We start from the raw sequence: 115343 nt of genomic DNA on the forward strand, positions 1-115343 counted from the left end.
CCAACGGGAATGTTTTTTATCTGCAGAATAATTGTTTTGAGAGTACTGATGTGTTCCAGATGGGTCATTTCCTCCGGATCGTTGCCAACCCCATACAATCCAATGCCCAAGCGCACCATTTCAAATTGATATTCCGAAAAATTATAAATTCCGGAAGTGTTCAAAATATGACGAATTGGGCTTATGCTTAATTCCGACATTATTTTTTGTGACATTGAATCAAATGTGCGTATTTGAAACAAAGTAAAATCTTTATACTGTAAATCATCACTTGCTGAAAAATGCGAGAAAATACTTTTTACAGAAATCAGATTGTTGTTTCTTAACAAACCAATAAGTTCATCCAAATCTTTTTCCTCAAAACCAAGACGATGCATGCCTGTGTCGAGTTTTAAGTGAATTGGGTAATTGGAAAGGTTTTTTTGTTGTGCCAAAACAGTGAACTTCTTTAATACCGAAACCGAATAAATTTCCGGTTCCAGATTATAAGCAACCATGGCGGCAAAAGCACTGTTTTCCGGATTCATTACGATGATTGGCATGGTAATTCCCGCGTTGCGGAGGGCAATTCCTTCATCGGCGAAAGCCACCCCTAAATAATCAACCTTATGATGTGCCAGTAATTTTGCAATTTCAAAACTGCCGCTGCCATAGCCAAACGCCTTGACCATAACCATCATTTTAGTGGTGGGTTTCAGTTTTGATTTGTAGAAGTTTAGATTGTGACTGATAGCATTTAGGTTGATTTCCAAAACCGTTTCATGTGTTTTCTCTTCCAAGACCACGACGATTTCTTCAAATTGAAAACTACGCGCTCCTTTAATCAGTATCGTTTCGTTTGAAAAATGAGAACTGTTAAACTGTAACAGGAAATCCTGGGTTGTGGCAAACGAAATGAAATTAGGATAGTCTTTTAAATGAGCTCCGATACCTTCTCCAATACCGATGACAGTGTCAATTTTATTGTATAGTAAGAGACTTGATACTTTTGCATACAATTCTTCCACGGGAAACCCGCTTTGAAAAATATCCGAAAGGATGACCGTTTTCTTTTTGTGTGTTTTGTGTTGTTCCAGGAAGTCCAATGCGATTTTCAGTGACTGGTAATCGGAACTGTAACTGTCGTCGATAACCGTACAATTGTTGATGCCGTTTTTTACCTGCAGCCGCATTTCCACCGGATACAGATTGGCTATGCGTTCCTGTATCGTTTTTTGGTTATAGCCGAAGTGCAGCAATACCATAAGGCAGGTAATTGCATTTTCTTCGGATGCCTTGTCGTGAAACGGAATTTCAACAAGGAATTGTTCTCCTTTCCAAAGGATTTCCAAAGAGGAATTTCCTTTTTCTGTAATCAAAACATCGGCAGAAGTGTCTGAATAACTCCAGGTAAATGTTTTAACGGAAGGAGGAAGAAGTGCTTCGTTTTTTTGATTTTTCTGAAGGATAACGACTTCTGTATTTTTAAAGAGTTTGAGTTTTTCGGTGATTTTCTCTTCTTCCGAAGCAAATCCTTCGTTATGTGCTGAGCCGATATTGGTCAGAATTCCCAATGTAGGCTGAATGATTTTTTCCAGTTTTTCCATTTCGCCAACCAATGAAATGCCGGCTTCAAAAATCCCGAAGTTATGTCTTTCATTGATTCCTATTACTGAAAGCGGTACCCCCACTTGCGAGTTGTAGCTTTTCGGACTTCGGATAACATTGTATTCCGGGCTTAGTAGGAAGTTGAGCCATTCTTTTACAATGGTTTTTCCGTTGCTACCCGTAATTCCTATGATGGGAAAGTCAAATTGTTTGCGGTAAAACGCAGCAAAATGTTGTAAAGCATCGAGCGTATTGTCCACGAGTAGAAAATTGGCTTTGTGCGCCATTTTTTCAGGGATGTGACTTACCACAAAATGTCGTACGCCGGAATCAATCAGATCGGGAATGTACTGATGCCCATCGTGATTGTGACCTTTCAGGGCAAAAAACAAAGTGCCGTTGTTGTTTTGCAACGAACGGCTGTCTATGGAAACATTGTCAATCAGGCAGGTTTCGTCAACCCCTAACCATTTGGCGTGAATGACCGGGATGATATTGTGAAGTGATAAACTCAAAATTTATTCTTGCGTTTTTGTTGTATTGGCATAGATTGTTTCATTTTCCTGTGCTTCTTTCATTGCATTGAAATAAGCAGCGCGGCTCAGTGGCTCGTATTCATCGGTTTCGCCTAACAATAACAGGTTGTTGTTGTGCGCTTTTCTGAAACTGAAGTGAGCCAGGTTTCCTGTACGGGTACATACAGCGTGTACTTTGGTCACGTATTCGGCAGTGGCCATAAGGGCAGGCATAGGGCCAAACGGATTGCCTTTAAAATCCATGTCTAAACCTGCTACGATAACCCGAACTCCGGAATTGGCCAAATCGTTACAAACAGTAACAATTTCATCATCGAAAAATTGTGCTTCATCAATACCAATCACATCGCAACCGTCGGCAAGAAGGCGGATGTTGGTAGCGGCCGGAACAGGCGTGGAACGGATTTCCGTTGCATCATGCGAAACCACCATTTCATCATGATAGCGTGTGTCTATCGTCGGCTTGAAAATTTCAACTCTTTGCTTGGCAAATTGCGCTCTTTTCAAACGACGGATTAGTTCTTCCGTTTTTCCGGAAAACATCGAACCGCAGATGACTTCGATCCATCCGAATTGTTCTTTGTGATTTACTGTATTTTCGAGAAACATTTTGTAATTTTCAGACGTAGCAGAGAAATTTCTGTTTAGATTTGTAACTCAAACAAGCTAACGGAATTTTTCTATTTTTATATTGTTTCAAATGTAGAAAAAATTATCAAAGGTTCTTTCTTTCCGTGGTAAAATAAAAGCGTTAGAGAAAATAGTAAAACCATTGCTTTACTCCATATAAATTCAAAAAGTTATGAAGAAAAAATTAGAAGCCGAATTAATCAGTATCGCTCACCGAATTTTAAAGATGAAAAATAGGGATGATGTGGTTCAGCTGCACCAGGAAGCCCAGAAATTATATGAGAATTTGTCCATTCTTCGTTTTTATGAAGAAAACATTGAAGCATTGAAACCTGAACTGTCTCAGTCAGTTTTGGAGGAAAAAATGGAGTTGGCTAATGAGAAAAAAAGCGAAGTTGCACCCGAAGTAAAATCTGTTGTTGCCGAAACAGTAATTAGCACTCCTTTGGTTGAAGCTCCGGTCGAAGTTCCAGCAGAGGATGAGAAAGTTGAAGCTCCAATAGAAGAGCAAAAAGAAGAAATAGCAGATGCCTCGGCTGAACCAGAAAAAGAAGAAGAAAAAATAGTAGTAGGGGAAATAGCGATTGATGAAGATGAAGTAGAAGAGGAGCCTGTAGTAGCAGAAGAACCTGAAACACTTCTTTTTGAACCGGCTTCGGAAGAAGTAAAAGAAGGGAAAAAAGCAGAACCAAAGCAAATATCGTTTGAGGAGCTGTTGGGGAATTCCTATCATGAAGCCGATTTTGTCAAAGTGAACGATGTTCCGAAAGAAGCTGAAAAAACAACCGAAACTGTTTTTGAGAAAGTTGTTGAGGTAGAAGAAGTACCTGTTAAGGATAAAGTTGTTGTTGAAGAGCCTTTAAGCCATAGGCCATTAGAGAGCATCAAAAAAGAAATCGAAACCGAAAAAGCCGAATACCGAGCTTTATCGCTTAATGATAAATTCAATAAAACAATTACGCTTACTTTAAACGACCGTATCGCTTTTGAAAAAAATCTTTTTGGCGGAAGCGGTGAAGATTTAAATCGTGTATTGTCTCAGTTGAATACCTTCAATACGCTGGAAGAAGCAAAAAGTTTTATAGACGATTTGGTAAAACCGGATTATAACGACTGGAAAGGGAAAGACGAATACAGTGAGCGTTTTATGGAACTGGTAGAGAAAAAATTTGCCTAAATGGGAAAACTGTATTTAGTGCCGACGCCAATTGGGAATCTGGACGATATGACTTTCAGGGCTATTAAGGTTTTGAAGGAAGTCGATCTGATTCTGGCCGAAGACACCCGAAACAGCGGAAAACTGCTCAAGCATTTCGAGATTGCCACGCATATGCAGAGCCATCACATGCACAACGAACACAAAACGGTGGAAAACATCGTGAAACGTTTGCAGACGGGAGAAAATATTGCGTTGATTTCCGATGCGGGAACACCAGCCATTTCTGATCCCGGATTTTTGCTGACAAGAGCCTGCGTGGAAAACGGTGTTGAGGTGGAATGCCTTCCCGGAGCCACTGCTTTTGTGCCGGCTTTGGTGAACAGCGGCCTGCCGAATGATAAATTTGTTTTCGAAGGTTTTCTTCCCGATAAAAAAGGACGTCAAACGCGCTATTTGGCTTTAGCCGAAGAAACCCGCACGATGATTCTCTATGTTTCTCCCCATAAACTTGTGAAGACGTTGGCCGAGTTTGTTCAGTATTTTGGTGCTGACAGACCAGTTTCCGTATCAAGGGAATTGTCGAAATTACACGAAGAAACCGTGCGCGGTACTGCGGAAGAAGTACTGAAACATTTTGAAGCCAAACCGCCAAAAGGAGAGATCGTTGTGGTCATAGGCGGTAAAACAAACAAGTAATTTTATTTCAACTTTTATAAATACAATGGATACTCATAAAGTGATAACTTCCTGGAAAGGAAAAATGAAATTTGAATCAGATAACCCTAGCGGCGATACCATTGCCATTGATGCCGGACCGGATAGTGGCGGTGATGGATGTGGACTTCGACCAAAAGCCATGATGTTGTCGGCTTTGGCGGGCTGTACAGGGTTGGACGTAGCTTCTCTTATAGAAAAGATGAAACTGGAAGTGGAAGATTTCCGAATTGATACTGAAGGGGACCTAACGGAAGAACATCCTAAAAGCTATCACACGGTTCGCGTGAATTATCATTTTTTTGGAAAAAACCTTGACGAAAAGAAACTGGAAAGAGCAGTAAACTTGTCCGTAGAAAAATATTGCGGTGTGATGGTAATGTTCCGTCAGTTTGCTAAAGTTGAGATAAATATAGAATTCCACAAAAATTAAATTATGAATGTAGTTGAATTATTGGAAAAGGTTTCCAATCATGCCGTTTTGCCTTTTTCAGAAGTTATCGAAACCATTGACGGTAATTATGATTTTGTTCCTTCCGCCTTTAAAAACGGGGAGACGTTTAATGAAGAAGGAGTAAATAATGGGTCCTGCAAAGTGTATTCTTTTGCAAAAATGCATGAATTGAGCGAAGCGGAAACGCTGTATCTTTTTGGGGAGCACTATCAAAAAGTTTTAGAAACTCCAGAAGAGGCAGATCATCAGAATATCAGAAATTTTATGAAATTCGGATGGGGTGGAATCGTTTTCGAAAAAACGGCCCTGACTGCGAAGTAATAATTTTTTTTAAAAAATATATACGCCGAAATAATTCATTGTCAATTGAAAATCTGTAATTCATTATGCGTTGGAAATTAAGATCTAAGCCCAATCAGGAAAAAGTACAAGCCTTACAAAATGCACTTCAGGTAGATGAAATCATTGCTGCCCTGCTTGTTCAACGTGGAATCGAAACTTTTGAACAAGCAAAATCTTTTTTCCGTCCCACTTTAGCGGATTTACATGATCCATACCTTATGAAGGATATGGACAAGGCGGTGGAACGCATCGAACAAGCCATTGCCAATGAAGAAAATATACTGGTTTTTGGGGATTATGATGTAGACGGTACCACGGCGGTTTCTTTAATGTCCTCTTACCTGCGCAGTTTTTATCCGAATGTAGCTACTTATATTCCGGACCGCTACAAAGAAGGTTACGGAGTTTCCTACCAAGGCATCGATTTTGCGGATGATAACGGATTTTCTCTTATTATTGCTTTGGACTGCGGTATCAAATCGATCGACCATGTTGTTTATGCAAAAGCAAAAAATATAGATTTCGTAATTTGTGATCACCACCGTCCGGGAGATGTTTTGCCTGACGCTGTAGCTGTTTTGGATCCGAAGCGAACTGATTGTTCATATCCGTATGATGAGTTGTGCGGTTGCGGAGTTGGATTCAAGCTGATTCAGGCACTGGCTCAAAACAGAAACTTAACGGTTGAGGATTTGGTTCCTTATCTGGATTTAGTAGCGACCGCGATTGCAGCGGATATTGTTCCGATTACTGGGGAAAATCGTGTTTTGGCTAAATTCGGGTTGGATGTAATTAACTCAAACCCGCGTCCGGGAATCAAAGCGCTGATTCAGAATTTAAAACGAAGCGTGCTTACGATAACTGATGTGGTTTTTGTCATTGCTCCGCGCATCAATGCCGCAGGACGTATCAAACACGGAAATTATGCCGTAGAATTACTGACGGAATTCGATTTGGAACAAGCCGAAGAATTTGCGTCCCAGATAGAATCGTTAAACACTGACCGAAAAGATTTAGACAAACAGATCACAGTAGAAGCGCTTCAACAAATTATCGATAATGAGGAGCAAAATCGTTTCACAACTGTTGTGTATCAGGAAGACTGGCATAAAGGCGTTATCGGGATTGTAGCTTCGCGTTTAACGGAAACCTATTACCGTCCAACACTTGTTTTTACCAAAAGCGGCGATAAATTAGCGGCTTCTGCACGTTCGGTAAAAGATTTTGATGTGTACAATGCCCTTGAAGCGTGCTCAGAGCACCTGGAACAATTCGGCGGACATATGTATGCAGCCGGAATGACACTAAAAGAGGAGAATTACGATAAATTCAAAGAGGCTTTTGAAAGGGTGGTTTCAGACACAATTCATCCTGATTTGTTAATCCCTGAAATTTCAATCGATTCCGAGATAGGTTTATCGGATATTAATCCTAAATTCATGCGTATCCTGAAGCAATTCGAACCGTTCGGGCCACAAAACATGACACCGGTCTTTTTAACCAAAGGTTTGAATGATACTGGTTATGGGAAGAAAATAGGTTCAGGCGAAGAACATTTGAAATTATTTGTTAAACAAAATAATTCGGATAGTTTTGGTGCTATCGGCTTCGGTTTGGCCTCCAAAAAAGAAATATCCGATAATTTAAATCTGTTTGACGCTGTATTTTCGGTAGAAGAAAATGAATGGAACGGCACCGTTTCGTTACAATTACGACTTCGCGATATTCAATAATATTTATTTAGAATCATTTTAAATAATTTGTATATTTGTTCAAAATCGAATACGATGGATCAGATAGAACAATTATATCACAATGATTTTGGTGTGGCTTTTTATTGGGTTAAAAACGATAAGATTTTGAGAGAGAAAGTCCAATTGGTTTTTAAAGAAACCGGTTTTTATCTTTCGCTTTCAGAATTGATGAAATTTTCGGCGAATATTGAAACTACGTGCAGAAATATCAAATGTTCTGATTGCAAACTTCGTGAACATTGTCACAAATTTCTGTTGGAGACCCCTTTTCCCGGTTTGGAATTAGCGGTTTCAGAGAGCGAAGCGATGCAACTTAAAGATTTGGTTTCGGGTACTTTGTTTCAGGTTCAGTTGGACAATTATCTGAATGATTTCTGTAAAAATTAAATGCTTTTTACCACAAAAGTCACAATACCCCAAATGAGGAGCTGATTGTCTTCCGTAACTTTTATGGGCTCATACGTATCGTTTTCGGGAACCAGATAGACACAGTCGGTTTCGATTTTAATGCGTTTTACCGTAAATTCTCCATCAATACAACAAACTGCAATTTTATTGTTAGCGGGTTCCAGGCTTCGGTCGATGACCAAAATATCCCCATCGTCAATTCCGGCGCCAGTCATAGAGTTTCCGCTGGCCCGGGCATAAAAAGTGGCATCTTTGTTTTTAATCAACAGAACATCCAAACTGACTTTTGAACCGTCAAAATCGGCAGCTGGGGAAGGGAAGCCAGCTTTGATCCCACCTTCAATGAAAGGAATTCCCGCCGAATTATCGAAATCTGGTTTGAAAAAAGTTAGGTTTGGTTTCGCTACTGACATTTTACCGTAATAATATCTTTTATATTGGTCGTGAAATTTGGAGACAGGTGATTTTGTTTCATAATCCACGTATGTTGTAAATCCTGATTGCCCAAACGAATTTTGCGTTCACCCGTTTTCTTGTGATAGAGATCAATGACTTCCATCAGTTTCTGATGTTTGGGATTTTCCTCTTCAAACAAATGCAGCTGTTTTTGGTCTTGCGGAATGAGTTGCGTTACGATTACGCCTGCTTTCATATAAAGTTCGTTTGGCTCGTATATTTTTTCCAGCATTTGTATGGCCAGATTGCTGATGGTTAGGTTTGAATTGGTCGCAAAGGGAAGCGTTTCCGTACGGCTGAAATACAGACGGTTGTCTTTGGTTTTGTGCGGATCTTTTGCCAGAAATACGTTTACGCTGTAACAACAGGAATTCTGTTTGCGGAGTTTTTCGGCACAGACTGTGGCAAAAGTGGAAACGCGTTCTTTCAGGTCGTCGAAATTCGAAAGTTTGTTTTTGAAACTTCGTGTAATGGCGATGCTTTTTTTGGTTTCCAATGCTTCTTCAAGTTCAAGCACGGGTTTACCTTCCAATTCACTTTTTAATCGGAGACCAATCACGCCCATTTCGCGTTTGATGAAATTTTCATATTGTGGCTGGATGAAATCATAGGCAGTGTTGATTTGCATCGCTTTCATCTTCTTGGTTAAACGATAACCAATCCCCCAGACGTCGCCGATTTTTGTCCATTTAAGCGCTTTGATACGTTTTTCGTCAGTGTCAATTACGTGAACACCGCCTGTTTTTTCAGGAAATTTTTTGGCTATCCGATTCGCTACTTTCGATAAAGCTTTGGTAGGAGCGATGCCCACACATATTGGTAATCCCAACCATTTGAGAAGACGTTTTCGGATTTGTAAGCCATAGTCGTGGTAATCCTCTATGGAAACCCCATCGAAATTCAGAAAGGCTTCGTCGATGCTGTAGTCTTCCACATTAGGAGTGAACTGTCGGAGGATATTCATCACACATCCGCTAAGGTCGCCGTATAAGGTATAATTCGAAGAAAAAATAATAATATTATGTTTCTTCAATTGTTCCCGAACCTGAAATTCGGGTGCTCCCATTGGGATACCGAGTGCTTTGGCTTCTTCACTGCGCGAGATGATACAACCGTCGTTATTGGACAAGACCACTATAGGTTTTCCAATAAACTGCGGTTGGAAGACACGCTCGCAGGAGGCGTAAAAGTTATTGCAGTCGACTAGTGCATACATGGTGTAAAGATACGGAGAAAATAAAAAGGCTGCCCATTTTGAGCAGCCTTCATATATTCTGAAAATTTTATTTTAGAACAAGTCCATCAATGATGACGGGAATAAACCAATGATGATATTCAATCCCATAGCCGCTACCGCTACGAAATAGAATTCAAAAGGTACTTTTATAGCTTCTTCGCTGGCGTCTTTGGTGTACATCGCACTAATTACTTTGAAATAGTAGTACACTGCCAACATCGAGTTGATAACTCCGGCAATCACCAAAACTAACCAGCCTGCCTGTAAGGTTTGATTCAGGATGAAGAATTTTGCGAAGAATCCGGAGAAAATTGGGATACCTGCCATGGATAATAAGGATGCGGTAAGTATCATCGCTAAAAGCGGACTTCTTTTTCCTAATCCGTTGAAGTTTTCAATGTCTTCGTTGTCTTTTCCTTTACAAGCGTATATAATTACCGTGAAAGCCGCTACACCTGCCAAGCCATAAGCTACGGTGTAGTAGAATAAGCTTCCGGCCGCGTTCTGTAGATTCAACAAAGCCATTACCATGAAACCTGCGTGGGAAATACCCGAGAAGGCCAACATTCTTTTGACATTGTTCTGACGTAATGCCATTATATTACCAACAGTCATCGAAGCGATAGAAACGATTACGATTACTAGTTCATACGCAAATTTCATATTACCGTTCATGGCCATATTCAGTTTGAAGAATGTCGCCATAGCTGTAACTTTTGCCAGCGTACTCATGGTAGCTGTTGTTAATGTCGGTGCGCCTTCATAAACGTCTGGTGCCCAGAAATGGAACGGTACTGTCGCAATTTTGAATAACATCCCCACTGTAATCATGGAAACACCGATGTAAAACCAATCTACCGTTGTTGCTGAATTCGATGCCTGATTAATCATTTCCATATCGAATGAACCTACAGCACCATAAACCAATGCAATTCCGAAAAGAATAATTCCCGAAGCGAAAGATCCCATAAGGAAGTACTTCATACCGGATTCATTACTTTTCATGTTCAAACGGTCACTTCCCGCTAAAACATACAATGAGATGGAAAGGACTTCGATTCCAAGGAAGAACATCGCTAAGTTTCCGAAAGTAACCATGGAAATTGCTCCGGTTAACAAAAACAGTTTGATGGAAACAAAATCGGAAATTTTAGAGGCTTGATTCTCATAAAAATTCTGGCTCAACATTACCAGGAATATGGTCAACACAATAAATAAACTTGAAAATGTCACCGAAAAATTGTCTACTGCAATCATGTTGTTGTAGTAGCTTCCGGTTGTCCCAAATTCAGTCACAGTCATACCTAAAATGGCCAGTAAACCTACAATAGTTACAGGGACAATGGCTTTTCTTAAGTTGAAAATTTCAGCTAGAAGGACAATAACGCCTAAAACTGCAATTGCTATTAAAGTATTCATTCTTTTGACTAAATTTATTTAATGTGTACTAAAATCTCCTTGATACTCGGTGCAATCAGTTCGATGATTGGTTTCGGGAACAATCCGAAGAACAATAAGAAACCGATGATTACAACCATTACGATACCTTCGGTCAACGTAACATCTGCGAAAGTTTTTGCATTGGTTTCACCTAACATTGCGTGTTGGAACATTCTCAACATATAGAAGGCCCCTAATATGATCGTGGTTCCGCCTAAAACAGCCAGAGCAATATTCTTTGTAAATAAACTGTATAAAACGGTAAATTCACCGATAAAGTTGAAAGTTCCCGGTAAGGCTACGGAAGCCAAGACCAAGATCATGAACATAGATGCGAATTTTGGTGTTTGCTGACGGATACCGCCCATTTCACTGATTATTCTTGTTTCGTAACGTCTGTAGATGATTTCGGCTGCGAAGAACAAACCAACGATTACGAAACCGTGAGCGATCATTTGCAAAATAGCACCACGTAAACCATCAACTGTTAGCGTATAACAACCTGCCGCGATAAGGCCAACGTGAGCCAATGAGGAGTATGCCAATAATCGTTTTAAATCTTTTTGTTTTAAAGCTACAATAGAACCGTAAATCACTCCGGCGATACTCAAACTGATTATGAAATACTGTAATTCTTTTGCCGCATTTGGAGCAATAGGCAATTGCCAACGGATTACCGAATAAAATCCCATTTTCAACATGATACCCGATAAAAGCATGGTTCCCACAGTAGGTGCTTTTTGGTAGACGTTTGCCTGCCAAGTGTGGAAAGGAATTAGCGGAATTTTAATTGCATAGGCTAAGAAGAACGCCAGGAAAATCCAAAATTCTTCTTTAGACGATAATTCCAAAGCATATAATTTATCCAATTGGAAACTTCCCGCTTTTTGGTACATATAGATGAAGGCTGCCAACATGAATAATGAACCTACAAAAGTATAAATGAAGAATTTTATTACCGCTTTTTTACGCTCAGCGATGTCGTCGTTACCCCAAATCAAGGCGATGAAATAGATTGGAACTAAGGACAACTCCCAGAAAATGTAGTATAAGAATCCGTCTGATGCCAGGAAGGTTCCCGCCATCGCGAATGCCATAAACATCACTAAAGAATAGAAATTTTTTGGATTACTGAAATTGTTTCCGAAAGATGACAGAATGATCAGCGGTATTAAAGCCGTGTTTAAAAGGATCATGGCAATTGCCAGACCGTCAACTTTAAGGGAAAATAAAACGTTAGGGTTTTTCATCCAAACTGCAGAAAAACCACAGTCGATACCCTGATTAAACTGATTTAAAATAACAAGAGAAGCACCTAAAGCCGCCACGCTGAAAAACAGGGCTACTTTGGAAGCCAGCGCATTTCCTGAGAAAAAGGTCGCTAAAGCTCCGATTAATAATAGAATTAGTACTATAGTTACGTCCATTATATGTATTGATTATCGTAAGAAGAATAAATAAAATACTATCGAACACAGTCCGAATACGAAGGCAAAAAGATAGAAACCGATGTTTCCGTTTTGCAATTTTTTACCTTGTAAGGACAGTCCTTCCGCAACATTTCCGAAACCGAAAACTATATCGGAAAGTCCCGTTTCGATGTAGTCACGCAAGAATTTAGAAATTGCATAAATTGGTTTTACAAAGATTCGCATATAACTTTCGTCTACATGGTATTTTTGGTATACGACATTGGCAAAACCAGTGATTTGATCGTCTTCGGCAGGAATTTCTCCTTTTTTGATGTATTTTGAATAAGCGATACCAATACCTATCAGAGCACCCACTACAGCAAGACCCATTAACATGTATGCCGTGTTATCCAAATGATGTTCTGCATGTGCTTTATGAGCGAAAACCGGCTGAAGGAAGTTGTTCAACCAACTGTTGCCCGGTATACTTAAAGCACCACCTACAGCAGAAAGAATTCCTAAAACAATCAACGGTAAAGTGATTAAAGCCGGACTTTCATGCAAGTGATGTTTTTGTTCTTCTGTTCCTCTGAACTCTTTGAAGAAAGTCAGATATAACAAACGGAACATATAGAACGCTGTCATAATAGAAGCAATGGAAGCAAGAACCCAAAGCACTTTATCCTTATGGAATGCCACCATCAAGATTTCGTCTTTAGAGAAGAAACCTGCAAACGGAGGGATACCTGAAATAGCTAAAGTTGCTATTAGGAAGGTCGTGTATGTAATTGTCATAACCGATTTCAAACCTCCCATTCTTCGCATGTCCTGTTCACCGTGTAAAGCATGGATAACGGAACCTGATCCAAGGAATAAACAAGCTTTAAAGAAAGCATGAGTTACCACGTGGAATACTGCAACTTCATAGGCACCAAGACCTAAAGCCAGGAACATCAATCCTAACTGAGAAACCGTTGAATAGGCTAGTACTTTTTTGATGTCATTTTGCATCAAACCAATGGAGGCCGCCAATACCGAAGTGGCTACACCAACCGCTGCAATAACAGTTTGAACATCCGGAGTTAAATCAAATAAGAAGTTTAAACGAGTGATCATGAAGATACCCGCCGTTACCATCGTTGCGGCGTGGATCAAGGCCGAAACCGGAGTAGGACCTGCCATCGCATCCGGTAACCATGTGTACAACGGAATTTGTGCTGATTTACCACAAGCACCAATGAACAAACATAAAGTCGCAATGCCAATCCATGCTAAATTTGCTTTAGCTTCACCGGCAAGTACGGCCTGTTTGATGGTCATGAAATCCAAGGTATTGAACACATATCCGATGATGAAGATTCCGACAAGGAAACCTAAATCCCCGATACGGTTCATAATGAACGCTTTTTTTGCAGCATCGTTATAATCCTGATTTTTATACCAGAATCCGATTAACAGATACGAACATAATCCAACGCCTTCCCATCCGATGAACATGATCAGCAAGTTACTTCCGACTACCAAAGTAATCATGAAGAAGATGAAAAGGTTAAGGTAAGAAAAGAATTTGTGGATGTTTTCGTCATCATGCATGTAGCTGATGGAATAGATGTGAATCAACGAACCGATTCCGGTTACGAACATCAACCATAATAATGATAACTGGTCAAGTAAGATATCGAAGTTAACATTGAAAGAGTCTAATGTAAACCAGTCGAATAAATGAACGGTAATCGGTTGTTTGCTTGCGCTTACCTGTAAGAAGAAAACGGTTGTCACTACGAAAGAAACAATCACTGCTAAACTTCCTAAGTATCCTGAAGCGTTTTTGCCAAGCTGTTTTCCTAAAAATATATTAGTTAGAAACCCAACAAACGGGGCCAATAATAAGAGTAAAACTAATCCTGTCTCCATTAGGGGTTATCCTTTTAAGTTTTTTAAATTGTCAATATCAATCGATCCGTGATTCCTGAATATGGAAACCAGAATCGCTAAACCTACGGCAACTTCCGCAGCGGCAACAGCCATTGAGAAAAATACGAAAACTTGCCCCGAAGCATCCTGGTGGAAGGTAGAAAAAGCTACCAGCATCAGGTTAACGGCATTCAGCATGATTTCGATCGACATGAACATGATGATGGCGTTTCTTCGCAATAAAATTCCGAATACTCCAATACTGAACAATAAAGCCGATAAATATAAGTAGGTCTCTACTCCAATTTCCTTTAAAATTGTTTCCATATAATATTATGCTTCTTTTTGTTTGTCTTTTTTCGAAATTAATACTGCTCCAATCATCGCTACCAATAATAATACGGAAGCAAACTCAAACGGCACCATGTATTCGTTTAATAATACCTGACCCAATACTTTGATTGATTGGAAGTCTTCGCCTGATTGGAAATAACTTTCCACTACCGGTTTTGTTCTTAGTAATCCGGCCAATAAAACGATACCAAGCAAGCAGAAGGCAATGGTGGCGGCGATTTTAGAAGCGGTGGATTTATGGGATTCGTCTTCCTTATTGAGGTTCATCAACATTATGGTGAACAACATCAGGATCATGATGGCTCCCGAATAAACGATAATATGAACGATTGCCAAAAACTGTGCGTTTAATAGTAAATAGTGTCCTGCAATCGAAAAGAAACAAACTACCAATGAAATGGCACTATGAATAGGGTTTCTGCTGAAAATTGTAAAAAAAGCAGTTCCCAGGGTGATGGTTGCTAAGATGTAAAATAGAATCTGTCCCATGATTAACTTGCCTTGTTTTTACTGTTACGCAATGCCATTTCCAAAGGCATTACCAATCTGTCTTTACCGTAAATGAAGTCCTCACGTTTGCTCGCTGAAGCTACCATTACTTTGGTTTCGGTTAAGTAAATAGCGTCTTTCGGACAAGCTTCTTCACATAACCCGCAGAAAATACAACGCAACATGTTGATTTCGTAGATTTCTGCATATTTTTCTTCGCGGTACAAATGTTCTTCTCCCGGTTTTCTTTCGGCTGCTTTCATGGTGATAGCTTCCGCCGGACAGGCAACAGCGCAAAGTCCGCATGCTGTACAGTTTTCTCTTCCCTGGTCATCGCGTTTCAGCATGTGCTGTCCACGATATACCGGACTTAATTCGCGTTTTTGTTCCGGGTATTTAATAGTTACTTTTCGTGTAAACAAGTGACGAATCGTAATAAATAACCCTTTAACTATCGCTACCAAATAAAGGCTTTCCCAAAAAGACATCTTTTTGTTGGAAACCTCCATTTTTTTTCCTGATAATGAAATTGTATCTAGTGACATTTCTTATAAAAATTTATCGGCTAGTAAAATTACTATTCCGGTGATAACTATGTTGGCAATGGCAATTGGAATCAGCATTTTCCATCCTAAATTCATCAATTGGTCATAACGGAATCTCGGGATTGTCCATCTAACCCACATATAGAAGAAGATGAAGAAACAGATTTTTGCAAATAAAACCGCTATTCCGATGGTGTTTCCAACATTAACGCCCCAGTTTTCAACCACCCACTGCATTCCCGGATAATTGTAAGCTCCGAAATAAAGGATAGCTAAAATAGCAGAGGAGATAAACATGGAAGCATATTCGGCGAAAAGATAGAATCCCATTTTCATGGAAGAATACTCTGTGTGGTATCCTCCGATAAGTTCCGCCTCACATTCCGCTAAATCGAAAGGGGTTCTGTTGGTTTCCGCAAACGAACACACTAAGAAGATAATGAATCCCACAGGTTGGTAGAATACATTCCAATTCATTCCGTGTTGTTGTGCGGCAATTTCACGTAAACTCAATGTCCCGGACATCATGATCAATGCAATAACAGCCAATCCCATCGCAACTTCATATGAAATCATTTGGGAACCGGCACGCATGGCACTCATTAACGAGAATTTGTTGTTGGAAGCCCAGCCTCCAATCATGATTCCGTAAACTCCTACCGACAATACCCCGAAGATGTACAACAAGGCTACGTCGATATCGGTTGCCTGAAGGATAACGTCTCTTCCGGCAATATGTAATTTGTCACCCCACGGAATAACCGCACTGGTCATTAAAGCCACGCTCATTGAGATGGCGGGACCGGCAAGGAATAAAATTTTATTTCGGGTTTCCGGGATGAATTCTTCTTTGGAGAATAATTTTAAACCATCTGCAAGCGGCTGAAGCAATCCAAGAGGCCCTGCTCTGTTCGGGCCGATACGATCCTGAAGCCATGCAGCTACTTTTCTCTCAGCCCATGTGGAATACATCGCCATAATCATTGTGATGGCAAAAATCGCTACAATGAAAATTCCTTTTTCTATGATAACTGTACTCTCCATGCCTTATGAATTAGAATTACCGTTAGTATTATTTAAAGGAACTTTGACCATACTGATTTTTTTCTGGTCCTCTTTACGGCCAAGCAAAATCTGATCTTCCGTTTTGATTTCCACTTTTGGCGCGTTCAGAGCGTATTTGTTTCTGTTGATGACAGAGAATTTCTCGAATTTACGAGGCCCTTCGATTACCCAGTCTTTCACGTCTTTTTTGTCGAAACGGCAAGTGTTGCAAATGAAGTCTTCCACTTCATGGTACTCGTCTTTACGTGCGGTTACACGTTGGATTTCATCACCAAACATCCAAACGGTTGTTTTTCCACAGCATTTATCGCAGTTTCTGTGTGCGTTGTAAGGTTTGTTGAACCAAACTCTTGATTTGAATCGGAAAGTCTTGTCGGTTAAAGCACCTACCGGGCATACATCGATCATATTTCCGGAGAATTCGTTGTCGATAGCATTGGTAATGTACGTTGAAATCTGAGCGTGATCACCTCGGTTCATTACCCCGTGAACACGTCCATCGCACAGCTGATCTGCCACCTGAACACAACGCTGGCACAAAATGCAACGGTTCATGTGCAGTTGAATATGCTCACCGATATCTTCCGGTTCAAAAGTTCTTTTTTCTTCGATGAATCGCGTTTGTGATTTTCCGTGCTGGAAACTCAGGTTCTGTAAATCGCATTCTCCAGCCTGATCACAAACCGGGCAATCCAATGGGTGGTTGATTAACAAAAATTCGGTAACCGATTTTCTTGCTTCTTCCACTCTTGGTGATGCAGAACTGTTAACTTCCATACCGTCCATACATCCTGTAACACATGATGCAACTAATTTTGGCATAGGTCTTGGGTCGGCGTCGCTTCCTTTGGAAACTTCAACCAAACAGCAACGGCATTTTCCGCCACTGCCTTTTAGTTTCGAGTAGTAACACATGGCTGGCGGCACTACCTCGCCTCCAATCATTCGAGCAGCCTGCAGGATGGTGGTTCCTGGTTCTACGTCTATTTCTTGACCGTCTATAGTAACTTTCATAACTATTTTGTTTGTTGTTGAAGATTTTGGGGCTTCAACACTTATAATAACTTTAAACTAAGTTTCTTACTTTTTCAAAAGGTTCGTTCACAAAGTGATCTCTGTTTTTTATTCTTTCAGGGAAACGAATATGGTATTCGAATTCTTCCCTGAAGTGGCGGATAGCTGCTGCTACCGGCCATGAAGCGGCGTCACCAAGCGGACAGATTGTGTTCCCTTCGATTTTGCTCTGAATGTCCCAAAGCAAATCTATGTCTTCCATTCTTCCGTGCCCGTGCTCGATTCTGTGTAACACTTTTTCCAACCATCCTGTTCCTTCGCGGCATGGCGTACATTGACCGCAAGATTCGTGATGATAGAAACGGGAGAAATTCCAAGTATTTCTAACGATACAAGTTGTGTCGTTGTAAACGATGAACCCTCCTGAACCTAGCATTGATCCTGTTGCAAAACCACCGTCGCTTAGCGATTCGTATGTCATCAAACGGTCTTCGCCTGCAGCGGTTTTGTAAATAAGATTCGCCGGTAAAATTGGCACCGATGAACCTCCTGGAACCAAAGCTTTCAATGGTCTGTCATTCATCATTCCGCCTAAATATTCGTCGGAGTTCATAAATTCTTCCACGGACAATCCTAATTCAATTTCGTATACACCAGGATTTTTGATATGACCTGAAGCTGAAATCAATTTAGTTCCGGTAGAACGTCCGATTCCGATTTTAGCATATTCTTCGCCTGAATTCATTACAATCCAAGGCACTGCTGAAATCGATTCCACATTGTTTACCACTGTAGGATTGGTCCATAAACCACTTACAGCCGGGAAAGGCGGTTTGATTCTTGGATTTCCTCTTTTTCCTTCCAGTGATTCGATTAAGGCCGTTTCCTCACCGCAGATATATGCTCCTGCACCACAGTGCACATGCAAATCAAGGGAGAAATCGGTTCCTAAAATATTTTTACCCAACCATCCCGCAGCATAAGCTTCTTTGATGGCTCTTTCAAGGATTTTATAGACCCACATGTATTCGCCACGGATGTAGATGTACGACAAATTAGCGCCCAAGGCATAACTTGAAGTAATCATTCCTTCAATCAATAAGTGCGGAATGTATTCCATTAAATAACGATCCTTGAACGTTCCCGGCTCGGATTCGTCGGCATTGCAAACCAAATGTCTTGGCTTGCCTGATTTTTTATCAATAAAACTCCACTTCAGTCCCATCGGGAAACCTGCACCGCCACGTCCGCGAAGACCTGATGTTTTTACTTCCTCGGTAACTTCGTCCGGAGTTAATGTTTTCAATGCTTTTTCCACAGAAGCATAGCCACCGTTAGCGCGATATACTTCATAGGTTTTGATACCCGGAATATTTATCTTGTCTAATAATATCTTTGTTCCCATGGTATTATTTATCGTGTAAAGTTATTTTGCCGGCTCTGCAGTCGGTAATGATTTCATCGATTTTTTCTTTCGTAAGGTGTTCTTTGTAGAAGTCACCCAACTGCATCATCGGAGCATAGCCACAAGCGCCTAAACATTCCACACCAACAACGGTAAACATTCCGTCAACGGTTGTTTCACCTTCTTTGATACCAAGTTTCTGACAGGTATAATCCATCATGTCTTCGGCACCGCGAATCATACAGCAAGAAGTGCGGCAGAATTCGAACATGTATTTCCCGATTGGTTTTTGGTTGAACATGGTATAAAAAGTAACCACTTCAAAAACTTCTATAGGCTGTATGTTTAAAATCTCGGCGATTTTTATTTGCAAATCCTGGCTTAACCAGTTATCATGAGCATCCTGTACTTCATGAAGCACCGGCAATAAAGCCGATTTTCTTTTATCTTCCGGATAGTGGCTGGTCAACTCATTGATGCGCGCCATCAATTCCGGAGTAATGTTTATTTCCTGTTTGTAGGTGTATTTTTCCATAATCATTATGCGTCTAATTCTCCGGCAATTACGTTCAAACTCGAAAGGGTTGCAATTGCGTCGGACAACATCTGACCTTTAACCATTTCGTTAAATGCCTGATAATATATAAAGCAAGGTCTTCTGAAATGTAAACGGTATGGGGTACGGCTTCCGTCAGTAATTAAGTAGAAACCTAATTCTCCGTTTCCTCCTTCTACTGCGTGGTAAACTTCGGTTAGCGGTACCGGTACTTCTCCCATTACAATTTTAAAGTGGTAAATCAACGATTCCATTGTAGTATACACATCTTCTTTTGGAGGAAGATAGTAATCAGGTACATCCGCATGATAAGGTCCCTCCGGCATTTTTGCCAAAGCTTGTCTGATGATGCTTAAACTTTCCCAAACTTCCTGGTTACGAACGCAGAAGCGGTCATATGTATCTCCCGATTTTCCAACCGGAATATTAAAGTCGAAATCTTCATAAGAAGAATATGGCTGCATCGCACGAACATCATAGTCTATACCGGCTGCACGAAGGTTCGGGCCAGTAAATCCGTAGCTGATGGCTTTTTCCGCTGAAATGGCACCCACATTAATCGTACGGTCCATGAAGATACGGTTACGTGTCAGTAAGTTTTCGAATTGTTCCCAGATAGGAGGGAATTCTTCCATGAATTTATCCAGTTTCGCCCACGCGGTAGGGCTCCAGTCTCTTTCAAAACCACCGATACGGCCCATGTTGGTTGTCAAACGGGCTCCGCAAATTTCTTCATAGATTTCGTATATTTTTTCGCGGTACTGGAATACATATAAGAATCCTGTCAAGGCCCCTGTATCCACACCTAAAACCGAGTTACAGATAATGTGATCGGCAATACGTGCCAATTCCATTACGATAACACGCATGTATTGTACGCGTTTCGGAACTTCAACGCCCAATGCTTTTTCCAACGTCATCCACCAACCCATATTGTTAATCGGAGAAGAACAATAGTTCAGACGATCGGTTAATACGTTGATTTGGTAAAATGGTCTGTTTTCGGCAATTTTTTCGAAAGCTCTATGGATATAGCCAACTGTGCCTTCGCCGTCCACGATGCGTTCTCCATCCATCAGAAGAATGTTTTGGAAAATACCGTGCGTAGCAGGGTGTGTAGGTCCTAAATTCAGTATAGAAAGCTCGCTGCCATCCTCATTTCTTCTTTGGTTGATGATGTTGGCATAGCGTTTTTCCGGTGGTAATAATAGGTCTGACATTTTTAATTGTATTTCAGGGTTCTATTAGCGGTTTTGTGTTGTTCTTCCGAAGAAGCGGTCGTCTTTGTCGGTTCTTCCTCCATCTTCCAATGGGAATTCTTTTCGCAATGGGAAAGAAGTCATTTCATCCATGTTCAAAATTCTTTTTAACTGTGGATGTCCTTTGAAGATGATTCCGTAGAAATCATAGGTTTCCCTTTCCTGCCAGTTAGCGCTAAGGAATAAGTCGGTTACCGTGTCGATTTCAGGATTTTCTGCGTTCAGGTAACATTTGATTCGGATGCGAACATTGTCTATCCAATTGTGCATATGATACACTACGGCAAATTGGCGGTTTACTTCATAGTCAGGGTAGTGTATACCACAAACATCAGTAAGGAAGTTAAAACGTAGTGTTGGGTCTTCTTTAAGATAACGCATTACTTCTACGATGGAATCAGGCGTTACTTCAAAAGTGAAAATATCGTGGATTTGAACGAAATCGGACACTTGTAATCCGAATTTTTCAATTAGTTTGTTTTGTATAACCGAGGTTTCTAAGGCCATTTTATTTGATGTTATAAGAACCTAATAAATCGTTGTATTCTTCAGAACTTCTTCTTCTTACGGATTCGTTTTTCACGATCTCCTGTAGTTTCATGATACCATCAAGGATTTGTTCTGGCCTTGGAGGACATCCTGGAACGTAAACGTCTACCGGAATTACTTTGTCAATCCCTTGAAGTACGGAATACGAGTCAAAAACACCGCCGGAACAAGCACAGGCACCTACTGCGATAACCCATTTTGGTTCAGACATTTGTTCGTATACTTCACGTAAAATCGGAGCCATTTTTTTAGCAATGGTACCCATAACCAAAAGCATATCGGCCTGACGCGGAGAGAAACTCATACGCTCTGATCCGAAACGCGCTACGTCATAGTGCGATGCCATAGTGGCCATGAATTCAATTCCGCAGCAAGAAGTGGCAAAAGGTAAAGGCCAAAGGGAATTCGCTCTGGCAAGTCCTACCACATCACTTAGTTTGGTAGCAAAAAAACCTTCTCCAGCATATCCTTCCGGAGGGGCTACCGTTGTATATTTTGATGAATCGCTCATTTTAACTTTTTTAAATTTTAACTTTTGAATGCTGAGTCAGATTGTTTGTGATTTAAATCAACATTCAATATTTAGACAGGATTGTTATTCCCACTCTAAACCTTTTTTCTTGATAACATAGTAAAAACCGATTACCAAGAGTGTCATGAAAATTCCCATTTTAAACAGTCCTTCAAGACCCATTTCCCTGAAGTTTACTGCCCAAGGGTACATGAATATTACTTCGACATCGAAAAGCACGAAAAGAATGGCAACCAAGAAGTATTTTACCGAGAAAGGAATTCTGGCATTACCTACAGACTCGATACCGCACTCAAAGGTTTTATCCTTGTTCTTAGAATGTCTTTTCGGTCCTAAAAAGCCGGAAATTATGATTGTTGTTACCACAAATCCCACGGCCAAAAGTAATTGCATCGCAATAGGAATGTAATCAATTTGGTTTGTTTGCATGACTTAATCTCTTTTTTTTGAAAGAATCCACAAATATACATTCCTAAACTTTAAACGCAACGTAATTTTTTAATGATTTTGGCGTTATAATAGCTATAAATGTAAAACATATTTAGACTAATTACAAATAATTAACTTGCTCTTATGCGGATATTTCTGAATTTTCTGAATAAAAAAAACCGCTCCAATTGGAGCGGTTTAACCCTTCATTCGGTAATCAAAAAATAATATAATTAGTTTTCGATAACTGCTACTTCAGCAGCTACTTTACCTTTTCTTCCTTCTTCCTCTACGTAAGAAACTCTTACACCTTCAGCAAGTCCTTCGCTTTGAAGTCCTGTAGCATGAACGAAGATGTCTTTACCTGTTTCATCGTCTGTAATGAATCCATAACCTTTAGATTCAATAAAGAATTTTACTTTACCTGTTCGCATTCTGTAAAAAAAAATAATTAATAATATTCCAAAGATAAACTTTTTTATGGAGCAAACAAGTTTTTTATAAAATATTTTTAAAAAAACTGTTTAAGTGTTGAGAAATTCAGATGAAAGTTATCTGAATGTTAAATAATTAAAAAAAAACGACCCGAAGGTCGTCTTTTGTCTATTGTTTTAAGTCAAGTTTTATGGATAATTCACCCATTTGCTTGTCATCTATGTGGGAAGGTGCATCAATCATAACGTCTCTTCCGGAGTTGTTTTTAGGGAAGGCAATGAAATCCCTGATGGTTTCCTGTCCGCCCAAGATTGCTACCAATCGGTCCAGACCAAACGCTAAACCTCCATGAGGCGGTGCGCCGAACTGGAAAGCATCCATTAAGAATCCGAACTGGTTTTTTGCTTCTTCTTCGGTGAAACCTAAATATTTGAACATTAATTGTTGCGTCTCTTTATCGTGGATACGAATGGAACCTCCTCCGATTTCGTTTCCGTTTAAAACCATGTCGTAGGCATTAGCGCGTACTTTACCAGGCTCGGTAGCTAATAATTCGATGTCTTCCGGTTTTGGAGACGTGAACGGGTGATGCATCGCGTGATAACGTCCGCTTTCTTCATCGAATTCCAACAATGGGAAATCAACAACCCATAGAGGTGCGAATTCATCTGATTTACGTAAACCTAAACGTGTAGCTACTTCCATACGAAGCGCACTTAATTGTGCTCTGGTTTTGTTCGCCGGTCCGGACAACACGAAAATAATGTCGCCTTGTTTTGCTCCGGTAGCTTCTGCCCATTTCTTCAAATCGTCCTGATCGTAGAATTTATCCACGGATGATTTAAGACTTCCGTCGGCTTCACATTTACAGTATACCATTCCCGAAGCGCCAACCTGAGGTCGTTTTACCCAGTCGATCAAAGCATCTATTTCTTTTCTCGTATAAGAAGCTCCTCCCGGAACAGCAATTCCGACTACTAATTCTGCCGAATTGAATACGCCGAAATCTTTATGTTGTGCCACGGCGTTTAATTCGCCAAACTCCATTCCGAAACGGATATCCGGTTTGTCGTTACCGTAGGTTTTCATGGCATGGTCATAGGTCATTCTCGGGAATTTATCTACTTCGATACCTTTTATTTCTTTTAATAAATGTCTTGTAAGTCCTTCGAACATATTCAAAATATCCTCTTGTCCTACAAAAGCCATTTCACAGTCGATTTGCGTAAATTCCGGCTGGCGGTCTGCACGTAAATCCTCATCGCGGAAACATTTTACGATTTGGAAGTATTTGTCCATGCCACCTACCATCAACAATTGTTTGAAGGTTTGCGGTGATTGTGGTAAGGCATAAAACTGTCCTGGATTCATACGAGAAGGCACTACGAAATCACGTGCTCCTTCCGGCGTCGATTTAATCAAATAAGGTGTTTCTACTTCGCAGAAATCCTGAGCCGAAAGATAATTGCGTACTTCCTGCGCTACTTTATGACGGAATAACAAACTGTTTTTAACCGGATTTCTTCGGATATCCAAATAGCGGTATTTCATACGGATGTCTTCACCGCCGTCGGTTTCATCTTCGATAGTGAAAGGAGGAGTAATCGCTTCGTTTAAAACCGTTAATTCCGAAACCAGGATTTCAATATCACCGGTCGGCATGTTCGGGTTTTTCGACTCACGTTCGATAACTGTTCCTTTAACCTGAATTACAAATTCACGTCCCAATGTTTTAGCCAATTCAAAAACGGTTTTGTCAGTGCGGCTTTCGTCGAAAATTAATTGGGTGATTCCGTAACGATCACGAAGGTCAACCCAAATCATGAATCCTTTGTCTCTTGATTTTTGAACCCAGCCCGCAAGCGTTACTTCGGTATTTATATTGGAAGCATTTAAAGCCCCGCAATTATGACTTCTGTACATTTTTTTAAAATTTGATGCAAATTTAAGTTTTTTTTTGACTTTGAAACTTGGCTTTTCAATATTAGGAGCAAATTTAATTATGTAGGATTTTACTTTATTGTGTTAAGTTTCGTTTCAATGTTTCCAAATTGTTATCTAAAAGTTTCTTTAATGTAAAATATGTCGTAAATTAGTGTAATATTTTAGCTAACCTATTAAAATACAGATACTATGAGAAAGACTTTATTCGTGGGATTGTTACTGATGGCAGGAGTGGTTTCCGCTCAGAAAATTGAGCCAAAATATGAGGTTATGGGGAAACAGGTGAAAGCGACCTATTATTATGATAACGGTCAGATAAAACAGGAAGGGTTTTACAAAGACGGGAAACTGAATGGAAAATGGATAGCTTATAACGAAGATGGTTCCAAACAATCGATGGGAGAATATGCAAAAGGTGTGAAAACCGGGAAATGGTTCTTTTGGAATAACGCCACACTGGCAGAAGTTGATTACAACCAGAGTAAGATCGTTGAGATAAAAAAATGGACTAAAGACGCGATAGTAAACAGGAATTAACCACGGTCTGCTTTCGAGAAAAGGTTATACCTGTTTATAAAGACGGATTCAATACCAGCGTCTTTGAGGGGGAATGGCTGTTACAGAGTAGTGACAGCCATTCTTGTTTTTAGTCGGAAAAATAAATTCACAAACAAAAGTTAAATCTTACAAATAAATAATATATTTGATTTTTCAATCAAAAAAATTATAACATAATGAAGAAATTTTTTCTAACAGTAACTACTTTGCTGCTAACTGCTACAGCCATCGCACAAAATAAGGAATATGTTACTTTTTCTGCAACTATTGCAAACGGTCCTAATGAAGCTACAATTACTTCGAGAGGAAAATTGATTAAAAATATCAGTGGAAAAAATGGTGTTTTTAAGGATACTCTAAGAGTGAAAGAAGGTATGTATGAATTGCATATAGGTGAGGAGTATACCGATTTGTACCTAAAAAATGGCTATGATTTAAAAATGAAGATGGATGTTAATCAGTTTGATGAATCCGTAGTTTATGAAGGAATCGGGGCTCCGGAAAATAATTTTTTAGCCAAACAGATTTTATTGGATGAAAAACTTGATTTCAATGGATTGATGGCTTCCAATGAAGCAGATTTCAATGCAAAATACAATGAAATCCTAAAAAATAATATGTCTCGTTTGGACGATAAAAGTCTTTCGCCTTCTTTCGTAGCACTTCAAAAAAAGCAAATGGAGATGAAATACGGCCAGTTAAAAACGATTTACGATCAAAGAGTAAAAGTTGGGAAAATGAACAACACTATGGCGCCTTCCTTTGATTATGTTAACTACAAAGGAGGAAAGTCAAAGCTGGAAGATTTTAGAGGAAAGTTTGTATACATCGATCTTTGGGCTACCTGGTGCGGACCTTGTCGTGCAGAAATTCCTTTTTTAAAGGATGTTGAAAAAAAGTACCATGGTAAAAATATTGTTTTCATGAGTATTTCCATAGATAAACAGACTGATGTGGAAAAATGGAAAAAAATGGTTAAAGAAAAAGAATTAGGTGGTGTACAGCTTTTCGCAGACAATGACTGGAATTCAAAATTTGTGCAGGATTTTAAAGTAACCGGAATTCCAAGATTTATTTTAATTGATCCGAATGGGAAAGTGGTAAACGCCGATGCCCCAAGACCTTCTTCTCCGGAATTAGCTTCTGTTTTTGATAAGTTATTGAACTAAACGAAAGAAGTTTTAAAACGATGAATGGCTGTTACAGATTAGTAACAGCCATTTTTGTTTATGGGTGTTCCTGCAATTTGGATGTTATTACGGATTATTTAGGTATCCGAAGGGCAAAATAAAACCCGCTGCAACACTGCAGCGGGTTCTGTAACAACTTAAATTTAAAGATTACATTTCGTGTTTCGGGTTGAAACCGTCTTCACTTAATTCTTTATGGACATAATCGGCTACCATTTCAGCTTCATAATCAATTTTTTCTCCTTTAGAGAATTTGGCAACTATTTTCTCCATGATTTCATAAATCACTGGAACGATAATCAGGGTAAGGAATAATGAGGATATTAATCCACCGATGATTACCCATGCCAAACCATTTTTCCATTCCGCACCAGCTCCAGATGCTAATGCAATTGGGAACATACCAAAAACCATGGCAATAGTAGTCATTAAGATCGGACGCAAACGAGCGTGGTTGGCCTGTATTAATGCCGTACGGATTGTTTCGCCGGCTGCACGACGCTGGTTGGTATAATCCACCAACATAATCGCGTTTTTACACACCAAACCAATAAGCATGATTATACCCAAAATGGTAAATATGTTCAAACTATTGTTGGTTAATCCTAGGGCTAATAATGCTCCGATGAAAGAAAGCGGAATGGCGAATAATACCACAAACGGGTGGACAAAGCTATCATACAAACTTACCATTACAAGATAAACCAAAATAATAGCTGCCAATAATGCAATTCCCAAAGTACCGAAACCTTCGTCCTGGTTTTCCTGCTGGCCTCCCCAAATATAATTTACCCCATTTGGTTTTTTAAGTTTCTCTAATTTCGTTTTCCATTCGTTAACAATGGTACCTGCGGGAACTCCAACATTTTGCCCTTGAACGGTAACCGAAGCGGTTTTATCTCTTCGCTCTAACTGGCTTGGCCCTGAGCCTTCGGAAATTGCAGCAAATTGAGATAATTTGATTTGTTGTCCCGCACTGTTTACGAAAATCAAATTGCTTACATCTTCAACACTTTTTCGGTTAAAGGCATCGTATTTAATGTTGATGTCGTATTCATATTCACCAGCTCTGAACTTTCCGTCTGTATTTCCGCTGAAGGCAGTCTGCATTGTCATACCTACAGTTTGTAAAGTAAGACCTAAAGCGGCCATTTTATCACGATCAACCTGTACGTTTACCTCTGGGTTACCTTCTTCAACCGTTAATTTGATTTCAGTGGTTCCGGCTATGGTGCGTAATTGTGCTTCGGCTTGTTTGGCAAATGCCATTGCTGTTTTAACATCCGGTCCGGTTACAATTAAAGCAAGTGAAGCATCTTCGGCAGTTCCTAAAATACCTACCGGCACCGTTTTTACTTTAGCCCCGACTAAAACTTTTTCCAGTTTACGTTTGATTTTTGCGGCATATACCGAAGCATCATCGGTTCTTAATGACTGATCAATCATTTTAACATCGATTTCAGCTTTATAAGCTGTAGCCTGAGTTCCTGCAAATCCTTCCGAAGTCTGTCCGATAATGGTAAACTGACTTTCAACATATTGTTCTTTTTTCAAAAAGGCTTCTGCTTTTTGAGTCATGAAGTTGGTTTGTTCCAGGGAAGCATCTTTTGGCATCTCAATCTGAACTAAAAATTCCCCACTATCCGAACTGGCAAAAAACTCTCCTCCGATAAATCCTCCGCCAAAGAGCCCGAAAATAGTACCGAAAAACAAGACCAAAACAACTAAAATTGTTTTGATGTAATGATCCAGACACCAATTTAACAAGTCTGTAACCCAATTAGTAAAACGAGTTAGATATCTTTCGAAGCCTAAAATGATTTTTCCAAATAAGTTTTTACCTTCAATGTGTTCCAATCTACCAAAACGTGAAGACAACCACGGAATAATGGTGAAAGAAGCTAATAATGATAACATAGTTGAAATCATTACCGTAACACAAAACTGTGTAATAATGTCTGAAACTAATCCGGAACTCATGGATATTGGTAAAAATACTACCACAATTACTAAGGTGATAGAAGTTACCGTACCTCCAATTTCGGCTGTTCCGTCAAATGAAGCACGGATTCGGCTTTTGCCCATTTCCATATGCCTGTAGATGTTTTCCAGAACCACGATGGCATCATCAACCAAGATACCTACAACAAGAGATAGTCCCAACAAACTCATTAGGTTCAAGGTGTATCCCATCAAATATATACCGATGAAAGTCGCAATTAACGAGGCTGGGATAGATACCATTACAATAAGCGAGTTACGGATACTGTGCAGGAAAAATAGCATCACAAAAGCAACAAGAATAACTGCAAAAAATAAATCGTGAATTACGGAATCCGCTGCATCTAATGTATAAACCGTACTGTCTTTGGCTATTTCTAAAGTAAGATTGTTTGCGGCGTATTCCTTTTGCAGTTTGTCAAGAGATACTTTTAAATGTTCACTTACAGCAACTGCATTCGCATCCGATTGTTTTACAATTTGAAGAATGATGGCGCTTTTTTGATCTACCCTGGAAATTTTTTCGGCTAATTTTTGAGAATCCTGAACGTCGGCAATATCTCTCAAACGGATGTCTATTCCGTTTTGAGAAGAAACTACCAGGTTTCTTAATTCTTCAACATTTTTGTATTTTCCAGCTAAACGAATTAATATTTTTTGATTTCTGGTTTGGATGTTTCCTGTTGGGAAATCAAGATTCGAAGCCAGGATAATTTGTTGTACTTGTGGCACTGAGATACCATAACCCTGCATTTTCAGAGCGTCTAAATTCACCTGAATTTCACGTTCCTGACCACCGATAATGTTAACCTGAGCCACACCTGGCACACGGGATAATACCGGCGCTACTTTTTTATCAATTAAATCATAGAAGGCAGCTTCGTCCATTTTAGCATTGGCTCCTACCGTCATAATTGGTAAGTCACTAAATGAGAACTTGCTCAACGCGGGTGTTTTAGCATCCTCTGGTAAATCACTGATCAAAGCGTTTACTTTACGTTGTGCGTCGTTCATCGCAACATCAATGTTGGCCTCAGTGGTTAAAGTAATCGATACTACTGATAAACTTTCGTATGATTTAGAGTCAATTTTCTTAATGTTTTCCAAAGAGGCAATTCCGTCTTCAATCTTCTTGGTCACCGTATTTTCTATCTCACTTGGAGAAGCTCCCGGATATACGGTAGAAATTGTAATAACGTTTGATTCGAACTTCGGGATCAATTCATAGCCTAATTGGCTATAGGTGAAAAGTCCTCCTAATGTTAGTATCGTGAACAATACGATTACCAACGAAGGACGTTTGATGGATATTTCGGCTAGTTTCATATTAGTTTTTGTGTTACCACCAAGTGATTTCAGGTTACTTGGCGTAATTTTGTTTTTCTCTTAATTACAGGGCGATTATTTAATAACTTCTACAGCATTGCCATCTTGCAAGTTGATTTGTCCAGTAATAATTACGCTTTCACCATCCGATAATCCATCAATAATTTCAACCTGATCTCCTAAAATTCTACCGGCTACTACTTTTCTTAATTTGGCTACACCATTTTCAACTACAAAAAGTTGGTTGCTGTTTACGCTTTCCAAAAATGCTGTTCTGGGAACAATTTTTAAATTTTGTTTTTGGTTTGAGCCAAATTTTGATGTTCCGTACATACCTGCTTTCAAGCTGTTGTTGGCGTTGTTGGTCACTTCGATTTCAACAGGGAAATTTAACGTTGCATCCGCTTTAGGGGCAATGAATGTAATTTTACCGGAAAAAGTTTTATCAGGATAAACTGTGGAAACAATAGTTACCGATTGTCCTATTTTTAAGCTGGCCACTTGATTTTCGGTTACAGTAACGTTTAATTTCAATTTGGAAACATCAACAATGTCAAACATTTCAGAGGCAGGCATCCCTGTTAATATAGAACCTGGCTCGATATACCTTTTGTTAATATATCCTTTGATAGGTGCTTTAACTTTAGTGTCGCCTACATTAATATTTGCCTGAGTTAAACTAGCTTTAGCATTGGTTAGATTCAATTTTGCCTGATCCAATTGTTGCTTGGTAACTCCGCCGGTTTTATAAGCATTTTCATAACGATCGTAGTCAGCTTTAGCATTTTGATATACTGCATTTGCAGTATTAGCATTTACGTTGATAACGTCGGCTCTCATAGTTAAAAGCGTTTGTCCTACGGTTACGTAATCTCCTTCGTCTACGAAAACTTTGATTACTTTTCCTGATTTTTCTGCAGAGAAAGTAAGTTCCTGAATTGGTGAAAAAATACCGTTAGCACTAAAATCTAAGGATACATTTTCAGTTTTAACTGTTGCTGTTTTTACAGCTACTGCCGCATTTTTTTCGGCAACAATATCTGTTTTGGCTTTGTTCTCGGCTTTGTTTTTATTAAGAATGTAGCCTATTAGACCTAATGAGGCAATAATTATAGTTATGGTAATAATAGTCTTTTTCATTTTGGTTGATTATTTTATAAGTGATTTTAGTTCTGCTCTTGATTTGATTAATGCTACCTCGGCTATTTTATAATTTAAAACCGCTCTGGTATAATTATTTTGGGCTTCAAGTGATTCATTTTGAGCGTCCAATAAGTCTGTCAATGATGCTAATCCCTGGAGATAATTGTTTTTTGTGTTTTTCGTAATCTCCATAGCCAATTGCATATTCTCTTTTTGATTCGAAATGATCACCAAATTGTTTTCAATTTGAGCTCTTGCATTTCTGTAATCTAAATCAAGAGAAAGTTCGGTGTCTTTAATGTCTTCTTGAAGTAATTTAATATCAGACTCGGCTTGTTTTATTTTAGAACGAGTTCCAAAACCCGTAAAAATCGGTACTCTCATGGTTAACCCAACAGACGAATAATCAGACCAGTATACGCCAGCAGCAGGTTTTGCAAACCATGGCATTTCAGGGCCTTGTCCTAAAAAGTTGTAGCCTGCAAATAAAGATAGCGTTGGGTACAGTTGGGCTTTGATCGCTGTTTTTTGATACTCTAATAATTCTTCTTGTTTTTTCAAAAGCAAATATTCCGTTCTGTTCTGTGTATTTGGAGCATCAGATAGGATTTCAAGGTTTATTTCATACTCGGACTTCGGTATTGTGAATTGAGTTTCTATTGGCATTCCCATATAGAATTTCAATGCGTTTTCCTGTAATTGTATTTGATTACTAACTTGTTGACGATCTGCATTAATGTTAGATAATTGCACTACAATTCGGTCCAAGTCTATTTTTTTTGCTATTCCGTTGTTGTATTGTCCCTGAACAATATCTCTCACTTTCGCGGTGTTTGCATAAGTGCTGTCCAATAAGGCTAATCTCTCGCGTTGTACATATACCGAGTAATAACTCGTAGCAACTCTCTCAATTACCAATTCTTCAGTCAATTCGTTGTTGATTTGATAAAATTCACGAGTAGATTTTGCTGCTCTTAGTCCCGTAAAAACGCTTAAATCGAATAGGGTTTGGTCTAATCCAATTCCTGCAGTTGAAACCCATTTTTGACCAAAAGTTGCCTGAATAGCAGTTCCCGGAGCGCCAAAAGCAGATCCGTCAATAACGCTGGTTTGTAAAACAGGATTGTATGTTAGTCCGCCATTTGCTGTGATTTGCGGTAGTGCCAGCGAGCGAACTTCTTGGATTTTATATTCGCTCTTTTCCATTTCTAGCTTTGCTTTCTTGGCTTCAGCCTTATTTTCCAATGCGTAACGCAGAGCGTCTTTCAGGGTTAACTCTTTTACGTCCTGCGCTTTTGCTGACAAAGCAAGGGTCAAAAGTGAAATTATGAATAAGTTTCTCATTATATATTTGGGTTTTGTAAGTGTTTTTCAAGTTCTGTAATCCCTTTCGGGGTAGCAATTGCCCTAGTGTGATATTCCAGGGCTTTTATTTCCATCTCGTGTACATCTTTTTCATAAATTGTGTTTTCATTAATGTTGAATATCAATGTGTAATAAAATTCAACAGCTGTTTTGATGTCTAAATCTTTTCGGTACAGACCTTCGTCGATTCCCTTCTCAATATTCTTTCTGAAACTTCCATTGCAGAATTCAATGCTTTTCTGTTGAATTTTCACATAAATCATCGGATAATGTTTTTTCAGCTGGTATACCGGGGAGGTGTCGTAAGATTTGAACATCTCTTTAAACATTTTCTGGATCTCAAAGTTTTCTTCTATGGCATTGAAGTTCTCCAGGGTTAACGCTTCTATTTTTTGATTAACATCATTATGGATTCTGGCTGTGGTCTCCTCAACTAAAATTTCTTTGTTGCAGAAATATTTGTAGATAGTCTTTTTGGAAATACACATTTCACTTGCAATATCGTCCATCGTCACGCTCTTAAAACCTAGTTTTAAAAACATTTCTTTGGCTTTGGACATGATTTTGTTTTTCATACTCTTAAAAAATTCCATGCAAATGTAACAGGAAACTTTAAACACTAAAAAAGTTTCCTAGTATTTAAATAAAAATTAACATTTGCTTAATATTTGATAAACTCCCGCTTTTGAAGTATTTTAGCCGAAAATTAATTTCATGCATTCCATTTCAGACTATCAGGATATTATTTCCGACCATTTTTCAACGATTTCAATCGACAGAGAACCTGAAAATTTATATGAGCCTATTCGCTATATTTTGGGTCTGGGCGGGAAACGCATGAGGCCGGTTTTAACATTGATGGCAGCTGAGATATTTAATGCCGATTGTAAACAAGCATTGGCGGCTGCAACGGCCGTGGAAGTTTTTCATAATTTCTCATTAATCCACGATGATATTATGGACGATGCTCCGTTGCGTCGCGGACATGAAACGGTTCATGAAAAATGGGATATCAATACCGGAATTTTGTCGGGGGATGCTATGCTGATTTTGGCGTATCAGTATTTCGAACAGTACGAGCCGAAAATATTTCGTTCATTAGCCAAATTGTTCAGTAAAACGGCTTTGGAAGTATGTGAAGGACAGCAATGGGATGTGGATTTTGAAAGCAGGGAAGATGTTACGATTCCGGAATATCTAAAAATGATTGAGTACAAAACCGCTGTTTTGGTGGGTGCTGCCATGAAAATGGGGGCAATTGTAGCTGAAACATCCGAAGAGAATGCGGATTTGATTTATGAATTCGGTTTAAACCTGGGAATTGCTTTCCAGTTACAGGATGATTATCTGGATGCGTTTGGCGATCCGATGACTTTCGGAAAACAGGTTGGAGGCGATATCATTGAAAATAAAAAAACGTACCTTTATCTGAAAGCGATGGAATTTGCTAAAGCATCGGAAAAAGAAGAGTTGATGCATTTGTTCTCGATTCAGCCTAATGACAATACGGACAAAATAGCATCGGTAAAGGAAATTTTCAATACAACAGGAGCGAGTTCGGTTACTCAGGATGCTATTAAGGAATATACATTCAAAGCATTTGATACGCTGGAAAAAATGCAGATTGATACCGATAAAAAAGAACTTTTAAAAACGTTTGGCGAAAATTTGATGAGCCGAAACGTTTAAGAAATATAAAGCACAAACATATAATTTCTAACTTTTATTTATAAAATGTACATAGCACCTCAAAATACCGATTTGTTACTTTCTGAGGCGCAGAAAGAAGCATTATATGTGAAATTGGTGGAACAAATCAATAAGGATTTTACGTTTGCCAATGAAAGTGTCGATTTTCCTGTTGCCATAGCTCCGATTGATCTGAAAGTGCAATTGCATGAAAAAATCTATCGCCTCATTCAGCATAAGTTTGCCGAATATCTCAATTTATTATACATTATCGATGTTCCCGAAGATCAGGTGAAAAAGCTTGACGGTTCCGATTTGGTGGATTTGTCCGAACAGGTTGTCTTCTTGATTTTGAAACGAGAATGGCAGAAAGTCTGGTTTAGAAATAAGCTCTGACAAAAGGCATCCAAGCCTGACCGTAAACGTCATGATCTTCCCGGTACAAAAGGTTGTAACGAAAACCAAAGGTTACATTCTGGGACTGATAACCCAAGCCTAAAAACAAACCGGTATTCCAAAAATTATCTTTCACTTCAGGTGAATAGGGTGTGGCCTTGTAGGTGTTGTTAGCTCGTAATTGCTCTACTTCAACAGAAAATTGTGCCTGAGGAATCGGGTTGATGAGCGTAATGAAATTTACACCATAAAGATGTGAATCGTAAATGTCTGCATCTTTTACGTAACTGTACTGAAGTCCCATTCCTGCTGCAAAAAACTGATTAATAGGGTAGATTGCTCCTGGTGCAATATAAATATTGGTGTATTGGTTGCTGATGCTTAAACCTAGTCCGCCGCCAAATTGCAGCCTTTTCCAAAAATCACTTTTTTGTTTGGGTATAGTGTCGTTCTGTGCCTTAATGGAATGAGGAAGTGTTAAAAAAAGAAAACAAGTCAGTGTTATTGTTAAAAAGTGTTGTGATTTTGTTTTCAACTTCATCATTAGGAATATTTTATGATATAAAAGTATGAAAAACATTAGAAGATTATTCTAAAGAGTTGTACTTTTGCGTAAAATTTTTTTAACCCAAAATCGTCATTCGACAGTATTATGGATAGGTTTTCCTTTTTAAACGCAGCACATACGGCTTTTTTTGCCGATTTATACGATCAATATTTACAGAACCCAGATGGTGTAGAGCCTAGCTGGAGGAGTTTCTTCCAAGGTTTTGACTTTGCCAACGAGTTTAACGGCAGTCCGGTGGAAGAACTGATGAGTATGGCTGACGGGACAGATTGCTCTGTGGTTTCTGATAAATTACAAAAAGAGTTTAGTGTTTTAAAACTAATTGACGGTTACAGAACACGTGGACATTTATTCACTAAAACCAATCCGGTTCGTGAAAGAAGAACGTATTCTCCGGACTTGGCAATTGAGAACTTCGGACTGACATCTGCCGATTTGAATACGGTTTTTGATGCAGCAAGAATAGTAAACTTAAATCCGTGTTCGCTTCAGGAAATTTTAAACCATCTGAACAAAGTATATTGCGAATCTATCGGAATCGAGTATATGTACATTCGTGACCCTAAGGTAGTAGAATGGATTCAGAAACGCTTGGATATCAATGATAATCAGCCAAGTTTTAATACCGACGATAAAAAACGCATTCTTAAAAAATTAAATGAAGCGGTTTCTTTTGAGAATTTCCTTCATACCAAATATGTTGGTCAGAAACGTTTCTCGTTAGAAGGAATCGAATCGGCTATACCGGCGTTGGACTTCTTAATTGAAGCGGCTGCTGATAAAGGCGTGGAGCAATTCGTAATGGGTATGGCACACCGTGGCCGTCTGAACGTATTGGCAAATGTTTTTGGAAAATCAACCCAGGATATTTTCTCTGAATTTGACGGGAAAGATTATGATGACGATGCCTTGTTTGATGGTGACGTAAAATACCATTTAGGTTTAACTGCTGACCGTCAGACACAAAACGGTAAAAAAATCAATGTAAACTTAGCGCCAAACCCTTCGCACCTTGAAACAGTAGGAGCGGTTATCGAAGGGATTACCCGTGCGAAACAAGATAAATATTACCCGCAAGATTTTTCAAAAGTATTGCCTATCGCGGTACATGGAGATGCAGCGGTTGCCGGTCAGGGTATCGTGTATGAAATCATACAGATGGCCAAATTGGACGGGTACAAAACCAATGGAACTATCCACTTAGTATTGAACAATCAGGTTGGATTTACGACAAACTACCTTGATGCACGTTCGTCAACGTATTGTACTGATATTGCAAAAGTAACCTTGTCTCCTGTATTACACGTAAATGCTGAAGATGCAGAAGCGGTAGTACACGCTATGTTATTCGCTTTGGAATACAGAATGGAATTCGGAACTGACGTGTTCATCGATTTATTAGGATATAGAAAATACGGGCACAATGAAGGTGATGAGCCTCGTTTCACCCAACCAAAATTATACAAATCGATTTCGAGACAGAAAAACCCAAGAGATATCTATGCTGAGAAATTAAAAGCAGAAGGTTCTATTGACGGGAATTATGTTTCGCAATTGGAAGCAGAGTACAAATCAAACCTTGAGCAAAGTTTGGAAGAATCCCGTAAAAGAGATTTGACGGTGATCAAGCCGTTCATGCAGGACGAATGGAAAGGTTTCGAACAGGCTGAAGCTGATGTAATGCTTCAGAAGTTTGATACAAAAGTTGACAAGGCAGTCTTAACAGATATCGCGAAAACGGTAACTGAATTGCCTTCAGATAAAAAATTCATCAGCAAAATCACGAAACTTATCGGAGACAGAAAAACCATGTTCTTCGAAACCGATAAATTGGATTGGGCGATGGGAGAGATGTTGGCTTACGGTTCATTGTTAACGGAAGGATATGATGTTCGTATCTCCGGTCAGGACGTAGAGCGCGGAACATTCTCACACCGTCACGCGGTTGTAAAAGTTGAAGATTCAGAAGAAGAAGTGATTTTGTTGGATCATATTCCAAATAAAAAAGGAAACTTCTTTGTATATAACTCACACCTTTCAGAATATGGTGTTTTAGGATTTGAGTATGGTTATGCCCTTGCCAATCCAAACGCGCTGACTATCTGGGAGGCTCAGTTCGGGGATTTCGGAAACGGAGCCCAAATCATGATTGACCAGTATATTTCGGCAGCGGAAGACAAATGGAACAATCAAAACGGAATCGTAATGTTGTTGCCGCACGGTTACGAAAACCAAGGTGCTGAACACTCTTCGGCACGTATGGAGCGATTCTTACAGTTGTGTGCAAACCACAATATGTATGTAGCGGATTGTACTACGCCTGCTAACTTTTTCCACTTGTTGAGAAGACAGTTGGTAACGAAATTCCGTAAACCATTGGTAGTGTTTACACCAAAGAGTTTATTGCGTCACCCGGAAGCGGTTTCTTCTGTTGAAGAATTTGCAAACGGACAATTCCAAGAAGTGATCGACGATCCGAATGTGAACCCTGCAGACGTTAAATCGTTGGTTTTCTGTACTGGTAAGTTCTACTACGACCTGAAAGCAGAAAGAGAAGCAAACGGAAGAACGGATGTTGCTTTGGTACGTGTTGAGCAGTTGTTCCCATTACCAATTGAGCAAATGAAAACAGTAATTGCTAAATATCCTAATGTAGACGATTACGTTTGGGCACAGGAAGAGCCAAGAAACATGGGAGCTTATGGTTATATGTTGATGCATTTCCATGAGGTGAAGTTCAGAGTGGCTTCTCCAAAAGCATATAGTGCGCCGGCAGCGGGAAGTTATGTGCGTTCTAAAAAACGCCATGTAGCAGCTATCGCCATGGTTTTTGACAAGAATTTATTCCAATAAAATTGTATTTTTGAGAAAATAAGATAATAACAACACCTATAAAATTATATACTGATGATTTTAGAAATGAAAGTCCCTTCACCGGGAGAATCAATCAAAGAAGTAGAAATCGCTACTTGGTTAGTTAAAGACGGAGATTATGTAGAAAAAGACCAGGCAATTGCTGAGGTTGATTCAGATAAAGCTACTTTAGAGTTGCCAGCTGAAATGAGTGGTGTAATCACGCTTAAAGCGGAAGAAGGAGATACAGTAGCCGTAGGTGCGGTAGTTTGTTTAATTGACACAAGTGCTGCAAAACCTGAAATTAATGGTGCCCCTGCAGTTGAAAAAGCCGCGGAAGCTCCAAAAGCTGAGGCTCCGAAAGCGGCTCCGGCTCCTGCAGCAACAACGTATGCTACCAGCGCGCCTTCACCGGCAGCAAGAAAAATATTAGAAGAGAAAAGTATTCAGCCTTCAGATATCGCAGGAACTGGAAAAGGTGGAAGAATCACTAAAGAAGATGCTGTAAATGCAGTTCCTTCAATGGGCACGCCAACAGGTGGTTCTCGTGGTTCTGAAAGAACAAAATTATCAATGTTGCGTCGTAAAGTAGCTGAGCGTTTGGTGTCGGCTAAAAACGAAACAGCGATGTTGACTACTTTCAACGAAGTGGATATGAGTGCGATCTACGCAATCCGCGATCAGTATAAAGAAGAATTCAAAGCGAAACACGGTTTAGGTTTAGGTTTCATGTCATTCTTCACCAAAGCAGTTACACGTGCGTTACAATTGTACCCGGATGTAAATTCGATGATTGACGGTCAGGAGAAAATCTCTTATGATTTCTGTGATATCTCTGTAGCGGTTTCTGGTCCGAAAGGGTTAATGGTACCGGTAGTTCGTAGTGCAGAGTTATTAACTTTCAGAGGTGTTGAAGCTGAAATCAAACGTTTGGCTTTACGTGCTCGTGATGGACAGATTACAGTTGATGAAATGACAGGTGGAACATTCACTATTTCAAATGGTGGTGTTTTCGGCTCTATGTTGTCAACTCCAATCATCAACCCTCCACAATCAGGTATCTTAGGAATGCACAATGTGGTAGACAGAGCTATCGTTAAAAACGGTCAGATCGTTATCGCTCCGGTAATGTTCGTGGCTTTATCATACGATCACAGAATCATCGACGGACGTGAGTCAGTTGGTTTCTTGGTGGCTGTTAAAGAAGCGTTGGAAAACCCAATGGAAATCTTAATGGATAACAATCCTAAGAAAGCGTTAGAACTTTAGTAGTTTTATCTTATAAATTAAAAATCCCGCTTAGTTTTAGGCGGGATTTTTTTATTTGTGGTGTTTACAAGATTGCCGAAAAGTTTTATGGGTAAAAGTTGAAAAATAGGAGAGAAGTGCAAACACAGGCTCCTCCAATAATACACCACCCCGCCATTTCTTAAAACCGCTGTTGTGAGAAGTGCTAATAATGTTTAATGAGCTTTCATATTTTAAATAGCTCAGTTCCTTTCATCCAGAAGATTTCAGATTCTAAGAAATGAAGCCTTGTTTTAACTATTTTATCAGTTTTGTCTCTAGGGGATTTTATTACAAATCTCGCTTTGGAATTGTTAAAATTCAAAGTGTGTTTTTCATCTAAGTCTTTTTGTTTATCAGAATAGAATGAAATCACGTTGTTTTTCATAGTCCATTTTCCTTTACCATAAATATTTCTTTCGGATGGAATTTCAAATTTAACGTTTGAATAATAGTGGAAGAAAAATGTTCCGTTTTCGTTTAAAGTCAATTTCCATTCTTTTAAATCACTTTCGTTAGTTTTAATTGAAAGTAGGTAATCACCAACAGCTTTATTCTCTTGAGAGTATAACGTTAAATTTGATATTAAGATTAAAATTGTAAAAATCGTTTTCATAGGAATTGTTTTATATATAATTTTCTGTTAGTTTTTTCTTAATTTTATGCATCTCACTGCATTTCTCACAACGTCCCGCCGGCTTTATGCTGTGGCGGATTTTTTATTACTGATGTTTACAAATATACCGAAAAGTGGAAAGAAAAAACTTCTTTTTAAAGAAGAAATGCAAGTACTGACCAATCCAAAAAATCCCAAGCCCCGCCATAGCATAAAACCGCTGTTATGGGCAGTTCTCTACATTAGGTTAATTTATTTATGATACGCAAGTTAAATAAGGAAACTCTTTTTTTACTAGGTGACTTATTTTTTGAGTTAAAGCGTTTTGTTCCAATTTATGAGAAGTAAGCAATTTTTGAAAGAAATTTTGAGCAGGAATAATTTGAATCATCAAATATTTAGGAGTATCCATAAAGCAGACAATAATATCATAGCTCGCTTTTTTCTCTTTAATTCTAAATTTAAATCCCCAATTCTCATTGACTGGAAAACTTACTATTAAATCTTTTTCAAAATGAAATTTCAAAAAATCACCCACTAATTTATCTAATAAAGAAGTAGGAGAAATGTTTTTATCCTCATTTTTAAATTTAATGTATTTGATTTCCATTGAGATTTAGATTTCAGTTTTTCGAATTGCCCATAACTCGTAAATATATGCAAACGAGTCCCCGCAAACCTAACCATAATAAAACACCTACACAATCACCAAATTTGGTGATATTTTAAAAAGTTTTATGGAATAATCTAAACACGTTTCAAAATAATATTTTTTATTATTTTGAAACAAAAACTGTTTCAAAATTCTACATTTGAAAAAATGAAACCGTTTTTGTTTCAAATTGTTTTTTTATTTAAAAATGCAACAATGGAAGAAGGTACTACTTTAAAAAACCTATTGGGATTAACGCAAGAGGATACTGCTTACATGTTTGGTATTGATAGAGGGTAATGGTCAATGTTTGTTTCCGGAAAACGTGGTTTACCCTTGGCAGCCATGCAGCAATTAGGGGTTGTACTAAAGCATCTGAAGGAAAAGAAAGGTGTTTGCAAGGAAAGCCAGGCCATCGCCAAAGCTGAAAAACAACTGGTTCAAGAAAAATTGCAGTGCGACTATCGCGATGTGCAAATCAAGTTGTATAAGGTTGCCAAACAGATCAGCACTATTGAAAATATACGTAACGAGAGTTTCGCGGCCTTAGAAGTCGCTGCGTTTTTAGAACAAGAAAAAGAGTATCACAACAAAAACACTCTAATAAGGAGTATACAGCTAAGAGCCACCAACACCCTGAAGAAACATAATCTGTATGTTTTAGAAGCATTACAGCTGAAAAAGGAAAACCTTGAGGCCTTAAAAATCAGTCTGGAGCAAAAAATGAATAAGTAATTGCATCGTAAACAAAAAAATCCCGCTCGATTTGAACGGGATTTTTTGTTGTTATGTTGTCGATTATTGCTTAACGATCTTTATAACGCTTTCACTATTGTCTGATTTTACTTTGGCGAAATAAATTCCGCTTGACAAATCCGAAAAATCAATTGTGGTACTTGCCGAATTGATGGTTCTGGTTTGAATGGTTTTACCCAGAATATCATTTACAATAACTGTGTCTATTAAATAGGAGCTGTCTTTCGAGGAGATGTTCACAAAACCTTTTGTCGGATTAGGATAAACAAGGAAAGATGAATTTCCAAACTCCGAAACACTCAATGAAGTAACGAATTCCGTCGTGAATGTATTGGTAATAATGGCAGGGTTGAAATCGAAATAAATGGATGCTGTATTCGGGATGATATCACCTATTGCATAACCTGGTTTTGGTTTGATCTGGAAAGTTACCTGACCTTTTCCGGACGGAGCCAAGTCAATTCCGTTTAAGTTCCAGTTTAATGTGTTGCCACCTCTATTTAAAGTGTAGGAGTGGCTTGCGTTTATCATCTTTACAGAAGTCTCATCCAATTTTGCATTTAGAATATCTGTGATTTTTACGTTTTCTGCGGGATAGGTTCCTGTATTTTCGAACTGGATAGTATATGTAAGATAATCGTTGGCACCAAATGTAGAATGAACAATTTTACCGCCGTGGCTTTCTGTTTTGTCATTCGGATCGTAGGAACCCACAATCGTTTGCGTTAGATTGCTGTTATTGTTAGATACCGTAACATCACTGGCAGGAATGGTTATCGCTGCCGTGTTGGTAATTAGATTTCCAAGAGCAACCGTCGGAATGGTCGGTACCTGCATGGTTACGGTGATATATCTTGTTTGGTTGGGCTGCAGGTTTGTGAAGTCATAAGTGAAACCTGTAGCGGTTGGTGTAGTCCCGGCTTGTGAAATACTGGTGATTGTTACGGTGTTGCTTTTGTTGAAAGTGACGGTTCCTGAAGCAATCGGCTGATTACCAGTGTTTTTATATGCGATATAATTTTGATAGGTAAAGCCTGGTCTTGGCGGTGCTCCGGAAGGATGTATTGTAACCGCAGCGTCAGAATAAGGCAATTGTGTTACCGGGAAATTATAAACGGTAACGCCCGAACCTGAAATAAAGTTAACATCATTATACGAAGCAACTGTAACGGTATGATAGCTACTGTAGTTGCTGTCAATCGTAAAACCAAAATCATAGGAATTCACAGGGTTGGATTCCTGAATGTAATACATTCCGTTTGATGATGCAATGGAGGTTGTTGCTCCCGTATTGTTAATCTGGTACGTGAATTGACCAAAATTAAAATTCGATTCTCCTGCGTCCTGTGTGCCGTTATTGTTGGTGTCGACAAAGGCTTTTAATATAAAACCTTCGTTGGCCACAGTTACTGTAGCCGTTGCGGTTGAGCATGTGGTTGGAATTTGCGTAGAGCAAATCTGATAGGTCAACGTATATGTTCCTGCAGCTGTTCCCGGTAAAACACTGATTGTTCCGTTAGGATTAATTGCGAAACCGGAGGGTACAGTTAAAGGTGTTAAAATTACATTATTGTAATTAATGATGGAGTAGTTATTTAAACGGTCGTTTGAGAGTACAGATAAGGTGTTGACTGTTGTATTGCTGGTTGGATAAACGGTCATAGAATCATTATTTGCGGTAATGCTGATTCCTTGGATTGTGATGGTAGACGTTGTTGTCTGATTGCCGGAATCGGTTACTGTAACCTGATACGTTCCGCCTTGTCCATTTACCACAAGATTTTGGCTGGTTGCACCTTGAATAGTGTTTCCGTTAAGGCTCCACTGAAACGTATAAGGTGGAGTTCCTCCGGATACTCGTACAGATAATCCACTTGTTGGTATGTCTCCTGTAGCGTAAATAGTCGCGTTATATGGACATGTTCCTGAGATCGAGTTTGTAGTGAAATAACCAGGCTGCGACCAGGCGCTGGTTCCCGTTGGAGAACAGACAGATCGCACGATGAATTTATAAGCGGTGCATGGACTTAATCCGGTAATTGTGAAAGGGTTCGTCCCGCATGAAATTGTTGTCATGTTAGGGTCAGGCGTTCGCCCTGCTTCACTTCCTAGAAATAACGCCATTTCCCATCGGGTTGCTGTGTCCGAAGATGTCCACGCTAAAGTGGTGCTGTTATGTGTTATGTTCATAGCTGCTAAATTAGTTGGAGCTGGGCATTGTCCAAAAGTGCCCGATAAAGCGCCTATAAATAAAAGGAGCGTCAGAAAGTGTTTTTTTGTCATGCTATAAAAGATTAGGAGGTGGTTTAATATTAACCAACCATCCAAATCCCTAAGGGTTAGGGATTTGAATTTATAATTGAATTATTGCTTAACGATCTTTATAACACTTTCACTATTCTCTGATTTTACTTTGGCGAAATACATTCCGCTTGACAAATCCGAAAAATCAATTGTGGTGCTTGCCGAATTGATGGTTCTGGTTTGAATGGTTTTACCCAGAATATCATTTACAATAACAGTGTCTATTAAATAGGAACTGTCTTTCGAGGAAATGTTCACAAAACCTTTTGTTGGATTTGGATACGCCATAAATGTCGAATCTTTAAACTCCGAAACACTCAATGCAGTAACGAATTCCGTCGTGAATGTATTGGTAACAATGGCAGGGTTGAAATCGAAATAAATGGATGCTGTATTCGGGATGATATCACCGATTACATAACCCGGTTTTGGTTTGATCTGGAAAGTCACCTGTCCTTTTCCGGATGGCGCTAGGTCAATTCCGTTTAAGTTCCAGTTTAAGTTATTGCCAACTCTGTTTAAAGTGTAGGAGTGGCTTGCGTTTATCATCTTTACAGAAGTCTCATCTAATTTCGCATCAAGAATATCTGTGATTTTCACATTTTCTGCGGGATAGGTTCCTGTATTTTCGAACTGAATGGTGTACGTCAGATAATCGTTGGAACCGAAAGTAGAATGAAGAATTTTGCCGCCGTGGCTTTCTGTTTTGTCGTTCGGATCGTAGGAACCCACAATCGTTTGCGTCAGGCTGCTATTATTGTTGGATAGCATTACATCATTAGCTGCGGTTATGGCGGCTGTGTTAGTGATCAGATTTCCTAAGCTGACCGTTGGAATGGTTGGTACCTGCATGATCACGATAATTTGTCTTGTTTCGTTTGGCAGCAGGTTTGTGAAATCATAGGTAAATCCTGTGGCGGTAGTTGTAGTCACCGTTTGCGAAATATCGGTGATGGTTACTGTGTTGCCCTTGTTGAAAGTAACGGTTCCGGAAGCAATCGTCTGATTTCCTGAATTTTTATACAAAATGACATTTTTGTATGTAAACCCGGGTCTTGGTGGTGTGCCAGAAGGAAGAACCTTTACAAAGGCATCAGAATAAGGCAATTGCGTCACCGGGAAATTATATGTTGTAACGCCTGAGCCCGGAACAAAACTAACGTCGTTATATGAAGAAGGTGTAACGGTATGATAGCTACTGTAGTTGCTGTCAATCGTAAAACCAAAATCATAGGAATTCACAGGGTTGGATTCCTGAATATAATACATTCCGTTTGATGAGGCAACGGTTGTCGTAGCTCCGGTATTGTTTATCTGGTACGAGAACTGACCAAAATTAAAATTCGATTCTCCTGCGTCCTGTGTGCCGTTATTGTTGGTATCAACAAAGGCTTTCAGTAAAAAACCTTCGTTGGCCACTGTAACAGTCACCGTCGCGGTAGAGCAGATTGTCGGACTTTGGGCAGCGCAAATCTGATAGGTCAAAGTGTAAATTCCCGCTGCGGTCCCCGGTAAAACACTAATGGTTCCGTTAGGGTTGATGGTAAAGCCGGAAGGTACCGTTAGTGGTGTCAGTATTACATCGGTGGTATTGTAAATGGAATGACCGTTTATGCCGTCGTTTGCTAATACGGATGTAGAAGTAGTTGCAGTTGTATTGCTCGTAGGGTAAACCATCATGGCGTCATTATTCGCTGCAATGGTGATCCCCTGAATCGTTATCGTGGCCGTTGTTGTCACATTCGATGAATCGGTTACGGTAACCTGATAGGTTCCGCCTTGTCCGTTAATCGATAGACTTTGGCTGGTTGCTCCGGGAATAGGGGTTCCGTTGAGACTCCATTGAAACGTAAAAGGTGGTGTTCCTCCGAATACTTCCGCTGTTAGGTCACTGGTAGGAATCGTTTGTGTTGCCATAATATTTGCGTAATAGCATGCACCGGATGAGGTTGTTGTAAAATAAGTAGGTTGTGACCACACACTGAAAACGCCGGGACCACAGTTAGTTCTTATATAGAATTTGTAAGACGTGCAAGGCGTCAATCCCGTTACAACGAATGGTGAAATATTGGCAATTATCATTCCCTGATTATTAGGTGTCGGTTCCGATGCCCCGGCCGGAAGCAGTAATATTTCCCATTGTGTTGATCCAGCAACGGAGTTCCATCCCAATACAGCGCTTGTTTGTGTAATATTGCTAGCTGTAAGAGTGCTAACTCCTGGGCATTGCCCAAAAGTGCCGGATAAAGCCCAAAAGAATAAAAACAGCGTCAGTAAGTATTTTTTTGTCATAAGATTGTTGATTGAATTTTTATAAAAGTTAAAAGTAAGAAAATATTTCTAATTAAGATTTTGTTTGTTAAGTCGTTGCAAAAATATAACAATGGTTTTTGTTTTTTGTGATTCTAATTCAAGCGCTTAAATTATATTTTAACGGCGACAACTGGTTTTCAGACAGGATTTTTGTAGGTTTACTTTTTTAAAATAAATTATGAAATCGAATAAGAAATCGGCCGCGGTGGGCTTTATATTCATAACGATGCTGATTGATGTCATCGGTTGGGGGATTATCATACCGGTAATTCCGAAATTGATTGAAGAACTTATTCACGGGGATATCAGCGTAGCATCGCGTTATGGTGGCTGGCTTACCTTTGCCTATGCTATCACGCAGTTTTTGTGTGCTCCGATGGTCGGAAATCTAAGCGATAAGTTCGGAAGACGTCCCGTTATTTTGTTTTCGCTTTTCTTTTTTGCTTTGGATTACCTTTTGCTTGCTTTTGCGCCGAGTATCGCCTGGCTGTTTGTCGGAAGGATACTGGCGGGACTGACAGGTGCCAGCATCACCACGGCGACGGCCTATATTGCCGATGTGAGCGATGAGACCAATCGGGCCAAGAATTTTGGTATGGTCGGGGCGGCATTCGGATTAGGGTTCATAATCGGACCTGTCATCGGTGGTGTTTTGGGACAATATGGCTCCCGAATTCCTTTTTACGCTGCGGCGCTGCTTTGCCTGATTAATTTCTTATACGGTTATTTCATACTTCCGGAATCCTTGTCAAAAGAAAACAGAAGAAGTTTCAGCTGGAAGAAAGCCAATCCGGTCAGTGCACTTTTAAACCTAAAAAAATATCCCTCTTTAATCGGGTTGGTGATTGCGTTGGTGTTGGTTTATATTGGAGGGCATGCTGTACAGAGCAATTGGACTTATTTCACAATGTACCGCTTTAATTGGAACGAAAGAATGGTGGGGATATCGTTAGGGGTAATCGGTTTGCTGGTGGCAATTGTTCAGGGAGGTTTGATTCGTTGGATAAATCCTAGATTAGGTAATAACAGGAGTATTTATTTCGGATTGTTCTTGTATGCGGTGGGAATGTTTCTCTTTGCTTTTGCTTCACAGGGGTGGATGATGATGGTATTTCTGATTCCGTATTGTTTGGGAGGTATTGCAGGTCCTGCATTACAGTCGGTGATTTCGTCTACCGTACCGCCTTCGGAGCAAGGAGGGATACAAGGGACATTGGCCAGTTTGATGAGTGCCACGTCTATCATCGGGCCTCCTTTGATGGCCAATACGTTTTATTTTTTCACGCACGACGATGCGCCGTTTAAATTTGCTGGGGCTCATTTTATTCTGGGCGGAATTTTAATGATTCTCAGTAGTGTTGTGGCTTACCGAACGCTGAAAAACAAATTCTGAGTTATTTCAGGTAAACGTAGTGGTTGTAGTAGTCGATGATGGCTTTTCCTTTCAGAAGGATATCCGCGCCAATAATCCCATGTACCGGTTTGGCCTTGTATTGACGAAGTGCCTGATTTACGTGGCTCATATCGAAAATCACCACAGAAAAATCTTTGTTTTTCCAATGTGACAGTTGTAATAGGTTGTCGGTTGCCATTTGTGTGTACATTCCTGTGGCTCCGGCTCCTGCGGCTTTAGTTGGAGAATCTTTGGCTGTAATATTGAAATATTCCACGCTTTCAAAACCGATGCAACTGTTGGAAGCGCCCGTGTCTAGTATAAAATCGCCTTCAACCCCGTTTATTTTTGCCTTGATTAAAAGGTGCTGGGTCTTGGAAACTTTAAACTTTATTTTTTTGTAACCTTTCTTTTTGAGTAGTTCGTGCAGATTTTCCATATCTCAAAAATAACCAAATAATTTTCATCCTTTTAAAAGGGATCGGCCTTTTTGAAGTCGGCAGTCTTTAATTATATAGTGTGAAACAATCTTCGTAATTTTGCATCCTGAATTATTCAAATCTGAATCTTGGAAACAAATTTAATTTTTACCGATACGCATACACATTTATATTCTGAAGAATTTGCAGAAGATCGTGCCGAAATGATTGAGCGCGCCCTTGAAAAAGGTGTTAAGCGATTCTTTATTCCGGCAATCGATTCGTCTTATACACAAAAGATGTATGATCTGGAAAAGCAATATCCGGACAATATTTTCCTGATGATGGGATTGCATCCATGTTATGTGAAGGAAAATTATGAAGCCGAATTGGCTCTTGTGGAAGCGGAATTGGCCAAGCGAAAATTTACGGCAATTGGTGAGATCGGGATTGATTTGTACTGGGATAAAACGACTTTGGGTATTCAGAAAATCGCATTTCAGAAGCAGATTCAATGGGCCAAAAAATATAAATTGCCCATCAATATCCATTGCCGAGATGCCTTCGACGAAATTTTTGAAGTGTTGGAACTGGAAAAATCGCCGGAGCTGTTCGGAATTTTTCATTGCTTTTCGGGGACCTATGAACAAGCGTTACAAGCGATTTCCTACAATATGAAATTGGGAATCGGTGGGGTAGTTACTTTTAAAAACGGGAAAATCGATCAGTTTTTGAATCAGATTGATATCAAACACATTGTTTTGGAAACCGATTCTCCTTATTTGGCACCGGTGCCACACCGAGGAAAACGCAACGAAAGCAGTTATGTGAAACTGGTTGCTGAAAAACTTTCTGAAATTTATCAGTTGCCAATTGAAGAAATTGCACGGATCACCACTGAAAATTCCCGTGAAATTTTCGGGATTTAATAAAGAAATAAGATATCATTCATAAAAATTTCGTTCTTTTGTGGATTGTAAAAAATAACTAATGCCAAAGTTCGACTCGATACGCCAGTTTTATGACAGCGAAGTAAATTCAGCCATTCAGGGTATAATCCATCACCCTATGATGAAGGCGCTGATGAGCTTTACTTTTCCTGATGTGGAAGAATCAGTTTGGATGGAGCAGTTAAAACGCACCCATTCAATTCGCGATTTTCAGGTCAACTTTATTTATCAGTCCATTCAGCGTGTTTTAGAGCGCAGTTCGGATGGCCTGTCCACTTCCGGTTTTGAAAAATTAGATCCGAATACATCCTATCTTTTTATATCCAATCACCGCGACATTATTTTAGACACGTCATTGTTGAATGTCAGTCTTTTTGATCACGGTTTAGTGATGACGGCTTCGGCCATCGGAGATAATTTGGTGCAGAAATCGTTTTTGTTGACGCTTTCCAAGCTGAACAGAAACTTCTTGGTAAAAAGAGGCTTGCCGCCACGCGAATTGTTGCATAGTTCAAAACTGATGTCGGAATTCATGTATCATTTGTTGTCCAAAGAAAACCGTTCCGTATGGATTGCCCAGCGAGAAGGAAGGACCAAGGACGGGAATGATGCCACGCATCAAGGCGTTCTGAAAATGTTGGCCATGGCTTCGGATGAACCAAACCTGATGGATTTTTTCAAGAAGGTAAGGGTTGTTCCCGTGTCCATTTCTTATGAATACGATCCGACCGATGCGTTAAAGATGCCTCAGATCATGGCGGAAGCCAATGATGAGACTTATATCAAAGAGAAAAATGAAGATTTCATCACGTTGATAAGCGGAATCATTGGTCAGAAGAAAAGAATACATATTCACGTAGGTGATGTTTTGGACAGTGAATTGGACAAGATTGCCGCCGAGAACGACAATAACAACAAGCAGATCCAGGCTTTGGCCCAGGTAATTGATGATTCGATTTTATCGACCTACAAGTTATGGCCGACGAATTTTATTGCTTACGATCTGCTTAACAATGACAACCGATTTGCGAACCAGTATACTGAAAAAGAAAGGCAGCTTTTCGAACGCCGTCTGGAAATGCGTCTGGGCAATGAAAAAGATACACTTCGCGAAAGCTTTTTGGCCATGTATGCCAACCCGGTAGTCAATAAATTGAAATACCAAAATGTCGAATAAAGCCAAAATTTTGTTGGTGTATACCGGCGGTACCATTGGAATGGTCAAAGACCCCGAAACCGGTGTACTTAAGGCATTTAACTTCGACGAATTACTGCATAACATTCCGGAGTTGCGATTACTGGATTGTCTTATCGAAACCTTTTCGTTTAACGAACCTATTGATTCATCCAATATGAATCCCGAGAAATGGGTGGCTATTGCCGAAGCGATTCAGGAAAATTACGATGCATTTGATGGATTTGTGGTTTTGCATGGTTCAGATACCATGTCTTATTCTGCATCGGCATTGAGTTTTATGTTGGAGAATTTGGCTAAACCGGTCATATTTACGGGCTCGCAGCTGCCAATCGGAGATTTGCGTACCGATGCTAAAGAAAACCTTATTACGGCTATTCAGGTAGCTTCATTGCAAAATAAAAACAAGCCGGTCATAACCGAAGTCGGTTTGTACTTTGAATATAAATTATACCGTGGGAACCGCACGACCAAAATCAGCGCAGAACATTTTAATGCTTTTGCCTCGCCGAATTATCCCGAATTGGCGGAATCAGGTGTTGATTTAAAAGTGAATAGCGATTTGCTGCTGAAAAAAGGGGTAGGGAAGAAGTTAAAAGTCAATAAAGGTTTTGATGACAATGTTGCGGTGGTGAAAATGTTTCCTGGGATTAACGAAAGCGTTTTAAATGCCATACTGCAAATTCCGAATTTGAAAGGAGTGGTGCTGGAGACGTACGGTTCAGGAAATGCCCCTACAGAAGACTGGTTTATTTCCATCCTGAAAAAAGCCATAAAGAAAGGGCTTCACGTGGTTAATGTTACGCAATGTTCGGGAGGAAGTGTGAACATGGGTAAATACGAAACCGGAATGCATCTGAAAAAAATAGGCGTTATTTCGGGTCATGACATTACTACTGAAGCGGCTGTTAGCAAACTTATGTATCTTTTGGGGCAGAACGTTTCCCCCTCGGTTTTTAAAACGATTTTCGAAACGTCGTTACGAGGCGAATTGACATAAAATTTTTTTAATAAAGTTTCGAAATGACAAAATAAAATCGTTATTTCGCGTCAGAATTTAGAGAGGTGTCCGAGTGGTTGAAGGAGCAAGCCTGGAAAGTTTGTATATGGGTAACTGTATCGAGGGTTCGAATCCCTTCCTCTCTGCAAAAATAAAAAGGCAATCTACGGATTGCCTTTTTTTAGTTACCTTAGTGCGGAAAATAAAACGGTATGATTAGATTTTTATTGTTGGCTTTATTTGTAGTTGCGCCATTTCATGTTTTTTCACAAAAGACTGATGATGACGCGGCTAAAATAGAAACTATAAAAGTAACCGATTCCCTTTTCAGGGAAGACCAGTTTTATTTTTCGATAAGTTATAACTTGGTTCAAAACAGCCCGAAAGGATTCAAGCAATTCTCATTTTCTCCTTGTTTTACAGGCGGATTTTTAAGGGATTTTCCGATTACAAAAAACCGTCATTGGGCACTTGCTCCAGGCGTAGGTTATTGTTATACCAATATTAAGCAGCTTATTAGTACTGACGATCTTTTTTTGGAAAATCAGCCCGTTATTCCTGAGGATATAGAAACCCGAATCATTACCCATAGTATTGAACTTCCGTTAGAGGTTCGCTGGAGAAATGCCCCTGTAAAAAGTCATAAATTCTGGAGGGTTTATACTGGATTCAAGGCGCGCTATATTTTAAGCAGCAAAATAAAGCTGGATTCCGAAACGTATGGAGGTTACTCCGATGATGTTACAGATAATGTCAACAAATGGCAATATGGAGCCTATGTTTCTGCGGGTTATAATACCTGGAACCTTCATGTGTATTATGGTTTTAATCCGATTTTTAAAACCGGTTCCGAACTTGCCGACCTTAACTTCGGATTCATGTTTTATATCCTATAGCCAAAAATACCAAAGGCTCAATTGAGGGATTGCACCCACTAAAATACCTACCAACAATTCCTTCATTGAGTGTGCCTGCATGTAGAGGCGGGAAGAAGCAACCAATCCTGTTGAAACAATAAAAAAGGCTACCAGGCTTACGAACGGGATTCCGTAATGAAGGGAAATGCCGATGATAAAAAGCGTGATACCGGTAATTCCGATCATGTGGATGCTGGCCTTAAAGTGAAAAACAATCAACAACAGTGTTAGAAGTGTGCTGATCAAGGCTCCCAAAAAGAAATAGTACAATTCAGGAACCACAACAGTAGAAAAGCTGTGTTGTGTCAGAATAAGAAAAAACATTGCCTGGAACGCCAATGGCAGACGCCGCTCTTTTTTTTCGTGCAGCATAATGCTTGATTTTGCCAGTCCTAATGACTTTAACAGGAAATACATTGAAATGGGCAAAAACACCGTCAAAATTGAAATCTGGAACAGAATCAGAAAGATTTCGTAAGGATAGAAAAAAGATCTGGTGACAAAAAAATAAAACAAAGCGGCATATACCGAAATGAACAACGGATGAAAAAGATAGGAAAAAAAAGGGAGTATCTTTTTTGGGTCCATTTTTTATATTTTTTTTCTCATGCGTGCCACGGGAATATCCATCAGCTCGCGATATTTTGCAATCGTTCTTCGGGCAATCGGATAGCCCTTTTCTTTTAAGATTTCGGCTAATTTATCATCCGGCAGCGGTTTCTTTTTATCTTCTTCTTCGATAACCGTTTTCAGGATTTTTTTGATTTCTATCGTAGAAACATCTTCACCCTGATCATTTTTCATGGCTTCGGAGAAGAATTCTTTAATCAGTTTTGTTCCGTATGGAGTTTCCACATACTTGCTGTTGGCGACACGGGAAATAGTTGAAATGTCCAGGCCTACCATGTCGGCAATATCCTTCAGGATCATTGGTTTCAGCTTCGATTCGTCTCCATCAATAAAATAGTCCTGCTGGTAATGCATAATGGCGTTCATGGTTACCAAAAGCGTCTCGTTTCGTTGTTTGATGGCATCAATAAACCATTTGGCGGAATCGAGTTTTTGTTTGATGAATTGAACCGCATCTTTTTGGGAATTCGATTTTTCTTTCGAATCCTTATAGGTTTGCAGCATTTCCTGATAGTCTTTGGACACGTGCAGTTCCGGAGCGTTTCTTCCGTTAATGGAGAGTTGTAATTCACTGTCAATCAAACGTATTGTAAAATCCGGAACCACATGTTCGATGGTCTTGGAACTACTTTCGAAAGATCCTCCCGGTTTAGGGTTCAGTTTTTCGATTTCATCTATTGCTTTTCGCAATTGTTCCTGAGAAACATCAAATTTTTGCAGTAATTTATCGTAATGTTTTTTCGTGAAAGCATCAAACTGCTGTTCGATTATTGCTATGGCTAAACTTACAGAATCCGTAGGGGTTTTGTGGCGGAGCTGCAGTAAAAGGCACTCTTGTAAATCTCTTGCGCCTACACCCGCAGGTTCCAGCTGATGAATGATGTTCAGAATTCGTTCTACATTTTTCTCGTCGGTATAAATACCCTGCGTGAAGGCCATATCGTCTACAGTGTCCTGTACGCTTCTTCGTATGTAACCGATATCGTCAATGCTTCCTACAAGAAATTCAGCGATTTCACGTTCTTCTTCTGTCAGGATAAACGTATTTAATTGATTGATCAGATCCTGGTGAAAACTTATGGGAGCGGCAATAGGAAGGCTGCGCTCTTCATCGTCGTCACTGTAGTTGTTTGCCTGGAGTTTGTAATCAGGGGTTTCGTCATTGCTCAGGTACTCATCGATATTGATTTCGTCTGCATCGATTTTCTCGTTGTCAAAATCATCATAATCCTCAAAATCATTATCCGTTTCATATTCTTCGTTTTCCAAAGATTCTTCCTTGCCGGATTCCAAAGCAGGATTTTCAACTAATTCTTCTTTCAGGCGTTGTTCAAAGGCCTGTGTAGGCAATTGAATCAGCTTCATCAGTTGGATTTGCTGAGGAGATAATTTTTGGGATAACTTGAATTGTAGATTCTGTTTGAGCATTTACAAAGGGGTTTTATGTAAAAGTTCCAAGTTTAAAGTTAATAAAAAACCTGAAACTTGGAACTGGAAACTATAAACTAAATTTTCTTAGAACTCGGCGTTTTGAGGTGTTCTTGGGAATGGTATTACGTCACGGATATTAGACATGCCGGTTACGAACAATACCAGTCGCTCGAAGCCTAATCCGAATCCGGAGTGAACTGCACTTCCGAAACGACGTGTGTCCAGATACCAGTACAATTCTTTTTCGTCGATTTCAAGGGCTTTCATTTTTTCCAAAAGCACATCGTAACGCTCTTCTCTCTGAGAACCACCCACGATTTCTCCGATTCCTGGGAATAGGATATCCATCGCGCGAACGGTATCTCTTCCTGGTTCTGTATTGTCATTCAAACGCATGTAGAATGCTTTGATTTTTGCAGGGTAATCGAATAAAATCACCGGACATTTGAAGTGTTTCTCCACTAAGAAGCGCTCGTGTTCGCTTTGTAAATCAGCGCCCCATTCCTCAATCAGGTACTGGAATTTTTTATTCTTGTTTGGTTTCGAATTTTTCAGGATGTCAATGGCTTCCGTATACGAAACGCGTTTGAAGTTGTTGTCCATTACGAAGCTCAGTTTTTCCAAAAGTGCCATTTCGCTGCGTTCTGCCTGAGGCTTCGATTTTTCCTCCTCCAATAAACGCTGCTCCAGGAATTTCAAGTCGTCACCACATTTATCAACCGTATATTTGATAACGTATTTGATGAAATCTTCGGCCAAATCCATGTTGTCTGCCAGATTGTTGAAGGCAACTTCCGGCTCGATCATCCAGAATTCCGCCAAGTGACGCGACGTGTTTGAGTTCTCGGCGCGGAATGTTGGTCCGAACGTGTAAATTTGACCTAAAGCCATAGCATAGGTTTCTCCTTCCAACTGACCTGATACGGTTAAATTGGTTTCTCTTCCGAAGAAATCTTCCTTGTAATTTACATTTCCTTCTTCTGTTCTTGGAGTTCCGTCAAAAGGTAAAGCGGTAACGCGGAACATTTCCCCTGCGCCTTCTGCATCCGATCCGGTAATGATAGGTGTGTTTACATAGAAAAATCCTTTTTCCTGAAAATATTGGTGTACGGCAAATGCTAATGTAGAGCGTACGCGCATGATCGCTCCGAACATATTGGTGCGAATTCTCAAATGCGCATTTTCTCTAAGGAACTCTAAAGAGTGTTTTTTAGGCTGCATCGGAAATTTTTCCGGATCTGAATCTCCTAAAATTTTGATTTCCGAAACCTGGATTTCTACTTTTTGCCCGGCACCCTGACTTTCTACTAAATGACCTTTAACGCTTACGGCTGCTCCGGTTGTGATTCTTTTTAAGGTTTCTTCAGGTGTGTTTTCAAAATCAACCACACACTGAATATTATTGATAGTTGAACCATCGTTCAACGCTATAAACTGGTTGTTTCTAAATGTTCTAACCCAACCTTTTGCTTTTACTTCATGCAATCCAGAAGCGCTGTTTAGCAGGTCTTTAACTTTAGTATGTTTCATTTCTAAATTGTTTTTTGCTCAATTCTGTTTAAAAATTGAGTTTTCAATAAATAAAAAATTAAATGCTTGCAAATGTAGTAAAAAGGAGTAGTAAATGTATCTTTTAAAGTTTAGTTTTTGCTAAAGAATTCACTTTCGGTACTATCTTTGTGCTCAACTTAATTTTAATACAAATGAACTGGATACTATTGGTTATTGCAGGTTTTTTTGAAGTGGGTTTTGCTTCGTGTTTGGGAAAAGCAAAGGAAACATCCGGGACGGTTTCGACCTTATGGATGATTGGTTTTTTCGTTTGTTTAACCATCAGTATGACATTGCTGTACAAAGCAACGCAGACACTGCCTATTGGGACCGCTTATGCTGTTTGGACAGGAATCGGTGCAGTGGGAACAGTGTTGGTTGGTATTTTTATCTTTAAAGAGCCTTCCGATTTTTGGCGTGTTTTCTTCCTGACGACTTTGATAGCTTCAATTATAGGTTTAAAATTTGTATCAACGCATTAGAGTCTAGAGTCCCAAGTCAAGTACGTAACTTACCTTGATGGCGATATTGTCCTGCACTTGGGGAAATCCGTTTGCGCCGTAGCGATAAAATCCGGATAAGCCCAGTCCCATAAAAATATTGTTGAGCTCTAAGCCTGATTCAAGGTAGCCGTCTTCTAATGTTTTATAATCAAACCCTTGGTGATTGTCTTGTTCTCTTGCGCTCCCTACTGCCATTCGTGTCACGGCAACAAAAGTGGGGTTGATTTTTTTAAACAGTTTTACCTTTCGGAAAGCGTGTTTAAAGTGGAGTGCGGCGTATTCACTGGAGAAAAATTCGTTGAAGCGCATGGTTTCAAAACTATTCTTGCCGGCAAAGTTGATGCGTTGTAAAACAGCATCTCGGTCTATGCTGTTTGGCGAAATACTGTAAAGATGCGTTATAGGAATTTCTCCGACAGCAATGCCTGCCTGAACGAGGAAGGTGGTTTTTTGACCGTCGAGATACTGTTTTTCGATTTCTGTTTTAAAGTCGAATTTGGCAAAATCTAAATCGTTACCAAATACACCGGGAAGGGTTTTGGAGATTTGAAATGTGAATTTTGGGAATTTTTTTTCCGATTCGATTCTTCCGGAAGGAGTGTGCATATAGCTGCTGAAAGGGTTCCATTGCAAAGAAACGGAAGCCATCGAGATGGTATAATCGGTATATGTGGTTCCGTTAGCATAAAAAGCATAGTCGAATTTAGGGTCGATGTTCGTTCGGGAAAATTGCCAAATGCTTTCTGTCTTCGGAATGAATCGGGTTTCGATATATGCCTTCCAGGTTTTATGGCTGTAAAAGGTCGTTAAGTTGAAAGGCCTGGGATCGTAGAGACGGAATTTTTTCCGGTCTGTTTCAAAAATGGTACTACCGATTTCCTGTATGTCATCAGTATAAGATCCGCCAAGCCAAGTGCTTGTAAAATTGTCAAGCCGTGTTGCTTCCCCTATGCTGAATTTAAATTTATCGTCTTTTAGTCCGTAGGCGCCATAACCGTTCAGGCGTACTATTTTTGAAAAATTATCGTTGGTCACGCCGCCAAGTCCAAAACGGAAACCTTCATAGTTGTTGTATTTGATCAATTGGCGCAAATCTAAGTCAATAGGGCCAAGGGGTATAAATCCGTTAATTACTTTTCGTCCGATTTTAATTTTCTGCTCGTAACCTTCTTTGGAAACCAAGCTGTCCAAGGTAGAATAGGTTTTTATGCTTCGGATATCCAGGCTGTCTTTTCGGAACGGCGTCCAGTAACTTTCATTTTTGGAAATGGCTTCTTCGTTAATATCGATAGCGATAAAAGGATGTTTGATGGTTACCGGTTTGTTGAATTCGGTTTCGAAATTTTTGGATTCCGAAAGGATATAAATATAATCGGAACCCGATTTGCTTTGTTTTTTTGGAGTGTCTTCGTCTTCTTCGTCTGTAAATTTGATGGTTTCCCCCAATATTTTTACATCGTCTTTGTTGGACCCTTTTACTATTTTAAAAACGTTTTTTTCCGGAAACCAGGTCTCTTCTTCCTTGTGATAACTGAAATAGTTGGTCGAACTGATGTCTAATATCCCTTTAAAACGGTATATCGATTTTGCGATGGCGTAACTTTCTTTGTCGATGTACAATATCCCTTCAATTTTTGATTTTTTCTTCTGGTTTTTATGCTTGAAGTGAATCATGTATGCCTTTCGGTTGCCCAGAAAAACCGTGTCCAGAATTTTATAATTGTAATGGTCCAGTGCATCATCCGCAATTGGGTTGGCGTATTTGGTTTCGAAGAGTACAATTTTTTCGTCGTAAACGGAAAAGGATTGCAGCTGTAAACCGATAAATTCATAAATGGGTTGTTTAAAACCGGCCATTCGCGTGGCTAAAATGGTTTCTTTACGTCCCTGTTTTTTGTTAAACTGTATTTCGGAAACTTTTTCGGTTTGATAGAGGTGTTGTTTCTGAATGATTTTTTTGAGTTTGAAATCGGAAGAATCCAGTTTTTTAAAGCGGGCCCCGATTTTTTCATAAATGAAAATCGAATCAATTTTTCCTGCGATCGAATCTGGATTGGCCGTAATAATCAGTTTGTTGTACATTTTAAACTGAAAACTGTTGAGTTTCTTCTCAGGGTCATTGCTGTTTTTGGTTGCAATCGTTTTTCTGATAATCCCTAATGCCGGATTTTCGCCAATAACAAGCTCATCAAGTTGCTGTGATTTCTCTTTCAGTTTTACCGCATAAAATTTTTGATTGGCTTTTAGATGAATCTGTTCCGATAAATATCCGGTATAGGAAACGGTAAAGCTGGCTACATCGGAAGTGTTTTCAATGATGAATTTTCCGTCGACATCCACGATGATGGTTTTTCCGTTGTTCAGGTGAATGGTGGCAAAGGGCAGCGGTTTGTCGTTACCGCCTCGAACAATACCGGAAACGGGGTGCTGAGCATTGACCAAAATGCTGAAAAGGAAGAACATTAAAAGAAAAAATCGCTTCAAAGTGCAGACGAACTTTCGGATTGAAGGTATAAAGGTAAGTAAATGTATGAAATAAAAAATCCCGATTAAAAACCGGGACTTATAAATTATACTTTCATGATTTCGGCTTCTTTGATTGCCAAATGTTCTTCTATTTTTTTGATGAAAGAATCGGTGAGCTTTTGAACATCGTCTTCCGCTGTTTTACAGATATCTTCAGAAGTACCTTCTTTTTCTAATTTTTTGATATCGGTATTCGCATCTTTACGCGCGTTTCGGATACTAACCTTAGCATCTTCTGCCTCTGCTTTGGCTTGTTTTACCAAATCTTTACGTCGCTCTTCCGTTAATGGCGGTACACTGATGATGATGTTGTCACCATTGTTCATTGGGTTGAAGCCCAAATTTGCAATCATAATAGCTTTTTCGATAGGATGAAGCATACTTTTTTCCCATGGCGTAACGGTAATTGTTCTCGCATCAGGGGTGTTTACGTTAGCTACTTGCGAAAGCGGCGTCTGAGATCCGTAATAATCCACAAAGACACTACCCAACATTTGCGGAGATGCTTTTCCGGCTCGAATGTTTAAAAATGATTTTTCAAGGTGTGCAATAGAACCGACCATCGATTCTTTAGTGCTATCTAAGATGAAATTAATTTCTTCGGTCATGATACTAATTTTTATAAATCAATATTAAATGTTAACGGTTGTTCCAACGGTTGCGCCTTCACAAACTTTCAATAAATTGCCTGGTTTGTTCATGTCGAATACAATAATCGGTAATTTATTTTCCTGACTCAATGTGAAAGCTGTCGTGTCCATGATGTTTAATCCTTTGGTCAAAACGTCGTCAAAAGTGATGTTGTCGTATTTAACTGCATTTGGGTTTTTTTCCGGATCGGAATCATAAACGCCGTCTACTCGGGTACCTTTTAAAATCACATCACAGTCTACTTCAATTCCTCTTAAAACCGCTGCAGTATCTGTTGTAAAGTATGGATTTCCTGTTCCTGCGCCAAAAATTACGATTCGGTTTTTCTCTAAATGGCGTACGGCTCTTCTTTTGATGTAAGGTTCAGCAATAGCTTCAATTTTTAAAGCAGTTTGCAAACGTGTCTGCATTCCAGTATCTTCCAATGCGCCCTGTAAGGCCATGGCGTTGATAACTGTTGCCATCATGCCCATGTAATCACCTTGAACACGGTCCATCCCGTTGCTTGCTCCGGCCACACCTCTGAAAATATTCCCTCCTCCAATAACGATGGCAATTTGTACGCCTTTGTCATGAAGTTGTTTGATTTCAGCTGCATATTCCGCTAAGCGTTTTGGGTCAATACCGTATTGTCTGTCGCCCATTAGTGCTTCGCCACTCAGTTTCAGAAGAATTCTATTGTATTTCATTACGATGATTCGTTTAGTGGTGCAAATATAATTATAATCTCTTTTTTAAAAAGAGGTTAGGTGAAATTTATGGCAGAAGTTCTTCGTATGATTTTTTTGCGGCCTCGTATCCGATTTTGAAAATCTGTTCCATTTTTAGTTTGCTGGTTTCGAAAGTGCCGAATTTCGAAAGTTCGTCAGGTTGGATAACCCAATCACAAATATTGAATTTGTGCGTATTTGAGTTGGCAGACAGCAAGTCAAAAGCCCTTGAAGTAACCGCCTTTATTGATGACAGATCTTCGGCCTGGATTTTCTGGATCGGGCTTACATAAACGCCTATAAGAGTCTCGCATCGTCCTTGTAAAATATCGGTAGGGAAATGGTTAAGGATTCCGCCGTCGCTGTAAAGATTTCCGTTGATTTCATAAGGGGATATCACGCCAGGGAATGAGGAAGAGGCCAATACCGCATCGATAACTTTAGTGTCCGGGCCAAAAACTTTGAGTTTTCCTTTTACCAAATCTGTCGCTGTGATGTGCGTGTGAATTTTTAAATCGCCAATCCGTGTATCTCCGAAAATGGAATGAAAATAGAATTTAAAAGCATCGGAATCAATGAAACCGGCTTTTTTCCATGTGAAATGTTTCCAGTTGAAAAAATATATCGATTTGAAGAATTCCAGGATTTCTCCGGGCGATTTTCCGTTTGCATACAAAGCACCTACGATAGAACCTGCACTTGTTCCGGCAATGTGGTGGGGTTTTATATTGTTTTCTTCCAGGAATTGCAATGCTCCGGCATGGGCCAAGCCTTTTGTACCGCCACCGGAAAATACCAAACCCACTGATTTTGTTTTTAAATCCATTTCAAAGCTTTGCTATAAAATTACACTTTTTAATCTTTTAAAGCTGATTTTAATCACAATTGGAATGCGATTTTTGGGTTAAATTTGTAGTTATAAATGTATCAGGATGAAAACAATTATAGAGAACAGTCTTAAAAACAGCTCGAATTATTCGGAATATAGGGCTAAAGTTTCCAAATTGCTGGGTGAAGGAAAATCGTCAGGAAATGAACAATCAGACGATTTACTGCATTACAGCCAGTTGAACGAAGTGCGTATGAATCGTTTGGATAAAACACTTGTGGTTCCGGAAGAAGTAAAAGTCCGACTCGGAAAGCTTAAAAATAAGTATACCTGGTTGGTGTTGGCGGAAGGCTGGTGCGGGGATGCGGCTCAGGTGCTCCCTATTATAAATAAAATGGATGAGGTAGTGGCCAATGTAGATTTGCGGATTGTTTTTCGTGATGAAAACGATCCTTTGATGCAGGAATTTTTAAGTAATGGTGCAAGGTCGATACCGAAATTAATAATCATCAATGCCGAAAACCATGATGTGCTGGCTGCGTGGGGCGCAAGACCTGAAGGGGCAACACGTTTGATTAAGGAATTCAAAGCGAAATTTGGTGTGGTCAATGAAATCGCTAAAGCCGAATTGCAGAAATGGTACCTGCATGATAAAGGGTTATCGACTATGGACGAGATTTCTAAAATTATGCTTACTCTGGAATAATCGTAGCTTCAAAATCGGTTATCAGCGTGGCATCGGCTACATCAAAATCTCCGATTTTGGTTCGGCGCAAAGCGGTTAAATGCGCTCCGGAATTCAAAGCCATTCCAAAATCAAACGCCAGCGAACGGATATAGGTTCCTTTGCTGCATTTTACCCTAAAATCAATTTCGGGCAAAGCTATTCTCGTAAGTTCAAATTCGTAAATAGTGGTTTTTCTGTGGGCAATTTCTACTTCTTCTCCAGCACGCGCGTGTTCATACAAGCGTTTTCCGTCTTTTTTGATAGCCGAAAACACCGGTGGTTTTTGATCGATTTCACCGATAAAACTTAAGCGTGCCTGCTCAATCAATTCGCCGGTGATGTGCTCGATAGGGAAGGTTGCGTCGATTTCGGTTTCCAGATCATAGGAAGGTGTTGTGCCACCGATATGAAAAGTCCCCGTGTATTCTTTTGGCATGCCTTGCAGTTCCGGAATGCGTTTCGTGAATTTTCCGGTGCAGATGATTAGTAATCCTGTGGCTAACGGATCCAGCGTTCCGGCGTGTCCTATCTTGAATTTTTTCGGAAGCCCAACTTTATTAATCAGCGTGTATTTTAATTTGTTGACCGCCTGAAATGAACTCCATTTCAAAGGTTTGTCAATTAATAAAACTTGTCCGTTTATGTAATCTTCTGGAGTCAGCACGTTGGTTTATTTTAGGTAAGAGAAGTAGATCAAAAGCCCGATTCCGGTCACGATGCGGTACCATCCCCAAGGTTTGAAACCGTATTGTTTTATGATTCCGATGAAAAATTTAATGGCCAAAACCGCAACGATAAAGGCAACAATATTTCCTATCAGGAACATTTTTATCGTATCGTTGGATTGTAAAATCAGTTCGTATCCTTTCATCTGCGAATGTTCATACGTCTTAAGGAAAACGGAATAACATGTTACAGCCAGCATCGTCGGAACGGCTAAGAAAAAAGAAAATTCCGCAGCGGCATGTCGGGTTAATCCTTGTTGCATCCCTCCAATAATCGAGGCAGCAGAACGACTGGTTCCGGGCATCATGGCTAAACACTGCCAAAAACCGATGATTACCGCTTTTTTTATGGTGATGTCCTCTTCGCTGGAAATCGTCGGATTGTGGAAACGGCCGTCAATGAAAAGCAGGATGATTCCACCAACAATCAGTACGATGGCTATCGGAATGGGATTTCCCAAAACCGCTTCGATTTTATCGTCGAACAATTTTCCGAGAACTAATGCCGGGACTACTGCACAGGCTAATTTGATAAAGAAATTCAGTTTGGTAAAATCAAAAAACTTTTTCCAGTATAAGGCAACTACGGCCAATATCGCTCCGAATTGGATGGAAACCTGGAACAACTTTACAAAATCGTCTTCCTGAATGCCGAAATAAGAACTTGCAAATACCATGTGTCCTGTGGAGGAAACCGGTAAATATTCTGTCAAACCTTCAATGATGGCAATGATTAGGGCGTGAAATGAATCCATGTAATTAGGTTTAGATTACTTAGAATGTTAGGCTACTTAGAGTTTTCCAAGGCCTTATTTTTCTAACTTTCTAAGAAGTCTATTTGTCTGATTTTTTGAAAATAGAATAAATCGTGATGCCGAAACCGATTAATACCACCGTTGGAGCCAATCGGATTCTCTGGAAATTAAAAATGGCATCGCTGAATACTTTCGGGTCGTCGCTTCCGCCACCGGACATCAGTATGAAACCTAATGCAATAACGCCTAATCCGATTAAAAGAATTTTATAGTTGATACTTTCAAAAAGAAAGTCCGGTTTTTGTTTGTTTTCCATTTTTGAGGTTTTTTACGATTTGCCGAAAGCCTATTTCTGTTTGCTAATATAAATCGTCAGTTCTTAAATTTAAAAAGCGTGTAGTGGCAACATAGGTGCTGATCCAAGTTATGATTATTCCCACGGCTAATACACCTCCCAAAATAATGAACATTGACAGATAATCTTTAGCGATTCCCAGTTTCGGGAACATTCCGTCAACATAAAAGGTTAAGGCAATAAGGGCGATGATAGCCAATCCTGAACCGATTAATCCCAAACGGATACTTCTCCAGACAAATGGTTTTCTGATGAACGATTTAGTAGCGCCCACCATCTGCATTGTTTTGATGATAAAACGATTGGAGTATACCGAAAGACGCAGTGAACTGTTGATTAGTAACATCGAAATCACTCCGAAAACACTGCTGATTACTAAAATCCAGAAACTGATTTTCTTGATGTTCTCATTTGCCAGTTCCACTAATTTTTTATCATAGATAACTTCAGTAACCATTTCGTTGGTTTTGATGTCGCTTTCAATCTGTTTGATTTTTGACGATTCCACATATTCACTTTTTAAGTGAATATCGAAGGAGTTTGGCAGTGGATTCATGCCTAAAAATTCCAGGAAATCTTCTCCAACAATGTCTTTGTTGTTTTTTGCTGCATCTTCTTTAGATACAAAAACAAAATCCTTTACAAAAGGCGAGCCTTTCAGTTTTGTTTCAAATGCTTTTAAAATGGTATCATTCGCTTCGTCGTTGAAGTAAACCGACATTGGGATGTCTTCTTTAAAACTGTTTGAGATTTTTTCAGAATGGATTACAAACAAACCCAATGCTCCCAAGAGGAACAACACTAAAAAAATACTTAAAACAACAGAAAAATAAGAAGAAATAAGGCGTCTTCTCTGAAAGTTCTCGAATGATGGTGCCATACGCAATCTGATTTAAGGCGTAAAAATAGTAAAGAAAATCGTTTTTAACCTTTATAACGGTCAAAGTTTTATCTTTCTTATAATATAATGTAAATTTGCACCCTTGAAAACTTAGAACCTTAGTTGCTTAGTGACTTAGAACCTTATAAAAGAAATGAAGTACTTCCACAACGAAATCGAAGCCAAATGGCAGCAGTATTGGGCAAAAAATCAAACTTTTGCTGCGCAAAACAATTCCGATAAACCGAAATATTATGTGTTGGACATGTTTCCGTATCCATCGGGAGCAGGTCTACATGTGGGGCATCCGCTAGGGTATATTGCCTCGGATATTGTGGCGCGTTACAAAAGGCATCAGGGTTTTAATGTACTGCATCCGCAAGGTTACGACAGTTTCGGGTTACCGGCTGAGCAGTATGCGATTCAAACCGGTCAGCATCCGGAGAAAACTACAAAAGAAAATATTGCGCGTTACCGCGAGCAGTTGGATAAAATCGGTTTTTCATTCGATTGGAGCAGAGAGGTGCGTACTTCAAATCCTGATTATTATAAACACACACAGTGGATTTTCATTCAGTTGTTCAATTCCTATTATTGTAAGGATACCGATCAGGCACGTCCGGTAGAGGAACTGATCGAGGTTTTTCAACAAGAAGGAAATACTAGAATCCATGCGGTTTGTGATGAAGATGTGCTAACGTTTACAGCTGAAGAGTGGAATTCGTGGTCGCCTGAAGCACAACAATTGATGCTTTTGAAATACCGTTTGACCTATTTGGCGGAAACCGAAGTAAACTGGTGTCCGGCTTTAGGAACCGTATTGGCGAACGATGAAATCGTGAATGGCGTTTCCGAGCGTGGCGGTCATCCTGTTATCCGTAAAAAAATGACGCAATGGTCGATGCGTATTTCGGCATATGCAGAACGTTTGCTTCAAGGTTTGGAAACCATCGACTGGACCGAATCCTTGAAAGAATCACAAAGAAACTGGATCGGGAAATCGGTTGGTGCTGCTGTGACTTTTAATTTGAAAAATCACGATGAGGTAATCGAAGTATTTACCACTCGTCCTGATACCATTTTCGGAGTAACGTTTATGACCTTGGCACCGGAACACGAATTGGTGGCGAAAATCACAACACCTGAGCAAAAATCAGCGGTAGAATCCTATATCGAAGCAACGGCAAAACGTTCTGAGCGCGAGCGTATGGCTGATGTGAAAACCATTTCAGGAGTATTCACCGGAGCGTATGCCGAGCATCCATTTACCAAAGAACCGATTCCGGTTTGGATTGGCGATTATGTATTGGCTGGTTACGGAACAGGTGCAGTTATGGCTGTTCCATGCGGTGATGAAAGGGATTATGCGTTTGCGAAACATTTCGGTCTTCCGATTGTTAATATCTTGGAAGGCGTTGATATTTCAGAAGCAGCCCACGATGATAAAAACACAACAATTTTAGCAAACTCTGATTTCCTTAACGGACTGAATTATAAAGAGGCAACTAAAAAAATAATAGAAGAATTAGAAAAAATCGGAGCAGGAAAAGCAAAAGTAAATTACCGTTTACGCGACGCTGTGTTCTCTCGTCAAAGATATTGGGGGGAACCGTTCCCGGTATATTATGTGAACGGATTGCCACAGATGATTGCAAAAGAACATTTGCCAATCATGTTGCCTGAAGTAGAGAAATATTTGCCTACTGAAGACGGTCAGCCACCATTGGGGAATGCTTCCGTTTGGGCTTGGGATACCAAAACCAATCAAGTGGTTAGCAATGATTTAATAGATAATGTAAACATATTCCCGTTAGAATTGAACACTATGCCGGGTTGGGCAGGAAGTTCATGGTACTGGATGCGTTATATGGACGCACAGAACAACGGCGACTTTGCCAGCGAAGATGCTTTGAAATACTGGGAGAATGTCGATTTATATATAGGCGGAAGCGAGCACGCTACCGGACACTTGTTGTATTCCCGTTTCTGGAACAAATTCCTGAAAGACCGAGGTTTTGCGCCAACCGAAGAACCATTCAAGAAGCTGATCAATCAGGGAATGATTTTGGGGAACAGTGCTTTTGTGTATCGTACAGAAGATTCCAAGAAATTGATTTCAAAAGGGTTGATTAAGGATAATAATGTACATCCAATTCACGCTGATTTATCAGTAATCAACGATATCACCAACGAATTGGATATCGAGAAATTCAAAACGCATCCGTTATATTCTGATTATGCGAATGCTGAATTTGTCTTAGAGGACGGTAAATACATTGTGGGTCGCGAGGTCGAGAAAATGTCGAAATCGAAATATAACGTAGTGAATCCGGACGATATCTGCGAGCAGTACGGTGCTGATACATTGCGTTTATATGAAATGTTTTTAGGTCCGCTGGAGCAGGCAAAACCTTGGAATACTGCCGGAATTACCGGAGTGTCAGGTTTCCTGAAAAAACTGTGGCGTTTGTATTTTGACGATAACGGTCTAATCATAACCGATGAGGAGCCAACAAAAGACATGTACAAGTCGTTGCATAAAACCATCAAAAAAGTAACCGAAGATATCGAAAACTTCTCGTTCAATACTTCTGTTTCGCAGTTTATGATTTGCGTGAATGAACTGGCACAGCAAAAATGTCATCACAGAGCGATTTTGGAGCCATTGGCGGTAATCATTTCACCGTATGCGCCTCATATCGCAGAAGAATTGTGGAGCGCGTTGGGTCATGAAGGTTCTGTTTCGACTGTCGCCTTCCCTAAATTCGAGGAGAAATATCTGGTTGAATCCGAAAAAGAATATCCGGTTTCCTTCAACGGAAAAATGCGTTTCACCATCAAATTGCCGTTGGATTTAACCGCGGCCCAGATCGAAGAAATCGTAATGGCCGATGAAAGAACCCAAAACCAATTGCAGGGCAGAGCGCCAAACAAAGTAATTATCGTTCCGGGGAAAATCATCAATCTGGTAGGATAATTTAAAAATCTAACAAATATAAGCATCCCAGATTCTAACAAGAATTTGGGATTTTTTTTTGTAATCTTTTCCTAATTTTACGTGTAGCAATTAACTTTTAGAAATGTCAAAATGTCATTTGTAAAAGATGGCGCAAAATTTGACGTTTAAGTCGTTATAAAAAGAACAATTAAAAACACAATGTTATGATATGGATTTTAATGGGAGCCATTATGCTGGCAAGCTGGTTGGTTAGTAGCAGGCTTCAAAGCAAATTTGATCATTATTCTAAAATGCAGCTGCAAAACGGAATGAGCGGCGCTGAAATCGCACAGAAAATGCTGGCAGATCATGGGATTACCGATGTGCGTGTAATTTCGACTCCGGGGCGTTTGACTGATCATTACAATCCGGTGGATAAAACCGTTAACCTAAGTGAGGCGGTGTACAATCAGCGTAACGCTGCTGCGGCTGCCGTTGCTGCTCACGAATGTGGTCACGCGGTTCAGCATGCTCAGGCATACAGCTGGCTGACTATGCGTTCCAAATTGGTTCCGGTGGTTTCTGTTACCTCTAATTTTGTGCAATGGATTTTATTGGCGGGGATTCTGTTAATCAAAGTATTCCCAGCGCTTTTGCTAATTGGGATTGTAATTTTTGCTTTGACCACATTATTTTCGATTATAACCTTACCGGTAGAGTACGATGCGAGTAACAGAGCGTTGGCTTGGCTGGAAAACAAACACATGCTGAATCAGGCAGAACATGATGGTGCCGCGGATGCTTTAAAATGGGCAGCGCGAACTTATGTGGTTGCGGCCATCGGTTCCATAGGTACTTTGTTGTACTACATCATGATTTACATGAACCGACGTTAATTCTTTGCGAATAAAAATAAAATGGAAATCCGCTATTTATGTAGCGGATTTTTTTGTTTGTTATATCAGTTTAATATACAAGATAATGCAAAGCCAAACGGTAAAGTGTATGAAAAGGCATTTGGAGTATGATTTGCTAATATTGAAGTATTTATAGATGTGTATATAACAGTATATTATTGAAATTGGGATTAGTAAAATGAAGAGGAAAAAGCTCAGGCCTGGGGCATGAGGGCTGTTATTGGAAACTATGGAGTCAATTGTAAAAATGCCTGTTAGGTATAGGGCGTAAAACAGGGTGAGCATCGTTTCTTTTAGGGTAATGTGCTTCCTCATAATAAGTATTTACAGCTGTATCTGTCGTTCAATCTGCTGATCCAGTGAAATGAATGTTTCTGTTCTCGAAACACCGTCAATCGCCTGAATTTTTTTGTTGAGCAGTTGCATAAGATGTTCGTTGTCGCGACAGAGAATTTTGATCAAGATGCTCCAGTTTCCGGTGGTGTAATGACATTCCAATACTTCCGGGATTTTCTTCAGCTCTTTTACTGCTTCGGGGTTGCGTGCAGCTTTGTCAAGGTAAATCCCTACGAATGCCATAGTGCTGTAGCCTAATACTTTTGTGTTTACCACCAATCTCGATTCCGAAATTACTCCGGCCTGTTCCAGCTTTCGCAACCGCTGATGAATTGCCGCACCCGAAATGCCAATCTTATGGGCAATCTGCAAAATGGGTTTTCGGGCATCTTCCATCAAATCCCTAAGGATTTGTTTGTCGATACCATCGATTTCTATTTGTAGGTGATTTAATTTCATAATTTTAAATATGTAAGTTGTTTTTGGTATTTAATATCAAATTTAATAAAAAAAGATTAAACAAGTTTAAAATCATAAAAAGTGTAAAAATTTACGCATCTTTTAATTATAGGTTGCCGTTATAGATGTTTAAAAATAAATGTTTTAAGATCAGATTACTACTAACCCCAAATCTAGTAACATGAAGAATTTAAATTCAAAATTATGTTTGTCGGCGTTGATTTCATTGCTGACATTGGCTACGGTAAAAGCTCAAAATATAGAGTCCGTAACTGAAAAGCCTATTAATAAAACTACTGTTGAGAATCAGTTGAACTTGATTGTCAGTAATTCGGCCGAGCAGAATGGCGTCAAAATGATCCAGAAAGCGGATTTGGAAACATTACGCGCCGATGTAATAACCCTATTGTCCCGAAATGAAAACGATCTGACGGCTTCAAAAAAAACAATTGAATTAAAAAATACTGAGATAAAAGGGCTTGCTGCACAAGTGGACGAAGTAAACTCAAAAGTGGCAGCAAACGATACCGCGAACGAAACGTTTTTGTTTCTTGGAATGTCATTGTCCAAAGCATTGTACCATTCTGTCATGTGGTCAATGGTTTTTACGTTATTGATATTTGCTGTTTTTCTAACGACACGATTTAAAAAAGCTAGCGGTATTACACGTGATGCCAAAGAAAAACTAGCAGAAGTAGAAGAAGAATTCGAATTGTTCAAAAGAAATGCAATAGAACGCGAACAGAAACTTCGTCGTCTATTGCAGGACGAAATTAACAAGCAAAAAAAAGAGCTTGCTGGTGTTTCATAAAAAAGCCCCGACGAATCGGGGCTTTTTGTTATTTATATCCTTTGTATTCCACTTCCTTCTCATGGAAAACTACACCATACTCTTCCAATTCCTGTAAAATCGGAAGGTATACTTCTTTGTTTAATGGTAATTGAACACCAGGTGTTTTAATATTTCCGTTTAAGATTTGCAGCGTTGCCATGGCTACCGGTAAACCTACTGTTTTAGCCATCGCGGTATAAGTCTGATCGTCGCCAAGACATACCATAGTGGCATCAATTTGCTTTTTCTCGCCTTTCAATTCGTACCCTATTTTATGGTACATGACAATCATGTCCTTATCATTTGGTTGTAATGCCCAACTGTCGCTTAATATTTTTTCAAGGACTTGAGCCGGAGTAGCGTTTTTAATGCCTACTGTTTTATTAGGGTTGAATAAATCCAATTCCAGTAATTTGTCCCACATTACATCGTCCTGATCGATTTTTAATTTGTAGCGTAATTTTATTTCTACAGAATCGGTAGGGTGGTAAGGAAGGAATAAATTAACGAATTCGCGATAGCTCATGGTTTCTGAGTCGTCAATTGCATACGAATCGTCTGTCATGCCTAACTGCACAAACATGTCCCAGGCTTTTGAATAGCCTACACGACGGATAGTTCCCCTGTAAACAGTAAGAGCATCATCTAAGCCGTACACGCCTCTGTATTTTAAAGAATCGCGGTTGGCATAGCCTTCAAATTTTCCGTAACCCTCAACTTCTAAAAATTCGGTTCTTCGGAATAATTTATGGTATGGGATGTATTTGTAAGTGCCTTCCTGAATGAATTTTGCAGCACCGCCCTGTCCGGCTAAAACCACATTTCTTGGAGCCCAGGTAAATTTGTAATTCCAAAGATTGTTGTCGGATTCCGGGGCAACCAAACCACCACAGAAGGATTCGAATAAAATGGTTTTTCCGCCTTTTTCGCGGATTTCATCAAGTACCTTCATGGCACTCAAATGGTCAATTCCAGGATCAAGGCCAATTTCATTCATGAAAACCAGATTGTTTTCTTTAGCGGCAGCGTCAAGGTTTTGCATCGCATCGGAAATATAAGAAGCGGTAACCATGTGTTTTTTGTGTGTGATGCAGTCTTTGGCTACTTCAATGTGTAAATGGGCCGGAAGCATCGATATTACAATGTCGGCTTTCTGAATTTCTTTTTTACGTTGGTTTTCGTCAAAAATATCTAAAGCGATCGCAGAGGCATTTTTATGATTTTGCGTCTTCTTCTGAGCCAATTCCAAGGACAAATCGCCAATGGTGATGTGCAATTTTTCGGTTTCCGATTTCTCCAGCAGATATTTAATAAGTGAAGATGCTGAACGACCTGCTCCTATTATCAGAATGTTTCTCATGACGCAATTTGTTTTAAAAAGTTCACGAAAATAGGAAATTGTTATATTATTTCGAAATTTAAAAGCTGTTAGTTTTATTTTTTAACGTTTAAAATTGTGCTACATTTGAGCGTAATTAATAAATATGGATAAAAAAATCATCAAAGTTGCGGCTTTCATGGGAGCTGTAGCTATTATTTTAGGCGCTTTTGGTGCGCACAGTCTTAAGTCGGTTCTGGATGAAACGCAGTTAGCAACCTTTGAAACCGGTGTGCGCTATCAGATGTATCATGCTTTGTTCCTTCTTTTTGTTGGAACTACTAGTTATATTTCAGTAAAAACGAAACAAATAATATTCTGGCTGATTGTCATTGGAGTCATTTTGTTTTCGGGTTCAATCTATTTGTTGTCAACTGCGTCGTTAAGTATGATTAATGCCAAAATCATTGGTCCGGTAACGCCTTTGGGTGGATTGTTAATGATTTCAGGATGGATTGTTCTTTTTTCTAAAATTTGGAGTGAAAAAGCAGAATAAATGGTTAAAAAAAACGGACTGGAATTAATTTTTTTTATTTTTGCAATCTTATAAAACAAACAAACAACACATTTTTTTAATTATGAATGTTACCAAAACAATTTCATTAGAGAAATACGGAATTAAGAATACTGTAGAGGTTGTCTATAATCCGTCGTATGATTTCTTATATAATGAAGAGCTGAATCCCGCATTAGACGGTTTTGAAAAAGGGCAGTTGTCAGAGCTTGGTGCGGTTAACGTAATGACAGGTGTATTCACGGGAAGATCTCCAAAAGATAAATATATTGTAAAAGATGATGTTACTGAAGATACTATTTGGTGGACGTCAGACAAAGCTGTAAACGATAATAAAGCTATTTCCACAGAAACCTGGAATGCTTTAAAAGAAACTACTGTAAACCAACTTTCTTCAAAAAGATTGTTTGTGGTGGATGCTTTTTGTGGAGCTAACGAAGATACGCGTTTGAAAGTGCGTTTCATCATGGAGGTGGCATGGCAGGCACATTTTGTGAAAAACATGTTTATCCGTCCTACGGAAGAAGAGTTGGAAAACTTCGGTGAACCTGATTTCGTTGTAATGAATGCTTCAAAAACAAGCTTCAAAGATTATGCGGCTCATGGATTGAATTCGGAAGTGTATGTTGCTTTTAACCTTACTGAAAAAATCCAATTGATTGGAGGTACTTGGTACGGAGGAGAGATGAAAAAAGGGTTGTTCTCGATGATGAATTACTACCTTCCGTTAAGAGGTGTTGCTTCGATGCACTGTTCTGCCAATAAAGGTAAAGACGGTGATGTTGCTGTTTTCTTCGGATTATCGGGAACAGGAAAAACTACGTTGTCTACAGATCCAAAACGTGAATTAATCGGAGACGATGAGCACGGATGGGATAATGACGGTGTTTTCAACTTTGAAGGTGGTTGTTATGCAAAAACAATCGATTTGAGTAAAGAAAACGAACCGGATATTTTTGGAGCTATCCGTCGTGACGCTTTATTGGAAAATGTTACGCTTGATGCAAATGGAATAATTGATTTTAAAGATGGTTCGGTAACACAAAATACTCGTGTTTCTTATCCAATCGAACATATCGAAAATATAGTTAAGCCGGTTTCTAAAGCAGGTCACGCTTCAAAAGTTATCTTCTTGACTGCGGATGCTTTCGGAGTAATGCCGCCGGTTTCGAAATTAACTCCAGAACAAACTAAATACTATTTCTTATCCGGGTTTACAGCTAAATTAGCAGGTACGGAAAGAGGGGTTACTCAGCCTGAGCCAACGTTCTCTGCGTGTTTCGGAAAAGCATTCTTGTGCTTGCACCCGACAAAATACGGAGAAGAATTGGTAAAGAAAATGGAAGAGCACAACGCGACAGCTTATATGGTAAATACAGGCTGGAACGGTACCGGAAAACGTATTTCTATTAAAGATACCCGTGCAATCATAGACAGAATCTTAGATGGTTCTTTAGAAAAAGCATCGACGCAAATCGTGCCAATTTTCAATTTGGAAGTGCCAACGGCTTTAGAAGGAGTTGATACAGGAATTCTTGATCCAAGAAATACATATGCCGATGCTTCTGAATGGACTGGAAAAGCTACTGATTTAGCAGGAAGATTTATCAATAACTTCGTTCAGTATACCGATAACGAAGAAGGTAAAAACCTTGTTAAGGCAGGTCCTCAATTGTAATACGATTGAAATTATATATTAAAAAACCCAACCGAAAGGTTGGGTTTTTTGTTTTTTTTAAAGATTTTAGAATCGCAGGTAAACAAAAAAAGCAGCTAATTAGCTGCTTTTTTTGTTTGTATAAAGTGTAATGTTATTTATCCTTAGACTCTTTATTGGCTTTGATGATATATTTCTCTAAAGCCATTGTCATGGACGGCGTTTCCGGTGTTGGAGCCATAATGTCTACTCTCAAGCCGTGATCTAAAGCTTCTTTTTGCGTAGTGCTTCCAAATACAGCAATTCGCGTGTTGTTCTGGACGAAATCAGGGAAATTTTTGAATAACGATTTGATTCCGGTCGGACTGAAGAAAGCCAAGACATCATAATAAACATCTTTAAGATCCGAAAGATCGCTCATTACAGTTCTGTAGAATGTTCCCGGCGTCCAGTTTACCTTCAAAGCATTCAATGTTTGAGGTACATCTGCATTCAATTGATCAGATGATGGCAAAAGGAATTTCTCGTCTTTGTATTTTTTGATAAGTGGCGACAAATCAACAAAGTCTTTCTGACCCACATAGATTTTGCGTTTGCGATAAACCACATATTTCTGTAAATAGAAAGCAATGGCTTCGGATTGGCAGAAATACTTTAAGTCTTCCGGTACTTTGTAGCGCATCTCTTCAGCAACTCTGAAGAAATGATCCACCGAGTTCTTACTGGTTAAGATAATTGCTGTAAAGTTGTGCAAGTCGATCTTCTGCGCTCGAACTTCTTTGGCCGGAACGCCCTCTACGTGAATAAAAGGCCTGAAGTCAACTTTGATCTTCAGTTTTTGCTGAAGTTCAAAATATGGTGAATTCTCCACTTTAGGCTCTGGTTGAGAAACCAAGATAGTTTTCACTTTCATAATCTAAATAAAATCAATTATTCTAACTTTTTGTAAACCAATAATACATGAAATAATAGGGCGCTATTTCAAGTGCGCAAAGATACAAAATAAAATAAAAGAACTTGCTCAGTATTAAGTTTTGATAATTCTTTAATGAAAAGAAGTATGTAATCGCGTTAATTATCAAAATGATTGAAATTATGACGAGAAGTAGTGTTTTTGACAAAAAATCATTGTAAAAAAGCAGTATATTAACAGGTAAAACCAAAAGACCGATATAGGTTCGGTAATTAACTTTTTGTAAATTAAACTGCTCGTTAAATTCTTCAATGTTGAAGGTGGTAGCAATAATTTTTTCAATCAGATATTTAGAGAGTATAAAAACCCCTAATAATGTGATTATCTGAATGTAGGTAATCCAATTGTATTTTGTTGTCAGCCCGAAATGATTCAGCGTTATCTGAATTAAAAAAGCAAACGAAATCAGCTGAACTATGAACATGGAGATGGTAAACCAACTGTTCATGTTTCCGCTATCTTTGTATATTTTTAAGTACTTATCGGAAATGGCAATTTTGATAAATTCGGTAAATCGAACCTCAAAAACAGTGCGATTAATGGCAAGTATGGTAAAACACAGGACAAACAATACAGTTGCCCAGTCTTTGCTTTCAATAGCCCGTTCGTTAAGTAGTAAATCCATCATAGCGGTTGTAAAAATACTAATTTTTGTTGTGAAACACACATGCTGTGATTTTGACTTTCAGAAATGAAATGAGTTTGTTGCAGTTCATCTCCCAAAAAGAAAAATAATTTTGCAACGGAAGGTCAATTTATTATAATTTTATTATGAATACGGATATAGAAATAATGTATTTTTGCACGTAAATTTAGCTAAAATGAACACAGGTGTAGTCATTATCCCTACATATAACGAAATAGAAAATGTTGAAGCCATTGTGCATGCCGTGTTTTCTTTGACTACCCCTTTTCATGTTTTGATTGTAGACGATAACTCGCCCGATGGCACTGCTTCGAAGGTGGAGGAATTGCAGGAACAATTTCCCAATCGTCTTCATATTGAAAAAAGAGCAAAAAAGGCGGGTCTTGGGACAGCCTACGTACATGGATTTAAATGGGCACTTGAAAAAGGCTTCGATTATATTTTTGAAATGGATGCTGACTTCTCACACAATCCCAAAGATTTGGAACGTTTGTACGAGGCTTGTCTGAATGGTGCAGATTTATCGATAGGTTCCCGTTATGTAACTGGCGTCAATGTTGTGAACTGGCCGCTAAACCGAGTTCTGATGTCCTATTTTGCATCTGTATATGTTGATTTTATCATGGGAATGCGAATCCACGATGCCACGGCCGGTTTTGTGTGTTATAAGAGAAATGTGCTTGAAACTATCAATTTGGATAAAATTTCGTTTATCGGCTATGCGTTCCAGATTGAAATGAAATACAGGGCTTTTATCAATAATTTCAAAATTGTCGAAGTTCCCATTATTTTTACGGACCGCACGAAAGGTCACTCCAAAATGAGCAACGCCATCATCAAGGAGGCTATATTTGGCGTTATTTCTTTACGAATCAGAAAACTATTCAACAGATTATAAAAACATGAATTCTACATTAATTAAAAACGCAAAGATTGTCAATGAAGGAGTAATTTTTGAAGGCGATATACTTATTGAAGGCGAATTCATTAAAGAAATAGCACCTCATATCAGTCACAAACCTTCTACTTCCCAGGTTATTGATGCCGAAGGAAATTATCTGATTCCGGGAGCGATTGATGACCAGGTACATTTTCGTGAACCTGGATTAACACACAAAGGAAATATTGCTTCCGAATCCCGTGCAGCGGTTGCAGGAGGGATAACTTCATTTATTGAACAGCCAAATACGGTTCCCAATGCGGTTACGCAGGAATTGTTGGAGCAGAAATACGAAATCGCTTCTCAAAGTTCCTATGCCAATTATTCGTTTATGATGGGCGGAACCAATGATAATCTGGAAGAAGTTTTAAAAACCAATCCACGAAATGTAGCCGGAATTAAACTTTTCTTAGGTTCGTCAACCGGAAACATGTTGGTGGACAATGAAGAAGTATTGGAAAAAATATTTTCAAGTACACCGATGCTGATTGCCGTGCATTGCGAAGATGAAGCGACTATCAAAGCAAACTTGGAGCGCTATAAAGAAGAATATGGGGATAATATCCCGATGAAGTTCCATCACCTGATCCGAAGTGAGGAAGCGTGTTACTTGTCATCTTCAAAAGCGATTGAGTTGGCTAAGAAAACAGGCGCCCGTCTGCATATTTTCCACGTTTCGACGGCTAAAGAAACAGATTTGTTTACCAATAAGATCCCATTGGAAGATAAAAAGATTACGGCGGAAGTTTGTGTGCACCATCTTTGGTTTACCGATGCCGATTATGAGACGAAGGGAACTTTAATCAAATGGAATCCGGCAGTAAAAACCCAAGCCGATAAAGACGGACTTTGGAAAGCGTTGCTGGACGATCGAATCGATGTAATTGCAACAGATCACGCACCTCATACATTGGAGGAAAAACAGAATCCATACACTAGTGCTCCATCGGGAGGACCTTTAGTGCAGCATGCAGTGGTGGCTATGTTTGAAGCTCATTTGCAAGGTAAAATTTCGGTGGAGAAAATAGTAGAGAAAATGGCTCACAATCCGGCTAAGATTTTTAAAATTGAAAAAAGAGGTTTCATCCGTGAAGGATATTATGCTGATTTGGCCATCGTTAATACAACCCTTCCTTGGAATGTAAATAAAGATAATATTTTGTATAAATGCGGTTGGTCGCCATTTGAAGGGGTTAATTTTAAATCCAGAATTTCGCATACTTTTGTTAACGGACAATTGGTTTATGCCAATGCCAAAGTAAAAGAAGGATGTTTTGGGCAGCGTTTATTATTTGAAAGATAACATGAAAAAAATAGCATTTCTGATTCTTTGCCTGACTGTTTTAAGTTGCAAAGACAGTGCAGTGGAAAAACCGGACAATCTTTTGAGTGAAGAGGTTATGGTTGATGTTTTATACGATTTGAGCGTGCTTCAGTCGGCAGAAAACCTAAATTCGCTTACGTTCTCTCAAAACAATATCAAGGTAAATGAACTGATTTATAAGAAGTATAATATCGATAGTATTACGTTCGCGAAAAATGATCGATATTATGCAGCTGATCCGCACAATTACCAAAAATTGTTTAAGAAAGTAGCTGAAAAAATAGAAGCCAGTAAAAAAGTGGTTAAAGAGCAGTTGATTAAAGAAACCGGTAAAGAACCAGCGCCTAGCGGGGAAGATATGCCGCGCATACAGTAGTTAAATAGGATTTCATTGGTTGAAATGAATACTTTAGCTGATTGATTATTTTAGAATTATCATAAATTTCGGTGGAATGGGATGATTTGGCTGTGGCTTTTGTAAAACTTCTTTTTTTAAGGAAGACTTTGGAAAAAAGCCAATCCATCCGCCAATAAATAGAAGTCATAAAAGGTCTTGCGTAAATGTAAGGCCTTTTTTTCTGCATATTGTCGGCAATGTTATTTAACAGGTTTTGGAGGATGATATTTTCGGATACAATCGTGAAACGTTCGCCGCTAATGTCGGTTTTCATTAATTGAATCATGATATTCGTTACGTCTTCCACAGCCGTGATTCCTGTTGAGCCTTTCGTGTAAAATGGAAATCCATCATGGATTTTTTCCAATAATTCACCACTTCCGGCGTTGCCAAATCCTTTTCCAAAAATCACACCCGGATTTACTACTACTACATCAAGTCCTTCCTGAGAACCTCGCCAGACTTCTGTTTCCGCGCCGTATTTTGTAAGAGCATAATCACCGTGATTTTTTTCCGGATTCCATTCGGTTTCCTCGGTTATGGTTTTTTCGCCTTCCCGGGCGTCACCTAGGGCGGCTATAGAACTGACATGACATAGTTTTTTTACGTTGAAATCAATGCAGCAATTCACCACATTGGCTGTTCCTTCGATGTTGATTTTGCGCAATTGTTCTTCGTCTTTTGAATCAAAAGAAATCAGAGCGGCACAGTGGTAAACCTGTTCAATATTTTCAAAAGCCTTTTCTAAAGCGGGAATATCGGTGATATCAGCCTGAACCCATTCGATTTTAGCAAACAGATCCGTCCTGCTTTCTGTTTCGAAAAGGTTTTTTGTTTTTTCGATGGAAGAAGAACTGCGATAAATAGCCCGGACCGCTTCATTTCCATGAAGTAACTGAAGTAGGAGATGGGCGCCTACCAATCCTGTTCCGCCGGTGACTAATATCATATGGCGAAATTACGAATTATGAATTATCAATTGCGATTTTTTTTCGAATAAGCAGACAAACAATATCCGAATCAACAATAAATTTTATCTTTGTGCACACAAGGCTGAAATGGCCGAAGCGACGAAAGTAAATTGAGTATACAGATGAAAAATTTTATTGAAGAAGTGACTTGGAGAGGAATGCTCCACGACGTAATGCCAGGCACGGAAGAACATTTGATGGAGCAGATGCGTGTTGCGTATGTGGGTATCGATCCAACAGCGGATTCATTGCATATAGGACACTTGGTGGGTGTAATGATGCTGAAACATTTTCAGTTGAGCGGTCACAAACCGTTAGCTCTTGTGGGAGGTGCTACCGGAATGATTGGCGATCCGTCGGGAAAATCCAGTGAGCGAAATTTGTTGGATGAAACCAGTTTGCGACACAATCAGGAGGCAATCAAAGGTCAGTTAGCACGATTTTTGGATTTTACATCGAATGAGTCAAATGCTGCTGAACTGGTGAATAACTACGATTGGATGAAAGAGTTTTCATTCCTTGATTTCATTCGTGATGTAGGTAAGCATATTACGGTGAATTATATGATGGCCAAAGATTCGGTGAAGAAACGTTTAACGGGCGAAACCTCAGAAGGAATGTCGTTTACGGAGTTTACCTATCAATTGGTGCAGGGATTTGACTTTTTGCATTTATACAGAGCAAAGCAGTGTACCCTGCAAATGGGAGGCAGCGACCAATGGGGGAATATCACTACCGGAACGGAATTGGTGCGTCGTATGGAAGGTGGTAAGGCTTATGCGCTTACTTGTCCGCTAATTACAAAAGCAGACGGAACAAAATTCGGAAAATCCGAAGGAGGAAATATCTGGTTGGATGCTGACAGGACTTCACCATATAAATTTTACCAATACTGGTTGAATACATCGGATGTGGATGCTGAGAAGTACATCAAAATTTTTACCTTTTTGGATAAAGAAACAATCGAAAAATTAATCGCAGAACACAACGAAGCACCACATTTGAGAGTTTTGCAAAAGCGATTGGCAGAAGAAATCACTGTTATGGTGCATTCCAAAGAAGATTTGGATAATGCTATTGCTGCTTCCAATGCATTTTTCAGTCCGAGTATGGATGACTTAAAAAAACTGGACGAAAAGACTTTCTTGGAGGTTTTTGAGGGAGTGCCTCATGCCGAAGTGGCAATGGCTGACGTTGAATCCGGTTTGGATATGATTGCGGCACTAGCTGCCAAAACCAATTTCCTTGCTTCCAACAGCGATGCGAGAAGGGAATTAAAGCAGAATGCGGTTTCATTGAATAAAGAAAAAGTAGCCGAAAGTTATATGATTTCGCCAAAGGATCTGATCAATAATAAATTCCTGCTTTTACAAAAAGGGAAGAAAAATTATTATGTGATTAAAGTGAAATAAAGAAATAAAAAGCCCGACGAAGTCGGGCTCTTTATTTTAATTGAAAGCGAAAATTCCAGTGTTGTATTCATCGCCAGATATGGTTTGATTTTCTACCTCTTTTAAATAAAGAGTCTTATATTTTTGTTTGAACATCTCCAGGTTGGTTTCAAAATTATCGCTTATTATGAATGGTTTCCCTCCAGCTTTCTTTAATAAGGCTAACTGGTTTACTTGTATTTCTCCCAGATAAGATATTTTATTTTTTTTAATTGAGAACGGAAGTTTGAAATCGCCACAGTTTGATACAGTAGAGTAAGTAAATCCATTGTTTTTTATGAAAGTGAAATCGAAAATATCATAGTTGCCTTCATTTAGCTCAATAGTGAAAAGGTAAACGAATCTGTTTTTGTTTTCAATATCTAATTTGGGATTGGTTAATGCGCGCATTTTCCATAAAATGTTTAATTGTTTGTCATTTTTATATCCAGCAAGAAGTTTGCCTCTCTTTTCCGCATTTTCAGGTTTTATTCTGAACCAGCCTTGGTCGAAAACAGGTTTTATATTTCCGAAATCTACAACTCCAATCGCCATGCCTGTTCCTTTTCCAGGTCTGAACGTTGTTGTGGTGTCTGCCTCGGGTTCCGGATTAGTGTAGTCTCCACATGAATAAAAAGAAATAAGAAATAGGAATGAGAAAGTTTTAAGTAATTTTTTCATTTTTTTGAATTAGTTTAATCGATGATCATGAGATTACAACCCCGTATATCGGAATTGTCAAAACGACCCAGTACTTCGAAAGAATGATTGGGATATTTTTTTCCCAAATCCTGAGTAGCAATAAAGGAACACGAATTGATGTTGGCCAGGTCAATCACATTGATTCCGCCAGTTTTTCCTTCCGCTACATATGACAGGGCGTCTTCGGTATCGCGAATAAGGATTTCCATCCAGGGCGGACATTCGAAAATGCCGTCGCCTAAGGAATATGCTTGTGAAAGCAATTCGGTCATGCCATATTCCGAATGGATTTTGGAAACGCCAAATCCCTTGCAAAGGATATCGTGCAATTCTTCTCGGATGATTTCTTTTCTTTTTCCTTTCATGCCGCCGGTTTCCATGATGATGGAGTTCTTTAACTGGAAGTTTTGTTTTTCAATCAAATCCAGTAAAGCATAGGTAACGCCAATCAAAATCACGTTTTGTCCTGATTGGTCTAATTGGATTAGTTTTTGAATCAGTTCGTCGTAATTATGCAGATAAAAGCCACTGTCGGGTTGATTGGAACTTTCAATAAGGTCTTTTGCCATGTAAATTAAAGAGGATCCTTCACGTTCCAGATAGGAAGGAAGTAGTGCTAAAACTACATAATCTTCAATATTGCCATAAAATTGAGAAAAGCCTAACCTGAAACTCTGTTCGTAAAAATTCAAATCCGTTACCAAGTGACGGCTGGTGATTGTGCCTGTAGTACCGCTGCTTGTAAATATTGTCTGTACTGGTTCGGAGGAACTTACCACATCATGAGACTTAAAAAACTGTATAGGCAAAAATGGAATTTCCGTTATGGATTTTACGTTTGATTTGTCTTTCTTCAGCAAACTGCAAAAGTTTTGGTATACCGGATTGTTATCGTATTGATGACGGAATACTTTGAGTGTGATTTTCTCAAACTCTTTTTTGGAGGCGATGTGAAAAATGTCTGACGTAGATAGCATATGACAAATGTACAAAAATAAAAAAGCATCAACTTTCGCTGATGCTTTCTTTGTTTGGGGAAAGAAAACTATTTGATAACCAATTTTCTGGTTGCCGTTTTTCCTTCTTCGGTAATTTTAATTATGTAAACACCAGCGTTTAATGAAGTAATGTTTATTGTTTCATTAGCTGTTGTGGTATTGAATACTTCTTTACCCATCACATCATAGATTGCTATGGTTTTAATTTCGTTAGCAGAAGTTGTAATGTGTAGTACGTCGTTAGCCGGGTTTGGATAAATGTTTAATCCAGTAATGTTGTTGAAACTAGCCGTGGATAAAGTATAATCAGAAGTAGTGTCAACTCTTAATTCATCTATAGTAATAGCAGGAGTGGTGTTGTTAGAATCCTGACGGAACATGAAACCTCCTATTTCGCTTATAGCTTCTGTTAAGGTAACTGAAACTGACGCAACGGCAGAGTTGCCAATAGTAGGGTTTTCAACTAATGTAACTAAATGGCTTGTAAAATTATAACCTAGAGACAGGTAAATATTTGTTCCTGGAGTATATAAGTTTGGAGACCAAACAACATTATCCGGAGTATGATCTGTAGATAGGCCAAATTGTGATTTGTCCCCGTTTCTTCTGTGCCAGATTCTTGCATTTGTACTTCCTGTTCCATTATCGTTAAATAATGCGAAATAAGTTACATCGGTTAAATCTCTAGGAATAGTTGATACATTTGAGATATTGACGATGAACGATGCAAAAATATTTCCTGAGTCTGTTGAAGTAAACGGAGTTCTCGATTCCGCACCTCCTCCAACAAAGCTAATTGAGTTGCCAGTAGGGGTGATTCCCGGATAAGAAAGGTTTCCTGTTGCAACAAGGATGTCATCTCCAATATTGTCCATTGACCATCTTTGTTCGTTTGTCAATATATTTCCGACTGTATAATCGAAAGGCTCGTTATATGGCAAAGTGTTTGTTGGTTTGCATTGAGAAGCTAATATGGTTTTAGTTAATCCGCAAGTTCCGGTCATGGTTAAAGTAGCATTGGTGCCTTCCGGAATATTAGAAATGGTAATGTTACCAGTTGCTGTTGTCGAAGGATTGTCTCCTCCTAAAGTTCCTACATTTGTTGAGAAATTATATGTTCCGCTGTTTCCTCCTGTGAAAGGAATAGTGATGGTGTAAGTATCTAAGCCTACTGTTACAGCATCACAAGTAGATGTTTCGGCTAGTAAGTTTAAACTGCATGGCGTGGTTTTAAACCATGTGTTGGTAATGTATAAACCGTCTACGGTTATGTCTTGGTCTGCGTCATACTGTCTTAAATTTACGCCTGTTATTTGTGTAACTCCTGCGCCCGATGTTGTTGCAACCGGTGCTCCGGCTGCTATTTCAGAAGCCGGGATGCCCGATGAAAGTACCCATAGGCTAACAGGGGTAGTTCCCCCGAACTCATATTTTACAACAAGTAGATAAGTAGTGTTAAGTTCGTAATCGTTTGTGCTGTATGTTCCTGTGTTGCTATTAGCAATACCGAAATTTATTTTTCCTGACGTAGCAGAGGGTCTTACAAACGCTTTTGCGACAAATGTTGTTCCGTTGCTTAAGTGTGCAAAATACCCTGTTCTTCCGTCGGCTACGTTTACAAGAAAAGTGTAATATAGGCTGCCGGAATTTACAGCCGTAAAAGTTTTGTTTACATCTTGGCCGGTTTGGTCCAGTTTAGCTGCATTTCCTGCGGTCAGGCCTGTGTAGCTGCTGGCGCCGTCATTGTATCCTGCATAGGAAAGTCCGTTATCGATTCCAACTGTGATTGCTTCTGTTGTAGAAGTGCCAGTTATGTTCCAGCCGTTATCTGTCAGAAGTGATTCGTTAGTGTAATTGAGCCCGTCGTTAAATATTTCTGTCTGAGCAAAAGAAAAAGAGCCAACCAAGAAAGTTAACAATAAAGTGTAGATTTGTTTCATTTTATATGAAAAATTAAAAATTTGCAGGCAAATATAACCAGTATTGTCAGAATTATAAAACTTTCCGTGTAAAAATAAAATTAAAAAGAGGTGAGGGGATTTAGCAATTACTTAACAATCAGCTTTTTCGCAGTCAAAAAAAATAATCTTTTTCCTACTTTTGTGATACAGAGGTGTGTGAGAGGTGGTCAAAAGTAAAAAGCTGCTCAGTGAGCAGCTTATTGAAGTTGAAAATTCTCTTTTCTTATTTTGATAATGTAACAGAGTGATAGCAGTAATGAAAAGTAAATAATATTACTTCACGATAAGCTTTCTTGTAGCAGAAGCTTCGCCTTCTCTGATTTTAATGATGTAAACACCGGTATTAAGATTGCCTATGTTCAGTTCTTTAGAACTGATTGTAGTCTGAAGTATTCTTTTTCCAAGCACATCGAAAATCTCAATTTCTTTATCAAGGGACAACTTAGAGACAATGTATATTTTGTCGCCAGTAGTTGGGTTAGGATAAATGCTTAAACCTTCAATTATGTTTTCCTGGGTTTTGTTCACAGGAGCCGTCTTATTATCCTGAGCCATGGCAGACGCGGAAAATAAAAAGGCGGAAAGAAGGATAATATAAAAGTAATTTCTTTTCATGTGAACTAATTAATTATTGGGTAAAGGTATAAAATTATTTTCAAAAAATATGCCAAAAAAAAACGCTCTTAATCGGTTAAAGAGCGTTTTTTGACAGTATTTATAATTTTTGTTTATTGAAGTAAGCTGTTTCCGCTAACTGTAGACCATGACCCAGAGGCTAAAGAAGCTCCTGTTGAAGCGGCACTCGTAGTGAATTTGTCAGCAGGGAATGACACTGTTATCGAAGGAGAACCGCCTGCAGTATTTTGTGCTGTGTTTGTTATTTTAACATCTGTCAGTTTAATTTTTGAACCATTCACCTGATTTGTGTTTGTAGTAGCATCTTGGATTTTAATAGCTGCACCCTGGTAAGTCGTAGCTCCTTCTGTATAAGTTCCATATCCGTCAATAATTACATTTGTAAAATCTCCGTTACCTTCTTTTTTGAACTGAATGGCATCGATCTGAACATCTCCAGCAACCTCCGGAGTACATCCTACAGCTCTTTTCAATGTTACGTTAGTGAATTTTGGATAAAAGTCGTTGTTGTTTGCAGAAGCTTCAATTTCAATACCAAAGTTACCTTTGTTTACTTGGTAAGCATACCAGTTGATATTGTTCTGACCTTGCCATCCGTCTTGCCAGTCGAATGAATCATCATAATTTCCGTAAGATATGGCATTTTTCAAACTTACTGTTCCTCCGTAGAATTCAAAACCGTCATCAGCGCCCATATAGGATACTAAGTGATCAAGTACTGTTCCTGAACCTACTGAATAGAATGAAAACCCGTTTAATTCTTTTGTTCCGTCAGCTAATTTTTTTCCGGCATATTCCACACGAACATATTTCAACGAACCTCCATTATGTGCTGCGTTGTTTCCTCCGTAGGTTAATGATAAACCGTCTTCTGACATGGAAGTATTTCCGCCTCCTAAAACTTTCACAGGAGCATCACCATACATAATGATTCCTCCCCAAGATCCAGGAACTTTAGAAACTTCTGTAAAGATTACAGGAGAAGACTCCGTGCCATCGATGATTAATTTTCCACCGTTTTCAACAACTAAAGCGTTGTCACCATTAATCTTGTCACATGTTACAGTACTTCCTGCAGCGATTTTTAATGTTGCGCCTGGCTTTACTCTTACGATTCCTTTTAAAGTGTAATTCCCATATTCGTAAGAAGTATTTGCTGTGATGTTCCCGCTGATTTCGCCTTCTTTTGGAGTTGCTGGAGCACTGTTGTTCCCTTCATCGTCCTTTGAACAACCTGTGAATAGAGCGCCTAAAATAGCTAGGCTTAGTACTAATTTTTTCATTTTTTTTGATTTTTGTTTCTTGTTGTTTTTTAGTTTAATTCGCTGATACAAAGGTGTTTCATTTTTAAAAACAGGCGGTTAACAGAATATCAACTTATCATTAAAGGAATTTCAACTTTAGGTAAAGTAAAAGTTATCGGGATTAAGTAATGGTAATCAAAAAAAGCAACGGATTCCGTTGCTTTTTTTGATTACTTGCTTGTGATACAGTATGATTTAGAAGGTGTATCCTAAGTTGAATGAGAATCCTACTCCTTTTTTGTAATTTCTCATCAAATACGAAGCTTCATTGAAGGTGGTTGTGTTTTCTCTTCCCAATTCGAATTTTGTTTGCGGGTTCAGAATGTTGTCTGCCGATAATTTTAAATCGAAATGTTTGGATAGTTTACTGTTTAATACCAAATCCAATCGGCTTACCGGTAATTCATAAATGTGATCCAGACCAGCCGTTCCCACACTGTAAATACGTTTTCCGAAAACAGAATAAACTACTGAAAGAGTATTGGTCCAGGTGTTGCTCATATTGAACTGATATTTTAAATCAGAATTGATAAGCCATTTCGATGCTCCCTGTAATTCACGGTCTTTGTGTGTCTCGATATTAACTATAGGGGTTCCGTTTGGACTTGTTACTACGTCAGATACCGTTACTTTCGTGTGCATCAAGGAAGTGTTGAATCCCCATGATAGATCTTTGAATGTTGGTGAAACTCTTTCAAGGTCTAATATGAATTCGGCTTCCAGTCCGTATAGTTTTGCGTTGTCGGAATTCAGGAACGTTGTAATGGTGGAGCCCGGACTCGTTAAGTAAGAACGCTCAATAGGGTTTTTGATGTTTTTCCCAAATACACCTACAGCAAACATTTCTTTGGATGTTGGGAACATTTCGAATTTTAAATCAATATTGGTGTTGTCACTGTTAACCAAATATGGATTTCCTTGAAATACCGTATTGTCCGGGTTAACAAGCTGTAACGGGTATGATTCCAGAATAACCGGTTTTGAGTACGTTTGAGATGCTGCAAAACGAAGGTTCATATCTTCATTAAGGCCATATTTAGCATTAACAGATGGTAAAAAATACATTTTGTTTGTATTTACAGTGATGTAAGGTTGGTCGAATGAACCAATGCCTTTGTATTTGGTTGTGCGGTCGAAATTTTCAGCTCTGAAACCGGCATTAACATCGAATTTCTCTGAGAATTTGTAAAACAGGTTAGCATAACCGGCATTGTTGTTTTCCTCTAATTTTGCTTTCCAGTTGGCATTACTGGACTCCTGATACGAAATTACGTTGTTCAATAAATCGGTTTCAATCTGCTCGTTGACTGTAAACGGATTTAAATTGAATGTAACATTGTTAGGGGAGATGGTTTGGATAAATCTATAGGAAGATTCAGTGCTGTTCGTGTTCCCGTTGTATCCGACAGATAACTTGTGTTCTTTTCCGAATTTAAAATTGTATTCAAGGAAAGCTGAACTGAATACATCGTTTTTAACATCTAAATACTGTCTTAAGAAGTTGTTCCCTCCATAACTTACCAATACATTGTCTTCAGCTAGTTGATGTCCTGTGTATGAATTTCTGTCGGGCTGATCATAAGCTGTTTTAGCTAAGGAAATACCCATTTTCACCAAATGGTTTTTGTCTGAAGTTAAGGCATAATCCCCAAATAGCTGACCGTTTAGGTAGTTGGTTTCATCCAATTGGTTGGTACGGATCAGGTAATCGTTAACTTCCTGTTGCGCATTCTGATATCCCAACTGGTCCTGAATCAGGTTTTCGGAAGTTTTAAGGTACAATACGTTTGTTGACAAATTCAGTCTTTCTGAAGAATAATTCACTCCTACAATAGAGGAGAAATTAGTTTTGTAATTGTAAGTTGTAGTTGTAAAGTTATTTGAATACTGAATCAGGTCGCCCGGGTTTAGCGTTCGGTCAACCCCTGTTCTGTACTGAAAAGAGTTGTCAAAGTTCAACGATAAAAGGTAGCTTATCTTATTGCTGTTTTTCAGATTGAATTTTTCCGCATGCAAAATTCCGACACTGGTATTTAATGGGCTTTTGGTTTTTTTAATCTCAAATCCGGTTTTGAATGCGTCGACGGCATTCTGCCCACTAAGCGTTGCCGGCGGAAAAGGATTGTCGCTAAATTCGGAAGGCAAAGCTCTGTCGTTTCCGGTTAAACCGAAAAATCCTTTTGCGTTGTCAGCATCGCTTGTTATGTGAAAATTTCTCAGGTTGTTGTTGGTTGCCAAGCCGGCTCCCAGGGATAATTTCGTAATGCTGTTGTTCGCTTTGGAAGTGGCAATATTAAAAGTAGCTCCCGCAAAGTCGCCATAAATATTAGGATTGAATGTTTTGAATGTTTCAATCACGCTTACCACATCCGTTGGGATTAAGTCCAACGGTATAATTTTCTTGAAAGGGTTGTTTGAAGGCACTGCTAAGTTGTTGATCAGTAAATTGTTGTATCGGTCTTCCAATCCGCGGACGAACAAACCTCTTGAGCCTACTTTCGAGATTCCGGTCATCTTGGTTAGTCCTTCTTCAACATCGCTAACCCCTTTTCTGGAAAGTTCCTGAGCTCCGATAGATTGTTTGATTTCAACTGCCTTTTTCTGTTCTACTAAAAGTGCGGTTTCTTTCTCCCGATTCTGGTCAACCTTAATGACTACATCCTGAAGTTCGACTCCTTTTGCGCCCAATGCCTGGTTTATCGTTTTTGTTTCCCCACTTTTGATAGTGAATGGGATTTCCACGCTTTCATAACCTAAGAAAGAAATTTGCAAGACATGGCTGCCTTCGGAAACCGAAAGCGAATAGTGGCCTTGTTCGTCTGTGTTAACGCCATTGGTTGTGCCTTTGATCATCACGGTAGCAAAAGGAAGCGCTTCATTATTCATGTCCTTGTCCGTAATGCTGCCTGTAACCGTTCCTTTTTGTGCAAATGCAAAAACCGTAAATAAAAGGGTAGTTACTAAAAAGTTAAGTTTCATTTTCGTGTTGTTTAATTTTTCGGCAAAGGAACTCCTGACGAGTTAATTTGAGGTTATAGACTTGTTATGCTTTTGTTTGTGTCCTGTTATCAAATTGTTACTACATTAAATAATCGTTAAGTCGTGGGGTGTAAGATTAATCGTTTTGTATTATCTTTACCTTTACATCCCGAAAACACATAAGAGTGTCATATATGAAAAAAAAAGACATTAAGATTTTATTGGTTGATGACGAACCGGATATTTTGGAAATCGTAGGGTATAATTTGACCCAGGAGGGATATCAGGTGGTAACGGCAAACAACGGTAAAGAAGCTATTGCCAAAGCTAAAAAAGAGCTTCCGCAACTTATTATTATGGATGTGATGATGCCGGAAATGGACGGTATGGAAGCCTGTGAAAATATTCGTAAAATACCTGAACTGACAGATGTTATCATAGCGTTTTTAACAGCCAGAAACGAAGATTATTCACAAGTGGCCGGTTTTGATGCAGGGGCCGATGATTACATTGCAAAACCGATTAAGCCGAAATTACTGGTAAGTAAAGTAAAAGCTTTGTTACGCCGACTTAAGGGTGAAGATGCAAAAGGCGATGTGATTCGTGTAGGGGAGATTGAAATCAACCGCGAAGAATACAAAATAATCAGCGCAGGTAAAGAAATCATCCTGCCGAGAAAAGAGTTTGAATTGTTTTATCTTTTAGCCACTAAACCCGGAAAAGTATTCAAACGAGAAGAGATTTTGGATAAAGTTTGGGGTAATGAAGTAGTTGTGGGCGGAAGAACTATAGACGTTCACATCAGAAAATTAAGAGAAAAAATCGGAGACGATTTGTTCAAAACTATTAAAGGAGTAGGCTATAAGCTGGAGCTGTAAATGAGTATAAGCTTTAAGAAATCATACAAATTTGCCGTAAAATCTGCGTTTTATATCACGTTGTTTGCAACAGGGTTTGTTGCTATTTTGCTGTATTTTTTTCTTGAAATCAATTATCTTTTCCTGGCAGTATTTACCTTTGCCATTTTCCTTTTTTCTTTTTTTGTGCTGCAATTCCGCGTTGAGAAATTTATCTATAAGCGCGTTAAGAAAATCTACGACGATGTGTCGCTTTTGGATTCCACGACGTTGCGAAATCAGCCAATTACTACAGATATGGCAACGCTGACGCTTGATGTACAAAAATTCGCCCGTGAGAAAAAAATCGAAATAGAAATGTTGAAAGTTCGTGAGGAATACCGCAGGGAGTTTCTGGGGAATGTTTCTCACGAATTGAAAACACCACTTTTTACAGTTCAGGGCTATCTGTCAACACTGTTAGATGGTGCCATGAACGACAAATCCATCCGTAAAAAGTATCTGGAACGCGCCGAAAAAGGTGTGGAGCGGTTGATCAATATCGTAAAAGATCTTGACATGATTTCCAAACTGGAAACCGGCGACCAAAATCTGAATTTCACCAAATTCAATATAGTGGATGTGGTGCAGAATGTTTTTGATTTGTTGGAAATGAAAGCCGACGAGAAAAGCATCATGCTCATGTTTGACATGAAATACACTAAGCCGATTTATGTACATGCCGATCAGGAAAAAATAGAACAGGTATTGACCAACCTGATTATGAATTCGGTTAAATACGGAAAAGAAAAAGGCACTACAGAAGTCAGCATAGAGAATTTAACCAATAACAAAGTGATTGTCCGGGTGACCGATAACGGAGAAGGGATAGAGAGTCACAATGTTCCCAGACTGTTCGAACGTTTTTTCCGTGTAGACAAAAGCGGCTCCCGTTCGGAAGGCGGTTCGGGATTAGGACTTTCCATCGTGAAACATATTATCGAGGCGCATCACGAGAAGATTTATGTGGAGAGCAAATACGGTTTTGGCTCCGAATTTTCGTTTACCTTAGAAAAGGCTAAATAATTCTTTCCAATCCGGTTCTTCGTTTGCAATATTTTTCAATCCGTGATAAAGATCGGTCTGAAGTAAATGTTCAGCTTTGAAATCATTTTGTTTTGATGATGGAACCATTCCTTTTTTCTTTAATTTTTTGGCTAAATATTCCTGTTCGTACTGTCCGGGAGTTGGAATGAAAAACGCCTTTTTGCTCAATTTTGCCAAATCCATGATGGTTGTGTAACCCGAACGGGAAAGAACCATTTTGCTTTGGTTGAACGCTGTTTCCAGTTCGGCTGAACTCATGAAATTATAACAGGTCATGTTAAATCGTTTACTGCTTTTTTGCTCTTCTTCGATCACGCCCCGAACGAAAAGGATAGTGCCATTGTAGTTTTTTAATTCCAAGCGCAGTTTTTCTTCAAGCAAAGTACGTTGAGGTTCGGGCCCTGATAAAATAACCATCAGGTCGTAGATTTCTTCAAGGTCTTTTTTGTGAAAACGGCTTAGCGGACCAATGTACTTCAGTTTGAGGGATGTTCTTCTTAAATGCCCTAATTTCCCTGATAAATTTGGTTTTTCGGCAACATCCGGAACCCAGCAGTTGTCAAATTTTCGAATAAAGAGCTGATGGATTTTTGTAGTAATCCAAGAGGTGTTTCCGGTAAGAACATTCAATTGATGGGTAATGAAAACAGATGGCGTTTTTTTGGAATGAACCCCCAAGCGGTTATCCGAAATAATTCCGTAGATATCATATTGCTGAATCCATTTTTCAACGGTTTTCCTTTCATGACGAACCGCTTCGACCATATTGGGGATTTGCCGAAACAGTTTCCATTTGAAATGGGCTCCTTTTTGGGCGTACTGAATTTTGTAAGAAGGAAGTTCCAAAGCGGTAAGATGGGGAAATTCTTTTTTTAATAGCGCCAGGGCGACACCATCCGAAGCGAGCATGGGCTCAAAACCGTTTTTTTCCAAGGCATGAATAATCGGAATACAGCGCGTGGCGTGGCCTAAACCCCAATTTAAAGGTGCTACTAAAATTCTTTTTTTATTCATTTTTATTGAAGGTTGACAATAAAGCGACTTAACTGTTTAGTAACCAATTCTTTTAAATGGAATGCTTATCTTTGGCCGCAAAATAATACTGCAAAGTAAAACTATTTTTATTGCGGTATATTTCCTTAATTTTACCAAAATTTTAAATTAAGTCGTGGGAAGTAAAAATAAATTAAAAAGATTTAAGGAAAACGCTTCATTTAACAATGTTTTTCAGCCGACACGTGAGGAAGTTGTTAATGAGGAGTTTCCTTTGAAAGGGAAGTGGAATAAAGAAGTATTCAAAAACAACCATCCATTGGTATTGGAGTTGGGTTGTGGAAAAGGAGAATATTCTGTTGGTTTGGCAAATCGTTATCCCGAAAAGAATTTTATCGGTATCGATATCAAAGGAGCCCGATTCTGGCGCGGAGCCAAAACGGCGGTAGACAGCGATATGAACAATGTAGCTTTTTTGCGTACCCAAATCGAATTGATTGAGCATTGCTTTGCAGAAGGAGAAGTGGACGAAATCTGGATTACATTTCCAGACCCTCAAATCAAATACAAAAGAACAAAACATCGTTTAACCAATTCCGAGTTCTTACAACGTTATAAAAAAATCCTGAAACACGGAGGTATTATGAATTTGAAAACGGACAGCGAATTCATGCATGGGTATACTCTTGGGTTGCTTCACGGACAAGGACACGAAGTGATTTATGCGAATCATAACGTGTATAAAAACGAAGGAGCGCCTGAAGAGGTTACGGCGATTCAGACATTCTACGAAAGCCAGTACTTGGAGCAGGATAAACCGATTACGTACATCCAATTCAAAATCAAATAATGAATTATTTTTTGCCGCTAATAATCGGTTTTACCGCAGCGTCAGTTGGGGTGGCTCCTCCGGGGCTGCTCAATATGACTGCGGCAAAAGTAAGCGCAGTGGATGGCAGAAACCGGGCTTTGATGTTTGCTCTTGGGGCCAGTGTTACGGTTTTTTTTCAAACCTATATTGCTGTTTTATTCGCTAAATTCATAGACAGGAATCCCGATATTGTAGTTCTTTTGCAAGAAGTCGGGGTTTTTATTTTTTCAGGACTAACCATCTACTTTTTTTGGGCAGGCAAAAAGAAAAAAAAGAAAGAAGAGGCCTTTAAAACAAGAAGCAAAACCAGTCGTTTCTTTTTAGGAATGCTGCTTTCTTTTCTCAATTTGCTGCCTATTCCCTATCATGTGGTAATAAGCATCTGGTGTTCCCGAAAAGGATGGTTTTTCTTTAACCAGTCGGATATCTCACTTTTTGTTTTAGGTTCGGTAACGGGGTCTTTTTTAATGTTTTATCTCTATATTTTATTTTTTAAGAGAAAAGAGACTGATGAGCCCTCGTTTCTGATGGTCAACGGGAATTACATCATCGGAACCGTGACCGGAATCATTTCATTGTTTACAATTTTTAGAATCATAACCAGTTAAAAATGGCTTCGGATAACGATAATTTTTTCGAGAGAGTCTACGCGGTTGCCCGCCAAATCCCTTACGGAAAAGTTACGTCATACGGCGCTATTGCAAAAGCACTTGGAGTAGCACGTTCAGCAAGGATGGTAGGCTGGGCCATGAATGCATCCCATTTAAAAGAAGATATTCCTGCGCACAGGGTGGTTAACCGCAAAGGAATGCTTACCGGAAAGCATCATTTTGAAGGAACAAACCTCATGCAGCAATTGTTGGAGAGCGAAGGGATTAAGGTGGTCAATAATCAGATAGTAGATTTTGAAAAGTATTTCTGGCAACCGGAAGTTCAATAATATCTTAAAAATTCACAAAACTTTTGCGTTTAGCCTTTTCTCTATTAAACTTTTCAAGTTATCTTTGCAATCTAAAATCAGTCTTAATAAAGAACTGAAAAAGAAAGATTTAAAGCATTTTCACACAATATGAAATTAGACAGAAAAGAAATTCTTAGTGCTTTGGAAACCATTTCCATTGCTGGAGAAGGAAAGAATATGGTTGAAAGCGGAGCGGTACAAAACGTGATTACTTTCGGCGACGAAGTAGTAGTTGATTTGGTTTTAAACACTCCGGCCCTGCATATCAAAAAACGTGCTGAGGTAGATATCATCAAAGTTATCCACGAAAAAATATACGAAAAAGCAAAGGTTAAGGTCAACATCAAGGTGGAGGCTCCGGAAAAACCTGAGATCAAAGGGAAATCCATTCCGGGAATCAGCAACATTATCGCCGTTTCTTCCGGAAAAGGAGGAGTAGGTAAATCTACTATCACGGCTAATTTAGCAGTGTCTTTGGCGAATATGGGCTTTAAAGTAGGTGTTTTGGATGCCGATATTTACGGGCCATCAATGCCTATCATGTTCGATGTTGAAAAATCAAAACCGATTTCAGTTGAGGTTGGCGGTAAATCAAAAATGAAACCGATCACCAGCTACGGAGTTGAATTGCTTTCCATCGGATTCTTTACCAGTCCTGATCAGGCCGTTATCTGGAGAGGGCCTATGGCTTCCAAAGCCTTAAACCAAATGATTTTTGACGCCGATTGGGGTGAATTGGATTTCATGTTAGTGGATTTGCCACCGGGAACAGGAGATATCCATTTATCCATAATGCAATCGTTGCCGCTTACGGGAGCAGTTGTCGTGAGTACGCCTCAGGCAGTGGCTTTGGCCGATGCGAAAAAAGGAGTGGCGATGTTCCAGAACGAAAGCATCAACGTGCCGGTATTGGGAATTATCGAAAACATGGCTTATTTCACTCCGGAAGAATTGCCGGAAAATAAATATTACATCTTCGGAAAAGAAGGGGCTAAAAATCTTGCGGCCGACCTGAACGTGCCTTTCCTTGGTGAAGTGCCAATCGTTCAAAGTATTCGTGAGGCAGGAGACTACGGCCGTCCGGCAGCGTTGCAGACCGCTACTGTAGTACAGGCAGCGTTCGAAGAATTGGCCAGAAGCGTGGTTTCGGAAACAGTAAAAAGAAACGACAGCCTTCCGCCGACCGAAGCAATTAAAATTACAACAATGGCAGGATGCTCTGCTGTTAAAAAATAGATTTTTAGATTTTTAGGCATTCGATAGTCAGAAAAACAATTGATGTCTGAAATTCCAATAATCCAATAATCCAACAATCTAAAATGATGAATACAGAAGAACTTAAGTCTACCGTAGAAAAGGCACTGGATGAAATTCGTCCGTTTTTAAATTCTGATGGAGGAGATATTTCCCTGGTGGAAATTGAAGACGGGAAACATGTAAAAGTGCGTTTGGAAGGAGCATGCATTTCCTGTAAAATCAACCAGATGACCTTAAAGGCGGGTGTGGAAACTACCATTAAAAAGTATGCTCCGCAAATAGAAACTGTTGTGAATATCGCCTAATTTTAGGGCGTGACCACAAGGGTCGGGCTATCCGCTCTATCTTTTTATTGAGGTTGTTTTGAGAACAACCCCAATAAAAAGGATGCCGCTCCCATCCCTCACGCAGAACTGACATAAATCATGTTTTGTGAGGCTGTCACCTTGTAACTTTGTCACTCTGACATAAGTTAGAATGACGAACAGATGCAATAAACTTTTGAAAAATGATTGAAACTGATATACTTATCATCGGAGCAGGTCCTACGGGGCTTTTCGCCGTTTTTGAAGCAGGGCTTTTAAAGCTGAAATGTCACATCATTGATGGTCTGCCACAACCGGGCGGACAGTTAACCGAATTATATCCCAAAAAACCTATTTTCGATATTCCGGGGTTCCCTTCTGTATTGGCGGGAGACTTGGTTCACAATCTTATGGAACAGATCAAGCAGTTTCAGCCTGGTTTTACCTTAGGAGAAGTTGCTGAAAAAATTGAAAAACTGGAAGACGGCACATTCATCGTAACGACCAATAAAGGAACCGAGCATAAAGCAAAAGCGGTTGCTATTGCGGGTGGTTTGGGAAGTTTCGAGCCAAGAAAACCATTAATAGAAGATATTGAATTTTACGAAGAAAAAGGGGTAGAATATTTTGTGAAAGATCCGGAAAAGTTCCGTCACAAACGTATTGTAATTGCCGGAGGAGGTGATTCGGCGTTGGATTGGAGTATTTTCCTTGCCGATGTAGCGAAAGAGGTTACATTAATTCACCGAAGAAACGAATTCCGTGGCGCTTTAGATTCTGTGGAGAAAGTTCAGGAATTGAAGCATGCCGGAAAAATCCACCTGATAACTCCTGCCGAAGTAGTTGGCCTAAACGGATCAGAACATTTGGAATCCATCGATATTGATGAAAACGGGGCGCATCGTAATATCAAAACAGATTATTTCATTCCGCTATTCGGACTTACGCCAAAATTAGGGCCGATTGCGCATTGGGGATTGGAAATTGAGAAGAACGCTATTGTTGTAAACAACGCCTTGGATTACCAAACCAATATTGAAGGTATCTACGCAATTGGCGATGTAAATACCTATCCGGGTAAACTGAAACTGATTTTGTGTGGTTTCCACGAAGCTACCTTAATGTGTCAGTCGGTGTACAATAAACTGAATCCGGGTAAAAAATATGTACTAAAATATACTACTGTTTCCGGTGTTGACGGTTTTGACGGAACCCGCAAAGAGGCTGAAAAAGCTGTAGTTAAAGCAATAGATTAATCATGTCACAAGACGTAACTATCAAAATCATCGACCGTGAAGGTGTGCCTCATGAAGTTCAGGCACCAACGGATATGAACATGAATATCATGGAGTTGGTTCGAGCTTATGAATTGGCTCCCGAAGGGACCATCGGTATTTGTGGGGGAATGGCCATGTGTGCTTCTTGTCAGTGTTATGTTTTAAACGATGTGGAACTTCCTGAAAAATCCGCTGATGAAGATGCTATGCTTTGGGAGGCTTTCAATGTGAAAGAAAACAGCCGATTGGGTTGCCAGATTCATATCACTCCCGAGATTAACGGTTTGGAAGTGGAACTTGCTCCGGAATCGTAAACCCTGAATTCTGAAAAAGACAAGCGAAGATTTTTCTTCGCTTTTTTTGTAACAAAATTTTAACGGCTGCGTATAATCACAATATTCCGCAAAAAAAGGAATTAGGGACTATTTAGATGAATTTAACTTCCTATTCGCCGGGTTTACACAAACTGGTAACACTTCAGGTTAACGAAATGAAAAAGCTTACGGACAGTAAGCGGTTTGTGGCTGTCACAGAATCTATTCTTGAAAAATTCAATCTTGAAAAAGTGGGGCTTGTGGTTCATGATTTCGAGAATGACAGTTTTACAATCGCAGTATGCCTGAAAGAATCCCATATCTGTATACACACTTGGCCGGAATACAATCAGTTGACTTTGGATGTTTATTTGTGCAATTACTTACAGGATAATTCAGTAAAAGTAAAAGCGGTAACCCAGGAATATATCGATTATTTTAGCGCGACAATTATTAAAGATTTCGAAATTAACAGATAGGATATGAAGGTTCCTTGTTATCATTGTGATGTCACTACCGATGTAGATGTTAATTTTGAAGTGAAAACTTTCGTCTGTCCCAATTGCCAAAATCTTTATCTTATGGCTGAAGATGGGCTCCGTTCTCAAAAAAGCTTCAGTCACAAAAGGCCTTTAATAGGGCTGAATGTGGGGCAGAAGGGAAAACTGCGTGGGGAAGAATACACAGTAACTGGAGTTCTAACCAAAAAAGCCTACGGGAGTTATTATTGGGACGAATATATTCTGGAAAGTAAAAAAGGAGATTTTATCTACCTTTCGGAGGCCAGCGGTCATTGGATTTTACTTAAAGAAGTTGAGGATAGCTATGATGTGAAAAATCATCCCAGATTTTTGACGCATAATGAAATCCGTATGAATCTCTACGATTATACCGATACGGAAATTGTTGCTGCACAAGGGTATTTCGATTTTGTGATTCCGGTTAAAAAGGTGCATATGGTTGAGTATATTCAGCCGCCCTATATCATATCAATTGAAACATTGGGTGATCAGGAATCTGTTTTTTTTGGGGAACATATTTCTGTTAAGGAAATTAAAAAAGGATTTTCGATGCCTAAAACACCAATGAAGACAGGAATCGGAATGGTACAGCCTTTTTTGATTGATGTTCGGAATTTAGCGATAATAATGTGTTCGGTAGCAGTATTGATTTTGTCCTCACACATGTTTATTTATAGTGACAGAACAGAACAGGTCGTTTTGAGCGAATCTATGACTTTTGATCAGTATAAAGACAAGTCATTTGTAAGTCCTTCTTTTGTTTTGAAAGGCGGTTCGGCGCCACTAACTATTTCTACCCACTCGGACGTTGATAACTCGTGGGCAAATCTTCAGGTGGCTTTGGTAAACGAAAAAACAAATGAAGAGGTTTATGCTAACAAAGACATTGAATATTATCACGGTTATACGGAAGGAGAACACTGGACAGAAGGTGATACTTCAGAAGAATTCAATATTTGCGGTGTCAATGAAGGGACATATCATATTGTGGTTACCCCGATGAAAGCTCCGGAAGACATAACAAATAATTTTATAAAGGTAAATGCGGTCTGGAATCAGCCTTCCATGTGGAATGTTTGGATGCCTATTTTGTTTATGGGTATTTTGACAGTCGGATTGTATTATCTTTCTGTTTATTTCGAACAAAAAAGATGGGCGGAAAGCAGTTATTCGCCTTATGACAAATAATCATGAACACTATTTATAAACTAATTAAAAATAATTTAATTGCCATCGTCATCGGATTGTTTTTTTATCTGATGTTTTTGCATTTTACGTATTCCGGAAACAGAATATGTGATTGCGAATCAACCGAAAATTACAGCCCGAATCGAACGGGAAGTCATGTGGCAGTAAATCGTTTTTATCATAAATAATATTAAAAAAAGCATCACTATGGATATTTTGACAGCCAAACCAATTTTAAATTCCGTTATTTTTTCACTTTTAGGTATCGCCATTTTACTGGTTACCTACTTTATTATTGAAAAACTTACACCGGAGAATACCTGGAAAGAAATTGTACAGAAAAATAATGTTGCCATTGCCATCGTTTTTGGGGCATTCATCATTGGGATTTCAATGATTATCAGTGCCGCTATCCATGGGTAAACGATTTTTAAAATTTGAGTTTTTACTTCTTTTAGCGGTATTTACCATTGCTACCTGCGGATTGGTGTATGAACTGGTCGCGGGCACCTTGGCCAGCTATCTGTTAGGTGATTCGGTGAAACAGTTCTCTTTCATTATCGGAGTATATCTTTTTTCGATGGGGGTGGGTTCTTATTTTTCGAAATTTCTCCAACGCAATATGCTGAATACTTTCGTGGAAATCGAAATCCTCGTGGGTTTGGTCGGCGGATTGAGTTCGGTTGTTCTTTTCCTGTTGTTTGAAAGTGTTCATTATTTCCAGTTTATCCTATATTTTTTGGTATTCATCACCGGATGTCTTGTAGGACTTGAGATTCCGCTCTTAATGAACATCTTGAAAGACAGGGTCAAGTTTCGTGATTTGGTGTCGAATGTTTTTACGTTTGATTACATCGGTGCTTTATTGGCATCCATTCTTTTTCCTTTGGTTTTGGTACCGCAATTGGGTGTGATGCGAACCTCGTTGTTCTTCGGAATGATTAATGTCAGTATCGCCATCGTTTTGTGTTTTTTGCTGAAATCGGAACTTAAAAAAGTATATCTGCTAAAAGCAAAAGCGATTGGGTCATTCGTCTTGCTCCTAGTGGTGTTTATCTTTTCCGATTCCATATTGTCTTTTTCAGAAGGGAAGCTGTACGGAGAAAATATAGTTTATTCGAGCTCCACAACTTATCAGCGTATTGTGCTGACACACAATAAAAGCGATTATCGATTGTATCTCAATAATAATTTACAGTTCAGTTCTGCTGACGAATACCGTTATCACGAAGCCTTGGTGCATCCGGTAATGGCAATAGCTCCAAAAGCCGAAAACGTTTTGGTTCTGGGAGGTGGCGATGGTTTAGCGGTTCGCGAAATTCTGAAATACAAAGAAGTGAAAGCCATTACATTGGTGGATTTGGATGAAGGGATGACAAAGCTGTTCAAAACCAATAAAATACTGACCGATTTAAACAAACAATCGTTAACGAATCCAAAAGTGAAAGTTTTCAATCAGGATGCTTATATCTGGTCTAAGAGTTGCAAACAGAAATTCGATGTTGTAATAGTTGATTTTCCCGATCCTTCTAATTATAGTTTGGGCAAACTCTATTCACTGAATTTTTATAAAACACTTCATAAGGTCCTTTCCAAGGATGCTGTTGTGGTGGTGCAAACGACATCGCCTTATTTTGCCCCGAAATCATTCTGGTGTATCAACAAAACCATGATGGAAGTTTTTTCCCAGGTGGACGCGTATCACGCTTACGTGCCGTCTTTTGGAGAATGGGGATTTACCATTGCTGCGAAGAGTTTTGCTACCAATTTTAATACCGTAAACAGGGAAGTTAAAGGGTTGCGATTTTACAATTATCAGTTTGAAAAACTGAATTATTTCTCAAAAGATATGATTTCAAAAGATATCGAAATCAACCGATTGGACAACCAGATTTTAGTGCGCTACTTCGATGAGGAATGGGGAAAATTATAATTCGAGACGGACGTTCCTGAAAGGAATTGCAGCTTCGTTATTGCTCCTTCCGATGTTGCAGTCGTGTAAAGAGAAAGTCATCACTATGTTCATTCGCCTTTCGGGGACCAATCATATTCTAGGACATAGGTTGCGGGTTAAAAATTTTCCGAAGCCGACACGTCAGATACATATTCCCTATCTGATTATTGGTGGCGGAATTTCCGGGTTGAGTGCGGCCCGTCAGTTTAGAAAAAGGGGGATTTCCGATTTTTTAGTATTGGAACTGGAAAATCATTTGGGCGGAAATTCTTCCAACGGCGAAAACCAGTATTCCAAATTTCCTTTAGGAGCGCATTATCTGCCGTTGCCTAATTTTCATGATAAAACGTTGCTGAAATTTCTGGAGGAAGAAAAAATAATCCTTGGTTATAATGCCAAAGGCTTTCCGGAATTTGATGAAGCACAACTTACATTCACGCCTCAGGAACGGTTGTTTTATAAAAATGAATGGCAGGAAGGCTTGGTTCCCAAATACGGAAATTCAAATGCCGATGAGAATGAGTTTCAGGTTTTCTTCGCGAAAATGGATTATTTCCGTGAAACGAAAGGTGCTGACGGCAATTATCTTTTTGATATTCCGTTGATGAATTCTTCCAAAGATGCACAAACCTTAAAGTTAGACAACATCACCATGAAGCAATGGCTTGATGAAAATCAGCTTACTTCGAAATCGTTAATCGCTTATGTGGATTATTGTTGCCGGGACGATTTTGGTTTGGGTATTGATTTCGTTTCTGCCTGGGCGGGAATTCATTATTTCGCCGGAAGAAAGCATAACGTAACTTCTGATAGGAAAGAAAATGTGCTTACCTGGCCGGAGGGCAATGCAAGATTAGCAATGCATCTGAAAAAATATTCCGAAGGAAAAACACTGAAAAATCATTTGGCTTATGAAGTAAAGACTGCAGGAAATAAAACTGTTGTCCATGCTTTTGATGATAGAAAGAAAGAATCGGTGGAAATAATTGCGGATAAGGTCATTTTGGCAACGCCGCAATTCGTCAATCAGTATTTGCTTGAAAACAGAATGCAAATCGGTCGTGAATTCCAATATGCACCATGGCTTTTGGCTACATTAACGGTTTCTGATTTAACTGATAATTACAGCTATCCTTTGAGTTGGGATAATGTGATTCACGGTTCGAAAGGTTTGGGGTATATTTACGACCAACATCAGTCGGTGCAACAAGTGCAACCAAAAAAAGTGATAACCTATTATTACAGTTTTTCTTCTTCCGATATCAGAAAAAGCCGAAGAACACTATACCGGCAAAAAAAGGATTATTGGAAGCAAATGGTTTTTGACGATTTAAAAAAGGCGCATCCGGATATTGAGGAAAAAACAGAAGAAATTTCCATCCATTTATTGGGACACGGTATGATAAGTCCCGTTCCCGGATTTCTTTTTGGTGTCGCTAAGAAAGAAGCGGCTAAAAATATTGAAAATAAGATTTTCTTTGCTCATTCGGATTTGGCTGGGATTTCCATTTTCGAAGAAGCCTTTCATCAGGGTATAAATGTTGTAAATGCAATTTTGGATGGAACAACCTTGGATTCATAAAGTAAAAACGGATAGTGTTTTTATTCTTGCACCCTCTTTTGTTGTGGTAGCGATAGTGTTTTTATGCCAAAATTGGCTAAAGTCGGTTGAAGAGAATCATTCTTTTTATACTTGGTTATTTTTGATTGTTTTCATTGATGTGGCACACGTTTACGCTACCTTATTCAAGACCTATTTGGTGTCTTCGGAGTTCCGGAAAAGAAGAAAACTGTTAATTGCATTGCCTGTTATCTGTTTTGGTATTGGATTACTACTTTTTTCTTTCGGGAGTAAGGTTTTTTGGTCGGTATTGGCTTATGTAGCAGTGTTTCATTTTATACGTCAGCAATATGGCTTCATGCGGCTTTATGCAAGGAAGGAAAAAAAAACAAAGATAAACCGGAGGTTTGATGCTTTTGTGATTTATACGGCAACCGGTTTTCCGATGTTGTATTGGTTTCTTTCTTCCCCACGGACATTCAACTGGTTTGTGGAAGAGGAGTTTTTCCGGTTTGAAAATGAAACGCTAATCGAAGTGTTGACTTGGATTTATGGTGCTGTGATGTTTTTTTATATTTTGAGAACAGGTTATAAATCGATAATAGAAAACTATTTCAATATCCCTAAAAACGCAATCATTGCAGGGACCGCTTTGTCCTGGTATTTCGGGATTGTGTATTTCAACAATGATTTGGTGTTTACGTTGCTGAATGTTGTTTCGCATGGAATTCCGTATATGGCATTGATTTATTTTAAGGAAATCGATCAGAAAGATGTTTCTGAATTAGGCGTTTTACATCATCTGAAAGAATTTAAAGGCATTTTTCTTTATGTTGGCATTTTGCTTCTGATTGCTTTTTCAGAAGAGTATTTATGGGAAATATTGGTTTGGGAGGAGTACTTTTCCATGAATTTGGACGGTTTTTCAAATTGGCAGTTTTTAGTTGTTCCGCTGCTCACGGTTCCGCAGTTTACACATTATGTGTTAGACGGATTCATATGGAAATCAAAATAAAAAGTCCCGATACAATCGGGACTTTTTTATTATACAGCTAAATGCGTTTCGTTGATGTGTTCTTCAATTGCATCCCATAAACCGATGCGTTTCTCAAGCGCCTGAATCGAAATACTTTCTACTTCTTTCCATTTCTGGTTATCATTTCCGCAAAGTTCGGTTATCATTTTCATTGCCATCGGTCCGTGGTCGTCGGCATCCAGTTCGATATGTCTTTCGAAATAATAGATTAGTTTCGTTAAGTCAGCTTCCGGGAAATTCGCCTGGAAATTTTTCAGTATCTCAGAAAACATATCCGGAATCAAATCTTCACGGCCAAAAGTAAACGCTGCTGCAATTTCGTGCGGCTTACCGTGTTCAATTACCTGAAATGTAAAATCAAGGAATTCCTTAATTTTTGGATGCAAATCACTGATTTTAATGGATACGAAAATGTTCTGCATTGAAATCACGCTTTCCAGAAAAGTCTCTATGTTTGCAGTGTTTGCTCCACAAGCTTTCATAGCATCCAGGTACATCTCGAAATGGCTTTGCCTTTTTCCGTCAAGACTTATGTCGGATTCTTCAGCTAATACAATTTCATTAATAAGATAACGCATTTCCGCATTAGGTGAAGCGAACCAAGGTATCGTGGTACACGTCAGTTTTTGCTGAAGCGCCTTCAATAAAGACATAAAATCCCAAACGGCATACACATGTCCTTCCAGGAAATGACGTAAGTCGTCTACATTCTGAATTTGCTTGTACAGCGGGTGGTTTAGTAAAAGATCCTTTTGAGGTTGGATGCTTTTGTTTACGGTTTGGATATTCATAGCAATTGGGGTTTGAAATGCGAAATTAAAAAAAGCTCCCCATTGCAGAGAAGCTTTTAACATTGATTTAATCAATTGTGAAATTGATAAAAATTATTTGAATGCCGAGAAACCGGTTACGTCCATTCCTGTGATTAACAGGTGGATATCGTGAGTTCCCTCATAAGTGATTACCGATTCCAAATTCATCATGTGACGCATAATCGAATACTCGCCGGTGATACCCATTCCTCCTAACATTTGGCGTGCTTCACGTGCGATTTCGATTGCCATGTTCACGTTATTTCTTTTTGCCATAGAGATTTGAGCAGAAGTTGCTCTTCCTTCATTTCTCAAAACACCCAATCTCCAAGTCAATAATTGTGCTTTAGTGATTTCGGTGATCATTTCGGCTAATTTCTTTTGTTGTAATTGGTATGCACCGATTGGCTTATCAAACTGGATACGCTCTTTAGAGTAGCGTAAAGCCGTATCGTAACAATCCATTGCTGCTCCGATAGCGCCCCATGCAATACCGTAACGTGCTGAATCCAAACATCCAAGTGGTGCACCCAGACCTGATTTGTTTGGTAATAGGTTTTCTTTAGGAACTTTTACGTTGTCGAAAATCAATTCTCCGGTAGCTGAGGCTCTTAAAGACCATTTATTGTGTGTTTCCGGAGTTGAGAATCCTTCCATGCCTCTTTCTACGATTAAACCGTGAATTCTGCCAGTTTCATCTTTTGCCCAAACTACCGCAATATCTGCGAATGGTGCGTTTGAAATCCACATTTTGGCACCGTTCAACAAATAATGGTCACCCATATCTTTAAAATTGGTCACCATTCCACCAGGGTTGGAACCATAATCAGGTTCAGTTAAACCAAAACAGCCAATCCATTCTCCGGTAGCTAATTTTGGTAGATATTTCATGCGCTGCTCTTCGTTTCCGTACTTCCAAATTGGATACATTACCAAAGAAGACTGAACGGATGAAGTGGAACGCACACCCGAATCACCTCGCTCGATTTCCTGCATTATTAAGCCGTATGAGATTTGATCCAAACCGGCACCGCCATATTCTGCAGGGATATATGGTCCGAATCCACCGATTTCACCCAAACCTTTTACAATCTGTTTAGGGAATTCAGCTCTTTGTGCATATTCTTCAATAATAGGGGATACTTCTTTTTTAACCCACGCGCGTGCGGCGTCGCGTACTAATTTATGTTCGTCTGTCAGTAAGTCGTCTAACAGATAATAATCAGGAGCTTGGAATAAGTCTGGTTTCATCTAAATAAAATTTTTGGTTCACAAAAGTAAGAAAGAAATTTAACTATTCAATTTAAGGCTGTTATAATTTGTCTATTTTTTTAAATTTGAATAGTCAAAAAAATTATTGTTATTGTAATGAAAAGCAACGACTTATTACTATTTGTGTATCCTGTTTCGTATATATTAGCTTTTTTCTCCCTTTTTTAGAAATGAAATAATAATAATTGAAATTTGTTAAAAATTACGGGTAATTGTTATAAAAGCTTGAAATTTCTTACTTAAATTTAGTAATATTGCAATGTTTTTTGATGTAATTGGGGACGGACTGTTTTAATCCATGATGATAGGGAATTCTTTTTTTTTACATTTTCCGGCATTTTTTAGGCTGATATTTTTAATGAAACTTCAAGCTATCAGGTGTGTGCCCGTATTTTTTGTTCACCAGGTCAGGAAGGTAGTTTTGTTTCATCTGCGGTTTGCTGAAACATTTTGATTACGTTATTATAATCGGATTTAATCGGATAATAGTTATTTTTGTGAAAATTTTTGGAATGAGACTCTTTTTATATTTTTCATTTTTTATACTGACAAGCTCCCTTTTTGCTCAGGGTAGCTCTGTTTTGAGTGATGAAGAATATCAAAAACTGCAGGATAAAGCCAGAGCCTTTATAAATTCAGATGTTGACAGTGCTTTTTTCTACGTAAATAAAATTGAAAAATCCAAAAATGACATTCACCAATCTTTTGCATTAGGATTAAAATCATATCTCTATCAGCTGAATGGAGACAGTATTAAGTCCAGACAGTTGTATAAGCAAGCTTTCGATTTGTTAAGAAAAGTCCCTGCCGGTGTTCAAAAAAGCAAACAGAACGCTTATTTGTTGAACTATGGTGGGTTGGCCGAATGGAAAAGAGGGAATTACAGTAAGGCATTGGAGTATTATCAGCAAGGCAAGAAGTTGTCTGAGAATGCCAACGATTTGATGCAGGTAGTAAAATTTAACAACAATATTTCGCTTATAAACGGTGAGGTTGGAAATTATAGGCTTGCCATCAATGCTGCGAAAGAATCGGATAAGTTTACCAACAAAATAGAGTATCTGTACAACGAGGAGCAGTTTACCAATGCTAAGTGTAACATCAATTTCAATTTAGGGAATTTTTATAAGTTATATTATTCGGAAAACAGAAATAATAGAGTGCTGCTTGATTCTGCAGAGTATTATCTTAAGAAAGCCATTGTTTTTTCAAAAAATCTGGAAATTATCAAAATCGGAGCCGAGATGAATCTGGCCAATACGTACCTGTTGAAAAAGGATTTTAACAGTGCCAAAAAAATTCATCACAAACTCTTGGTCTATACCAAAAACAAAGAGTATATTGAAGAGTACAGTTTAACAAACAGAAACCTTGGAGAGCTCTATTATGTATTAAAAGAGTATGATAAAGCCTTGGTTTATTTTCAGAAAGTAGATTCTATTTACGAGGAAGATAATGGGGTAAATGGTTCTGATTATATTTATTCCAATTACTATCAGGCCAAAATATGGTCTTTGAAGAAAGATTATGACAAAGCGTTGAGTCATTCAAAAATATACTTGGAAAATTTTGAGAAGCAGGAGTCCAAACTGAATGAGGAAATTATTGGTGTCAATTACAATTTGAGCAATAACGACCTTAAAAAGGAAATGAATGACATGCAGAGTGAATTAAAAAACAAAGGCCTGCTGAAAAAGGTAGGTTATGTTTTTTTGATTGTTTTGTTTGTTTTACTTGTTTTTGGGTTGTTAAAAAACAGAAACGATAAACGCAAAATCGATAAAAAGTTAAATGATCTTATCGTAGAGTATAAAGTCAATATCGAGAAAAAGGATGAGTTGGTTGAGGAAACCCTGGAATTGCAATCTAATATAGGAGAATCCGAAAATCAAATCAAAAAGGAAAATACGATAATAAGTATTGACGAAGAAAAGGAAAATGAAATAGTGGAAAAACTCAAAAAGCTCGAGAACAAGCTATCTTACCTTAACCCGGATTTCACACAACAATTCGTAGCTAAAAAAATCAAGACAAATACGACCTATTTGTCTTATGTGGTTAATAAAAGATTTGGTAAATCATTCAGTGAGTACTCGAACGAGCTCAAAATTAACTATGTTATCAATGAAATGATATCAAATCCTACCTACCGAAAATACTCTACTCAGGCTATTGCTGAAAGTGTAGGTTTTAAGAATGCGGTTTCGTTTACCAAATCTTTCAGCAAAAGAACAGGTGTTACCCCTGTTCAATTTGCTAAAAAACTTGACGATACAATATAGATAGTCACTATACTCCTCGGCCGTCACCATTCCCTTTTGTGTTTCCATCTCCAGGTCCCGGTTCAGTAGTCGGTGAATTGTTTACAGTAGAAGTTGTTAAGCTCACGCCCCCTAAACTAATCCCCAACATTGCTGTCAAATCTCCTTTCCCTACAATTGCCTTTTTTTGATTTGAAGATAATTCATTTGAGGCAAAGTTCTCCAAGCTTAATTTTTTGTTTTTCATTTCATCAGTATTTAATAGTTGACATTTTCAAAATTAATCGGAAACAGTATCCAATGAGATAATTTTACGCTTGATGATACGGTTTTTTGTTGTTTTATTCTTTAATATGTTGTATTTCAAAGTGTTATGTGGTATTTTTTGCTATAATAATTTATAAATTATGACATCATAATTTGCAAATTGTATAAATGACACCTTTTTTTATTGCTTAAAACGTGGAATATTTGTCCAAGAATTTCAATTGTCCCACGGAGAAAAATAGTAATAAGTGTCATGTTAAACATACTTAAGAGGTATTTAGAAAAAAGTAATTATATCGAACAGAGAGACGATTTTGAATCGTTTTTCTTATCCCATCCTAATTACCCAAGTGTATTTGCGATTACTGATACATTAGATTCATTATCCATTCCTAATATAGCCATCAAAATTCCAAAAGAACAGTTTGTGGAATTGCCAGATTCTTTTTTGACGCTTTTTAAGCAAAGCATGGTTTTGGTTTTGAAAAGGGACAATGATGTGACGATCGAATTTGAAGATGGAAGAGAGAGAAATTTATCATTTAATGAATTCCTTACCGATTGGGATCAGATTGTTATGGCTATTGAGCCTAATGAGGTGACAAATGTTAAAAACAAAAGGGATAATTTAAAAAGACTTCGTTATGTTGTTCCGGTTATCGTTTTAGTTGCTTTTTCGATTATTTATAATGAGTACAGTACCACGAGTCTGATTCTGCTATTGACATCTCTTTTAGGATTGGGAACGTCTGTTTTAATTCTTCAGGAGAAGTTTGGATATGCAAACGGAATGGTTTCGAAAATATGTACCATGAATTCTAACGCTTCCTGTAATTCCGTAATTAAATCGGATTCGGGGAAAAAATGGATACAGTTCTCGGACCTTCCATTTTTATTTTTCGGGATTAGTGTTATGTCGATAATAATCCAGCCAAAAGACGCCGCCATTATTGTTGGGATGATCAGCATAATGTCCCTTCCTGTGATATTATATTCCATTTGGCTACAGAAAGTCCAATTAAAAAAATGGTGTGTTTTGTGTTTGATGGTGTCTTTTATAGTTATAACACAAAGTTTGTTTTTTGGAATAGTGACGCAATTGTCTACTTCCTTCTCTTCGGTACGATTTTTTGATTTTTTGTTTTCAGTTTTTTTTTTCGCCTCAATTTGGATGTTAGTTAAGCCAATTTTCGAAGAAAAAATCGTTGCAGAAAAAGAAGTTATCCGATTGATAAAATTCAAAAGGAACTATAAGTTGTTCAATCATATGACAAAAGAGATTCCGAGCCTTTGGGGTTTTGATCAATTGCAAGGATTGTCTTTTGGAAATAAACAAGCGGATGTCCAACTGACAATTATAGTTAGTCCGAGTTGTGTGCACTGCCATAAGGCATTCGAGGATGCATTTAAATTAATGATAAAATTTCCAGAGCGGATATTTTTAAAAGTATTGTTTAATATCAATCCAGAGAATAATGAAAATCCATATAGGGCAGTTGTTGAAAATCTGCTTTTCATAGGTAATTACTTCCCTGAAAAGGCGCTTGATGCCATCATTGATTGGCATATTGAGAAAATGGGACTTGAAGAATGGAATGCGAAATGGGGAGGTAACATCATCGATGAGAAGACAAGTAAGCAAATCCATCAGCAGTATGATTGGTGTGGTGAAAACGGGTTTAATTATACGCCGGTTAAAATCATAAACGATAAGTTGTTTCCTGAGGGCTATGGAATTGATGAGCTGAAATACTTTTTAAATGACTTTTCAGAAGAAAGCGTGACCTTGGAAACAGCAATTTAAACAGGATTTAAAAAATTATAATACCTACTAATAGCGGACAGAAGTCTCAAATGTCTTAAAATGATTGGGATAGTATTCAATTAGTAAAAACTGTAATTATGTTAAAAGACATCTTAAGCATCGAAGGGGTAGAAAAAATATCCCGAAAGCTGCAAAAAAGCATCAGAAACGAAAAGGTTTTTTGCAAAGAAAACAAAATGTGCGCACAGTATGGTAAGCATTGTGAAGAACTCGCTTGTAAAGAGATTCCCCGTTTTGAGATAAATTTTTTTTAAATCGTCGTAATATCATTTCCCCAAAATGAATCGTAGTCGCATTTCCCCAAAAAAGGCTAATCCTTTAATGTGTTTGAATCAGGAAGAGTTTTTTGATTCGAATAGTATACTGAAAAAATCTTAATCCGGAATAGGCACACCCCCAAGTGTCTATATTGGATTAGGGATTAAGTCAAATTTTAAATTACTGATCATGTTAAAGAACATTTTGAAATTAAAAGGCGTAGAAGAAATAACGAAACTCGAGCAAAAAAACATCAACCGCGGGAGTGATGTTTGTAAACCAAACCCTTGCCCGGAAGGATTTTGTTGTAGTGCTTTAGCCGGTTGTTGGGACTGTTATACAGAGTCATCATTTTTTTAAATATTTTTTTATAACTAATCATCTTAGGATGATGCCCCAAATCTTTACTGAAGAGTTGTAGTTAGCTGCCTGGAAGTTACTTTCAGGCAGTTTTTTTTTATGACAAATGCTTTCGGAAATTTTCCGTTAACATTAATACAAAGGCAGACAAGAAATGCTGTGAATTTATTCTGAAATATAAGTCCGGATGATCTGCAGTAGCGGGTTGCTTCCCGATTTTGATAATCTGTAACTTCTGACTAATTGGGTTTAAACTTAATCGTATCTTTTTTGGCTGGCAAAAAATAAGGGAACTTCGTTTTACAATTCAATATTTAGGAGATTTATTTAAAAGTTAAATTTGTTATTGTAAGAAAATAATTTCTAAAATTTAGAAAGTATATTCGAGGTGTTTTGCTAAACTGATTCTTACTTTGTTTTGCAAAAATATGTGCATGGAGTAGCAGATGAGTAAGGTTTTGTAAAAAAAATTACGTCTTACGATAAGAATGTTGAATGGTTAAAAAAAAACAGAATATTACCGTGATACTAAAAATAGTATAGATGTCAGCCTTATCCAACCCCACAACAAAGGTTGCGGTCAATCTGTCCGAAAATAATATCATGGGATTACGGTAAAATTCTAAACATTCAGATATGGCGAAATTTTTCGACGCCAACTAACGGAGATAGTAGGTTGTTGTTTTTAAATCATTGGTGATAAGTTTGGCTTTTTACTCATTGCATTGCTCCAAACGAGGTATGACAGATTTATTTTTGTGATATAATTAAGATTATTATCTTTTTTTTGTTTTAAAAATAACAAAATTAAGCAATTGATTTTAAGGAAATTATCTGATTCTTTTGATTTTTATAGGAAAATTACATCAAAAATTAATGTTTTAAATTAGGAAAATACTTTCATATTAAGTATAATTGCAAATGAATTCCTACTTTTTTATAAAAACCTGTGCGCAGGGTTAGTAATGATAATTGCTGGGGATTATTAAAAATGAAATACTAATATTTTAAAAACAAAAATGATGAAAAATCAAAAATTGAGTTTAGATGCTTTTAAAGCAATGGCAGAAACAGTTCAAGAAAAAAACGTTTTAGCAAAAATTAACGGTGGTTTAACGCAAATCGCTGCTGAATGTCATATTGAAAATGGCGTTGATACTTGCACAGGTAAGGCTGTAGTAACAGAGTAATCTATTGCGATAATTTCTTATTCACACAACACCTTGGTGTTGTGTGATTTTTTTTAAAAAAAGGGATAATTTAAAATAACGAATACTTTATAAAATCGATGAATAGCTTTCAACTTTTACAGCATAATTTAGTTGATACAGGGAAAAGCCAATTAAGTGAAAGCGTTAAGCTTTTGTTGTATAAAAACGATCCCGACATTTTTGAAAAATTAGATTTTGAGCGTGAAAGAATTTATTGTGATCCATTGTTTTGCGCGTATTTTAATTCGAAAGAAAAAAATGAATCTGATTTATCTAGCATTATTTTCGGGTATTCTGATGGGAATTTATATTCGGAAATTGATCTGGAATCCGATGAGTTTGGGAGAATTCATCTAGCGGGAAAAGGTTGGATTGCTACAGCTTTTAAAAATCAGATTTTCAAATTGCAACAATCAAAAAATAAGTTGCGCCTTTTTAAAGAAGGGAATGAAATCGACTACAATATGGAAACCTGCTTAATAATTGACGGGACAAATATTGAATTGCTTACTTATCCAATTCCTTTGTTAAAACAGTATTATTACAATAAGGAATCCAAGATAATTGATGTTGAGATTCAGGAATCCGCAAAAAAACATTTGGGAAACCTAACGAAAGCTTATGGGCTAATTAAAAAGCATTTACCACACCATTATGATTTGATTCAAAATGCGGCTCCAAAATGTGTGATTTTTAATATCGACTCATCGGAAAGAAATTCATTTGCGGATCCGGCAGTACAGGGTGTTGGATTTTATAATGCTTATCAGGAGGATTACAATGAAGTTTTCTTTGTTGATGATATTGCCCATCAAACCGGACATGCAATCTTTTATCTGATGTTGCATGATGTTCAGGAAATTCTAAAAAAAGAAGTTGAAGTAAGGCTTAAAGATGTTAATATGACGGATAATGAAAAAGACGACCGAACAATTTACATTTGGTTCCATGCGCTTTATACCTACTATACCACTTTTATCTGTTTGGATGCTTGTTTAGAAAATGATGTGTTCGAAGACCCGAAAAAAAAGCACGAGGCATTAGGCAGGGTGGCCTTTTATTTGAAAAAATGTTCGCATGATCTGAATCTGTTTAGCTCAGGTGGACCTGAAATTTTCACCTCCATAGGGTTGCAGATATATCAGGAAATTCTGAAAAAATATTTGGAAATGAATAATAAATGGGAGAATCTGGTCTTTGAATTTGATTTAAGTAACCAACCTTATAATTTTACCTACTCGAAATTTTTGGAGTTAAATCCTGTGAAAGAGGAGACTGTGAGTTGATTTATTTTTCAAAACCTAATTAAATAATCAAAAAAAAAACGCTGCTGAAAATGAAAAAAAAATCATTCCTAATTATTATTTTTTTTACCATAAATTCGATTTTTTCCCAATCTTATGTTGAGGACAATTATTATAAGGCACTAGAGCTTGTCAATAAAAGCTTAAAAAATTATAATCTGGAAGGTAATGTGTCGATGACCTACGATTTAACCTCGGATTTTTGGGGGCATTATCAAGTGCCTTATGCAACTACAAAAGATACTTTCAGAGGTAAGATTATTTATGATAAAGCATTTAGGTTTTGCAATCAGATACATTCATTGAGCGAAACAGAAGCTAATTATTACATTGAAAAAGGGAATGATAGTTTGGTTCAAAGCAACCGATTTGAAAACAAGCAAAATAGAAGCCTTCCGTTAACAAAAAAAAACGGGGCGCTTAAAATTTTTGATTATAAAATACTTATGCCGCAAATCCTGTTGGCAGAAATAACTGAGCATCCGGCTAGTTTGCAGCTGCTGGGAACCACAAAGGAGAATGGAAAGAAATTACAGGTGATCTCCTATGTTTATAAGAATAACTATCCTATCGCTATTTACATCAATTCGAAAACTTTTTTGGTTGCCAAAATTGAGAAACTGCAAAACCATCAATTAATAGGGGATAATTTTAAACGTTATTCCTTTGAAGGTTATAAAATGATACACGGCAAGTATTTTCCGCAAAAGGTTTCCAGTAAGGAATTTGGTTTTGTAGGGAAAGAATATTCTTTTAAAGATATTGAATTTGAAAAAACTGTCGATACGACTTTATTTAATATTCCCGCGGATTATAAATTAGGTCAAGTTGAGAATGAAATGAAAGATGGTTATGCTAAAACTACTATCATTTCAGAAAAGTACGGCGATAAGATCCATTTGCTAAAAATGCCTGAAATATTTTCCTATGTTATGATTGTCGAATTTTCGGATTATCTTGCAGTCATTGGGGCCCCATTGAACAGTACAATAGGGAAACAGGTTGTTGATGAGGCAAGCAAATTGTATCCGGATAAAAAAATAAAATACCTGATAGTTGGGCACCATCATTTTTGGTCCATCTCGGGGATTAGGCCGTTTGTAAACCGAGGGGTTTCTATCGTGTGTTACAATGATAAAAGAATTAATGACTATGTAGGAGATATAGCACAATTTAAATATTCACAGCAGCCTGACGAGCAATATGCCAATCCACAAAAACCAATAATTGTAAATTTTGATAAGGAATTTATTTTGGAAGATTCTTTTAATAAATTAGCAATTCATAATATTGGGATGATTTCCAATCACACGGAAGATTACTCTTTTGTATATATCCCGGGTTCAAAATTGATAATTGACGAAGACATACTAATGACAACCTCGGGAAAGGAAATTGCAAAACCTAAAAAAAGAGAGGTTGACTATATTAACAAGATAAAATCATTGAACCTGGATGTTGAAAATATTATTTGCAGATGGGGACTTTGGAAAAATAATAATGTCATTAATTCGTTCAAGATTTTTGAAGAGAGAATGAAATTAACAGAATAGAGAATGTATAAATTTCCCTTTTATAAGCAGGCAGATTATAAAGATTGCGGTCCAACATGCCTGAAGATCGTTTCAAAGCATTACGGCAAAACCCTTCGCATTCAGGAATTACGCAATCTTTCGGAAACCACACGCGAAGGAAGTAATCTTCTGTTTCTTAGTGATGCTGCTGAAAAAATAGGTTTTAGGACCTTAGGGGTAAAGATTAATTTAGAAAGGCTGGAGGAAGCTCCTTTACCATGTATTTTGCACTGGAACAACAATCACTATGTGGTTTTGTATAAAACAAAGAAAAATACCTATTTCATTTCAGACCCCGCTCAAGGCCTGCTGGCGTATTCGAAAGAAGAGCTCCTGAAATTCTGGATAGGAAACAACGCCGATGAAAATACTCAGGAGGGCATCGCCTTATTATTGGAACCTACTCCAAAATTCCACCAGTCCGAATTTGATATTGAAGAAAAAAAGGGCCTTGGTTTTGGGATGCTGTACCAATATTTATGGCGTTACAAATCGTTTTTGATTCAATTGAGTATTGGTTTGTTGGCAAGTAGTTTACTGCAGCTTATCTTTCCTTTTCTTACCCAAAGCATTGTTGATGTCGGGATTCAAAACCAAAACATCAATTTCATTTACATGATTTTGTTTGCCCAATTGTTCCTGTTTGCGGGAAGAACGGGTTTGGAATTGATTCGGAGTTGGATAACGCTGCATCTATCCACTAGAATCAACATATCGTTGATTTCCGATTTCTTCATCAAACTGATGAATCTCCCGATTTCTTTTTTCGATGTACGAATGACCGGAGACATCATGCAGCGTATTAACGACCATCGACGTATTGAACGAATACTTACAACATCGTCGTTAAACGTTTTGTTTTCCGTAATCAACATGGTCATCATGGGTGGCGTTCTGGCGTATTATAATCTGCAGATTTTCTTTGTGTTTTTTGGAGGGAGTCTTTTGTATTTCGGATGGATAACTTTATTCTTAAAACGACGGGAAGCATTGGATTACAAGCGTTTTTCCGAGGTAAGTCAGGAACAGAGCAAAGTGATGGAACTCATCAACGGGATGCAGGAAATAAAACTCCACAACGCCGAAAAACAAAAGCGCTGGGGTTGGGAATATGTGCAGGCAAGATTGTTCAGGGTTTCCATAAAAGGATTGGTGTTGGAACAAACACAAACGATCGGTTCTTCAGTAATAAACGAATTAAAAAATATTTTCATACTGTTTTTATCAGCTAAATTAGTAATTGACGGAGAAATCACGCTTGGAATGATGATGGCGATAAGTTCCATAGTGGGGAGTTTAAACGGACCTATTACCCAACTCATCGGATTTGTCAGAGAAGTTCAGGATGCTAAAATTTCATTGGCCAGATTATCTGAAATTCATGAAAGAGAAGATGAAATAGGGCAGGAAGAGCATCAGATTCACGATGTTCCTCAAAACGAAGATATTCACATAAAAGACATTTCATATCGATACTTGGGCACAGATGCCTCTGTTTTGGAAAATCTGAATCTGACAATTCCGGCAAATAAAGTCACCGCAATTGTAGGTGTCAGCGGAAGCGGAAAAACTACCTTGATGAAGTTGTTACTCAAGTTCTATGAGGCTGATAAAGGAGAGGTTGCCATAGGGAATACACAATTAAAAAACATTTCCCAAAAAGCATGGCGAAATAATGTAGGCGCAGTAATGCAGGAAGGGTTTATTTTTAACGATACGATTGCCAACAACATTGCAGTGGGAGTTGATGTTATTGATAAGCAAAGATTGGTTTATGCTGCCGATGTAGCCAATATTAAAGAGTATATCTCAGGATTGCCATTGGGTTATAATACTAAAATCGGTTCGGAGGGTGTTGGAATGAGTACCGGTCAAAAACAAAGGTTGTTAATCGCAAGAGCGGTTTATAAAAACCCGGAAATGTTGTTTTTCGATGAAGCAAC

Annotated in this window: 108 protein-coding genes and 1 tRNA gene (2 of these 109 cut by a window edge); 53 read left to right on the top strand and 56 right to left on the bottom strand. The window is 38.7% G+C overall.

Going from position 1 to position 115343, the window contains the following annotated elements:
• Together FEDK69T_RS04055 and FEDK69T_RS04060 are read right to left on the bottom strand one after the other, a co-directional pair.
• Positions 1-2102, bottom strand: the 5' portion of a protein-coding gene (locus tag FEDK69T_RS04055; RefSeq protein WP_023572875.1) for a bifunctional UDP-N-acetylmuramoyl-tripeptide:D-alanyl-D-alanine ligase/alanine racemase. 334 nt of this gene lie to the left of the window's left edge; only the first 2102 of its 2436 coding nucleotides appear in the window; the start codon lies at positions 2100-2102; the stop codon falls past the left edge of the window.
• A 3-nt stretch (positions 2103-2105) separates the two neighbouring features.
• On the bottom strand, positions 2106-2732 hold the full coding sequence (locus FEDK69T_RS04060) for a thymidine kinase (protein WP_023572876.1): 627 nt from the start codon (positions 2730-2732) through the stop codon (positions 2106-2108).
• A gap of 193 nt (positions 2733-2925) precedes the next feature.
• Here FEDK69T_RS04060 and FEDK69T_RS04065 point away from each other — a divergent pair, with 193 nt between their 5' ends.
• From FEDK69T_RS04065 to FEDK69T_RS04090, 6 genes are all read left to right on the top strand, one after another.
• Entirely contained in the window at positions 2926-3930 is a 1005-nt protein-coding gene (locus tag FEDK69T_RS04065; RefSeq protein ID WP_023572877.1) for a hypothetical protein, read from the top strand.
• Positions 3931-4608 carry a 16S rRNA (cytidine(1402)-2'-O)-methyltransferase gene (rsmI, locus tag FEDK69T_RS04070; RefSeq protein WP_023572878.1) on the top strand — a complete coding sequence of 226 codons (678 nt, stop codon included), beginning with the start codon at positions 3931-3933 and terminating at the stop codon, positions 4606-4608.
• 25 nt (positions 4609-4633) lie between these two features.
• Complete coding sequence (locus FEDK69T_RS04075; RefSeq protein WP_023572879.1) at positions 4634-5059, top strand: OsmC family protein; 426 nt, start codon at positions 4634-4636, stop codon at positions 5057-5059.
• A 3-nt stretch (positions 5060-5062) separates the two neighbouring features.
• The gene (locus FEDK69T_RS04080) at positions 5063-5401 is read left to right on the top strand and encodes a HopJ type III effector protein (RefSeq protein ID WP_023572880.1); all 339 of its coding nucleotides are present in this window, start codon (positions 5063-5065) and stop codon (positions 5399-5401) included.
• Between the two features lie 65 nt (positions 5402-5466).
• Positions 5467-7155 carry a single-stranded-DNA-specific exonuclease RecJ gene (recJ, locus tag FEDK69T_RS04085; protein WP_023572881.1) on the top strand — a complete coding sequence of 563 codons (1689 nt, stop codon included), beginning with the start codon at positions 5467-5469 and terminating at the stop codon, positions 7153-7155.
• Between the two features lie 54 nt (positions 7156-7209).
• Entirely contained in the window at positions 7210-7563 is a 354-nt protein-coding gene (locus tag FEDK69T_RS04090; protein WP_023572882.1) for a hypothetical protein, read from the top strand.
• Here FEDK69T_RS04090 and FEDK69T_RS04095 read toward each other — a convergent pair.
• From FEDK69T_RS04095 to aspS, 18 genes are all read right to left on the bottom strand, one after another.
• On the bottom strand, positions 7560-7997 hold the full coding sequence (locus tag FEDK69T_RS04095) for a LexA family protein (protein ID WP_035630747.1): 438 nt from the start codon (positions 7995-7997) through the stop codon (positions 7560-7562). The genes FEDK69T_RS04090 and FEDK69T_RS04095 overlap by 4 nt on opposite strands.
• On the bottom strand, positions 7988-9256 hold the full coding sequence (locus FEDK69T_RS04100; RefSeq protein ID WP_035630748.1) for a Y-family DNA polymerase: 1269 nt from the start codon (positions 9254-9256) through the stop codon (positions 7988-7990). Before FEDK69T_RS04100 ends, FEDK69T_RS04095 begins: the two co-directional genes overlap by 10 nt.
• A 72-nt stretch (positions 9257-9328) precedes the next feature.
• A complete protein-coding gene (locus tag FEDK69T_RS04105) occupies positions 9329-10696 on the bottom strand; it encodes an NADH-quinone oxidoreductase subunit N (RefSeq protein WP_023572885.1) in 1368 nt (455 codons plus the stop codon).
• A gap of 14 nt (positions 10697-10710) precedes the next feature.
• Complete coding sequence (locus tag FEDK69T_RS04110; RefSeq protein ID WP_023572886.1) at positions 10711-12144, bottom strand: complex I subunit 4 family protein; 1434 nt, start codon at positions 12142-12144, stop codon at positions 10711-10713.
• Between the two features lie 12 nt (positions 12145-12156).
• Entirely contained in the window at positions 12157-14043 is a 1887-nt protein-coding gene (nuoL, locus tag FEDK69T_RS04115) for an NADH-quinone oxidoreductase subunit L (RefSeq protein WP_023572887.1), read from the bottom strand.
• A 6-nt stretch (positions 14044-14049) separates the two neighbouring features.
• The gene (nuoK, locus tag FEDK69T_RS04120; RefSeq protein ID WP_023569448.1) at positions 14050-14370 is read right to left on the bottom strand and encodes an NADH-quinone oxidoreductase subunit NuoK; all 321 of its coding nucleotides are present in this window, start codon (positions 14368-14370) and stop codon (positions 14050-14052) included.
• 6 nt (positions 14371-14376) lie between these two features.
• Positions 14377-14886, bottom strand: a complete 510-nt coding sequence (locus FEDK69T_RS04125; RefSeq protein ID WP_023572888.1) for an NADH-quinone oxidoreductase subunit J family protein — start codon at positions 14884-14886, stop codon at positions 14377-14379.
• A gap of 2 nt (positions 14887-14888) precedes the next feature.
• On the bottom strand, positions 14889-15431 hold the full coding sequence (gene nuoI / locus FEDK69T_RS04130) for an NADH-quinone oxidoreductase subunit NuoI (RefSeq protein ID WP_023572889.1): 543 nt from the start codon (positions 15429-15431) through the stop codon (positions 14889-14891).
• A gap of 3 nt (positions 15432-15434) precedes the next feature.
• Positions 15435-16475: an NADH-quinone oxidoreductase subunit NuoH gene (nuoH, locus tag FEDK69T_RS04135; protein WP_023572890.1), complete on the bottom strand. Its 1041-nt coding sequence runs from the start codon at positions 16473-16475 to the stop codon at positions 15435-15437.
• Between the two features lie 3 nt (positions 16476-16478).
• Positions 16479-17510 (bottom strand): 2Fe-2S iron-sulfur cluster-binding protein, encoded by a 1032-nt coding sequence (locus FEDK69T_RS04140; protein ID WP_023572891.1) that lies wholly within the window; start codon positions 17508-17510, stop codon positions 16479-16481.
• Positions 17511-17562: 52 nt separating this feature from the next.
• On the bottom strand, positions 17563-18915 hold the full coding sequence (gene nuoF, locus FEDK69T_RS04145; protein WP_023572892.1) for an NADH-quinone oxidoreductase subunit NuoF: 1353 nt from the start codon (positions 18913-18915) through the stop codon (positions 17563-17565).
• A 4-nt stretch (positions 18916-18919) separates the two neighbouring features.
• Complete coding sequence (locus tag FEDK69T_RS04150; protein ID WP_023572893.1) at positions 18920-19450, bottom strand: NADH-quinone oxidoreductase subunit NuoE family protein; 531 nt, start codon at positions 19448-19450, stop codon at positions 18920-18922.
• A gap of 5 nt (positions 19451-19455) precedes the next feature.
• Positions 19456-20691, bottom strand: a complete 1236-nt coding sequence (locus FEDK69T_RS04155; protein ID WP_023572894.1) for an NADH-quinone oxidoreductase subunit D — start codon at positions 20689-20691, stop codon at positions 19456-19458.
• Between the two features lie 24 nt (positions 20692-20715).
• Positions 20716-21237, bottom strand: coding sequence for an NADH-quinone oxidoreductase subunit C (locus tag FEDK69T_RS04160; RefSeq protein ID WP_023572895.1), 522 nt, complete (start codon positions 21235-21237; stop codon positions 20716-20718).
• A 1-nt stretch (position 21238) separates the two neighbouring features.
• Positions 21239-21790, bottom strand: coding sequence for an NADH-quinone oxidoreductase subunit B (locus FEDK69T_RS04165; RefSeq protein WP_023572896.1), 552 nt, complete (start codon positions 21788-21790; stop codon positions 21239-21241).
• A gap of 84 nt (positions 21791-21874) precedes the next feature.
• Positions 21875-22240 (bottom strand): NADH-quinone oxidoreductase subunit A, encoded by a 366-nt coding sequence (locus FEDK69T_RS04170; RefSeq protein WP_023572897.1) that lies wholly within the window; start codon positions 22238-22240, stop codon positions 21875-21877.
• 233 nt (positions 22241-22473) lie between these two features.
• Complete coding sequence (locus tag FEDK69T_RS04175; RefSeq protein ID WP_023572898.1) at positions 22474-22674, bottom strand: cold-shock protein; 201 nt, start codon at positions 22672-22674, stop codon at positions 22474-22476.
• A 169-nt stretch (positions 22675-22843) separates the two neighbouring features.
• Positions 22844-24598 carry an aspartate--tRNA ligase gene (gene aspS / locus FEDK69T_RS04180; RefSeq protein ID WP_023572899.1) on the bottom strand — a complete coding sequence of 585 codons (1755 nt, stop codon included), beginning with the start codon at positions 24596-24598 and terminating at the stop codon, positions 22844-22846.
• A 210-nt stretch (positions 24599-24808) separates the two neighbouring features.
• Here aspS and FEDK69T_RS04185 point away from each other — a divergent pair, with 210 nt between their 5' ends.
• Both FEDK69T_RS04185 and FEDK69T_RS04190 read left to right on the top strand, forming a co-directional pair.
• Positions 24809-25156, top strand: a complete 348-nt coding sequence (locus FEDK69T_RS04185; protein ID WP_023572900.1) for a toxin-antitoxin system YwqK family antitoxin — start codon at positions 24809-24811, stop codon at positions 25154-25156.
• A 197-nt stretch (positions 25157-25353) separates the two neighbouring features.
• Positions 25354-26346 (top strand): TlpA family protein disulfide reductase, encoded by a 993-nt coding sequence (locus FEDK69T_RS04190; protein ID WP_023572901.1) that lies wholly within the window; start codon positions 25354-25356, stop codon positions 26344-26346.
• 171 nt (positions 26347-26517) lie between these two features.
• On the opposite strand, the gene FEDK69T_RS04195 is transcribed toward FEDK69T_RS04190, so the two are convergent.
• From FEDK69T_RS04195 to FEDK69T_RS04210, 4 genes are all read right to left on the bottom strand, one after another.
• Positions 26518-29694 carry an efflux RND transporter permease subunit gene (locus FEDK69T_RS04195; protein WP_023572902.1) on the bottom strand — a complete coding sequence of 1059 codons (3177 nt, stop codon included), beginning with the start codon at positions 29692-29694 and terminating at the stop codon, positions 26518-26520.
• A gap of 75 nt (positions 29695-29769) precedes the next feature.
• A complete protein-coding gene (locus FEDK69T_RS04200; protein ID WP_023572903.1) occupies positions 29770-30834 on the bottom strand; it encodes an efflux RND transporter periplasmic adaptor subunit in 1065 nt (354 codons plus the stop codon).
• Positions 30835-30843: 9 nt separating this feature from the next.
• Entirely contained in the window at positions 30844-32181 is a 1338-nt protein-coding gene (locus tag FEDK69T_RS04205; RefSeq protein WP_035630749.1) for a TolC family protein, read from the bottom strand.
• Positions 32181-32777 carry a TetR/AcrR family transcriptional regulator gene (locus tag FEDK69T_RS04210; protein WP_035630750.1) on the bottom strand — a complete coding sequence of 199 codons (597 nt, stop codon included), beginning with the start codon at positions 32775-32777 and terminating at the stop codon, positions 32181-32183. The genes FEDK69T_RS04205 and FEDK69T_RS04210 overlap by 1 nt, the downstream gene beginning before the upstream one ends.
• A 139-nt stretch (positions 32778-32916) precedes the next feature.
• Here FEDK69T_RS04210 and FEDK69T_RS04215 point away from each other — a divergent pair, with 139 nt between their 5' ends.
• Together FEDK69T_RS04215 and FEDK69T_RS04220 are read left to right on the top strand one after the other, a co-directional pair.
• On the top strand, positions 32917-33891 hold the full coding sequence (locus tag FEDK69T_RS04215; RefSeq protein WP_023572906.1) for a polyprenyl synthetase family protein: 975 nt from the start codon (positions 32917-32919) through the stop codon (positions 33889-33891).
• A 45-nt stretch (positions 33892-33936) separates the two neighbouring features.
• On the top strand, positions 33937-34287 hold the full coding sequence (locus tag FEDK69T_RS04220; protein ID WP_023572907.1) for a hypothetical protein: 351 nt from the start codon (positions 33937-33939) through the stop codon (positions 34285-34287).
• Here the strand turns inward: FEDK69T_RS04220 and FEDK69T_RS04225 are convergent.
• Positions 34271-34831: a hypothetical protein gene (locus tag FEDK69T_RS04225; RefSeq protein ID WP_023572908.1), complete on the bottom strand. Its 561-nt coding sequence runs from the start codon at positions 34829-34831 to the stop codon at positions 34271-34273. The genes FEDK69T_RS04220 and FEDK69T_RS04225 overlap by 17 nt on opposite strands.
• 108 nt (positions 34832-34939) lie before the next feature.
• Between FEDK69T_RS04225 and FEDK69T_RS04230 the strand changes: the two genes are divergently transcribed.
• Positions 34940-37708 carry a 2-oxoglutarate dehydrogenase E1 component gene (locus FEDK69T_RS04230; RefSeq protein ID WP_023572909.1) on the top strand — a complete coding sequence of 923 codons (2769 nt, stop codon included), beginning with the start codon at positions 34940-34942 and terminating at the stop codon, positions 37706-37708.
• A 54-nt stretch (positions 37709-37762) separates the two neighbouring features.
• Positions 37763-38977, top strand: a complete 1215-nt coding sequence (gene odhB, locus FEDK69T_RS04235) for a 2-oxoglutarate dehydrogenase complex dihydrolipoyllysine-residue succinyltransferase (protein WP_023572910.1) — start codon at positions 37763-37765, stop codon at positions 38975-38977.
• A gap of 205 nt (positions 38978-39182) precedes the next feature.
• Here odhB and FEDK69T_RS04240 read toward each other — a convergent pair whose 3' ends face one another.
• Together FEDK69T_RS04240 and FEDK69T_RS04250 are read right to left on the bottom strand one after the other, a co-directional pair.
• Entirely contained in the window at positions 39183-39611 is a 429-nt protein-coding gene (locus FEDK69T_RS04240; RefSeq protein WP_023572911.1) for a hypothetical protein, read from the bottom strand.
• Positions 39612-39867: 256 nt separating this feature from the next.
• Positions 39868-40221 carry a hypothetical protein gene (locus FEDK69T_RS04250; protein ID WP_023572912.1) on the bottom strand — a complete coding sequence of 118 codons (354 nt, stop codon included), beginning with the start codon at positions 40219-40221 and terminating at the stop codon, positions 39868-39870.
• A 210-nt stretch (positions 40222-40431) separates the two neighbouring features.
• On the opposite strand from FEDK69T_RS04250, the gene FEDK69T_RS16140 reads away from it, so the two are divergent.
• Together FEDK69T_RS16140 and FEDK69T_RS04255 are read left to right on the top strand one after the other, a co-directional pair.
• A complete protein-coding gene (locus FEDK69T_RS16140) occupies positions 40432-40563 on the top strand; it encodes a hypothetical protein (protein WP_023572913.1) in 132 nt (43 codons plus the stop codon).
• Between the two features lie 45 nt (positions 40564-40608).
• Positions 40609-40998 (top strand): hypothetical protein, encoded by a 390-nt coding sequence (locus FEDK69T_RS04255; RefSeq protein WP_131494766.1) that lies wholly within the window; start codon positions 40609-40611, stop codon positions 40996-40998.
• Positions 40999-41061: 63 nt separating this feature from the next.
• On the opposite strand, the gene FEDK69T_RS04260 is transcribed toward FEDK69T_RS04255, so the two are convergent.
• A complete protein-coding gene (locus tag FEDK69T_RS04260; protein ID WP_023572916.1) occupies positions 41062-43302 on the bottom strand; it encodes a DUF7619 domain-containing protein in 2241 nt (746 codons plus the stop codon).
• Positions 43303-43383: 81 nt separating this feature from the next.
• The gene (locus FEDK69T_RS04265) at positions 43384-45615 is read right to left on the bottom strand and encodes a T9SS type A sorting domain-containing protein (RefSeq protein ID WP_023572917.1); all 2232 of its coding nucleotides are present in this window, start codon (positions 45613-45615) and stop codon (positions 43384-43386) included.
• A gap of 199 nt (positions 45616-45814) precedes the next feature.
• On the opposite strand from FEDK69T_RS04265, the gene FEDK69T_RS04270 reads away from it, so the two are divergent.
• Positions 45815-47029, top strand: a complete 1215-nt coding sequence (locus FEDK69T_RS04270) for a TCR/Tet family MFS transporter (protein ID WP_023572918.1) — start codon at positions 45815-45817, stop codon at positions 47027-47029.
• Position 47030: 1 nt separating this feature from the next.
• Here FEDK69T_RS04270 and FEDK69T_RS04275 read toward each other — a convergent pair whose 3' ends face one another.
• Positions 47031-47468: a retropepsin-like aspartic protease gene (locus FEDK69T_RS04275; RefSeq protein WP_023572919.1), complete on the bottom strand. Its 438-nt coding sequence runs from the start codon at positions 47466-47468 to the stop codon at positions 47031-47033.
• A 129-nt stretch (positions 47469-47597) separates the two neighbouring features.
• Between FEDK69T_RS04275 and FEDK69T_RS04280 the strand changes: the two genes are divergently transcribed.
• From FEDK69T_RS04280 to FEDK69T_RS04300, 5 genes are all read left to right on the top strand, one after another.
• A complete protein-coding gene (locus tag FEDK69T_RS04280) occupies positions 47598-48377 on the top strand; it encodes a TatD family hydrolase (RefSeq protein WP_023572920.1) in 780 nt (259 codons plus the stop codon).
• 61 nt (positions 48378-48438) lie between these two features.
• The gene (locus FEDK69T_RS04285; protein ID WP_023572921.1) at positions 48439-49575 is read left to right on the top strand and encodes a 1-acyl-sn-glycerol-3-phosphate acyltransferase; all 1137 of its coding nucleotides are present in this window, start codon (positions 48439-48441) and stop codon (positions 49573-49575) included.
• Positions 49565-50593 carry an asparaginase gene (locus tag FEDK69T_RS04290; RefSeq protein WP_035630832.1) on the top strand — a complete coding sequence of 343 codons (1029 nt, stop codon included), beginning with the start codon at positions 49565-49567 and terminating at the stop codon, positions 50591-50593. Before FEDK69T_RS04285 ends, FEDK69T_RS04290 begins: the two co-directional genes overlap by 11 nt.
• Before the next feature lie 59 nt (positions 50594-50652).
• A tRNA-Ser gene (locus FEDK69T_RS04295) sits at positions 50653-50739 on the top strand.
• A 66-nt stretch (positions 50740-50805) separates the two neighbouring features.
• On the top strand, positions 50806-51489 hold the full coding sequence (locus FEDK69T_RS04300) for a porin family protein (RefSeq protein WP_023572923.1): 684 nt from the start codon (positions 50806-50808) through the stop codon (positions 51487-51489).
• Here FEDK69T_RS04300 and FEDK69T_RS04305 read toward each other — a convergent pair.
• The 3 genes from FEDK69T_RS04305 to asnS form a co-directional block, all read right to left on the bottom strand.
• Positions 51484-52098, bottom strand: coding sequence for a hypothetical protein (locus tag FEDK69T_RS04305; RefSeq protein WP_023572924.1), 615 nt, complete (start codon positions 52096-52098; stop codon positions 51484-51486). The two genes, FEDK69T_RS04300 and FEDK69T_RS04305, sit on opposite strands and share 6 nt — an antisense overlap.
• 3 nt (positions 52099-52101) lie before the next feature.
• On the bottom strand, positions 52102-53568 hold the full coding sequence (gene rpoN / locus FEDK69T_RS04310) for an RNA polymerase factor sigma-54 (protein WP_035630830.1): 1467 nt from the start codon (positions 53566-53568) through the stop codon (positions 52102-52104).
• A gap of 87 nt (positions 53569-53655) precedes the next feature.
• Positions 53656-55101 (bottom strand): asparagine--tRNA ligase, encoded by a 1446-nt coding sequence (gene asnS, locus FEDK69T_RS04315; protein ID WP_023572926.1) that lies wholly within the window; start codon positions 55099-55101, stop codon positions 53656-53658.
• 173 nt (positions 55102-55274) lie between these two features.
• Between asnS and FEDK69T_RS04320 the strand changes: the two genes are divergently transcribed.
• Positions 55275-55604 carry a DMT family transporter gene (locus FEDK69T_RS04320; protein WP_023572927.1) on the top strand — a complete coding sequence of 110 codons (330 nt, stop codon included), beginning with the start codon at positions 55275-55277 and terminating at the stop codon, positions 55602-55604.
• Between the two features lie 3 nt (positions 55605-55607).
• On the opposite strand, the gene FEDK69T_RS04325 is transcribed toward FEDK69T_RS04320, so the two are convergent.
• The 4 genes from FEDK69T_RS04325 to FEDK69T_RS04340 all read right to left on the bottom strand — a co-directional run bounded on the left by FEDK69T_RS04325 (position 55608) and on the right by FEDK69T_RS04340 (position 60338).
• A complete protein-coding gene (locus FEDK69T_RS04325; protein WP_035630829.1) occupies positions 55608-58109 on the bottom strand; it encodes a DUF5686 family protein in 2502 nt (833 codons plus the stop codon).
• A gap of 86 nt (positions 58110-58195) precedes the next feature.
• Positions 58196-58759 (bottom strand): ribosome recycling factor, encoded by a 564-nt coding sequence (gene frr / locus FEDK69T_RS04330; RefSeq protein WP_023572929.1) that lies wholly within the window; start codon positions 58757-58759, stop codon positions 58196-58198.
• A gap of 24 nt (positions 58760-58783) precedes the next feature.
• The gene (gene pyrH, locus FEDK69T_RS04335; RefSeq protein WP_023572930.1) at positions 58784-59491 is read right to left on the bottom strand and encodes a UMP kinase; all 708 of its coding nucleotides are present in this window, start codon (positions 59489-59491) and stop codon (positions 58784-58786) included.
• 67 nt (positions 59492-59558) lie between these two features.
• The gene (locus tag FEDK69T_RS04340; protein ID WP_023572931.1) at positions 59559-60338 is read right to left on the bottom strand and encodes a patatin-like phospholipase family protein; all 780 of its coding nucleotides are present in this window, start codon (positions 60336-60338) and stop codon (positions 59559-59561) included.
• A gap of 106 nt (positions 60339-60444) precedes the next feature.
• Here FEDK69T_RS04340 and FEDK69T_RS04345 point away from each other — a divergent pair, with 106 nt between their 5' ends.
• Positions 60445-61047, top strand: a complete 603-nt coding sequence (locus FEDK69T_RS04345) for a thioredoxin family protein (RefSeq protein ID WP_023572932.1) — start codon at positions 60445-60447, stop codon at positions 61045-61047.
• Here FEDK69T_RS04345 and truB read toward each other — a convergent pair.
• The 4 genes from truB to FEDK69T_RS04365 form a co-directional block, all read right to left on the bottom strand.
• The gene (gene truB / locus FEDK69T_RS04350) at positions 61034-61729 is read right to left on the bottom strand and encodes a tRNA pseudouridine(55) synthase TruB (protein ID WP_035630856.1); all 696 of its coding nucleotides are present in this window, start codon (positions 61727-61729) and stop codon (positions 61034-61036) included. The two genes, FEDK69T_RS04345 and truB, sit on opposite strands and share 14 nt — an antisense overlap.
• Before the next feature lie 9 nt (positions 61730-61738).
• Entirely contained in the window at positions 61739-62548 is an 810-nt protein-coding gene (locus FEDK69T_RS04355) for an undecaprenyl-diphosphate phosphatase (RefSeq protein WP_023572934.1), read from the bottom strand.
• A 79-nt stretch (positions 62549-62627) separates the two neighbouring features.
• The gene (locus FEDK69T_RS04360) at positions 62628-62864 is read right to left on the bottom strand and encodes a DUF3098 domain-containing protein (RefSeq protein ID WP_023572935.1); all 237 of its coding nucleotides are present in this window, start codon (positions 62862-62864) and stop codon (positions 62628-62630) included.
• A 43-nt stretch (positions 62865-62907) separates the two neighbouring features.
• Entirely contained in the window at positions 62908-63783 is an 876-nt protein-coding gene (locus FEDK69T_RS04365; protein WP_023572936.1) for a cell division protein FtsX, read from the bottom strand.
• A 154-nt stretch (positions 63784-63937) separates the two neighbouring features.
• On the opposite strand from FEDK69T_RS04365, the gene leuS reads away from it, so the two are divergent.
• Positions 63938-66760, top strand: coding sequence for a leucine--tRNA ligase (gene leuS, locus FEDK69T_RS04370; RefSeq protein ID WP_023572937.1), 2823 nt, complete (start codon positions 63938-63940; stop codon positions 66758-66760).
• A gap of 185 nt (positions 66761-66945) precedes the next feature.
• On the top strand, positions 66946-67617 hold the full coding sequence (locus FEDK69T_RS04375; protein WP_023572938.1) for a zinc metallopeptidase: 672 nt from the start codon (positions 66946-66948) through the stop codon (positions 67615-67617).
• 345 nt (positions 67618-67962) lie between these two features.
• Here the strand turns inward: FEDK69T_RS04375 and FEDK69T_RS04380 are convergent, their stop codons facing one another.
• Positions 67963-68433 (bottom strand): Lrp/AsnC ligand binding domain-containing protein, encoded by a 471-nt coding sequence (locus FEDK69T_RS04380; protein WP_023572939.1) that lies wholly within the window; start codon positions 68431-68433, stop codon positions 67963-67965.
• Positions 68434-68614: 181 nt separating this feature from the next.
• Here FEDK69T_RS04380 and FEDK69T_RS15365 point away from each other — a divergent pair, with 181 nt between their 5' ends.
• Positions 68615-69244: a hypothetical protein gene (locus FEDK69T_RS15365; protein WP_051385063.1), complete on the top strand. Its 630-nt coding sequence runs from the start codon at positions 68615-68617 to the stop codon at positions 69242-69244.
• Between the two features lie 28 nt (positions 69245-69272).
• On the opposite strand, the gene FEDK69T_RS04390 is transcribed toward FEDK69T_RS15365, so the two are convergent.
• A complete protein-coding gene (locus tag FEDK69T_RS04390; RefSeq protein WP_023572941.1) occupies positions 69273-70625 on the bottom strand; it encodes a saccharopine dehydrogenase family protein in 1353 nt (450 codons plus the stop codon).
• A 124-nt stretch (positions 70626-70749) separates the two neighbouring features.
• Here FEDK69T_RS04390 and FEDK69T_RS04395 point away from each other — a divergent pair, with 124 nt between their 5' ends.
• The gene (locus FEDK69T_RS04395; protein WP_023572942.1) at positions 70750-71139 is read left to right on the top strand and encodes a DUF423 domain-containing protein; all 390 of its coding nucleotides are present in this window, start codon (positions 70750-70752) and stop codon (positions 71137-71139) included.
• 82 nt (positions 71140-71221) lie between these two features.
• On the top strand, positions 71222-72835 hold the full coding sequence (gene pckA, locus FEDK69T_RS04400) for a phosphoenolpyruvate carboxykinase (ATP) (RefSeq protein ID WP_023572943.1): 1614 nt from the start codon (positions 71222-71224) through the stop codon (positions 72833-72835).
• 133 nt (positions 72836-72968) lie between these two features.
• Here the strand turns inward: pckA and FEDK69T_RS04405 are convergent, their stop codons facing one another.
• Positions 72969-73727, bottom strand: a complete 759-nt coding sequence (locus tag FEDK69T_RS04405; RefSeq protein WP_035630827.1) for a uroporphyrinogen-III synthase — start codon at positions 73725-73727, stop codon at positions 72969-72971.
• 22 nt (positions 73728-73749) lie between these two features.
• Entirely contained in the window at positions 73750-74415 is a 666-nt protein-coding gene (locus tag FEDK69T_RS04410) for a DUF4271 domain-containing protein (protein ID WP_023572945.1), read from the bottom strand.
• Between the two features lie 193 nt (positions 74416-74608).
• Here FEDK69T_RS04410 and FEDK69T_RS04415 point away from each other — a divergent pair, with 193 nt between their 5' ends.
• The 3 genes from FEDK69T_RS04415 to FEDK69T_RS04425 are packed head-to-tail and all read left to right on the top strand — an operon-like array spanning position 74609 to position 77073.
• The gene (locus FEDK69T_RS04415; RefSeq protein WP_023572946.1) at positions 74609-75331 is read left to right on the top strand and encodes a polyprenol monophosphomannose synthase; all 723 of its coding nucleotides are present in this window, start codon (positions 74609-74611) and stop codon (positions 75329-75331) included.
• Between the two features lie 4 nt (positions 75332-75335).
• The gene (locus tag FEDK69T_RS04420) at positions 75336-76676 is read left to right on the top strand and encodes a dihydroorotase (RefSeq protein WP_023572947.1); all 1341 of its coding nucleotides are present in this window, start codon (positions 75336-75338) and stop codon (positions 76674-76676) included.
• A gap of 1 nt (position 76677) precedes the next feature.
• Entirely contained in the window at positions 76678-77073 is a 396-nt protein-coding gene (locus tag FEDK69T_RS04425; protein WP_023572948.1) for a DUF4296 domain-containing protein, read from the top strand.
• Here the strand turns inward: FEDK69T_RS04425 and FEDK69T_RS04430 are convergent.
• Positions 77042-78043 (bottom strand): NAD-dependent epimerase/dehydratase family protein, encoded by a 1002-nt coding sequence (locus FEDK69T_RS04430; RefSeq protein ID WP_023572949.1) that lies wholly within the window; start codon positions 78041-78043, stop codon positions 77042-77044. The two genes, FEDK69T_RS04425 and FEDK69T_RS04430, sit on opposite strands and share 32 nt — an antisense overlap.
• 144 nt (positions 78044-78187) lie before the next feature.
• Between FEDK69T_RS04430 and tyrS the strand changes: the two genes are divergently transcribed.
• Complete coding sequence (gene tyrS, locus FEDK69T_RS04435; RefSeq protein WP_023572950.1) at positions 78188-79477, top strand: tyrosine--tRNA ligase; 1290 nt, start codon at positions 78188-78190, stop codon at positions 79475-79477.
• Between the two features lie 36 nt (positions 79478-79513).
• On the opposite strand, the gene FEDK69T_RS04440 is transcribed toward tyrS, so the two are convergent.
• The 6 genes from FEDK69T_RS04440 to FEDK69T_RS04465 all read right to left on the bottom strand — a co-directional run bounded on the left by FEDK69T_RS04440 (position 79514) and on the right by FEDK69T_RS04465 (position 88075).
• Entirely contained in the window at positions 79514-80176 is a 663-nt protein-coding gene (locus FEDK69T_RS04440) for a hypothetical protein (RefSeq protein ID WP_023572951.1), read from the bottom strand.
• Positions 80177-80190: 14 nt separating this feature from the next.
• Positions 80191-81174, bottom strand: coding sequence for a LuxE/PaaK family acyltransferase (locus FEDK69T_RS04445; protein WP_023572952.1), 984 nt, complete (start codon positions 81172-81174; stop codon positions 80191-80193).
• A 68-nt stretch (positions 81175-81242) separates the two neighbouring features.
• Positions 81243-83135 carry a T9SS type A sorting domain-containing protein gene (locus FEDK69T_RS15370; protein WP_051385064.1) on the bottom strand — a complete coding sequence of 631 codons (1893 nt, stop codon included), beginning with the start codon at positions 83133-83135 and terminating at the stop codon, positions 81243-81245.
• A gap of 294 nt (positions 83136-83429) precedes the next feature.
• On the bottom strand, positions 83430-83771 hold the full coding sequence (locus FEDK69T_RS04455; protein ID WP_023572954.1) for a T9SS type A sorting domain-containing protein: 342 nt from the start codon (positions 83769-83771) through the stop codon (positions 83430-83432).
• A gap of 113 nt (positions 83772-83884) precedes the next feature.
• Entirely contained in the window at positions 83885-85075 is a 1191-nt protein-coding gene (locus FEDK69T_RS04460) for a hypothetical protein (RefSeq protein WP_035630850.1), read from the bottom strand.
• Positions 85076-85291: 216 nt separating this feature from the next.
• Positions 85292-88075 (bottom strand): TonB-dependent receptor, encoded by a 2784-nt coding sequence (locus tag FEDK69T_RS04465; protein WP_023572956.1) that lies wholly within the window; start codon positions 88073-88075, stop codon positions 85292-85294.
• A 194-nt stretch (positions 88076-88269) separates the two neighbouring features.
• On the opposite strand from FEDK69T_RS04465, the gene FEDK69T_RS04470 reads away from it, so the two are divergent.
• The gene (locus tag FEDK69T_RS04470) at positions 88270-88953 is read left to right on the top strand and encodes a response regulator transcription factor (RefSeq protein ID WP_023572957.1); all 684 of its coding nucleotides are present in this window, start codon (positions 88270-88272) and stop codon (positions 88951-88953) included.
• Entirely contained in the window at positions 88954-89997 is a 1044-nt protein-coding gene (locus tag FEDK69T_RS04475; protein ID WP_023572958.1) for a sensor histidine kinase, read from the top strand.
• Here the strand turns inward: FEDK69T_RS04475 and FEDK69T_RS04480 are convergent.
• Positions 89980-91032, bottom strand: coding sequence for a glycosyltransferase (locus FEDK69T_RS04480; protein WP_023572959.1), 1053 nt, complete (start codon positions 91030-91032; stop codon positions 89980-89982). The genes FEDK69T_RS04475 and FEDK69T_RS04480 overlap by 18 nt on opposite strands.
• A 154-nt stretch (positions 91033-91186) precedes the next feature.
• On the opposite strand from FEDK69T_RS04480, the gene trmB reads away from it, so the two are divergent.
• The 14 genes from trmB to FEDK69T_RS04550 all read left to right on the top strand — a co-directional run bounded on the left by trmB (position 91187) and on the right by FEDK69T_RS04550 (position 102235).
• Positions 91187-91861, top strand: a complete 675-nt coding sequence (trmB, locus tag FEDK69T_RS04485; protein WP_023572960.1) for a tRNA (guanosine(46)-N7)-methyltransferase TrmB — start codon at positions 91187-91189, stop codon at positions 91859-91861.
• The gene (locus FEDK69T_RS04490) at positions 91861-92490 is read left to right on the top strand and encodes a LysE family transporter (RefSeq protein WP_035630825.1); all 630 of its coding nucleotides are present in this window, start codon (positions 91861-91863) and stop codon (positions 92488-92490) included. Before trmB ends, FEDK69T_RS04490 begins: the two co-directional genes overlap by 1 nt.
• A 2-nt stretch (positions 92491-92492) precedes the next feature.
• Positions 92493-92822, top strand: coding sequence for an MGMT family protein (locus FEDK69T_RS04495; RefSeq protein WP_023572962.1), 330 nt, complete (start codon positions 92493-92495; stop codon positions 92820-92822).
• Between the two features lie 129 nt (positions 92823-92951).
• A complete protein-coding gene (locus tag FEDK69T_RS04500) occupies positions 92952-94079 on the top strand; it encodes an Mrp/NBP35 family ATP-binding protein (protein WP_023572963.1) in 1128 nt (375 codons plus the stop codon).
• An 86-nt stretch (positions 94080-94165) separates the two neighbouring features.
• Positions 94166-94405 carry a NifU family protein gene (locus FEDK69T_RS04505; protein ID WP_035630849.1) on the top strand — a complete coding sequence of 80 codons (240 nt, stop codon included), beginning with the start codon at positions 94166-94168 and terminating at the stop codon, positions 94403-94405.
• 203 nt (positions 94406-94608) lie between these two features.
• On the top strand, positions 94609-95661 hold the full coding sequence (locus tag FEDK69T_RS04510) for an NAD(P)/FAD-dependent oxidoreductase (protein ID WP_023572965.1): 1053 nt from the start codon (positions 94609-94611) through the stop codon (positions 95659-95661).
• 2 nt (positions 95662-95663) lie between these two features.
• Positions 95664-95996, top strand: a complete 333-nt coding sequence (locus tag FEDK69T_RS04515) for a 2Fe-2S iron-sulfur cluster-binding family protein (RefSeq protein WP_023572966.1) — start codon at positions 95664-95666, stop codon at positions 95994-95996.
• Between the two features lie 116 nt (positions 95997-96112).
• The gene (locus tag FEDK69T_RS04520; protein WP_023572967.1) at positions 96113-96475 is read left to right on the top strand and encodes an S-adenosylmethionine decarboxylase family protein; all 363 of its coding nucleotides are present in this window, start codon (positions 96113-96115) and stop codon (positions 96473-96475) included.
• 102 nt (positions 96476-96577) lie between these two features.
• Positions 96578-97705: a DUF4178 domain-containing protein gene (locus tag FEDK69T_RS04525; RefSeq protein ID WP_162147240.1), complete on the top strand. Its 1128-nt coding sequence runs from the start codon at positions 96578-96580 to the stop codon at positions 97703-97705.
• A 2-nt stretch (positions 97706-97707) separates the two neighbouring features.
• Positions 97708-97893: a hypothetical protein gene (locus tag FEDK69T_RS04530; protein ID WP_023572969.1), complete on the top strand. Its 186-nt coding sequence runs from the start codon at positions 97708-97710 to the stop codon at positions 97891-97893.
• A gap of 19 nt (positions 97894-97912) precedes the next feature.
• Complete coding sequence (locus FEDK69T_RS04535) at positions 97913-98128, top strand: DUF350 domain-containing protein (RefSeq protein ID WP_023572970.1); 216 nt, start codon at positions 97913-97915, stop codon at positions 98126-98128.
• Positions 98121-99638, top strand: coding sequence for a polyamine aminopropyltransferase (locus FEDK69T_RS04540; protein ID WP_035630824.1), 1518 nt, complete (start codon positions 98121-98123; stop codon positions 99636-99638). Before FEDK69T_RS04535 ends, FEDK69T_RS04540 begins: the two co-directional genes overlap by 8 nt.
• A complete protein-coding gene (locus tag FEDK69T_RS04545; protein WP_051385065.1) occupies positions 99616-101241 on the top strand; it encodes a flavin monoamine oxidase family protein in 1626 nt (541 codons plus the stop codon). The genes FEDK69T_RS04540 and FEDK69T_RS04545 overlap by 23 nt, the downstream gene beginning before the upstream one ends.
• A complete protein-coding gene (locus FEDK69T_RS04550) occupies positions 101219-102235 on the top strand; it encodes a hypothetical protein (protein ID WP_035630844.1) in 1017 nt (338 codons plus the stop codon). Before FEDK69T_RS04545 ends, FEDK69T_RS04550 begins: the two co-directional genes overlap by 23 nt.
• Before the next feature lie 29 nt (positions 102236-102264).
• Here FEDK69T_RS04550 and FEDK69T_RS04555 read toward each other — a convergent pair whose 3' ends face one another.
• Both FEDK69T_RS04555 and FEDK69T_RS04560 read right to left on the bottom strand, forming a co-directional pair.
• On the bottom strand, positions 102265-103047 hold the full coding sequence (locus FEDK69T_RS04555) for a DUF3050 domain-containing protein (protein ID WP_035630842.1): 783 nt from the start codon (positions 103045-103047) through the stop codon (positions 102265-102267).
• Positions 103048-103140: 93 nt separating this feature from the next.
• The gene (locus FEDK69T_RS04560) at positions 103141-104319 is read right to left on the bottom strand and encodes an acyl-CoA dehydrogenase family protein (RefSeq protein WP_023572974.1); all 1179 of its coding nucleotides are present in this window, start codon (positions 104317-104319) and stop codon (positions 103141-103143) included.
• 533 nt (positions 104320-104852) lie between these two features.
• Here FEDK69T_RS04560 and FEDK69T_RS04565 point away from each other — a divergent pair.
• Positions 104853-106622 carry a helix-turn-helix domain-containing protein gene (locus FEDK69T_RS04565; RefSeq protein ID WP_023572975.1) on the top strand — a complete coding sequence of 590 codons (1770 nt, stop codon included), beginning with the start codon at positions 104853-104855 and terminating at the stop codon, positions 106620-106622.
• A gap of 7 nt (positions 106623-106629) precedes the next feature.
• Here FEDK69T_RS04565 and FEDK69T_RS04570 read toward each other — a convergent pair whose 3' ends face one another.
• Positions 106630-106848, bottom strand: a complete 219-nt coding sequence (locus tag FEDK69T_RS04570) for a hypothetical protein (RefSeq protein WP_023572976.1) — start codon at positions 106846-106848, stop codon at positions 106630-106632.
• A gap of 273 nt (positions 106849-107121) precedes the next feature.
• On the opposite strand from FEDK69T_RS04570, the gene FEDK69T_RS04575 reads away from it, so the two are divergent.
• The 5 genes from FEDK69T_RS04575 to FEDK69T_RS04590 all read left to right on the top strand — a co-directional run.
• Positions 107122-108672, top strand: coding sequence for a vitamin K epoxide reductase family protein (locus FEDK69T_RS04575; protein ID WP_023572977.1), 1551 nt, complete (start codon positions 107122-107124; stop codon positions 108670-108672).
• Positions 108673-110330: 1658 nt separating this feature from the next.
• Positions 110331-110501 carry a hypothetical protein gene (locus FEDK69T_RS15800; protein ID WP_162147241.1) on the top strand — a complete coding sequence of 57 codons (171 nt, stop codon included), beginning with the start codon at positions 110331-110333 and terminating at the stop codon, positions 110499-110501.
• A 98-nt stretch (positions 110502-110599) separates the two neighbouring features.
• Positions 110600-111808 (top strand): hypothetical protein, encoded by a 1209-nt coding sequence (locus tag FEDK69T_RS04580; protein WP_023572981.1) that lies wholly within the window; start codon positions 110600-110602, stop codon positions 111806-111808.
• A 50-nt stretch (positions 111809-111858) separates the two neighbouring features.
• Positions 111859-113379 carry an MBL fold metallo-hydrolase gene (locus FEDK69T_RS04585; protein WP_023572982.1) on the top strand — a complete coding sequence of 507 codons (1521 nt, stop codon included), beginning with the start codon at positions 111859-111861 and terminating at the stop codon, positions 113377-113379.
• A 3-nt stretch (positions 113380-113382) separates the two neighbouring features.
• Positions 113383-115343: the 5' portion of a peptidase domain-containing ABC transporter gene (locus FEDK69T_RS04590; RefSeq protein WP_023572983.1), read on the top strand. It continues 232 nt past the right edge of the window; only the first 1961 of its 2193 coding nucleotides appear in the window; it begins with the start codon at positions 113383-113385; its stop codon lies beyond the right edge, outside the window.

Source organism: Flavobacterium enshiense DK69, assembly GCF_000498495.1.
Lineage (GTDB): Bacteria > Bacteroidota > Bacteroidia > Flavobacteriales > Flavobacteriaceae > Flavobacterium > Flavobacterium enshiense.

Coding starts and splice junctions, on each gene's coding strand:
- FEDK69T_RS04060 (WP_023572876.1), bottom strand. CDS start 2,732: ATGTTTCTCGAAAATACAGTAAATCACAAAGAACAATTCGGATGGATC.
- FEDK69T_RS04065 (WP_023572877.1), top strand. CDS start 2,926: ATGAAGAAAAAATTAGAAGCCGAATTAATCAGTATCGCTCACCGAATT.
- rsmI (WP_023572878.1), top strand. CDS start 3,931: ATGGGAAAACTGTATTTAGTGCCGACGCCAATTGGGAATCTGGACGAT.
- FEDK69T_RS04075 (WP_023572879.1), top strand. CDS start 4,634: ATGGATACTCATAAAGTGATAACTTCCTGGAAAGGAAAAATGAAATTT.
- FEDK69T_RS04080 (WP_023572880.1), top strand. CDS start 5,063: ATGAATGTAGTTGAATTATTGGAAAAGGTTTCCAATCATGCCGTTTTG.
- recJ (WP_023572881.1), top strand. CDS start 5,467: ATGCGTTGGAAATTAAGATCTAAGCCCAATCAGGAAAAAGTACAAGCC.
- FEDK69T_RS04090 (WP_023572882.1), top strand. CDS start 7,210: ATGGATCAGATAGAACAATTATATCACAATGATTTTGGTGTGGCTTTT.
- FEDK69T_RS04095 (WP_035630747.1), bottom strand. CDS start 7,997: ATGTCAGTAGCGAAACCAAACCTAACTTTTTTCAAACCAGATTTCGAT.
- FEDK69T_RS04100 (WP_035630748.1), bottom strand. CDS start 9,256: ATGTATGCACTAGTCGACTGCAATAACTTTTACGCCTCCTGCGAGCGT.
- FEDK69T_RS04105 (WP_023572885.1), bottom strand. CDS start 10,696: ATGAATACTTTAATAGCAATTGCAGTTTTAGGCGTTATTGTCCTTCTA.
- FEDK69T_RS04110 (WP_023572886.1), bottom strand. CDS start 12,144: ATGGACGTAACTATAGTACTAATTCTATTATTAATCGGAGCTTTAGCG.
- nuoL (WP_023572887.1), bottom strand. CDS start 14,043: ATGGAGACAGGATTAGTTTTACTCTTATTATTGGCCCCGTTTGTTGGG.
- nuoK (WP_023569448.1), bottom strand. CDS start 14,370: ATGGAAACAATTTTAAAGGAAATTGGAGTAGAGACCTACTTATATTTA.
- FEDK69T_RS04125 (WP_023572888.1), bottom strand. CDS start 14,886: ATGGGACAGATTCTATTTTACATCTTAGCAACCATCACCCTGGGAACT.
- nuoI (WP_023572889.1), bottom strand. CDS start 15,431: ATGTCACTAGATACAATTTCATTATCAGGAAAAAAAATGGAGGTTTCC.
- nuoH (WP_023572890.1), bottom strand. CDS start 16,475: ATGGAGAGTACAGTTATCATAGAAAAAGGAATTTTCATTGTAGCGATT.
- FEDK69T_RS04140 (WP_023572891.1), bottom strand. CDS start 17,510: ATGAAAGTTACTATAGACGGTCAAGAAATAGACGTAGAACCAGGAACC.
- nuoF (WP_023572892.1), bottom strand. CDS start 18,915: ATGGGAACAAAGATATTATTAGACAAGATAAATATTCCGGGTATCAAA.
- FEDK69T_RS04150 (WP_023572893.1), bottom strand. CDS start 19,450: ATGGAAAAATACACCTACAAACAGGAAATAAACATTACTCCGGAATTG.
- FEDK69T_RS04155 (WP_023572894.1), bottom strand. CDS start 20,691: ATGTCAGACCTATTATTACCACCGGAAAAACGCTATGCCAACATCATC.
- FEDK69T_RS04160 (WP_023572895.1), bottom strand. CDS start 21,237: ATGGCCTTAGAAACCTCGGTTATACAAAACAAACTAATTGAAAAATTC.
- FEDK69T_RS04165 (WP_023572896.1), bottom strand. CDS start 21,790: ATGAGCGATTCATCAAAATATACAACGGTAGCCCCTCCGGAAGGATAT.
- FEDK69T_RS04170 (WP_023572897.1), bottom strand. CDS start 22,240: ATGCAAACAAACCAAATTGATTACATTCCTATTGCGATGCAATTACTT.
- FEDK69T_RS04175 (WP_023572898.1), bottom strand. CDS start 22,674: ATGCGAACAGGTAAAGTAAAATTCTTTATTGAATCTAAAGGTTATGGA.
- aspS (WP_023572899.1), bottom strand. CDS start 24,598: ATGTACAGAAGTCATAATTGCGGGGCTTTAAATGCTTCCAATATAAAT.
- FEDK69T_RS04185 (WP_023572900.1), top strand. CDS start 24,809: ATGAGAAAGACTTTATTCGTGGGATTGTTACTGATGGCAGGAGTGGTT.
- FEDK69T_RS04190 (WP_023572901.1), top strand. CDS start 25,354: ATGAAGAAATTTTTTCTAACAGTAACTACTTTGCTGCTAACTGCTACA.
- FEDK69T_RS04195 (WP_023572902.1), bottom strand. CDS start 29,694: ATGAAACTAGCCGAAATATCCATCAAACGTCCTTCGTTGGTAATCGTA.
- FEDK69T_RS04200 (WP_023572903.1), bottom strand. CDS start 30,834: ATGAAAAAGACTATTATTACCATAACTATAATTATTGCCTCATTAGGT.
- FEDK69T_RS04205 (WP_035630749.1), bottom strand. CDS start 32,181: ATGAGAAACTTATTCATAATTTCACTTTTGACCCTTGCTTTGTCAGCA.
- FEDK69T_RS04210 (WP_035630750.1), bottom strand. CDS start 32,777: ATGAAAAACAAAATCATGTCCAAAGCCAAAGAAATGTTTTTAAAACTA.
- FEDK69T_RS04215 (WP_023572906.1), top strand. CDS start 32,917: ATGCATTCCATTTCAGACTATCAGGATATTATTTCCGACCATTTTTCA.
- FEDK69T_RS04220 (WP_023572907.1), top strand. CDS start 33,937: ATGTACATAGCACCTCAAAATACCGATTTGTTACTTTCTGAGGCGCAG.
- FEDK69T_RS04225 (WP_023572908.1), bottom strand. CDS start 34,831: ATGATGAAGTTGAAAACAAAATCACAACACTTTTTAACAATAACACTG.
- FEDK69T_RS04230 (WP_023572909.1), top strand. CDS start 34,940: ATGGATAGGTTTTCCTTTTTAAACGCAGCACATACGGCTTTTTTTGCC.
- odhB (WP_023572910.1), top strand. CDS start 37,763: ATGATTTTAGAAATGAAAGTCCCTTCACCGGGAGAATCAATCAAAGAA.
- FEDK69T_RS04240 (WP_023572911.1), bottom strand. CDS start 39,611: ATGAAAACGATTTTTACAATTTTAATCTTAATATCAAATTTAACGTTA.
- FEDK69T_RS04250 (WP_023572912.1), bottom strand. CDS start 40,221: ATGGAAATCAAATACATTAAATTTAAAAATGAGGATAAAAACATTTCT.
- FEDK69T_RS16140 (WP_023572913.1), top strand. CDS start 40,432: ATGAAACCGTTTTTGTTTCAAATTGTTTTTTTATTTAAAAATGCAACA.
- FEDK69T_RS04255 (WP_131494766.1), top strand. CDS start 40,609: ATGCAGCAATTAGGGGTTGTACTAAAGCATCTGAAGGAAAAGAAAGGT.
- FEDK69T_RS04260 (WP_023572916.1), bottom strand. CDS start 43,302: ATGACAAAAAAACACTTTCTGACGCTCCTTTTATTTATAGGCGCTTTA.
- FEDK69T_RS04265 (WP_023572917.1), bottom strand. CDS start 45,615: ATGACAAAAAAATACTTACTGACGCTGTTTTTATTCTTTTGGGCTTTA.
- FEDK69T_RS04270 (WP_023572918.1), top strand. CDS start 45,815: ATGAAATCGAATAAGAAATCGGCCGCGGTGGGCTTTATATTCATAACG.
- FEDK69T_RS04275 (WP_023572919.1), bottom strand. CDS start 47,468: ATGGAAAATCTGCACGAACTACTCAAAAAGAAAGGTTACAAAAAAATA.
- FEDK69T_RS04285 (WP_023572921.1), top strand. CDS start 48,439: ATGCCAAAGTTCGACTCGATACGCCAGTTTTATGACAGCGAAGTAAAT.
- FEDK69T_RS04290 (WP_035630832.1), top strand. CDS start 49,565: ATGTCGAATAAAGCCAAAATTTTGTTGGTGTATACCGGCGGTACCATT.
- FEDK69T_RS04300 (WP_023572923.1), top strand. CDS start 50,806: ATGATTAGATTTTTATTGTTGGCTTTATTTGTAGTTGCGCCATTTCAT.
- FEDK69T_RS04305 (WP_023572924.1), bottom strand. CDS start 52,098: ATGGACCCAAAAAAGATACTCCCTTTTTTTTCCTATCTTTTTCATCCG.
- rpoN (WP_035630830.1), bottom strand. CDS start 53,568: ATGCTCAAACAGAATCTACAATTCAAGTTATCCCAAAAATTATCTCCT.
- asnS (WP_023572926.1), bottom strand. CDS start 55,101: ATGAAACATACTAAAGTTAAAGACCTGCTAAACAGCGCTTCTGGATTG.
- FEDK69T_RS04320 (WP_023572927.1), top strand. CDS start 55,275: ATGAACTGGATACTATTGGTTATTGCAGGTTTTTTTGAAGTGGGTTTT.
- frr (WP_023572929.1), bottom strand. CDS start 58,759: ATGACCGAAGAAATTAATTTCATCTTAGATAGCACTAAAGAATCGATG.
- pyrH (WP_023572930.1), bottom strand. CDS start 59,491: ATGAAATACAATAGAATTCTTCTGAAACTGAGTGGCGAAGCACTAATG.
- FEDK69T_RS04340 (WP_023572931.1), bottom strand. CDS start 60,338: ATGGATTTAAAAACAAAATCAGTGGGTTTGGTATTTTCCGGTGGCGGT.
- FEDK69T_RS04345 (WP_023572932.1), top strand. CDS start 60,445: ATGAAAACAATTATAGAGAACAGTCTTAAAAACAGCTCGAATTATTCG.
- FEDK69T_RS04355 (WP_023572934.1), bottom strand. CDS start 62,548: ATGGATTCATTTCACGCCCTAATCATTGCCATCATTGAAGGTTTGACA.
- FEDK69T_RS04360 (WP_023572935.1), bottom strand. CDS start 62,864: ATGGAAAACAAACAAAAACCGGACTTTCTTTTTGAAAGTATCAACTAT.
- FEDK69T_RS04365 (WP_023572936.1), bottom strand. CDS start 63,783: ATGGCACCATCATTCGAGAACTTTCAGAGAAGACGCCTTATTTCTTCT.
- leuS (WP_023572937.1), top strand. CDS start 63,938: ATGAAGTACTTCCACAACGAAATCGAAGCCAAATGGCAGCAGTATTGG.
- FEDK69T_RS04375 (WP_023572938.1), top strand. CDS start 66,946: ATGATATGGATTTTAATGGGAGCCATTATGCTGGCAAGCTGGTTGGTT.
- FEDK69T_RS04380 (WP_023572939.1), bottom strand. CDS start 68,433: ATGAAATTAAATCACCTACAAATAGAAATCGATGGTATCGACAAACAA.
- FEDK69T_RS15365 (WP_051385063.1), top strand. CDS start 68,615: ATGAAGAATTTAAATTCAAAATTATGTTTGTCGGCGTTGATTTCATTG.
- FEDK69T_RS04390 (WP_023572941.1), bottom strand. CDS start 70,625: ATGAGAAACATTCTGATAATAGGAGCAGGTCGTTCAGCATCTTCACTT.
- FEDK69T_RS04395 (WP_023572942.1), top strand. CDS start 70,750: ATGGATAAAAAAATCATCAAAGTTGCGGCTTTCATGGGAGCTGTAGCT.
- pckA (WP_023572943.1), top strand. CDS start 71,222: ATGAATGTTACCAAAACAATTTCATTAGAGAAATACGGAATTAAGAAT.
- FEDK69T_RS04405 (WP_035630827.1), bottom strand. CDS start 73,727: ATGAAAGTGAAAACTATCTTGGTTTCTCAACCAGAGCCTAAAGTGGAG.
- FEDK69T_RS04410 (WP_023572945.1), bottom strand. CDS start 74,415: ATGATGGATTTACTACTTAACGAACGGGCTATTGAAAGCAAAGACTGG.
- FEDK69T_RS04415 (WP_023572946.1), top strand. CDS start 74,609: ATGAACACAGGTGTAGTCATTATCCCTACATATAACGAAATAGAAAAT.
- FEDK69T_RS04420 (WP_023572947.1), top strand. CDS start 75,336: ATGAATTCTACATTAATTAAAAACGCAAAGATTGTCAATGAAGGAGTA.
- FEDK69T_RS04425 (WP_023572948.1), top strand. CDS start 76,678: ATGAAAAAAATAGCATTTCTGATTCTTTGCCTGACTGTTTTAAGTTGC.
- FEDK69T_RS04430 (WP_023572949.1), bottom strand. CDS start 78,043: ATGATATTAGTCACCGGCGGAACAGGATTGGTAGGCGCCCATCTCCTA.
- tyrS (WP_023572950.1), top strand. CDS start 78,188: ATGAAAAATTTTATTGAAGAAGTGACTTGGAGAGGAATGCTCCACGAC.
- FEDK69T_RS04440 (WP_023572951.1), bottom strand. CDS start 80,176: ATGAAAAAATTACTTAAAACTTTCTCATTCCTATTTCTTATTTCTTTT.
- FEDK69T_RS04445 (WP_023572952.1), bottom strand. CDS start 81,174: ATGCTATCTACGTCAGACATTTTTCACATCGCCTCCAAAAAAGAGTTT.
- FEDK69T_RS15370 (WP_051385064.1), bottom strand. CDS start 83,135: ATGAAACAAATCTACACTTTATTGTTAACTTTCTTGGTTGGCTCTTTT.
- FEDK69T_RS04455 (WP_023572954.1), bottom strand. CDS start 83,771: ATGAAAAGAAATTACTTTTATATTATCCTTCTTTCCGCCTTTTTATTT.
- FEDK69T_RS04460 (WP_035630850.1), bottom strand. CDS start 85,075: ATGAAAAAATTAGTACTAAGCCTAGCTATTTTAGGCGCTCTATTCACA.
- FEDK69T_RS04465 (WP_023572956.1), bottom strand. CDS start 88,075: ATGAAACTTAACTTTTTAGTAACTACCCTTTTATTTACGGTTTTTGCA.
- FEDK69T_RS04470 (WP_023572957.1), top strand. CDS start 88,270: ATGAAAAAAAAAGACATTAAGATTTTATTGGTTGATGACGAACCGGAT.
- FEDK69T_RS04475 (WP_023572958.1), top strand. CDS start 88,954: ATGAGTATAAGCTTTAAGAAATCATACAAATTTGCCGTAAAATCTGCG.
- FEDK69T_RS04480 (WP_023572959.1), bottom strand. CDS start 91,032: ATGAATAAAAAAAGAATTTTAGTAGCACCTTTAAATTGGGGTTTAGGC.
- FEDK69T_RS04490 (WP_035630825.1), top strand. CDS start 91,861: ATGAATTATTTTTTGCCGCTAATAATCGGTTTTACCGCAGCGTCAGTT.
- FEDK69T_RS04495 (WP_023572962.1), top strand. CDS start 92,493: ATGGCTTCGGATAACGATAATTTTTTCGAGAGAGTCTACGCGGTTGCC.
- FEDK69T_RS04500 (WP_023572963.1), top strand. CDS start 92,952: ATGAAATTAGACAGAAAAGAAATTCTTAGTGCTTTGGAAACCATTTCC.
- FEDK69T_RS04505 (WP_035630849.1), top strand. CDS start 94,166: ATGAATACAGAAGAACTTAAGTCTACCGTAGAAAAGGCACTGGATGAA.
- FEDK69T_RS04510 (WP_023572965.1), top strand. CDS start 94,609: ATGATTGAAACTGATATACTTATCATCGGAGCAGGTCCTACGGGGCTT.
- FEDK69T_RS04515 (WP_023572966.1), top strand. CDS start 95,664: ATGTCACAAGACGTAACTATCAAAATCATCGACCGTGAAGGTGTGCCT.
- FEDK69T_RS04520 (WP_023572967.1), top strand. CDS start 96,113: ATGAATTTAACTTCCTATTCGCCGGGTTTACACAAACTGGTAACACTT.
- FEDK69T_RS04525 (WP_162147240.1), top strand. CDS start 96,578: ATGGCTGAAGATGGGCTCCGTTCTCAAAAAAGCTTCAGTCACAAAAGG.
- FEDK69T_RS04530 (WP_023572969.1), top strand. CDS start 97,708: ATGAACACTATTTATAAACTAATTAAAAATAATTTAATTGCCATCGTC.
- FEDK69T_RS04535 (WP_023572970.1), top strand. CDS start 97,913: ATGGATATTTTGACAGCCAAACCAATTTTAAATTCCGTTATTTTTTCA.
- FEDK69T_RS04540 (WP_035630824.1), top strand. CDS start 98,121: ATGGGTAAACGATTTTTAAAATTTGAGTTTTTACTTCTTTTAGCGGTA.
- FEDK69T_RS04545 (WP_051385065.1), top strand. CDS start 99,616: ATGAGGAATGGGGAAAATTATAATTCGAGACGGACGTTCCTGAAAGGA.
- FEDK69T_RS04550 (WP_035630844.1), top strand. CDS start 101,219: ATGGAACAACCTTGGATTCATAAAGTAAAAACGGATAGTGTTTTTATT.
- FEDK69T_RS04555 (WP_035630842.1), bottom strand. CDS start 103,047: ATGAATATCCAAACCGTAAACAAAAGCATCCAACCTCAAAAGGATCTT.
- FEDK69T_RS04560 (WP_023572974.1), bottom strand. CDS start 104,319: ATGAAACCAGACTTATTCCAAGCTCCTGATTATTATCTGTTAGACGAC.
- FEDK69T_RS04565 (WP_023572975.1), top strand. CDS start 104,853: ATGAGACTCTTTTTATATTTTTCATTTTTTATACTGACAAGCTCCCTT.
- FEDK69T_RS04570 (WP_023572976.1), bottom strand. CDS start 106,848: ATGAAAAACAAAAAATTAAGCTTGGAGAACTTTGCCTCAAATGAATTA.
- FEDK69T_RS04575 (WP_023572977.1), top strand. CDS start 107,122: ATGTTAAACATACTTAAGAGGTATTTAGAAAAAAGTAATTATATCGAA.
- FEDK69T_RS15800 (WP_162147241.1), top strand. CDS start 110,331: ATGATGAAAAATCAAAAATTGAGTTTAGATGCTTTTAAAGCAATGGCA.
- FEDK69T_RS04580 (WP_023572981.1), top strand. CDS start 110,600: ATGAATAGCTTTCAACTTTTACAGCATAATTTAGTTGATACAGGGAAA.
- FEDK69T_RS04585 (WP_023572982.1), top strand. CDS start 111,859: ATGAAAAAAAAATCATTCCTAATTATTATTTTTTTTACCATAAATTCG.